This is a genomic window from Verrucomicrobiota bacterium, from assembly GCA_027622555.1.
Classification (GTDB): Bacteria; Verrucomicrobiota; Verrucomicrobiia; order Opitutales; family UBA2995; genus UBA2995.
In genome coordinates this window covers 1-90,974 of the sequence record JAQBYJ010000009.1, presented here as the reverse complement: position 1 = coordinate 90,974, position 90,974 = coordinate 1, and the positions used below count along the sequence as shown (strand labels likewise).

Genomic DNA, 90,974 nt, shown 5'->3' with positions numbered 1-90,974 from the left:
TTTCAAGCCTTAATACTGGTTTTCCAAAACTTTATCATGCGCATTTTACGGACAACCAGCGGCTTTTCGAACAGGGTCTAGCTAGCTTTCTTCACACGTTCTCTGGCATCTTCGCCTGTTATATAAGTCGAATCACCAGTGAGCATTGAAGTAGATTTAAATACAGGATCGCTTTTTTGGGCCCTCGGACCTGAACGAGTTTTAGGTTGGATCTCCAGGTGTTTATTTCGTGCTTCGCGGGCTTCCCGTTTCGCTTTTCGCTCCTGGACTTTTTTAATAAATTCGGGATCAAGTGCCATGGGTAAAAGTTGGGTCGTTAATACTTCGGAAGCAACTCCGATTATTTCCAATAATGAATTCGATTCGCTCCCTATTACTGAACCTCATATTGCAAAATTGAATCGTAATCATACAGAATGATTCGAGTCAAATTGGCAGCATAGAGTTCAGCTGACAAAGCGTGAGGAAAGAAATTTTTATTTACCGGAATAATATCACGTGCGTGCTGACTTAAGAATTTTGAAATAGCAGAAGCGCAATACATCGGCGCAGTCTCCGTTTTGTAAGGGGCATGCCTTTCTCCAAGTTTCGGCCTAAGAAGATTAATTAAACGTTCTGATTCTGACGGGTTTAAATCGAATTCAAATATTTCAACCTTGGCAGTGGGAAGATACTGCCTGAAATCGAGGTAGGCTGGAATGGTCGGAATCGGATCAATCACCAAGTCGTCACTTCGCTTTGCAACAACCGGATATTCAGGCTTACCATAACCGCCAGCCGGGTCCCAGAATACGGTGCCATGTTCGGGAGAATGGATTCTTAAAATCGTGTGAGCACACATGCGTTTGTCATACATGACGAAGACATACATTTTGACAGTCTCTGGGTCCTCCAACGAAGCCATCGGAATCGGTTTGCCCTGCCAATGCGCAGGCAAATTCGGCACCGGTCTATGCATGCAACCAGAAAAAATAAATAGAGTTCCAGTAAGGATAATCGCAGAAGTAAACTTTCGCATAGCCATTTAAACTCTAGGGATTTCCACTCGAATGATCACGCCATAACCACCGAAGAGAATGTGGAAGATAGGGTCCAAATTCGAAGGCATTATGTGAGCCCGTTCCCCAGACCGCTTTTACGTCATAACCTTTAAACTCAAGGGATGAGACCATTTGTTGATTAGCCAAAAACCAGTTACCGTATTGGTTGTTTAAATCATTGGATCCATCCTGAATGAATACACGGATGGGTTTTGCCGGCGTTGATCGAATCATTGAAGGATACTGATGCCCACCAAGGATATTTACGAAAGTTCCGTTTCCACTGAGCACTTTACTAAAATAGTCAGGCCGCAACCAGGCAGCAGTAAAAGCGCAAATAGCGCCTGAACTGGTCCCACAAATTGCTCGATACTTTGGATCATTGGTAAGCTTATAATTTCTGGCTACTTCTGGAATGATTTCTTCAATAAGAAACTCTGAATACCGGTCAGTAATCGCATCATATTCGCGACTTCGATTGGAACGATCATAAATTGGCGTTCCGTCCTCGTCTGTGCCTTTGGAACCGGGATCAATAAGCAGCGCAATCGTCACAGGCATATCGCCCTTATGAATTAAATTATCAAAAACGACAGGTACCCGAAACCAGTTGTTTGGGTCCTGATATTTTTTACCATCTTGAAAAACCATAAGCGCAGCGGGGACAGAGGCGTCGTATTGAGCTGGAACATAAACAAAGTATTCACGTTTTGTTCCTGGGAATACCAAGCTATTTTCGAATACGTACTTAATAACCTTTCCTTGAGGAACGCCTTCCTGCTTTTTCGAATCTGGACCGAGAAGATCGTCCGGGTTTGGTGCTGCTTGCAACGCGACCAAAGACAAAAGAAAAAAGGCGAATATGGACGGATTATTGGGGTAATTCATGGTTAACAAAAACCAAAGCTGTAAGCTTTTCAAAAAACTGCAAGAGGAAGCTTAGCCCATTCGACAGACAAAGTAAGTCTCAGGAGAATTGGAGTTATTTCTCTTCATTCTTTTCGGTTTTCTTCTTCAAAAATCCACCAAGCAAATCCCCTGCTGCTTTCTTAAGACCTTCAGAGGAGCTATCGTCACCAAGGTCGATCCCAAGTTCCTTGGAAGCTTCATCAAGCAGGCGTTTTTTACCCGCTGACTTCAGAGCGTTCTGAAGGAAATCCGCATCAACTTTAATCATGGGAGAATCGATCGGGCCTCGAATAGCAAGAGGCATATCCATTCCATTAAGGGAGACCTTGGAACCACTGATCATCAAAAAAACATCTTTAAAGGAGGCACGTGCAATCAAATCTGAATTAATCGCATTCAGATCTCCGTTTATCTTTAGATCAATCAGTCCTCCCTCAAGCAGGGGTTTACCATCAACCTGAATCGATTCAGCAAGACTGCTGGTAGAAATCCCTTTGTATTCGAAATTCAAAACATTTTCGTTTTTTCCAGCTGCGAGCCCTAACGCAAGATCCGCCTTAAGAATACCGTCCTTCGAGTGAAAGGAAATCGATGGACTATTCCCGACCAGGTGAGGATGCGTTGAAAGATTGCTCGCTTCGAAATCGATCAATGTGTTGGGCAGATAACTTGTTTCTACACCGAGAGCTTCCAGTTTTTTAAGTAACAATAATGGACTATCTTGGGTAAGCATTGTGGCCTTCACATTAGCATGCCCCATGGAGCGAATTCGGCTTGATAATTCATCATCCCATTGTTTGGGAGTTTGAAGAATCTCAGGTTTTTTTATTGAAGAAACTCCCTCCATCCAGCGCTTTAACTGGGATAAGCGTTCCTTCCAGACTTCTGCATTTTCAAGCACACTATCAAGGTCTTTGAAATCTGGCATTTCCAGATCCGGCAATTTCGTCGGTTTAGATCGAGGCCCCACCCATTTGCCAGCACTCTGACGAGCTAATCCTGAACTGGCAGAATCGACGACAAGTTTATCAATGGAAAATCGTTTTCGAAGAATATCGACCGTGCTGATATCTGCCACAATTCGTTGAGAACGCATAATATCCGTCGCCAAGTTGTTTGGATCGGCGAAAGCGACATTCACAAATTCCAAACGGCCTTCATTCAGGTCCAGGTGCGCTTCTTCCAAATCTACTGTAGCACCATTGACCGCTGCAAGACCGTCGCGCGCCATTTGAGCTATCATTGCATCCGAGAAAAAACGCGATAGCACAACCAAAACCACTACCATCAATACAACCAAAATAACGCCGGGGATTCTCACTGGATTTCCGATACGACGAGAGAGCAGTTCCTCATAACCTTTGCCACTTTTCTTCCCAACAAAACCCATTCAAACCCTTTGACCCATGCATTTTTAGTCCGGGTTGATCCTCCAGTTTTCGTTTGGCGATCAGACATTTTATGCCTGTAGCTCTTCAAGCCTTTAGAGCATACATAGCCAAAACCAAGCCCTACAATAAGAGCGATCAATTGACCGCCGACCACAGCATAGTAATCGAGCCCAAAGTATGCGGTGACTGGACCATTATGCAGTGCTTGGAACAATCCTTGAGTAGGCCCTTCCAGAAGAATTCGCCCGATAGAAAAAGCAAAGGGTAAAGCAAGAAGATAGATCAATTTACTGATTAAACCTATCACTCCTGCCAAAAAAAGATTCGCATTCAAAATCAACAAAAGAAAGGCCCAAAAAAGCATCAATCCAGGAGCGTGATCAAACCCAGGGATGAAGCCAATAAAGGCACCGAGCAGCGTTGCCGCATACAATTGAAATGGAGTCGTGTTTCCACGAATGAGTTTACCTATTTTGCGAGTGAAGACCATGGTTATAAATCGTTAACTAACAGACAGAATAAAGCCAGCTTTGTTCAACATAAGTACCCTGCATTCACAAAATATCCTGTCCGAAGAAAAATCATCCCCAACAAGAAGATTACCCGGAGCAAAGCTTGCGGGACCTATCCAAGTAAAGTGCCCAAATTAATAACATGGAACATTGACCAATACGCTTGAAAGAGTGGTTTGTTCTCTGCTGTTATCGCTGCATGCTCCGAAACGTATCTTCTTTAACTCTCATTCTTGGGGCAATGCCTTCTGAGATTCGTGTCATTAAGGAACGATTAACCAATAAGTCTGACGGCAATCTTGAATGCTTTCCTTACACAAAAGGGAAAATCGGAAAACAAAAAGTAGTGGTCGGTGTAACCGGCGTAGGAGTCACTAACGGCGCGATGGTTGCGGCCTTGTTTATTCATCACTTTAAACCGAATGAGCTTATAGTTTCGGGGACAGGTTCTCGTTTCAACCCACGCATTCGGACCGGAGATACCGTTATTTCCAATAAAACGATTCACCATGCAGCAGGCACCCTAACTGCTAAAGGGATGATCTATCGAAAAGTGCGCGGGCCCCTTCCCGACCAAATGACTCATTGGGCTTACCCACCAGATCCGAACCTGTTCAAATTAGCCAAGCGTGCTATAAAATCCTACGAACCGGAATCAGTGACCGTTGATAAGGAGACCTATTCACCTAAAGTCTTAACCGGAGTCGTCTCAGCAAGCGACCTGTTTGGCGTATCTCAGGCCAAAATTAATGATATGAAAAAGAAGCTCGATCCTGATATCATGGAGATGGAGAGCGCAGCCATTGCTCAGGTTTGTCATCAATTGGGAACTCCGCATATCGTATTTCGTGCAGGGAGTAATCGCACTCAAGTAAACCCTGGCAATGCTTACCGTAAGGTTGGTCAAACAGCTGCATCAGCCGCAGCGCGCTGGACTATTCATTTTGTCAGGTATCTTGGAGAATTGCGGGCAAGTTCATGAAACTATTTTCTCGTGGTGACTGGGAAGGCTTCTTTGCCGCTTTTATAAATAATCTGGTACAACTTCTCATACTTGCACCCTTGTGTATCCTGGTATTGGGATTCTCACCGAAATTGGTATTCGGGACTATTCTTCCGGGTGTCGCCATTTCCTTTCTGGTAGGAAATTTATTTTACGCGTGGCAGGCCATGAAGTTGGCCGAAAAAGAAGGCCGGGATGATGTATGCGCTCTACCGTACGGTATAAGCACACCTGGATTGTTTGCTCATATTTTTTTAGTGATGCTTCCGGCGAAACTGCTTGCTGAATCTCAAGGATTGCCCAATCCGGAACGTATTGCCTGGCAAGCAGGTCTGGTGGCAACTTTAGCCGGCGGCTTCATCGAATTTTCGATGTCCTTTTTTGCTGCTAAAATTCGGAGTATAACACCTCGAGCAGCCATGCTTTCAACGCTTGCCGGAGTGGGTCTGGGTTTCTTAGGTCTCGGATTTTTGTTTCAATCCTTTGCATCCCCTATTGTGGGCATGGTTACTCTTGCGCTTGTTTTCCTGGCCTATTTCGGAAAGGTCCAGTTTGTGGGAAAGCTTCCTGCAACCCTGATAGTACTACTTATTGGAACGAGCCTTTGCTGGATCATTGGTCTAGCCCCCGTGGGCAGCTCCGAAGTTTCACCTTGGGCAGCAGTGGGGATTCACCTTCCCAAGATAGTTGTTTTCGATTTGATTCCTGCTCTTTCAGCCGGGCATATTTTACCTTACCTATCGGTTATCATTCCGATCAGTTTCCTTGGGGTTCTTGCCTCCCTTCAAAATATCGAATCAGCTGCGGCAGCCGGAGACGATTATCCTGTAAGACCGAGTTTAATAGCCAATGGAATAGGAACGATGGCGGCCGCCCTTTGTGGATCTCCCTTCCCCACTTCTATCTATATTGGTCACCCTGCTTGGAAGGCACTCGGCTCAAGAGCCGGATACTCGGTTCTCAACGGTGTATTTATAACCCTGGTTTGTTTAACAGGCACCATGTCGGTTTTAACGTGGGCAATTCCCGCCGAAGCCGGATTGGCGATCATTTTATGGATCGGTATTATTATAACCAGTCAGGCCTTTGAAGTTACTGAACGGAAACATATGGTTGCTGTCGTAGTTGGGATTCTCCCTGGAATGGCTGCATGGACCATGCTGGTGATTAAAACCTCAATGAACGCGGTAAGCAGAACCCTTGAAAAAGGCCCGGCATTGACAGAAGCGACCTTACAACATGCTCATATTTCAGGAGCGTTCATTGGAGGTGGTTTCGCACTTGAGCAAGGTTTTCTTTACTCGGCCATGATTTGGTCAGCCATCGTTGTTTACATCGTCGATCGCCGCTGGCGCGTGGCCGCTGGATGGAGTCTGGCTGGAGGTATTCTTTCCATTATGGGACTTATGCACTCCTTTAAATTAACTGGATCCGATTCCATCATCGATCTTCCAGTGCTGAGTATTTTTTCCGAAAATGAATTGGATATTGCCTCACTTTTTCCTGCCTGGGAATTTGCAGTCGGCTATTTACTGGTTGGTACCCTTTTATACATTACACCCTGGATAAGTAAGCCGGGCACGCTAACAGGAGAATCATAAATCAACGACTAAAATTGATCAGCAAACAGAAAGTATATGAGCGACACTGAATCGGCGGAAAACCCAGTAACCCAAAACCTCATCTATGGGCTAAATGATAAACTTTCTCCACCCAAAGCAACACTGGCAGCATTACAACAGGTATTGGCAATGTTTGTCGGAACCATAACTCCGCCGACCATCGTTGCGAATGTGCTAGATCTTCCGTTCGACCAAAAAGCGTATTTAATTAGCATGTCACTTCTTTGCAGTGGCCTCGGAACCCTGGTGCAAGTGGCTGCTTGGGGACGAGTTGGTTCAGGGCTTCTTTCAATGACCGGCACAAGCTTTGCGTTTATCACACCACTCATACTGGCGGGTCAGGCTGGAGGACTTCCACTTATGTTTGGCATGAGCTTATTATTGGCTCCCGTAGAGGCAATTCTGGCACCTTTTTTGCCGAAGCTACAAAAAGTGTTCACGCCCTTGGTCGCTGGCATCGTGGTGTTACTTATAGGACTTTTGCTAATCCCTACCACCTTGGGAGGCATGGGGCCACCAGCCAATGAATCCCTACATCCAATTACAAATCTTGCCATTGCAGGATGCGTTTTGGTGATCGTTCTACTTCTGAGTTCACTCCACATACCTTGGGCGAGAATGTCAGCAGCTCTCTTGGCATTATTGGCCGGTTATTTATTTTGCATGAAAATGGGGATTGTAAACATCCCGGAAACAACGGGAGGCTGGATCGCAATTCCCCATCCTTTTAAATACGGCCTGGCATTCGATTGGGCATTTGTCCTGCCATTTGGGTTTATTTACTTAGTAACTGCTATTGAAAGCATTGGCGACTTTACCGCCTGTTCTGAGTTGTCAGGTGAACCTACGAGCGGTCCCGTTTACTGGAAACGTATTCGAGGCGGTGTGTTCGCCGATGGCCTCAACAGTATGGTCGCAGCGGTCCTCAACTCCTTCCCAAACACAACATTCTCACAAAACAATGGAGTCATTCAACTTACCGGAATCGCTGCTCGACAAGTCGGATATTACGCAGCGGGAGTCTTGATATTTTTCGGCTTGGTTCCAGGTATAGGTAAATGGTTAGCAAGCATCCCTCCACCTGTAATGAGCGGACTTACCATTTTGCTTTTTGGGCTTATTGCAACGGCGGGTATTCGTATCATCATGAGAACAAATCTTGACCATAGAAGCCTTCTTATATTGGCAGTTTCGCTGGGTGTTGGGATAGGAATAGGCTTTGATCCAGAAATCATGAACCCCTTACCAGATGCGATTGAGAATGTATTTAGTTCGGGAATTACAAGCGGCGGCTTGACCGCACTGGTTCTGAATATCTTTCTACCAAAGAAAAAGAAGTGCTAAGGGATATGAATCTAGAAATATTAAACCATTCCGATCAAAGATCCTTCGCCCAAATTCTAGGCGAAATATTTGAACATTCACCCTGGATTCCACGAGAGACCTGGGAGAAAAGACCGTTTCACACTATTGAGAACTTGCATCACGATTTGAGGGAAACATTGGAAGCTGCCGATGAGGGGCAAAAACTAGAACTTATTCGAGCTCACCCGGATTTGGCAGGGAAACTAGCCATTTCGGGAGAATTAACCGATTTTTCAACGGCCGAACAACAATCAGCAAAGCTCAACAAGTTGACAGCAGAACAGTTTGAAACCATCTCCAAGCTCAACCAAGCTTACAAAAATAAATTCAAGTTCCCGTTTATCATCTGCGTAAAAGACCACACTCAATCCAGCATTTTCAAACATTTTGAAGAGCGAGTTAACAACGACGCTGAAACGGAACTCAATGCTGCTCTCAAACAAATATCGCGTATTGCCTGGCACCGTTTAAATGACCTGTTAACCTAAAAACAATTTCTTTCCACAATGAGCGCAAAACTGAGTACCCACGTATTAAATACCAAAGATGGAATCCCTGCTTCCGGAGTCAAAATTGAACTCTTCCATGTCACTAGTGAAGGCGAGCAATTGATAATATCAACAACGACTAATTCGGATGGAAGAACTGATCATCCACTTCTAACTGGAGACCAATTCAAAACAGGAGACTACAAACTCGTCTTTCACATAGGTGAGTATTTCCACGAGCATGCAGAAGATGCTCCATTCTTAAGCGAGGTGCCCGTTCAATTTCGCATCAATGATCCAAACGGATCTTACCATGTGCCGCTTTTAGCTTCACCATGGAGCTACAGCGTGTATCGCGGAAGTTGAAGATGAGTGTCTACGACACAGTCATTGTAGGCGGATGCCTTGTAACTCCAGAAGGGGAATCTTACCAAGACCTAGGCATATCGGATGGAAAAATAGCTGCCATAGAGCCCAATCTCGCGGGCCAGGGGAAAGAAGAACGCGCTATTGAAGGCGCCGTCGTAATTCCCGGAATTATTGATAGTCATGTTCACATAAACGAGCCTGGTCATACGAACTGGGAGGGTTTTGAAACCGGTTCGCGCGCAGCCATAGCGGGAGGAATCACCTGCATATTTGATATGCCGCTGAACTCGATTCCCACTACGATAAACGTTGAAGCCTTTGAGCTTAAGAAGAACCGAGCAGAAGCAAAATGCATGACCGACTTTGCTTTTTGGGGTGGGCTCGTTCCAGGGAATCTCGAGGACCTTGAATCGCTATACCTTGCCGGTGTTATTGGGTTTAAAGCCTTCATGTCCAATAGCGGATTGGATGAGTTCCCTAATGTCGACGAATCAGTCCTGAGAAAAGGAATGAAGGCTATTAGTAAACTTCCAGGCATGCGCTTGGCATTGCATGCTGAGGATAACGAATTGACTGAAGAGCTTTCAAAACGAGCCATCCTCTCAGGACAAACTTCGGTTCAAGATTTTCTCGACTCGAGACCGATCGAGGCTGAATTGATAGCTATTCGATCCGCAATCAACCTGGCCGGGGAAACCGGTTGCCCCATCCACATCGTCCACGTGAGTTGCCCAGAGGGCATCGATCTCATAACGGCTGCGAAACAAGCAGGCATTGATGTCACAGTTGAAACCTGCCCACATTACCTTTATTTCACGAACGACATACTCGGAGACGCAGGATCGGTGGCCAAATGCGCCCCACCCTTGCGGGCAGCGGGAACGGTAATAGCTCTTCGGGAAAAACTTCGTACCCGAGAAATAGATACCATCGGATCGGACCATTCACCTTGTTTGGAAAGCATGAAATCAGGAAACAACTTTTTTCAAACATGGGGCGGAATTTCCGGTCTGCAACATTCAGGACCGATAATCTATAGCTTGTTAAGAGAAACCTTAGAGATGGAACTCTGCGATATTACAAAACTCATGAGCCAAACCCCGGCTCAACGTTTTGGGCTAAAACACAAAGGAGCGATTGCATTGGGTATGGATGCAGATCTTTGCATCGGAAAATTCGACAATACTCAGCCCATAGCGAAGGAGGACCTTCTTTATAGAAATCCTCATTCGCCCTACGTGGGATTCACACCTAACTTTAATGTGCAATCAACAATAGTAAGAGGATGCGCGGTCTATAAAAACAAGGAATTTCAAGGAGAAATCCATGGAAAATTTATAAGACCCGCTTACTAACATCTCATCCCAGCGCTTCAAGTTAAGATCACATTGGAGTCATTCTGTAGTGAATGTAGTTTTCAATTTATTCTAATAAAATTATCGCCTTGAAACCCTAGAAGCTAAAACACAGCCTTTGCGGTTTTACCAAACTTATCCATAGCATGATTATTAAACCCAAAGTTCGCGGTTTCATTTGCATTACGGCCCATCCAGAAGGTTGCGCTGCCCACGTTCAGGAGCAAATCGACTACGTTAAGAATCAAGGAACCATTGAGGATGGACCCAAAAAAGTATTGGTGATTGGATCTTCCACCGGATACGGCTTATCTGCCCGAATTGCTGCAGCATTTGGAAGTAATGCTTCCACCGTCGGAGTATTTTATGAAAGGCCATCGATGAATGGCCGAACAGCTTCCGCAGGTTGGTACAACTCCGTGGCCTTTGAAAAAAAGGCAAAAGATGCAGGCCTTTATGCCAAAAGCGTTAACGGAGACGCTTTTTCCGATACGATAAAAGAAGAAGTAATAACCATTCTGAAAGAGGAAGTTGGTAAGGTCGATTTGGTGGTATACAGCTTGGCTTCTCCGCGGAGAGAGCATCCGAAAACGGGCACCATCCATAAATCAACGCTAAAACCTGTAGGTGAAACTTTCGTAGGTCCTACGTTGGATACCGACAAGGGAGTCATCAAGGATGTAGAGTTGGAACCAGCGACAGACGAAGAAATTTCTGATACGGTAGCCGTCATGGGAGGCGAAGATTGGGAAACGTGGATCAATGCCCTCAATGATGCCGATCTTTTAGAGGATGGCTGTCAGACGGTTGCATTCTCCTATATTGGCCCAACCATTACCTGGCCCATTTACTGGAATGGAACCATGGGAAAAGCGAAAACAGACGTTGATGAAACGGCGAAGCGCCTGGATGCACTTTTAAAAATCAAACGAGGATCTGCGTTTGTAAGCGTCAACAAAGCTGTTGTGACGCAGGCCAGCTCGGCCATACCCGTTGTTCCTCTTTACATTTCCATCCTGTTCAAAGTGATGAAAGAAAAGGGACTCCACGAGGGATGCATTGAACAACTTTACCGCTTATACGCTTCTCAAATGTATCAGGGCAATTTCCTCGACCTAGACGAAGCAGGTCGGGTTCGGATTGATGACTGGGAAATGAAACCAGAAATCCAGGAAGCAGTCGCCGAATTGTGGGAAACAGCCTCAAACGAAAATTTCAAAGACATATCCGACTACGAAGGCTATAGAAGCGATTTCTTAAAGCTCTTTGGTTTTGGCCTTGAAGGAGTTGACTACGAGGCAGATACCGAGCCTGAGCTCAATTTTGAAAGCTAATCAGCCTTTATAACCAGAGGTCGTCTATTAATTAAACGACCGACCGCAACCACACGTTGTCTTGGCGTTTGGGTTTTTGATTTCGAAACCCTTTCCTTGCAACCCATCATCGAAGTCTACAACCGAACCTTCGAGATAGGCCAAACTCGTCGCGTCCATTAGAAAGCAAACTCCCAGGCTTTCCAGCTCCTGATCACCCTCTTTGGCTGAATCGAAACTCATACCATATTCGAGCCCAGAGCATCCACCCGCTTCAACAAATATTCGGAGACGCTTTGTCTCATCAGCTGTCTCCTTCTGGAGGCTTTCAATTTTTTTAGCAGCAGACTCAGTTAGTGAAATCATAGGTTTCAAAAAGAATCAGACTCTGTTTAATGTCAACTCCATCTAACTCTTCGGAAGCTTACAGCATAATTCATGCTAGTTTTACAATTGGACGCTTGATAGTTGAGAATTAATTTCATGTAGTCATTCATCGTGGCACATCCAAATCAAATTTTTGACCAACTAAATGTAGACCTTATCCGGAAAATCGCAGAAGGCGGAATGGGCACCGTCTATGAAGGTCGGCAAAACGGAGCGGGCGGTTTTGAGAAATCGGTCGCCGTTAAGTTAATCCGTGAGGAGTACTCAGAAGTCCAAGACTTTAGAAGCAACTTTTTTGGTGAAGCGCAGTTGGTAGCAGACTTGATTCATACCAATATCGTACAAACCTACCATCTTGGTGAATTCAATGGTCAGTATTTTATTACCATGGAACTGGTCAAAGGGATTAATCTTAGTGAATTTATTAGCATACATCGTAAGTTGAGAAAAAAGATTCCGGTTGAAATCGCAGTATTTATAGCAAGTCGCATCTGCCGTGGTCTCTCCTACGCGCATAGAAAACGCGATAAACGCGGCCGTCATCTGAATATCGTCCACCGCGACGTAAACCCGAGGAATGTAATGCTGGCATGCGAAGGTGATGTTAAGGTCACCGACTTTGGCATAGCCAAGGCCCGAAACCTAATGTACAATCAGGAAGGTCGGGTAATTGCAGGTCGCTACGAGTACATTTCTCCAGAACAAGCTCGAAAAGAAGTAACAGACAGCCGAGCAGATCTTTTCTCAATCGGTGTCGTGTTGTCAGAAATGCTAGATGGTTTTAATCGATTCCTTGGCATCGATGATGACACTTCGATACGCAATATTCTAGAACTGGAAGTCCCAGACTACTCAGCCAGCTTACCAGATGTAGATGATAGACTAAATAACCTGCTTCAAAAACTCTTGGCAAGAGATCGGGAAGACAGATACCAAGAAGCGGCAGATGCATTAACCGATCTTGAATACTACATGTACGGCGATGGTTATGGGCCAACCAACGAGAAACTTTCATCCTACCTCGGACAATTATTCAATGAAGCAGGTCTTTTTGAGGATGATCCAAGTTTAAAGTTTTTCTTCTCACCGATGGAGGGAGATTAGGAAATGCCCTCGCAAGGTTTACATCAGTATCAGAAACAGATTCAGAGTCTCATCCTTGCTCCGCAACTGAGGCAATCTCTGAAAATACTCCAAGCGCCTACCATGGAGCTGCGCAACGAAATCCTGGGTGAACTTCAAAGCAACCCAGCATTGGAAGAATTACCAATGGACGGAGATAGTCTTGAATCATCCCTGGAAATTGGTGCCGAGGACAATACACCGGACCAAAAGGACGAAATGGATTTCGACAAAGACTTCGATTTACTGAGCAAAATGGACGAAGCCTCGCGCGATTACTATGCTCAAGAATACGCAATGAGTTCCTATTCGTCAGACGACGCCGAAAGACGCCAGCACTTTTTCGACAGTCTCGCAAGTTCAACAAGTTTACAGGAACACTTAATTCATCAAGCTGACCTTTCAAATCTAGACGAGGATCAACATAAAGCCATTAACTACTTGATTGGCAGCTTGGATGACAGAGGGTACCTAACTTCAAAATTACCCGACTTAGCTTTATTGGCCCAATTGCCCCTTAGAGTAATTCAAGAAGCACATACTTTGCTTAAAACATTAGATCCGGCAGGCATTGGCGCTGTCGATTTACAGGATTGCCTGCTCATCCAAATAAAAATTAACGGCCGGGCCAAATCCTTAGCGGGGAAAATGCTGAAAGATCAGTTTCACCTCCTGCTTCGCCGACGAATTCCAGAAATCGCCAAGCGAGTTAACAAGGATATTGAAGATGTACAAGAAGCACTCGAAGAGATATCCAATCTCGATCCTTCGCCCGGAAGAAAGTACGGGGAAGACACAAATCAAGTAATTACGCCGGACGTTGTAATCGAAAAAGATGCCGGAAAATGGAAAATCCATTTGAACAATGAATACATTCCTCGTTTGCGCATTAGCAACGTATACAAGGAAATCATTGCCCGCGGAAAACTAACCAAGGAAGAGAAGGAGTATATTCAGGAAAAAATGCGAGCGGGAAAGTTCCTCATAAGCTCGATTGAACAACGACAACAAACCATCGAAAAGATAACTCGCTCCATACTGGATTTCCAACTCGATTTTTTCGAAGAAGGATTAGTGAAACTTCGACCTCTAACTATGACACAGGTGGCAGATGCGGTTGGCGTCCATGAAACAACCGTTAGTCGAGCCATTTCCGGGAAATACATTAAAACGCCTCACGGAATTTTCCCTCTCAAATATTTCTTTACGCCCGGTTATGATTCAGCCGGTGGCGAAGCGTTGTCGAATACAACTATCAAAGATATGATTGCCCATATTATCGAAAACGAGGATCCCGGAAAGCCTTTGAGTGATCAGGTTGTCGTAAATCTATTGGCTGAGAAAAATATCACAATAGCGAGACGAACCGTAGCTAAGTATCGTGAAGAACTCGGAATTTTACCGACTAACCTGCGCAGGCGCTACCATTAAGATCAACGAATAAGCACCTGCAGTTGTTCTTGAACGGACATAACCACCTGAGGAGTAATATCGAAGGAAGGAACCTCAAACTCTCTTTTGCTTTTCACATGAATGTAAGTCGTAAGAACTGACGATGACTTGGGAGGCAGCCTTCTCAAAATGCGTTTTCGTTCGAGCATCAGGGATACAATTTGTTTCAACGTATCTGCCTCCTCACTCTCCAAAGCATCCTCAATTTCGAAAAGACTAAAGAATAACTCCTCCAATGTCCGCTGCTGATTAAGGTTCTCTTCTCGCTTATCAGGGCTAGATTCGAATACTCGCGTCCACCGACCAAGAATAAGCACATCTGCATCCATGCTTTCGATATCATCCGCGCCCAAATCCGCACGAACCAGCGCACCTTCTTTGTTCCTGATTAAATAACAATTGACCTCCTCGCCATCCTGAAAGGGATTGCCAGAAAAAGTAGATTCTTTACCAAAGGGTTTAATTTCCCATTCCATATTTATGTATCTCCGTTGTGGAACCTGAATTGAAAAACAGATTGTTCCCCTTTCATCAAGAAAAGGGTGAAGAAAGTTTAGTTAAAAATGGCCGATTAATTGTCATCGGGGATGTCCACGGCTGTATTCGAGAGCTGGAAAAGCTGATAAATGTCTTAAAACTGGAAACAAATGACAGGGTTATTTTTCTCGGCGACCTTATAAACAGAGGTCCTGACTCCAAATCTGTGCTTAAACTCGCCAGATCTATAAAGGGTTACTCCATTCTAGGAAATCATGAATACCGACTTTTAAAATTTTTCCATACCCTTGATTCACTCGAACTAAAACCTTACGAGATTTCTACTTTAAAATCGATTGATGCAGAGGATTGGAATTACCTCAAATCTATGGTCTTGTGGCTCGAACAACCTTTAGAAGGTAGAGTCTTTGTACATGGTGGATTTTTACCAGGAATAGCATGGCATACCCAACCGGCAAAGGTGGTAACTCAAATTCAAATGATAGACAAAATGGGGATTCCAAGGAAACGGGATGAAACTAAAGGCCGTAAATTTTGGGCAACCCTATGGGATCAGGAACCCTTTGTTGTTTATGGACATACGCCTAGGAGGAAAGTCCATAGGAGAAAAAATTCTCTAGGTATTGATACGGGTTGCGTTTGGGGTGGGCACCTAACTGCGCTCATTCTTCCAGAAAATGAAATCGTTCAAATCAAAGCCCAAAAAAACTACATTAAATAAAATGAACCGCGGGCGGTATTCGAGTTGTTATTCATCTTTGAAGGTCTATCTCTTTACGAATGAATCAACAAACCGAAGCCATAATTCCACACCTGGGATTGTTGGTACTCGATGTTCAGGCTAGCTTTTTGAAAGTAATACCTGATGCAGAATCTTTCAAAAAACGCATCCAATTTTGCGTAGAAACAGCCAGACTATTTGGAATTCCCACCCTCTTCACCGAACAAAGACCCGACAAGCTAGGCCATAGCCTGGATAATGTGAGAGACTTGAACCCCAAGGCGCGCTGTACGGCAAAAACCAGATTTTCAGCATTTTCAGAGAGCGCTTTCTCACAATGGCAGCAGGAAGAAGAGATTCAACATATCCTGGTTGTCGGCCTTGAGACTCCGATCTGTGTCTACCAAAGCGTTCTAGAGGCTATTAACCAAGAAATTGATGTCACCGTATTGAGTGACGCGGTTTGTTGCAGGCGCCGTGAAGATGGTGAAGTAGCCATCACCGCAATGCGACTACATGGAGCACACGTACTGCCAAGTGAGACAATATTTTACAGCATACTCTCAGATTCAAATCATCCGAGTTTCAAAGAATTCACTCAATTGGTAAAAAAATACTCGGATAAATAACGTTAAGCTATTTGCTATTCTGTAGTGTCAAAATAACTCACATGAGTGCGGCGAAAACATCATCTGACAGTTCACCAGAAAGTACCGGTTACGAGCTGAAATATCTTCTAGAGCTCGACGACGAGTTTCTAGAAAGGCTAGACCCGCGCAAACTTGCCTCAACACCTCCCGTCGAACTGGCTCACTTCATTGATCGCTTGGACAATGAACAACGACGTGTGGTTCTGCGCTTAGTATCAGATGAAGTAGCTACCGAGATACTTTCCGAAATGGACGTCGAAGCGAGTGCCGCGGTGCTGGATGCCATGCAGGAACTTCGGGCAATCAAACTCCTCGAAGATCTTGATCCCGATGACGCCACAGACGTTTTTAATAAACTTGAAGACGAAAAGCGTGAAAATCTTTTGAGCAAGATGGAGCCTGAATCGGCTCAGGAGATCAAAGACCTCTTGGAATACGATCCCGATTCAGTTGGAGGAATAATGACTCCTGATGTTTGCAGTATTAGAAACAACTGCAAAGTGGATGAAGCGATTCAAGCCATTCGTGATCAAGCCGCTGGTATGGAAACCATTTATTACATCTACGTAGTCAATACCGACGATGAACTCGTGGGGGTTGTATCCATGCGCGATCTTTTAGTAGCGACACCAGATTCGTCTATCACGTCCCTGATGAAAAGTAATTTGCTTGGACTGCTAACGACGGACCTAGACAAAGAGCAAGCCGCTCACATAATGGCCGAATACAATCTCATCGCCCTTCCTGTTGTTGACGAAAAAAACAGACTCGTCGGCATCGTCACTCACGATGATGTGATCGACATTATCCAGGCTGAAGCGACCGAAGATATCCAAAAACTGGTAGGTGCAGGAGCCGATGAATCCATTCACGACAGCGTGGGTTACAGCTTGAAAAAACGACACGTTTGGTTGCAGGTTAATTTGTTCACCATCGCTCTTGCCTCGTGTGTCGTTGCATTTTTCGAAGAGCAAATCTCCAGTCTAACATTTCTGGCTGTATTTATGCCTATCATAGCAGCGACCGGTGGAAACACAGGAGCTCAAACCCTGGCTGTGGTTATCCGAAGCCTAGCCCTTGAGGACATCCACGAATCTGACAAAATAAAGCTATATCTAAAAGAACTTTTTAAAGGTATCCTAAATGGGATTGGCGTCGGCCTGATCGGGGCTACATTGGCATTCGTTTGGAAGCAAGACATTAAAACTTCATTGGTAGTATTCATTTCAATGATTCTCACCATGGGGATCTCAGGATTCAGTGGTGCATTCATACCACTTGCTTTAAAAAAGCTCAATCTTGATCCCGCCCAAAGTTCCTCCATTTTCCTAACAACAATAACCGATTTCACCGGGTTTTTTATTTTCTTAAGCCTCGGATCCTGGTTACTACTTTAACCTACTATGAATCTAGATTCCATTAACACAATTCAAGAAATGAAGACCATGGACCATTCCAAAGGAGAGGAAGTCCAGGGCGTTTACATTCTCAAAAAAAAGGCCAGTAAAAAAGCCAAAAACGACTCGACTTATTTAAGTTTAGAATACGGAGACAGAACGGGAAACTTCCATTGTTTTTGCTTTGGAGATAACCCGATTTATTCGCGTATTGATTCTATCGATGAAGGTTCACCGGTATTTGCGAGTTTAACCACAGGAGTCTACCAGGGACGTTTTTCCCCAAGACTGACAGAAACACGTTTGCTCACCGAAGAAGAATTAGCGACCCCGGAACTGTCTGCTCGGCTGGTTGAAACTTGCCTGGAAAACCCGGAAGATCTATGGACAGATTTTCAAGGGTTTGTAGAGGAAATCCCCCATGAAGGATTGAAAGCAACTGTTCGTCTTGCCATTGGAGAAATTGAAGCAGGCTTTCGCTCCTCCCCTGCCGCCGTCTCTATGCATCATGCTTATAGACATGGACTCCTTGAACACACCGTCCATATGGCACGCGCATGTAAAGCGCTTCTTCAATTTTATACGGAAGTCGATCCCAGTTTGGCGATGGCGGGCTTACTTCTGCACGACATTGGAAAGGTGATCGAATACGAAGGCGAACTGAGCGTCAGTAAAAGCAAAACAGGCATATTGCAGGGACACGTGGTACTGGGTTATCGTATGGCCAGGAAGGCGGGAATGATTGCCAAACTTGAGCCAGAACTTTTGGAACGATTGGAACATATTATTCTTTCCCACCAGGGTGAACTTGAATGGGGAGCGGCTGCAATGGCTGCAACCCCCGAGGCGGTTTTTGTTTCAATGATTGATAATCTCGATGCCCGCATGGGGATGGTTCAGTATGCATTGCGAAATAGAAATGAGGACAAACCATTCAGCGATTACCTGCCCGGACTAAAAGCTCCGCTTTTGACCCAACCGCTTCCAAGCATCGAGTTGAGTGCTGAAGATTTCCAGGACTCATTAGGACTTTAAAAAAATCCCTCAATCAATTGATAGCAGGTCCTAAAACCCTGAAACGTATAAAACAAGTTGTATCTTTTGGGACCTTTATTTTCAATTCAGAAACGGTTTCAATTACCCGGATACCATTGAGCAAATCAAATATCGGTGTCCAATTCGCGGGCGACAACCCATCGCTAAATTCGGCACTTACTGTTAGGTCACTAGCATTTGGGTTTTTGGGGAATTTATAAACTACGAATTCGCCCATAAAAGAATCCTCACTTTCTATGGAGGGAATCTGTTGTGTCGTTGATTTCTCAGGATCGCTTCCAATTGAGTATTCAAACAGATTGTTAAAACCATCGATATCAGGATCAGACAGGGGATCTGCCATCTGCCCAAAAGGATCTTCGAATTCTTGTTCTTTCCACATCTCAATTCCACTTGCCATTACGGAGATGGATGCAAGGTCACTAACCTTGGTTTCACCATCTTTACCAACGACCACTTGATAAAGCCCAGCATCTAAAGAGGTCACTGAGGAAACATCATAACTTGCATCAGTTGTCCCGAGGATATCCTGTCCATTTTTCTGCCACTGATAAGTTACCCCGGTAGTATTTTCAACTGAAACGCTTAAGCTCAGTGCTGATCCCCATTGAAGGGAGACGCTGTTTGGATGATCAGTAATAGTAGGACCTTTTTCCAAAATATAAATGGTAAGAGCTAGTAAGGTTGAGTCGCCGGTAAGGTTGTCTTCTTCATAGGCGAAGATATCCATATTGTAGACACCAGCTCTGCTCGGTATTCCCTCAACCGTTCCGACTCCAAATTCCTTAACATTGGGACTCAGGCTCAAACCAGGTGGAGCGGCGGCTCCTAACTTGTATGAGCCAACCACATATGAAGATGAAGCAAAGCTGATTCGAAACGGTTCACCCAACGTGCCGTGAGTATTGTCAAATCCCGGGAGGAGTTGTACCGAGGCAGTCGCCCCAGTTACACTGTTTACACTACCAACAACGACTCCGGCTCCCGTTATCCATTTAAATAGATGAACCAGATTGGGCCCTAAACCAAACTGGCGTTCGACAATTGTATTAATGATTGGGGTACGCTGAAGAATTACGCAAAGCATCAAAGCTGGCATGCGAAATCTTCCAGATAATCCGTCAAAAAAACGCTTTAATACACGATCCATCAGTTAACTCCAAAAAGGCGATAATCCAGCAATGAACTGGATTCAAAAACTGACGGAAAGCTAGGGCTTCGACTTACAGACCAAAAGTAGATGGATAGATTTTATAAGTTTTTAACCGCACCTAAGAATTGGAATTTGCGCCCTGCCGAATAAGCCAAATCAAAAGGATGGCGATTGCTCCCAATATAAATGTTCCCAGGTTAAGACCAATTCCATTCAGGAAAACAAGGCCTAGTCCACCAGCAAACAAAACATACCAAGTCATAGGAATTAGAGTTTTACGAATTACACTACCCTCCTTGCCCAATAAACCCACGGTGGCAGATGCAGCTACCACATTGTGCACACAGATCATATTTCCGGCCGCTCCTCCAACTGCCTGCAAAGATACAACAATACTTTCTGTGGCTCCAATATTTTGAGCCATTTCAAATTGAAACAGCGAAAACATCATATTACTGATCGTGTTACTTCCGGCTATAAAAGCACCCAAAGCACCAATCGTTGGAGCTATTAAGGGCCACAAATTTCCAACTAGGGCTGATACCCCTTCAGCAAGGACTTGGGGCATTTGTTCGAGCGAACCCGATTGCGAATTCAAAAACACTTGAACCATTGGCACTGCGAAAATAAGAGCGGAGGCAGCTCCAAGCAGGGTATGGAATGATTCTTTCCAAGATTCACAAATTTTTGGAGCTTTCATTCTAAATATTCCGTAGGACAAAACCACAGTTATTATAAACAGGAAACCGGGCAGGTAGAGAGGCTGAGTTTTCGTAGTAATATCAGTGCCGAAAATATTCGCCCATTGAAATGTTACTGCCGATGAAGTGACCCAGGATTTTATGAGGGGAACAGTTCGCGTAAGGACCAAGAGAACAGCAACAATGAGGTATGGAGACCAAGCTTTAAGAAAGTGTCCACGCGAAACATTCGAACCCGAATCATGGGCATCGACATGAAATTCACCTTTCCACTCATCTTCCCATTCTTCTTCTGCTGGGAAATTCCAAACTCGTTTTGGCTGTAAAAAGCCAGCCTTGGTCGCACTCACAACAATGACCAATCCGACTAATGAACCAAGTAACGAAGGAAACTCTGGACCTAGAAAACGTCCCAACAGCATGTATGGAATCGTAAAGGCCAAGCCTGAGAAAATAGCAAACTTCCAGATTTCCAATCCTTCACGAAAAGACTTATTTTTCCCAAAGAAATAGGTCATTATGGCAACCAGAACTAAGGGAATAAACGTTCCTATAATTCCATGAAAGAGAGAGACGGTTGCACCGATATCGTGAAGAAAAGCATCGTGGCTTATACCTAGCTTATTTAAAAGCTCCAACACCTGAGGTTGATCGGAAAGACCTGTGTTTACCCCAACAAGGATAGGTGTTCCAACAGCTCCGAATGAAACCGGCGTACTTTGAATAATCAACGCCATAACAACCGCGGCCATCGCAGGGAATCCAATGGCCACCAATAATGGTGCCGCGATTGCTGCTGGTGTCCCGAATCCAGCTGCACCTTCAATAAACGATCCAAACAGCCAGGCTATGATAATCACCTGAATCCGTCGATCGGGAGAAATATCCACAAAACCCTGCCGAATGGCATGAATGTCGCCGGAAGCTTTCAGAGTATTCAGAAGCAAGATGGCACCGAAAACTATAAACAATAAATTCAAGGCCGTTACTACTCCATGAATCGATGCAGCACCTATTTGCAAAATCGGTGTTTTCCATACCAATAGCGCGATTACAGCGGTAAATAGATAGGCTACCGGCATCGCTTTCTTTGCAGGCCACCTCAAAACGACCAGAAAAACGAAAACGACAAGAATCGGAGTAAGTGCGAGAAGAGACAATAGTGATAGAGGTAATTCAGACATGGAGATATGGAATGGAGTTGATTAGAGGCTAGATGTAATTCCAAATCTACAAATTTGTGAAGAATCAAATGAAGGCCTCTTAAAATGAGCTCGATGAATCACAACACCCTATTAGGGAATCAGCCATCTATAGTTACCAAAGGCACAGCCGACCCCGGAATCAGCGTCAAATAAGAAAATAAACGCTCCCGGTTTGGATCCACCCGGGAGCGTTTGACCTTAAGCTTAAGGCGTCTACCCTAAGAATTATAAAAAAGAGCAAAGTCCAAAACGTCAGGGTAAGACATAAGTGGCACCACTGGAATGAAGATCTTTTCTAAGCTTTCATTCTATGTCAAAAACTGTTTATCAAAGATCATTATTTTAAAGCCCTCGGGACAACAAGGTAGATTTGGTGACAATGGGGGAATGACCAGAGATCGGGATACATTCCAATGACCAGATTTAGGTCTGAATTCATGAATTTTAACAGGAATAAGGACTGGTTCACCGTTTTGATAAAAGTTTGTAAGACAGGAGAATTTGGTGGCATAACTCGAAAATTTTCTTTTTATTTCAATCATAGCCCTAAGATCTGCCGTATTTTTTTAGTATCCTGAAGTTGCTTTCAAATGAACCTTTCTCTTTATCCTTTATTTCTTCGTCTATGTACAGCCCTACTTACAACCGTAACAATAGGATTTGCTGCAGCGACAGATGATTACCCTGAGTGGCTTGCAAAGATACCAGGTCAACCAATTGGTGAAGATCCTGACAATGATGGTGTTCCATCATTTTTGGAATATGCTCTTGGCGCTGAGCCTGAAGCGGCAGTAGATCCATTTGAAACAGGTTCGTCTCCCATATTTCGTCGGGAGGACCAATCAACCATGGTATTATTACCATTTCCGGGAAAACGAGATTTAATCTACATTCTGGAAGGCAAGGCCAATCTAAAGGACGAAGAATGGACCCCCATGGCAACAAAGCTTGGTAACGCACCCTGGAAGGCAGTTGCCGAAGGTTTCCAAATTGAAGAAACAGCTGACGAAGTTACCCTTTCGTTTGAAGAATGGCCAAACACTACCTTTCTACGCTTGAGGGCAGAAACAGGGGATCCGACTTTGCAACGCAAAGCACTCGCAGCTCGATTCCTAAAACAAGCGACATTTGGTCCTTCCATGGCAGACATTGAAGCTCTCGCCGAAGCTGATCTGGATTTCAATTCCTGGATTGATGATCAGCAAGCGATGGAGGCTAGTTCGCATTTGGCTCATTATTATTCTTTCGGGCTTTCAAATCCAATCGACCCAAGAGATATCAGAAGTGAGTACGTAGGCGGTCCGGCAACTCTAAAGATCACGACATGGTGGGATATTGCTCTCCTTAATCCTGATCAATTAAGACAACGAATGGCGTGGGCACTCTCACAAATATTTGTTTTAGGGGAATCAGGCAGCTTAGCTAACCAATACCCAATTCAGTGGGTCAATTGGTACGACATCCTAGTCAGAAACTCGTTTGGAAATTTCCGAGACCTGCTTCAGGAAGTAACGCTTTCCCCCAAGATGGGAGATTACCTGACCTACGTTAATAACAGAAAAGCTTCCGGGCAGCAATTGCCGGATGAAAACTACGCCCGTGAAGTAATGCAACTTTTCACAATCGGCCTGTGGTTACTTAATAATGACGGTACCTTAAAGCTGGATGATCTAGGCGAGCCTATTCCTACTTATGATAACGATGACATTACAGAAATGGCAAAAGTTTTCACTGGTTTGATCCGGCAGGTTAATAAACCCGATTTATATTGGAGTCCCAACCGGGTGGATCCAATGCGTGAGAACAATTTCCAACATGATAAAACAGTCAAAGTAATGTTCGATGGGTCTATCATCCCAGCGGGTGGGAATACGATTGAAGATATCTCCATGGCGCTCGACGTATTGTTTAATCATTCCAACACACCACCCTTTATTTCAATCCGGCTAATCCAACGTTTTGTGTGCTCCAATCCAAGCCCGGAGTTTGTGGAAAGAATCTCGAATGTGTTTATTGATAATGGAGAAGGCGTCCGCGGAGACTTGGGTGCAGTAATCAAGGCAATCCTGCTCGATCCTGAAGCCAGAGACGCAGGATACATGATCGAGGAGGGACGAGGAAAACTGCGCGAACCCCTACTCAAGTTTACTCAACTTTGCCGGGCATTTGATCTTCAACACAACGCAACAAACGCTCACTTCTGGATACAGCCTTTTGACGACGACTTTGGAATGCACCCATACAAATACCCTTCAGTTTTCAATTTCTATTTACCCGATTATGTTCCAAGTGGAGAAATCCAAGACTCAAATCTCGTAGCTCCGGAATTCCAAATTCTCGATGATTCGACAGGTCTTAAAACGTTTCGAGTTTTTGAATTGTTAATTGAAACAGGCCTCGTAGGAGGAGTCGCAGGTGGAGTAAACCCTCGGCCAACTCTCAATTACATGAGACCAGGCGAACCTGAAACGGTTGAATTACAACTGGCAAAACAATTGAATGCAGACGCTCTGATTGATCGCTTAGACCTCCTACTCACCCACCAAACATTGGGAGAAACGTCCAAGGCGATCATCGTTGAAGCGGTGGAGGCGATTCCAGAGAACTATGCCCTGGCAAGACTTCAAAGAGCTATCCTAATGGTCAGCATCAGCCCTGAATTTGCGATTTTAGAATAAGGATTTTATTATGAAGAACGAAAGACTACTTTCCAGAAGACGTTTTCTCGGTGAAGCGAGTTGTGCTGCCGTGGGTTCTACCGCATTATACTCAAGCCTGCTAAACCTAAGAATGACTAGCACGGCTGCAGCAGCTAATCTTAACCCCGATGATGATTACAAAGCTTTGGTATGTTTATTTCTGGCAGGTGGAAATGATTCTTACAATATGCTAGTCCCTAACAACGCTTCGGCCTACGCAGAGTATAAGAATACGAGAGATAATATCGCTCTGGAAAAAACAGACCTGCTGCCCATTACTTCGAACGGAAAAGGACAACCTTACTCAGAGTTCGGAATTCATCCAGGAATGAAAGAATTCCAGGAACTGTATAACATGAATGATTTAGCATTTGTTGCAAATGTGGGAACCCTGGTCCATCCAACCACAAAATCAGATTACAACAATAAAAGATCTCTTCCTAGCGGTCTGTTTTCTCACTCTGACCAACAAGTTCATTGGCAAACATCTGTTCCACAAGTCAAAGGATCTTCACCAGGTGGCTGGGGAGGTCGCACCGCGGATTTATTGATGGCTATGAATGAGGATTCACAGGTCTCAATGAACATATCTTTAAGCGGGGTTAACATTTTCCAGGTTGGCAACGAAGCATTTGCTTATATCAGCGGATTGGAGGGAGGGACCGATATGGTGGGGTATACTGACCCCTTTCAAAAAGCAGCAATTGACGGTCTTCTTGAAGAACATTATAAAAATCTATTTACCAGGACATTCGCTAAGAACACCCGCAGGTTTATCGATTCATCGATCGCATTTAATGCGGCAATTGAACCAATTGACATTTTTACTCCTGTCCCGCCTACACAATTGGCACAGAGGTTTAAAATGGTAGCACGGACCATTGCGGCGCGTAAAACGTTGAATATGAAGCGACAAACATTCTTTATTCGAGCAGGTGGATGGGATCACCACAGCGAAGTAAACAATGCTCAAGGCCTAATGCTACCTGAAATCAGTCAAGCCGTAAAATACTTCAAAGATGCTCTTCAAGAAATCGGCATGACTGACAATGTGGTAACTTTTACTGCTTCTGATTTTGGTAGAACCCTCACATCAAACGGGGTTGGTTCCGATCATGCCTGGGGAGGAAATCACATCGTTATGGGCGGACCCGTCAACGGTGGTGAAATTTATGGGACATACCCTTCTCTGGTTCTTGGCAGTAGCCAAGAAGTTGGTAGAGGACGATTAATACCAACCACGTCGGTTGACGCGTATAGCTCTGAAATAGCAAGATGGTTTGGAGTATCTTCTTCCGAAATGGATACGGTTTTTCCAAATATCAGGAACTTTTACGACCCTATGATTACTCCCTATCCTCTAGGATTTCTAAGTTAGTTCATTTAAGTTTTCAATAACTGATACTCGGAAGCCACAGTACTAACTGGGGAAAGATCATTAACAAGATCAGCCCGAGAAGTTGGAGGACAATAAAGGGAATTACACCTCGGTAGATGTCGCCGATTGAAATCTCTTTGGGAGCTACGCCCTTAACATAGAAAAGAGCGAACCCAACGGGTGGCGTTAAAAATGACGTCTGCAATGTCACTGCGAACAGAATACAAAACCATACCAAAGAAGGCCGGGAAGATGGATCCATTCCGGCATTAGCCAACCAAGGAAAATCCATTTGGGAAATTACCAAACCTACAATCGGAAGAACAATCAGGGTTATCTCAATCCACTCCAAAAAGAATCCTAACAAAAATACGATGAATAAGATAACCGCTATTTTGGTATAGACTCCTGCATCCCAATTTAGGACCAGTTCCGTGATTAATTCATCACCACCAAGAAGACGTAGCACCAAAGAAAAACAAGTAGCTCCTATAAAAATCGCAAATAGAAACCCCATCGTATGCAAGGTTCCTTCAAGGGACTCGCGAATCACCTTCATACTCAACCGTTTATTACTTGCAGCTAGAATCATGGCACCTGCAGCACCCAAACCACTTGCTTCCGTAGGGGTTGCAATCCCATAGAAAATCGACCCTAAAACCAAAAGAATAAGGGCTAATGTTGGGAGTATCGCAGAGGCAAGAGCTCCAACACCTCCTTTGGTTTCTTCACCTTTTTCAAGTTTAACTGCAGGTGCAAATTCTGGCTTAAATAGCGCGTATCCCACAATAAATAGAGCATAAAGCCCGGCCAGGATGACTCCTGGAATTATTGCCCCAAGAAACAAGTCTCCAGCTGAAAGCTGCAGGCGGTCAGCCATGATGATTAGCATAATACTTGGCGGAATCAAAATCCCCAAAGTACCTGCACTGCACACTGTCCCAACTGCCAACGATTTATTATACTTGGCGTTCATCATTACAGGCAAAGACACCATTCCAAGAAGAACTACACTGGCACCGATTATCCCGGTAGATGCAGCCAACAGAACCCCGATCAAGGTAACGCTCAAGGCCAATCCCCCGGGGAATCGTCGCGTTATAAGCCCCAGTGAGTGCATCAACTTTTCAGCCAGTCCGGATTTATCAAGGAAGTTTCCCATCAGGATAAACATCGGCAGTGCAACCAATACCCAGTTTCCCATGAGGCCAAAGATTCTGTTCACCACCAAAGAAAAAACCTGGAAGTCTAGTCCTGAAAATGAGCCAAACAGCGAATCTAAGGTAATTGCAACAACAGTAGTTATTACCGACGATCCTCCTAAAGAGAATCCTACCGGAACTCCCAGAAGAAGGAACGCAATAAAACTAAAGGTTAAAACTAGAAGTAGTACACTTTCAATCGCCATGGATAAGAGAGGTTTCTTCAAGTAACTCTGGCTTTGACCAAATCAAGATTCCTCGAAGAACAGCGGTTACAATTAGTAGAATACTAGAAATAGGAATAAACGCCTTCACCAACCAACGAAAAGGTAAGCCACCCGGATCAGCACTACCTTCCATTATCTTGAACGATTCAAAAGCAAAATCCCATCCGTAAAAAAGAGTGACGATGTAAAGAGGAGTTAAAGCTATAAGAATCCAAATGGATTCCAAAACCTGTTTCGTGAGAACTGAAAATTTCCGGTGAAACAAGTCAACTCGTACATGACCATTCCCGGTCATCGTGTAAGACATCGCAATCAAAGATGATATACCATACAGATACCATTGAAGCTCTTCCATCCAAGTGATTGAGCTACTAAAGAAGTTTAAACACACCTGAACAATGATCGATACCAGGAGCACCAAAAGTATCCATGCACATGCCTTTCCGAACTTCTGAAGGATCAATTCAAATTTTTCAGCCAATCGCATAAAGATTCCTCGTCACGAACGACGTTTATTTTACGTAGGCTCGATCACCCCAAACTTTATAGTCGGCGCGGAACTGCTGTAAATCATCCCAGACTTTGTTGAAAAACGGATCTGCTGCAGATTTCTCTTCAACCACTTCGAGCCATGTAGTACGAAATGCTTCAATCATTTCAGGTGGCCAAGTTACTTGCTCAACACCGCGTTCAGTATTTCTCTTCATAGCCGGGCCTTGACTCCCCTCGCCTGCCGCGATCCCCCGAACAATATTCGCTTGGCAAGCATTTTCAATGATTGCTTGCTGGTGCTGAGGAAGTGAATTCCACACATCCTTATTTATAAGCAGTTCGAAGGTGGTTGTTTGCTGATGCCAGCCGGGGAAATAATTATATTTGGCAACCTTATAAAATCCAAGTTGTTCGTCGATGTTGGGCAAAGCAAATTCCGTAGCATCAATAACCCCTTTTTCCAATGCGGGATATATTTCCCCTGGAGGGAGCAAACGAACAGCCACACCCAACTTTTTCATGACCTCACCTCCCAAACCAAAGAAGCGCATCTTTAATCCTTGAAGATCGTCCAAACTATTTATCTCTTTTGCAAACCACCCACTTGTCTCAGGTGGAATCATCCCGCAAATCAGCACCTTAACATTGAAATTGTATGTGTCATACATTTCTTGGTACAATTTCATTCCATTACCGTGATAGAACCAGGCTTGATATTCACTCGCATTTGGTCCGAAAGGAATTGAACAAAACAAAGGAGACGCCGGAATCTTTCCCATCCAGAATCCAGAAGCACTATAACCCATGTCCACCTTACCAGAAGAAACAGCATCTAACACTTCAAGAGCCCCTACTAGTTTATCAGGATCGTATACCTTGATATTCAAATTTCCAGCTGTCATCTGACTAATACTGTCAGCCAACCAAATCACTTGTTCTCCAACAATAGGAGAGGCCGTATTATGAAGTGATACCAGACGCAAGTTTCGCTTCTTTGTATTTGTGGTTTCGTCGCCGCCAGAAGAAGACTTCTTCTGTGAACAGCCATGAATCAATAACGCCAGCGGGATAACAAATAGAGGTATATATTTCATAGATCAGAAATTGAAGAGAAGGTGGAATAGAAAAATTTCTCTGGCAAGACGTAACTGGTCTGATGACTTCTCAATAAGTACCCAAACAATGACTGACAGCTAACTCCAAGTCAGGAAAATTGAAATTGAAATCCGACTCATTCAAACGATTGGGTGCAATATTTTGACTCGCGAGAAGTGCATCGTCGGCCATTCGACCCAAAGCAATCTTAAGAACCCACGATGGTGTTCGTATCAGTGTTGGACGACGAAGAGCTGAACCAAGCACATCAGTAAATTTTTTATTCGTGGAAGCAATTGGAGCGACTGCGTTATAGATTCCTTCAATTCTTGGATCTTTTGCAGCTAAATTGTAAATCCGTATCAAGTCTTCCATAGCGATCCAGCTCCAAAATTGTTTTCCAGTTCCAACTGGGCCTCCAAGTCCAAAATTGAAAATGGGTAAAAGTTTCTCAAGCGCTCCGCCTTTTTCACTCAATACAATACCGGTTCTCAAAACGACCCGACGTATAGCGGTACCCATGAGTGGAGCCGAGGCATCTTCCCATTCAGAGCATATTCCAGCCAATATTCCTGATCCTTTAGCAGAGTCCTCTGTCATCACCTCAGAACTCGAAGGATAATATCCAGCACCCGATGCGGTGATAAAAACCTTGGGGGCGTTTTTTTGTTTTAAGATAAAATCAACAAGGAATTTGGTACTATTTACACGGCTATCTTTGAGCTTTTTGATCCGCTTCTTTGTCCATCTCTTTTTTGACACATTTTCCCCTGCAAGATGTATCCAACAATCTACATCTGAAAGTGACTTTGCATCGATAAATTGCTTGCCTGGATCCCAACGAACTCCTGGCACTCCATACACTTTACTCTTCCCGCTCCGACTCAAGATAACGACTTCATGTCCCTGAGCTTTTAAAAAAACCGCGAGCTCGGAGCCAATTAAGCCGTTGCCGCCGGTAATAGCGACTTTTGAAACCGGAAACGATTTAAGCTGCATCCAATCCTTTAAATCGTTTTGCGTAATCGCGTGTCGATAAGTGAACAACTTGTTCAATTGTTTCAGAACTTTGGGATAAACAAATCTTCGCCCGATAAGCCCGAAAGGTAGTTCGAGCTGAATGGTGTCTTTGAGGTTTGTTCGATGTGGATCCAGAGATCTAAACGAATGAGTGTGTTTCCAGTATTTAAATGGACCTTTGACTTGAACGTCTACAAATTGGCGATTCTTTTGATAATCCTGGTGCTTAGCTTTCCAGAGCGTTTTGAAAGGCCCGAGGTTCATCTTGATAGTTATACTATCGTCATTCTGGATGCTTCCTTTGCTTGATACGACTCGCACCGATTCCCAAGGAGGGATCAACCTTTGAAGTGCACCCAATCGCTCATGATACGCGAATACGTCTGCGGCCGGCGCGGAAATGTTGGATTCGTAGGAGTATAGATGACTAGCCATCGAAAAAATTATTATTTAGCGTATATCTCTTTCAAAACGAGGAAGAAACTCCAATGCGTGTAAACATTCGGGGATAAAAAAATAATCTGTCCGCCTGTTAATTTGCGACTTCTAACCGTGCCTTTTCACCTAACGGCGTAGATATGTAGCGCTCGCCTGCACTGCACGCGACTGTCACAATATTTTTTCCAGCCATCTCGGGGCGTTTAGCAACTTCCATAGCCGCCCAAGTATTTGCCCCGGTAGAAATACCAACAAATAATCCTTCTTGAAGAGAGAGTTGCCTGGCTGTTTCAAATGCGTCTTCATTGGAGACCTGAACTACATCATCGATTATCGCAGTGTTGCAATTAATTGGGATAAATCCCGCCCCGATTCCCTGGATTTTGTGAGGCCCAGGTTGACCGCCGGAAATGACTGGAGAACCGCTTGGTTCAACTGCCACTACGAATAAATCCTTTCGACCTTTTATCACCTCAGAAACCCCGCTAATGGTTCCTCCTGTACCCACTCCAGCGACAAAGACATCAATCTTTCCTTCCAGGGCGTTCCAAATTTCCTCGGCAGTAGTCTGTCTGTGAATTTCGGGATTGGCCGGATTTTCAAATTGTTGAGGCATCCACGCTAAATCCCGGTTTTCCTCAACAAGCTCCTTGGCGCGCGCAATCGCTCCTCCCATTCCTTTTGGGCCGGGTGTAAGCACCAGTTCAGCGCCGAGCATTCTTAGAAGCACTCGACGCTCCATGGACATAGTCTCTGGCATAGTAAGAATAAGCCGGTAACCTTTGGCCGCAGCAACAAACGCTAAAGCAATACCCGTGTTGCCTGATGTCGGTTCGATAATAACGGAATTCTTCTTCAATTCGCCAGAAGCTTCACCTGCTTTGATCATCGCATTGCCGATCCTGTCTTTCACACTAGAAAGAGGATTAAAAAACTCGCACTTTAAAAAAATGTTCGCGGGTAAATCTGCAGTAATCCGATTCAGTTTAATGAGCGGGGTATTACCAATGGATTGGGTGATGTCGTTTGCGAAATGAGTCATGGTCAATTTTACCTATCGATGTGAATGGGGTACGTGGAGAAGCTTGAACTTATGAACTAGATACAATCTCCAATTAGTGAAAGAGGAAAAACAGGTTTGATTGAAAACCTGAGGTGAATTCAAACCTAGCGCTTACGTTTTGGTCCGAAACTTCGAATCGGCGTATTACGAGTAACTTGCTTGTTTCTCAACCGGTAAACGATTCGTGCTTTATCGATATCGTAAGGACTCATCTCCATTTTTACCATATCACCCGTGGTGATTTTGATGAAGTTCTTTCTGAGCTTTCCGGAAATGTGCGCTAACACCTGGTGCCCATTTTGAAGTTCTACGCGAAACATCGTACCTGGTAATACCGCCGATATTTTGCCTTCTACTTCAATTACATTTTCAGCTGCCATAAATTTCCATGTGTTTGTCAGTATTTTTGAGCTTGTATAATAAGCCAAAAAAGAAGGTGTAGAAAGCTTCATAGCTTACTTCGAGTCAAGGATTAAGAATCAGCATTTCACCGTGGAATCCCAGCAAATCTCCAAGATTCATTGTCCTTTTGATAAGGTCTTTCCATCCCAACTTAAAAAGGATGATAAATTTTTCATGCAGCTCGCTTACAATGCAGCGATAGATGCCTACAAAGCGAATGAAGTTCCAGTGGGCGCCATCATTACCCACCAAGGAGAAATCGTTGCCTCCTCCCACAATCAAGTAGAACTCACAGGCGATCCTACTGCCCACGCAGAAATCCTCGCAATCACTCAGGCCACCCAGAAACTCAAAGACTGGCGTTTAAACGAATGCACCTTGTTCGTTACAAAAGAACCATGCCCCATGTGTTCAGGTGCCTTGATTATGGCGAGATTGGGGCGAATTGTATTCGCTGCGTCAGATCCCAAAATGGGTTTTTTGGGCGGAGCACTGGACATCACAAAAGTTCAATCGCTGAATCACCAAGTGAATGTTTCGTCTGGGGTTCTGGAATATGAATGCAAGGCTCTTTTAACCCAATTTTTTGAAGAAAAACGAAAGTAATAAATCGTAAGGAGTTGACGCCTGAACGCTATTTCTAAAGAAAATATCATTCGCAAAGTCCTTTCCGTTGAATATTTCTAATCTAATCAACAATAATCAAATAAAACATAAATATCATGGCATTCGAACTTCCCAGCCTTGGATATGCATACGATGCATTGGAGCCCCATATAGATGCTCGCACTATGGAAATCCACCACTCGAAACATCATCAGGCGTACATCACGAACGCTAATGGTGTCCTAAACAACAATCCTGACCTTGCCGCCAAATCAGTTGAAGAACTGATTTCCGATCTTGATTCAATACCCGAGGCAGCTCGCACAGCTCTTCGGAACAACGCCGGTGGTCACAGTAATCACTCATTTTTTTGGAAAATCATTGCACCTGGAGGAAGTGACTCTCCCATTGGTGGCTTAGCTGCAGCGATTGATTCAGAATTAGGCGGCCTTGATTCGCTCAAAGAGGCATTCGGCAAAGCGGGAGCAACCCGTTTTGGAAGCGGTTGGGCATGGTTGAGCGTCAAGAATGGCAAACTTGTTGTTCATTCTACTGCCAATCAGGACTCGCCATTAATGGAAGGCGGAGCTCCTATAATTGGCTTGGACGTTTGGGAGCATGCTTACTATCTCAACTACCAGAACCGTCGTCCCGATTACATTGCCGCATTTTGGAACGTCGTAAATTGGTCTCAAGCCGAGGAAAACTTCGCCGCAGCTACGGCCTAAGAAATCTCAATTCTTTCGATACTTTCAAGGCCACCCGTCCCAGGGTGGCCTTTTTTGTAAACAGGTCGTAAAATAAATAAAAAGACTTAAGGTGAACTCGATTGCCCCGCATACTTCTCGCAATGTCTCATTATAAATTCGAGCAATCCGAACACACATTTCCTATCAACTGACTCCCAAATAATACATCCTATATCCAAAGTGTATTATAACTCTAAAATACCGGTCGGGACCTTACCTGGCCGGTGTTTTTTTATCTCAAGTAAACTGCATCCGCTTGAGAAACATTTCCAAATTGCCTGCTACTGATAGGGCTCTCTTGAAGGGTCACGGAATCGATAATCATGAGTTGCTTTGAGGCACCGACTCTCCGTGTAAATACAATATGGCGTCCGTCGTTTAACCAAATCGGTTCGATGGAATCACGAGCACCTCGCGTCAGGATTGAGCTTTTGTTCAACTTAAAGTCCCACAAAACGATTTGAAACCCTTCCCCAAAAACGGCCGTGAATACTATTTTGTTTGAATCAACCGGATTCCAATCCGGCTCAGCACAATAGTTACTAATCTGAGTGGCAATTCGGTTCATTTTTCCGCCTTGAGTCGAAATGGTGTACAATTGAGGTTTCCCAGCCGTGTCGGAAGTAAATACAAGCTCCGAACCATCAGCTTTCCAGGAAGGCGATGCCTCCAGACTGTTATTACGGGTCAAACGCTTTGCACTACCTCCTGCCGAATTTGAGATAAATAATTCCGAATTTCCAGTAGCAGAAAGAACCATAGCGACAGCCGAACCGTTGGGACTGAAACGAGCTCCAGAGTTCGTTCCTTTGTAGGAAGCAAATTGAGAACGACGAGATGTGTTAGGATCGATTACAAAAATATCAGGAAACCCTGATCCGAAATATCCCGTGTAGATAATCTTCGAACCATCGGGAGCCCACCGCGGATTTACCGACTGAGATTTGTCTGCCGTGTGGTAACGAATCTCATCGAAGAAGAGGTCTGAGGTGTAGACTTCCTGAAAGTTTCCACCCCTCTCACCAATAAACGCCAGTCTTGAAGCAAAGAAACCTTCTTCTCCTGAAGTGAGGCGGACCGCTCTGTCCGCGGCACGGAATAAACTATTTCGAACTGAGTTTCCATTTTCAACAAAGCGTTTCAATTCACGCGCTGGTCGACCTGATAAAATAGCACATTCAACGGCGTTGTCAGATTTACGTGTAAACTGAAAGTGGAATTCAGATTGATTGGCAGCAACCACTTTATAGGCTCCATGGGCACCGAACGCCCTTCCCAGCAATGAATTATCAGATGTATCCGCACTCTCGATTGAAACACGAAATATCCGGGAATCGGTCTGGGTTGTTACAATAATATCCTCATTTTGGGCAAACGAGAAACCGGAGGAAATATAGAGAAGAGTGAAAAAAAATAATGTCGGAAATCGCATAATGGAATTAATCAGAAAAGCATGGCCTGCAAAAGTTCATCTTATTTTCTCGTCTAATAAACGAATACCAATTCACTATCGACAACTAAAATATTTGGGGAATTTTTAAGTCCTCAGAAAAAACGGAAAAATTCCTATGTCATCTGATAATTCGCTTCTAAAAGCGCTTTCTACTATTAAGTATCCTGGCTTCAGCCGGGACATTGTTTCCTTTGGTTTGGTGCGTGCAGCCACACTCAATGAAGGTAATGCAAGCATTCAACTTGCTATAACTACCTCGGATCCACGGATACCCGTAGATCTTAAAAAGGAGGTTGAAACCGTCCTTGGAAATTTGGAGGAGGTCACGAACGTCGAGGTGGAAATCGCTGTCAGCAAACCGAAGTCTACACCTCCATCACAAGCAGGCGGTGGAGATAATCAACAAAAGCCCTCCCTAATAAGTGGTGTTAAAAAAATCATTGCCGTAGCTAGCGGAAAAGGAGGTGTTGGAAAGTCCACTTTTTCAGTCAATCTCGCCTGTGCTTTCGATCATGTTTTAAACGAAGCACTTGGTTCCAGCGCCGTTGGAATTATGGATTGCGATGTGTACGGGCCAAGCATACCTCTCATGATGGGAGTGAGAGGCCGACCTTCCATTGTTGGGGAATCTTTGGTTCCCGTAGAAAATCTAGGAATAAAAACCATGTCGATGGGGTTATTGGTAGATAGCAATACACCTGTGATATGGCGTGGACCGATGGTGAACAAAACCATTCAGCAATTTGCCCAAAACGTGAACTGGGGGAACCTGGACGTATTGGTTGTCGATCTCCCACCTGGAACAGGTGATGCACAACTTTCACTGGCCCAAAATATTCCCTTAAATGGGGCGGTCATTGTCACAACCCCCCAAGAGGCGGCGGTTTCTGTCACCACAAGAGGTGCTAGAATGTTTGATAAAGTGAATATACCAATTTTGGGTGTTGCCGAAAACATGAGCTATTACCTCAACCCGGCCAGTGGAGAGAAGGAATATATTTTCGGCACCGGCGGCGGAGAAAAAGCGGCGGCTGAACTCAATACAGAGCTTCTCGGAAAAATCCCATTAGATCCGGCAATCCGGACAGGCGGAGACATGGGAATACCCATTGTCAAGAGTGCGCCAAATTCAGAAACGGCGCAGGCATTCTATCGGATTGCGGAGAAAATACTGGAAAAGTTGAGTTAAATTGTCTGGGTTCCCGACAACCCCGTAATGGAAACCCCTAAATTTCACTACCAACCTATTTATTTTTTTGATTTTTGCTTTGAAATCTCCATATGTGGATAGATACCAATTTTTCTGCTACCCCTATATGACTAGTGAAAGTCAAAATGACCCGATGCAAAATTCAACGATCATAGCCCGTTCCAGCCTCTATCAAGAATTTCTGGCTGAACGTGAGGAGATCCTGAAACACAAATGGCTTGAATCCGAGAAAGCCGGTTTCGATGTAGGTTTTGAACGTGCGCTCCTGGATTGGATCCGAAAACACCGCGACAAGTGGCGAGCTAGTCGAAAAGATTGATTTTTTTAAAAAAAAGGCGCTCCCGTTGAAGGAGCGCCTTTCCCTTATTCAAATTGAAAAATTATTTCTTTTCCTTGTGAACGGTGTGACGTTTCAAATTAGGATTATACTTCTTTTTCTCAACCCGTTCGGTTTGCAGCTTCTTATTGCGCGTAGTCATGTAGCGCGAAGGCGGTTTACCTTCGGCTTTTGCTTCAGTGCATTCAAGGATTACGATATCTCTAGGCATAATAAATTGTTCGGGTTAAGAATTAAGCGCAGCACAAAGAAGGAAAAACTCGGCGATATCAATTAAAATCCTCCGGAGATTCCTTTTTCAATCAATGGCAACATAACTCCGTTTCTAAAAAGAGTCACCTGACCCGAACTTGACGATATCACTATCGATACACATTGAGTTGCCAAAGAAATCGCAAAAGCCGCGGCATGCCTAGATCCTAGCCCAGACGGAAGCTTATGTTCATAATTGGGAACGTGAATGAGGGAACCCGCGGAAAGAATAACTCCGTCACCTTTTATAATAAATGCACCGTCAATACTCGAAAACTCTTTAACGGTTTCATCCATGAAAGGATTCAGGATATTCCGATCCTCAGGTTTATATCCGAAGAATGGATTTAATACGAGAGGCTTGGTAAACGATTCCACTTTTTCCGAATCTCCTATGACAAAAAGAGCGCCGATATTTTTTCCTTCTCGGCCTTCAACAGTTAATTCTGTGGCTATCGCAATTACCCTTTCAATCACCTCGGGCTTCACACTTCCAGGAAGAATGTTCCCTTTATTAGACAAAATGGATTGGAACTCCTGCTGCACATTGATGATGACAACACTGTCAAACTGGTTGCTGTCAGCAATCCCTCCCACACAACATATTTTATCGGTGAATTTAAATAATCCTCGACCTAATCCAATTAAAGCAGCGCTGCGAAGTTGGGAAAACCGTTTACTTGAGAATGCCTGAATATGAAGGGTCGGCCTACCTTGGGCCAACACCGGCGCATCTAACAGTTTGGAAGAAATAAGTACGGTAGGGGTGTCACCAAAATCGGGAATCTCCTCAACTCCACCTATCATAGTGTCGGAAAAAAACAAAATAGTGGAGGCTCCTGTCCCTTTGGCTAGACGAGCGGCGTGTCGAAACAGCAACTTGTTAAGCTTTGTCTGCCTCGAACTTTGTTGGGATTGCACTCCGGAAAATCCAGCGAGCAGCAACTCCTTAAAGGTCTCATGGTCTGGAGCAGAAATCAATTTTTCTACGAAAGCGTCATCTCGAAAAGCGCGCGCAATGGAGGATAGAACCTGCAAATAACTGCGTTCTTTTTCGCTAGCCAGTAATATGAAAACCAACTGCACTTTTTCCTTCCCTGAATACCCATCATAATCGACACCATTCCTGGAACGACCCACAGCAAAAACAAACCGAGACCTCATATTAACGCGAATGTGAGGCAGTATAACTCCCCGACCCAAGTAGGTGGTCATCGCATTCTCACGATTTAGGAGTTCCTTCAATAAGCTTCGTTTACTCAGTTTGGATTTTTTCTCACAGATGACATCAAGAAGCTCGGCCAAAACACTTTTTAGGTCCTGGCCTTTCAGATCCAGGATCCGATCTTCTGAAATATAACGCTCAAGCTTCATAATGGTATTTTCGAAGCTCCCTATAAATAGGAGACTAAATCAATTTACTTCTCCCACTCAAGAGCACCTTTTTTCATTTCGTAAAAAAGGCCCACAATGAGCACCACAAGGAAAAACAAGACGGGAAGTAAAATAGGGATACTATTGTGAATGAAGTCACGATAAACAACCGCCCATGGAATGAGAAAAACTATTTCAATATCAAATAGTATGAAGAGCATTGCCGTGACATAAAATTTAACGGAGAACCGAGTATGCGCCAAACCTTCCGAAGGCACTCCGCATTCATAAGGAGTACCCTTGAGCGCAGACTTTTGCCGAATTCTTTGCCCAAACAAATGACTTGCAGCGATTACAGAAACGGCAATTACAAGTGCAAGTGTTGCCTGGATTAATATGGGGAGAAAGGATTCAAGCGACATGGCTTACAGTTTCAAGATGGGATGCTGGCTGTTTTCAAGCTGTTTTTGTTGAAGGATGAGAATTTAGCAAAAACTATGCTTATTCACCTAAAACAACAATTCTTCTGGGATCCTGACTGGCTGATCCAACCCCAAGTTGTTCAGCATAAACAAGCATGGGTATGTCTTTCGAAAGAAGAGGAAATCCGTAACGTTCACGCCAAGAGTTCATCTTTGAAACCATGTAAGCGTCTATAGAAACCGGGTCGGCACTCATAACTAAAATTTTTTCCGAAACAGTATACAAGCTGTTGAATTGAGGACCGCCAATAAACTGATACTTTTCAAGGCTCACAATGTTCATACCCCACGTTTCCAAAAATTCAGGAATCGCTGCCATTTCGGCAATGGCTACAGGAGCGTTGGAAGGAGAATGAAAAAACCGAAGCGTATTGGTTGCGTTCCAAAGGGTTGCATTTACCAAAGCTCCATTCAGCTCGAGCACTTCATGATCGCTAACGGCTGGAAGGTTGATCCAAAAGTCGACCTCTTCGATCAATGGAGCTGGTAAAAAACTTTTTCTATCCTCAGGTAATTTGGATTCTGCATCAGGATCATCCTCAACAAGTCCCTGCACCATTGGAGTAATCCCAGGTAAGTAATACTCCCGAGGAGGCACAGGGCTGTCGTAGTACCAAAGTTCGTCGAAAAGGCCCCCTGAATTAATGATTTTTACCTCATGACCATAAAACGTAACACCTCTCTCACTTAAAGGAGGTAAAAATCCACAGGCCCGAAGCCACTCTTTATTATAATCTATAATAAAAATATCCCTTGGTGAATAACCACGGTCAACCAGAGATCCAATTACAGCACGGACAAGATCCTTGGAGGTAGCAAGTCCTGGCCCAGATGCTGTATATACCTTTAAGCCAACCTTATTTTTTTCGCCAGGCTCTATCGATCCGCCAGAATTTTTCTCCCATTCAAGGAAAAGAGCGTCTACTGCCTCTTTGTAAGTCCTTAGTTCAAAATTCTTAAGCGAATACTCCCAGATGGGATCTAGCTGAGCGGACAATGGATTTACAAAGAATCCAAAAACCAAACAGACGAATACCAATCGTTCTTTATGGGTCTTGACACTAAAGAATCTGCTCAAGACATTTAAAAAGTGGGTCGTCAACTTCATGTGTTTATAGTCTGTATGCGAGGAGCGCTTTTGATAGGATGTCTAATTCTTGTGGGTTGTTCCTCAACTGAAGAAAGGTTTGCTGAAAAAATTGAGCAAGCAAACGTTAATTTGGAAAAAGGAGAAGTCCAAAGAGCCATCCAGATTCTGGAAGATCTCAAAGAGGATTTCCCAAATGAACCATTGCTACTTGAGAATTTGGCATTCGCCTTCATTCAAACGGAGGATTACTTTACGGGTGCTTTTTACTTCAATGACCTGGCCAAAAAATTTCCGGAGAAAAAGGATTATTTTTTGTATTCAGCTCAAGCGTGGGTAAAAGCAGGCGATTTGGAATCGGCTATCAAAAACTACGAAGCATACCTTTTGGATAATAAAAGTGACTGGAATACATGGCAGCAAATTGGTGATCGTTATCTAGACACAAATCAAACATCCAAGGCAATACATGCCTACTCGAACAGTAGCCAAATACGATTCAATCCTAAGCTGGAATTAAAAGCCGCTTTGCTCGCAAACGAAACCGGGAACTTAAGGCAAGCTGAAGCCGGGTTTGAAAGACTTTTGGTAGTGGAGGATACGACAGTCGCTCAGCAAGCTCATGTTGGTCTAATTCAGATAAAACATAAAAGAAGGCAGTGGGATGAAATGGCAAAGTTGATGTCAGCAGTAGAAAAAGACTTTCCTCAAGCTATCAACTCCCCCGAGCTGGATAACGTAAAAGCCGATTACGAAGAGATTAAGAAGGCTAAACAAAAGGAAGAAGATGCTATCAAGAAACAAGAGGAGGAGAGGCAACGGCTCATTGAGCAGCAGCGTCAACGCGCCGAAGCATTGGCTGCAGCCAGGCTAGCAGCGTTAAAACCGGCAGTCGAAAAAAAAGATAACAATGAAAGAGCTCCGAGTCAGCTGGCAATGACGGAGGAAGAAAAACAAGAGACGACCACAGGTACCTCACAACCTCCCCCTGAAAGAAGGAACAACCAGTCTCCATTTGATACCGCCCTATCTTCAGCCAGACAAATCGCGCCAACAAATTCTGAAACCGCGATTGCAAAATATTGGGACGCAATTAATTTGGGCGACGAAAGCGGAGTCGCATTTCACGAGCTGGCTCGTGTCTATTATAGTAGGGGCCAATTTACAGAAGCGGAAATGACTTCTCTGGAAGCCTTACGCCGTGGTACCAAAAACAATCAATATTTAATGACCTACCTAACCGTCATACGGAAAACCAAAGCCAAGCCGGATGTAGTGGAGGAGATCCGTAAATACCGACAACTCTACCCTAAAAATAGCGACCTGATTTTAATGCTGGCTCGAATTTACGCCGAACCTGGCGGAGATGCCAATGCAGCGAGAGGACTTTACGACCTCTTTTTTGAAACTGCCCCTAACCATCCCGAGATCGACCGAGCTCGCTACGAAGTTCGCGGAATTTAGTTCAACCGAAACGTTCAGCTAAAGCATTCTGGTTTATGCCAATAATCTCCCGATCATGTATTGAGGATATTCGCCATAAAGTAAATATTTACGATTTGGTGTCTCCCGTGGTAGGCCTCAAAAGAGTGGGTGCTAATTATCGCGGATTGAGCCCTTTCAATAATGAGAAGACCCCATCCTTTTATATTCTACCTGATAAAAACATCTTTAAAGATTTTTCAAGTGGTGAAGCCGGGGATATTTATAAGTTCATTCAACTAACCGAAAGGTTAAATTTCCAAGAGGCAGTGGAGGCCATTGCTGCTAGATTCAACATTACGGTCGAGTATGAAAAAGGCCAAGCACCTGTAGGTCTCAAACCTTCCTTAAGGAAGGAAATTCTTGATATTCACGACTTCGCTACCGAGTACTTTCATTCAAACTTTTTCGCAGATTCCGAACCGGGAGATTTCATCCGTGAATATTGGCTAAGTAATAGAAAATTTTCTCTCGAAATAGCCAAAGAACATAAGATCGGCCTATCCCTGCCGAACGACCAAAAGTTCTTCCACCAATTAAAAGATAAGGGATTCACCCACGAAGCATTGGAAAAATGCGGACTTTTCTTTCCATCCAGAAACCCAGAATCGGAACAAGCTCTTTATCCGCGTTTTAGAGGAAGGTTAATGATTCCAATAAGGGAACACGCAAATAAGAGAGTAATTGCATTTACAGCAAGGCAACTCGAGATCACGCCTCAAGACGACAGATCAAGAGAGGCCAAATATGTAAATTCTCCGGAAACTCCTCTCTTCAATAAAAGCAACGTTCTATTTGGTTTGGATAAAGCCAAAACCGAAGTTTCTGAAGACTTGCCCTTTGTTTTGGTCGAAGGTCAATTAGACGCGATTCGCTGCTGGAGCATAGGCCTCCCCGCAATTTCACCCCAGGGTACTTCAATAACGGAGGGCCAGCTTTTGTTGCTAAAGCGATTTAGTGAACGAGTCATATGCTTACTGGATGGAGATCAAGCCGGTCGGAAGGCTGCGATTCGCGTTTTACCGATGGCTTGGAAAGCTGGCTTGGACATTCAGTTTTATTCACTTCCCGAAGGCGCAGATCCAGATGATATAATTACCCAAAAAGGGATTTCCTTTAAAAATGAAATCCTAAAGGAAGCCACTGGTGCACTCCCATTTGCTATTCATGCCTTACTTCCGGAACCACACTCTGCAGAGCCACGAGAAAAGAATCGAACCGCAAATGCCATTTTTGAATTGTTGACCCATTTAGACTCTGAATTGTTGAGAATGGAATACCTCGGAGAGCTGACTAGATTACTTGGAATAAGAGAAGATATACTCTCCACCGATTTCAAAAGTTACCAGACTACAAAAGCGAGACGAACATACATCTCTGAAAACGCTGAAGAGCCCAAAAAATCTGGGAATTTCTTTGAACCAAAGTCGAAGTTGACAAACGCAGAAGAAGACCTAATTTTGGCTCTTTTTGAATTTCCAGACCTTGGCAAGCACCTCTTTCAAGTTGTTGATAATGAATGGATTGATGATTCCCAAGCCAGTGGCCGCATCCTCAACAGGATCTTGGCAGAAGCTGAGCATGGGACTTGGCAAGGCATCAGTCAAATGGAAGAAATTGTAGAAACTGAGGAGGAGAGGAACTATTATTACGATCTACGCTCAAAAGAAATCCAGGCTGATAACTTGGTAAGAGGAGCAGAGGAATCTGTCGTCAAATTATTTAAACGCTTTATACACAAACAATTAAACACAATCGACAGCGAACTTACAAAATCCGCATCACTTCCTTTTGAGGAACAGCTAAAACTTCAAAAAGAACGTATTAAGCTCAATCGCTCCTTATCCACCACACCAGCTTTAAAATTACCATCCGACTTTTAAACTAATCAACATGCCTGCCAAAACGACAAAGAAGATCGCCAAAAAAGTGGCCAAAAGCACACCGGTAAAAAAAACCGCTCCTAAAAACGTGGCCAAAAAACCGAAGACAGCAGCGAAAGCTCCTACTAAAAAAGCGGTCAAAGAACCGAAAGTAGATAAAGCTTCAGCAAAAAAGAAGACCGCCAAGGAACCAAAAGTTGCAAAGGCTACAGTTAAAAAAGTGGAGCCTAATAAGACTGAGGCTAAAAAAATCAAGGCACCTAAGGCTTCAGAAATAAAGAAGGCTCCCAAAGAGCCAAAGACTGAAAAAGTGCCTCCGGTGAAAAGGGGGCGAAAAAAGAAAGCCTCAGACGAAGGTAGTGATGATAATGAAGCTACAAAGGCAATCGTGGAAAAAGTTGTAAAGGCAGTCGCCTCCATGAAGGAAGATAAATCCGATACCTCCAGCAACTTAGACGCAGATATCAATGAAAAGATTCGCCTTCTGATCCGTCAGTCCAAAGAACAAGGTTACCTTACGTTCGCAAACATCAACGAGGCTTTGCCTGAAACAATTGATAGCCCGGATGAGATCGAAAATGTAATTTCAATTTTGGAAAACCTCGAGATCGACATTATCGATTCAGAAGAAGTTGAAAGTTACAAACAAAGAGCCGAAGAAAACGAGGAAGAAGAGGTAAAAGCATCTCAGTACGATATTCTGGACGATCCTGTTCGGATGTACCTGAAGCAAATGGGTCAGGTTCCTTTACTGACTCGTGAACAAGAAGTCGAGATCTCCAAACGGATTGAACGCGCCGAATTAAAAGCACAAGGCATCCTATTTTCAGTAGGGATGACAAGTGAGTTTCATATCACCCTGGCCCATAAACTCATCAACAGAGAAGAGCGTTTTGATCGGGTAGTCCTGGATAAGAAAGTCGATAGCCGAGAGAACTATTTTAAGATGCTACCGAAGCTCCTTGAAACCGTTGAGGACCTCGAAGCACGAACGCTGAAGGCTTGGACTGAAACCCTAGCAGCAACTGATCCTGCGGCGGTTAAACGCGCACATAATCGCTTTAAAAAATACGAAGGGCAACTCTCCTCAAATTTTAAAAAATTCTGTTTCAAGTTAAAAGTATTCGAAGAATTCCTAAATAATCTTGGTCCACTGATCAAGCGGATCGATGAAATTGAATCAGAACTCAATTTGGATGAACGTTCGAAGACTAAAAAAATAGCAACACCTTTGAAAAATGCCATGCTCGAAGAGCTTAGTATTTTCCGAACCGACAATCGAATAGACGCTTACGAATTGGTAGGCTTAGTTAGAGATGTTCGAATTGCTATGCGACTAGGGCACCGAGCAAAGACTGAAATGGTCGAAGCCAATCTACGTCTTGTAATTTCCATTGCGAAAAAATACACGAACCGTGGACTCTCTTTCCTTGATTTGATTCAAGAAGGCAACATGGGCTTAATGAAGGCGGTAGAAAAGTTTGAATACCGTCGTGGCTATAAGTTCTCCACTTACGCAACTTGGTGGATCCGGCAAGCCATCACTCGCTCAATCGCCGATCAAGCAAGGACCATTCGGATACCTGTCCACATGATCGAAACCTTAAATAAGGTGATGCAGGTTCAGAAACAGTTGTATCAAGAACTTGGACATGAACCAACCGCTGAGGAAGTCGCAGATGAAATGCAGCTACCAGTCGAACGCGTTCAATCCATCATGAAGATGGCTCAGCAACCAATTAGTTTGCAGAGTCCGGTTGGTGATAGTGACGATACCAACTTTGGTGATTTCATTGAGGATAAAGGGGCAGAAAATCCTTACGACATGACGGCTTACAGTTTACTCAGAGAGAAGATTGTCGACGTGCTCGATAGCCTAACGGAACGTGAACGCCGGGTATTGTCTCTTCGATTTGGGCTAGTGGACGGGTATAGCAGAACTTTGGAGGAAGTTGGACGACAGTTTAATGTAACACGTGAACGTATTCGTCAAATCGAAGCGAAAGCTCTAAGAAAAATGCGTCACCCAACCCGGATTCGTCAGCTGTATGGTTTCTTTGATGGTGATCATGTTGAATCTAACCTCGGAATCGCAAAAAACGAAAACCAGGTAGGCTAGCCGGTGAAATCAAGATGGCGACTTTGTGCTTTCGCCTGGCTAATAGGAGTGTTGCTTATTAGTTGTGAGACCACCAAAACTAATCGCCATCACGATACGCCACAAATACAGCCCTCCCCATTTCTAAAGGTTGGTTCGATAACCCAGATTGATAAAGGGTCCGGAACAGTGATTGTCCGCCTTGATAAAAACAGGAAGGAGCTAAGAACGGAACTTTATGTCCGAAATACCCAATTGAAGATCACCGCTCTATTAAAACCGTCAGGATTGAAAACCGGCCTCAGCGTGGGAATGGTTGTACTCAGGGGAGATCCAAAACTTGGAGAAGAAGTATATGAGAGAAATTTACCCAGTAAAGAGATTGAAAAATATTGAATTAAACTTCTAAAATTAAATCCCACATCATTTAAAAGTCTTTCAAGCTCTTTTCTTGCACAATCCCTAGCCATACCGCATTAATCACATTTATACATTAAATATTATGACATTACCCATCCCATCACTTGGTTTTTTACAGTCCCTCGGTGCACCAGAAATCTTCATTATAGTTTTTCTGGTATTACTTCTTTTCGGAGCGAAAAAGCTCCCAGAACTAGCCCGGGGAATGGGAAAGGCCATGAAGGAATTTAAAAAGGCCACCAAAGATGTAGAAGAAGATCTAAGGACTGCTATGGACGAAGAACCGGAACCAGCTCCCCGACCCAAAGTCGCCAAAACTGCGGAAACCGAACCTACATCCGCTGAGTCGGAGAAATAAAGGTCGCTTACCTTTCTATACTCCCACTATCTATCCCAATTTCATCATCTAACCTGAACTATTCACCTTCTTTATGCTAGGACGTTTTTTTGGATTTCTTTCCAATGATATTGGAATCGACCTTGGCACTGCCAACACTCTTGTGTTTGCTAAAGATAAGGGTATCGTTCTGCGAGAGCCAAGCGTAGTTGCGATTCATACTGGAACCAGAAAGGTTCATGCTGTCGGACTAGAGGCGAAAAAGATGTTGGGTCGAACACCAGGCAACATCACTGCTTTGCGCCCCATGCGTGACGGGGTTATCGCAGACTTCGAAATTACCGAGGCCATGTTGCGCTATTTCATAAAGAAAGTGCATAGTAACATGAGTATTATACCTCCTAGGGTTGTGGTGGCGGTACCTTCAGGAATTACCGAAGTCGAAAGGCGCGCTGTTCGAGAATCGGCTATTCATGCCGGCGCTCGTGATGTGTTACTTTTAGAAGAACCCATGGCCGCAGCCATAGGAGTCGGATTACCTATCGATGAGCCTGCGGCAAATATGATTGTGGATATCGGAGGTGGAACCACGGAAGTGGCTATTATTTCCTTAGCTGGAATCGTTTACTCGAAAAGCATTCGAGTAGGTGGAGACGAGTTGGACCAAGCTATCATCAATTATATGAAGCGTGCTTACAACCTGCTTATTGGTGAGCGCACGGCTGAAGAGATTAAATTAAAAGTAGGTTCAGCTGCACCGTTGGAAGAAGAACTTTCACTAGAAGTAAAGGGTCGCGATTCTGTAGCTGGACTTCCAAAAACTTTACACATCAGCTCACAAGAAATTCGCGAAGCATTAACCGATACAGTTAATGCAATCGTTGATCTTGTAAGGAACGCATTGGAGCGTTGTCCTCCTGAACTTTCAGCTGATTTGGTGGATCGCGGTTTTGTTTTAGCCGGCGGCGGTGCTCTATTGAAAAACCTTGATCACTTATTAAGCGATGCAACCGGACTGCCTGTAATTATTGCCGATGATCCTTTAAGTGCCGTTGCATACGGAACAGGTGCTGTTTTGGAAGACCTCGCATCTTTATTGGGCGAAGTTTCCAGCCCTCGTTGATAGCTCTAACACATTAGCCGTTTCGTCCATTGCCCAAGGAGCGTAACCCAAAGTTCAAACCGCTCATTTTATTGGGTCTGGTCTTGCTCTTTTGGACTATAACACCGCCCTTCCTTAAGACCTTTACGGAAACATTTTTATACGAATTCCAGGCACCCGCATGGATTGGAGGATCCTTCGTAAGAAACGGTCAAAAGTTTTGGACGGGCAAGATGGAGTCGAAGAAAGAGCTTATTGAAGAAGGCAGGGATCTGGCTCGATTAAACGCGACACTACAGTACCAGATTCAAGCGATGAATTCGCTAAATGCCCAGATTGATCGATTTGAGGATTTGTTCAACCTCCCTTCCCTACCAAGTTATCAAGCGGAAGTTGCTAGAATCGCCCGCAGAGACACAAATGGATGGTGGCAGGAAATAACCATAGTGAAGGGGAAAAATTTCGAAATTCCAAAAGGCGCACCGGTGGTATTTTCTGGTGGAGTGGTAGGAAAGGTCCGGGAGGTAAATCTCACCACTACCATTATCGACCTCATTACATCGCCAAGCATTCGATTGGCGGCTGTATTTGAGGGTGACAAGCGACCTGTTCTTTACCAAGGAAAGATCTCGGGACCTTTTACAGGTCCCAAAGGATCGGTGCAGAATGTCCCAACTGATATTCAGATTAACAGAGACTATCCAAGGAGGCTTGTTACTTCAGGACTAGGCGGTGTTTTCCCCGCAGGATTAACCATTGGTTGGGTTCAAAAGCTCGATGCATCGAGTGATGGATTGTTCCAAAGCGGAGAAGTCATTCTCTCAAAAGATCTGAATGAATTAAGAGAAGTAGCAATATTAAGAAAACTAAAAAGCGATGGATAAACGGCCAGATTTATACCAGTGGCTAATTCTCTTCCTAGTACAAGCTATTGGGCTAATTTTGCTTAGCCAGTTGAACCATTCTTTAGCTACCGTTTCTTTATTTATTTTCATAAACGGACTGTTCATCGCTTTCCCCGCACTTTTCCTTCCGTTGGGCCAGGGAATCGGACTGGTTACGCTATTTTCACTTTTTTACGATTCAGGTGAATCTTGGAACATTGGCACAAGTCTGATCCCCAACCTATTAATCTTTATTTTAGTTTACTACCTGCGAAGCCGCATAGGTCACAAACGGAAAAGTGTAATTAAACCCGTCACATTACTCATTAACCTCGGCCTATTCCTGTATTACACCATTTTAGCCTCCCTGCGTTATGATCTCACATCTCAATTCATATTCTTGAACCTGGTGCACCTTGTAGTGTCTCAATTGGTGTTACTGATAGTGGCAGGGTGGTTGATATCCTATCACAATTATGTCTTGTTGATGTTCAACATCGACTCGAGGGCCAACTACGGAACTGAAAAATGAACATAGTAGAGATATTTCGTAATTATAATATCAGACTGCGCGTACTCGCATTTTCACTCATTTTAGTCCTGGCATTACTATTTAGCGGATTGGCCTATCGCCAGGTCTTTATGGCTTCCGAATACTCAGAAAAAGGTGAGCGACAAACCTTGAGGCGTATCATCATTCCCGGTCCACGTGGTAATATTTATGACCGTGATGGGCGACTCCTGGTAGGCAATAGAGCCAGATATTCCGCAGTGGTCTTTCTCAATCAATTAAGACCTGAGTTTCGAGAGGAGTTCAGTATGTTGAAACAACACTATGAATCTCAGCCGAAAGAACAGGTACCTGGTAGAGGAGATATCCAAATCGAAGCACGAAGAAATGTTGTTCGTCGGTACATTAATGAAGTCGGAAAAGCTATTGGACGGAACCTTGAGATTAATTCGCGCGACATTGAGCGTCATTTTGGCCAACAACTATTGTTACCCTTTCCTCTTATTACCGATATGGAGCCAGAAGAATACGCGCTCCTTCTGGAACAGATTCCGGTCCATTCAGCCATCCAAATTTATACATCCAATGCCCGTTACTATCCCTATGGAAGTCTAGCTGCTCATACCATTGGTTACGTAGGAAACACCGAGGAAATGAATACAGAAAATTTGCCGGGGGATGATCTCATGACTTTTCAGGCAAGAGGCTACGAAGGCAAAACGGGAATTGAAAAGGAGTTTAATACAAAATTACAGGGTGAAAGTGGTTTGGAGATCTGGGTGGTCGATCCATCTGGTTTCCAATTCCAACCTAAAGTTCAAAAATCTCCCGTTCAGGGAAATGATCTTACATTAACTCTTGATTCAGAATTGCAGGACATTGCTGAAATGGGATTGGGAGATCAAAAAGGCGCTGTCGTTGCGCTCGACGCAAAAAGAGGAGACCTCCTCGTTATGGCTAGTAAACCGGATTTTGATCTAAACAACCTTAGCCCATTTATTTCAAACGTTGTTGCCAATGATATAAACGAGCGAGGGGCGTGGCTAAATCGTCCCTTGCAAGGAGTGTATGCTCCAGGATCCACGTTTAAAATAGTAACAGCCATGGCAGGGCTTCGGGCAGGTATTTTAGACGATACTTCGCAAACATTTTGCGGCGGAAGTTTCAATATTGGACGAACTAAACTACGGTGCCATAATCTATTCGGCCATGGTGACGTTGACCTGCATGAAGCCATCCGAATGAGCTGCAATGTGTTTTTCTATCAATTCAGCCAGGAAATCGGAGTCGATTTAATTAGCAATGAGGCGAAACGATTTCACCTTGATGAACCTACAGGGATTGAATTGCCTTATGAAACTAACAATATGTTGGTTCCAACCAAAGCATGGAAGGAAAAGAATATAGGCGAACCATGGTATCCGGGAAACACGGCTCACCTATCGATCGGTCAAGGCTATTTGGGTGTTACTCCCTTGCAAATGGCATGTTTCACGGCCGCCTTCGCACGTAAAGAAACCCAATTTACACCCACCATCCTATTCGATCCATATCGGCAAACAATACCAAGCCAAAGAGACATGGGTCTGCTCGAAACGGATTACCAAAAAGTCCTCGATGGAATGGAGTCAGTCGCAATTGATGGAACAGCGAAATTGATTCATGTAGCCGGAGTACGAATCGCTGCAAAAACTGGAACCGCTCAAGTCCAGACTCCTGAGGGGATGACCCAACTGGCTTGGGCAATCTGTTTTGCTCCCATTGAGGATCCGGAAATTGCGATAGCTGTTTTAGTTGAAGGCGGGCGAGGAGACTCCTTAGGCGGAGGATCAACATCTGTCCCCATCGCACAACCCATACTCCAACGGTTTTTTGAAAAGATGGGACATCTAGCCGCCCGCTAATTTAAAGGGACTTTATTAATTTCTTTGCGCGTCGCAGCTCGAGCGACACGGTTGGCCACGATTCCACCGAACCGAATCGAATCAGCAATAGTTGGTTCATGCTAAGTTCAACGGATTCATTCGAAACGTTTTTAGACAATTTTCTTCTAAAACGATCTAGAAGCTGTCCCGCCAAAACTCGTTCCTTGAGCTGATTAATCCTTTTTCTCTTTCTGGTGCCAAAAAATTTAAAATAGGCGCGAGCACGCATACGCGATAACAAAACACGAACTACGAGGTAGCCACCAAAAAAGGCTGCGAAAGCTATTCCAAACAAAGTTAACCGCTCCTTATTAAACGGGTCGGAGATCAACGCTTTGAATTCCTCAATAGACGAAATCACGCTTCCTTTAACCGCATCCACAAGCTCCATGAAGGAACTGGAAACCCCATCAACGATTGCCACTTGATCCAAGTTATCGAAATTTATAACACGACGATACCACAAAATTTTCAAACTATCGAAGTAGGCAGTTACACTGGAATCCACAAAAGAACTCGCATTCCCGGTTGCCTCATCGAGACCCAGAACGGCCAAATTCCCTCCTGGAGTTGGATCCACGCGCACCCAGAATTTTTCCCCATCGAATACTTCAACCCAAGCATGAGCGTCGGCGTTCTTGACCATAAAGTAATCCTCAAATCCATTCCAGCTTCCTCCATGGAATCCGGTAACCACACGGGCCGGAATACCTGCAGCTCGGCACAGTAAAACAAGCGCAGCGGAAAAATATTCACAATGCCCTCCATCCTCTTCCTGTATCCAGCGAACCACCGGATCGCTATCGCCGCTATGCTTTGATAAAGATGTTGAGTAATTGTGTCCGAGACCGAGCCACTGGCTTGCTGCATAAGCAAACTGAACCGGATCTCTGTCGGACACCTTCCTCATTATCATTTGAGCCGTTTCAATCAAAAATAATTTGTCAGAATCGTTAACAGGAACTGACAAAGTTGTCCTCGGATATTCTGTCGGTTCAAAAGCTTCCGGGTTATCTAATAACCTTTTTGTTATGGGAGTTCGTGATGAAGGTGCAAAATTATCAGGAATCTTATCACCGAAGGACATACCGGTGACTTGATAAAACTGAACCGAGGGACTAACTTCTTCAGTGTTTAGCGTATGATGATACGGATTAAAAAAGAATGATTCTTGCTTCTGAAAAAGCATTTCATGGTAAACACCCGTGGTTGGCAAAAAACGGCTTACCCCGCCTTCCAAATAAAATGTCCACCGGTCATCTCCAAGCTCAGGAAAATTTTGTCGAATAAAATTTGGACGGTAACCAAACCTATTGGTTTCCCTTTGTTGCTCTCTCCGGGACATGGCATCTTCAGATACGCTGAAATGACCGTCTTCGTAAGAATCCAAAACAAGCATACGCCAATAAGGAGCTGACGGGAAATTAGCCACATCCGGAATATCGATCCGCATGGCAATAGAGTTGTCATCCTTAATTTCAGTAACTTCTCCGAATTTCACATTTTCACTGAAACCACTGTAAGAGGTGGCGGACTTAAATTGCAAAAAAGGGATTATTTTCCCAAGATGAAATCGCGGAAATGAAACGAAAATAACGACCGTGAAACAAATGAGAATTCCAAAAAGAAATAGTCCAAAACCAAGGTGTCGAAGGTCAAATTTTCTCCAAACAGTGTAAACAAACCGAATCCAACTAAAACCAATAAACGTCTCAGCGTTGGCCTCCATCTCCATACCATTTTCACGCAAATTGATCACGAATAACAAAGCCATCGCACAGCACGAAAACAAAATTATGTGCACTCCAAATGAGAGGGACATGGATAAGACACCACAGATCACTATCACAAACATGCATAGGAGAATGAGCTGCATATCTTCCCGTTTCTTCCGATAGGAAAGACTCCGAAAAAGAATTAATAAGACATTCAAATTGATAAGCGCAGCGACAAATTCTGATCGAAGAAAATCGATCACCAAAAATCCAACCAACAACACATTGCTTAGCTTCCAAAACCATGGGGGAATTTTTCCCGGTAGTCGCGGGAAAAGAAAAACAGCGCCGCATAATAGCAGTGAAAACCCAGGCACAATATTCGAAGCGTTTTCCAAAGAGAGAACAGAACTCAGCGATAACAAGGCCAGGAAATTACCCAAAAACCACGCAATCGCAGAAACGTCGCTTCTATTAAGCCTGTCCTGCCTTTTGTAAGCCAACCAATGCATGCACACCTCCTGGAAATACGGGTTCAAACGAAATGACATTTTTCCTATGTACTCCAACATCCACCGAATATTCGGTAGCTTGTACAACGGACAAATCATTAAGAAATTCTTCAAGATCAGCAGCACTACGGATATTCAATGACTTTCTGCCATTGATGATGGTTGAGCTTAACTGATTCTGGATAAAAAGATCTTCAGCCAGTGAGGCGGCAAATCGACAAAGATGGTTAAGGTTTTTTTCCTCCTTCCAGGCAGTGTGAGAAGTATCAACACATACAATGAACCCTGGCTGGCTATCTTCGGCCATTTCTTTGACCATCAACTTTTGTCTCCGAGCTGTGGCCTTCCAGTTTATGTGCTTTTGAGGATCACCAATTTGATAGTCCCGTATTCCAATTATATCTTCACCCACACCTTTACGTTTTAAAGTGCTTCCCTGGAAATGAATTTTTGTGCCTCCGATTTGGTTAAAAGAATAATCGATCCGTTCTGGCCAAACATGGAAGCTCACTTCTCTGTTTGCGGGCATGAATTTGGACAAAAAACCAAAAGGAAATTGAGAACCAATACTGGTGATAGATAGTGTTTCCAATCCGCGTTTGTTAGGCAAAAAAGACCACTCTAAAGATACGGTTCTTTCAGGGTTTAGTCTTCTCGCCAGTGGTAACCGACCTTTTATTCCATTCATTTCGGCAATCAGGTCGAACCAGATTGAGTAGGTCGTGAGAAATCGTTTTGAATTGGACGCCTCAAGCCTTACGAATGCCTTTCGATTCACCCGGTAAGGAAATTGAGCAATCAATCGCCAACTAAGTCTCGCGAAATTCAATGAGGACAGAACACCACTCAACACCAGACTGGCTAGCAGAAATGAAACGGTGATGAATAAAATGTTACTCGAAGTATTGTAGGCCGCCACACCAATAGCCAAGCTCACAAAGATAAGAACATAGCCAGAGATAGTTGGTATGGTTTTGTGCCCTTTTGGTGGAACAATTAGACGATAAATCTTTAATAAAAAAGATTTACTCCTAGGCCGTTTACTCTCGTTCCCGGCTGAGCCCAAAGTCCTGGGATCTGCCTGTGATTGGATCATATCGGCTGGGTTACGGCATCACAAATACTGCGTAATAAGGAAGTAACTACACGTCGTTCTTCAAGAGGATCAGAGGTACTCCTTTTTAGCGCCAACCGATGAACAAACACCGGAATAACCATGGAGAAGACATCCTCAGGAATAACAAAATCACGGCCATAATACAACGCCCGCGCCTGAGAGGCAGCCTTGAGAGCTATAGCTCCCCGGGGGCTGATACCATGCCGGAACTCGGTGTCTGTTCTCGTAGCTTCTACGATCTTTACCAAATAGTGGAGCACAGTATCTTCAACAAAAACTTCCCTGACATGAGCCTGACAGGCATTTACATCCTCTGGAGACAGAACCGGTTTGATGTCCAGATTGTCATAGTTATTGTCCTTTGCCGAAAGGATCTCCAACTCACTTTCAAAGTCCGGATATCCCATGTGGAGACGCATAAAAAACCGGTCCATCTGAGAATCGGGCAACGGGAAAGTGCCTTCGTAATCTACAGGATTTTGAGTGGCGATTACCATGAACGGACTACCCACATCGTAGGTTTCTCCATCGACCGAGAGTTTACCTCTATCCATCACCTCCAAAAGACTCGATTGAGTTTTTGGGGTGGTCCGATTAATTTCGTCAGCCAGCACAATATTTGAAAAGATGGGTCCCTTTTTAAAAATGAAGCCACGCGTTTGATCATCGAAAACACTTACACCCGTTACATCGCTTGGTAACAAATCACTGGTAAATTGGATTCTTGAAAAATCGCAATCCAAGGATTTGGCCAGTGAGTAGGCCAAGGTGGTTTTACCGACACCAGGTAGATCTTCAATGAGTAGATGCCCTCCACAAAGGAAACAAATTACCGCGTTTTCAACAACGTCTTCCTTCCCCTTTATAACCTGATTAATATTATTCTTTAGATCAGCAGATAGTTTTTGCACTTCGCGAGCTGACAATTTGAGAGAAGAAGAAGACATAGATAGGTGATTTCGAAATATTAACAGTAATACAGGTTTTTTTCATGAAAGTAAAATATCCCAAACTTACATTAAATTTGGCGTTCAAAAGCCTGTTCTAAAGGGAATTTCGGTTGAGAATTGGCTTTAACAGATTTTTCATAGGACAACATTCGCGATCCTTAGGTAATTCTCCAACCAGGTTCAACGCAAAGCCGGGATTCGTCTAAAACCGTTCCAGCCGAATCCAGAAATGCAGCAAAAGCAATCATACCTGCATTATCACCTGTTTGATTTGGTTTAGCTACCAGTAGAGGAACTCCTTCTTCATCCGCCAACCCGGAGAAAGATTGGCGAAGTGCCTGATTATTTGCTACACCACCTGACAAGCCAAGGCTCTTAAATCGCCCCCATTTCAACACCGAGCCTGTCTTTTTAGTTAAGGCGTCAACCACTGCTTGTTGGTAACTCGCACACAGGCCAGGAAGATGTTTCGCAAGTTCTGCATCTGACAGTTTTTCAAGCCGGTAACGAAGACTTGTTTTCAAGCCGGAAAAACTGAATTTAACCTCCGACGAATGAACCATGCCGCGAGGAAAATCGAATTGATTCGGTCGACCACCCATGGCCGCCTTTTCTATCAGCGGACCGCCCGGGTATGGCATGCCTAAAAGTTTGGCTCCTTTGTCAAGTGCTTCTCCTGCTGCGTCGTCAATAGTTTCTCCCAGCACAACTACCTCCATATCTGAATTGATCTCAAACAATACCGTATTTCCTCCCGAAACGATCAGGCCCAGATGAGGTAGCAAATCCTGATAGGCGGTGTGAAAATTCCGGGGATCATCATTGTGAAGCGAAATAAAAGGAGAAAAAACATGTCCGCGCAAATGGTTAACTCCGACAATAGGGATATCCAGCGCAAGCGCCAAGCTTCGACCTAACGCAAGCCCAAGGGCAAGGCAACTGGCAAGGCCAGGTCCAGTCGTGACCGCAATTTTTGAAAGCTCATTTATATCAACTTTAGTTTTAAGCTTATCCAGAAGCGGAACAAATGCTTCCAGGTGTTCACGACTTGCAAGATCAGGTACAATTCCACCGTACTCTTGGTGTGTCTGAATCTGCGAGTAGACCAGATCTACCAAAAGTCCTCGGTCCGGATGAAATACCGCCAGGGCCGATTCGTCACAGGAACTTTCAATCCCCAATATCATACCGGAACCATTGCTTCGTTGGTCGTTCAATCAACGAAAAACGATAACCTGTTTCTTTTTCCGCGAAATTAATTGTGTCTATGGAAACGATTCTCTTAATTCCCAACCTTTCCCCCAAAGCTCATATGTTCGATAACCTGACCGATAGAATTGGAAAAACCATCCGCAATTTACGCGGCGTTGGAAAACTAAGCGAAGAAAACATGGCGGAAGCCCTTAAGGAGGTTCGTACGGCCCTTCTGTCTGCCGATGTTCATTTTAAAGTAGCCAGGCAATTTGTGGATCAGGTCCAGGAGGCTTGTATTGGCCAGGACGTGCTTTCTTCGGTTACTCCAGGACAGCAGGTAGTTAAAATCATCAATGATGAACTGACGAAGCTGCTCGGGGAAGGCACTGCAGAATTGTCGGAGAACCGCCCGCTAAAGATCATGATGATAGGTCTCCATGGCGCTGGAAAGACAACTTCGACCGCAAAATTGGCCCGTCATCTTAAAAAACAGGGCCTTAAACCCCTGGTGGTTGGTTGCGATGTGTACCGTCCAGCCGCAATCGATCAGCTGGAGACTCTGGCAAAACAGGAAGAACTACTTTTCTTTTCCGATCGAAGCACAAAAGATGTCCCTTTTATTGGTAAACGCGCCCTGCGTTATGCCCAGGATGAGGACGCCAATGTATTACTTTTTGATACTGCCGGACGTTTGCAAATCGATACCGATCTGGTAGGAGAACTAAAAAAACTCCGGGACACCATCAAGCCAGACGAAATCATTCTGGTCGCTGATTCCGCCCTGGGTCAGGAGGCGGTCAACGTAGCCAGCCATTTTAACGATGAGGTTGGCCTCACTGGGATAATCCTTACCAAGCTCGACGGCGATGCCCGAGGCGGTGCCGCCCTTTCCATGAAGTCCATCACCCAGGTCCCTATAAAATTTGCAGGGACGGGCGAGAAAATGGACGACTTTGAGGTCTTCCACCCTGATCGGATGGCTGGGCGAATTTTAGGGATGGGCGACGTCGTTACCCTGGTTGAGCAGGCCCAAGAAAAAATCGACCAGGACGAAGCCGAGCGAATGGCGGAGAAAATGAAGAGTGCGGATTTCGATCTGAACGACTTTCTCTCCCAAATGCGCCAGGTAAAGAAACTGGGTTCATTGGATAAAATCATGGGCATGATGCCGGGTTTGAACGGCATACAAGTAGGTGACAAAGAAACCAAGCAAATGGGACAGACAGAAGCCATTATTCTTTCAATGACCCTAAAGGAACGGAGTCGCCCCGGGCTAATTAACGGAAGCCGTCGGGTTCGTATAGCCAATGGTTCAGGCACTCGGGTTGCCGATGTAAACCAACTTTTAAAACAATTTACCCAGATGAAAAAAATGATGAAAATGATGCGCGGCGGCAAAATGAAACGCATGCAAAAGATGATGGGTAAAAAAGGTGGCGGCATGGGAGGATTCCCCGGTGGTCTTCCCGGTGGTTTTTAATCAATTCACGACATTGGAAAATTTAACTACCTGCCATGATCCTCATCCTCCTCGATATTGACGGCACTCTGGTGGATTCACTCCACCTGGAGAACAAATACTTTCCTCAAGCTGTTTGCGAAAGCCTGGGTTTACCCCAAATAAAAACAAATTGGGATGCGTATTCCAACCCGACGGACAGTGGCATTATTCGAGAAGTCATGAGGGAAGAACTCGGACAACTCTGCCACCCTGACGATATCGAGCGCTGCAGAACTCGATTCATTGAACTCTTCAGCACCCATCTGGACGAGGATCCGGCCGCAGTTCCGCCAATTGCTGGGGCACACAAGTTCATTGAATACCTGGAAGACAGCGACCATTACATGTTTGCCGTAGCGACCGCCAGTTGGCGTTTTACATCTGAATTGAAGTTAACCGCAGCAGGTTTTGATTTCGATAATTGGATCCTGTATTCGTGTTGCGATTACGAATACAAAAAAGAGGCCACGAAAGCCGCTCATAGGGAGGCCAGACAAAAGCACGGTTCAGATTTCGATTCAGTCGTGTATATCGGTGACTCAAGGTCCGATATGCGCTTTGCCAACGAACTGGGTTACGAATTTTTAGGTCGGGGGGACCAATATACCCAGGCCAATATTTGGGGTGTTGAAGGCATTCGAGATTTTAAAGACCTTCGTTTGGTTGAAGGTAAAATTCGCCGTTCTGTCCGAGCAGGCTAAGCAAAAGCTGTCAGATATTCCCCAGATAGCACAAAACTGAAACATTGTTTAACATCTGTCTTGCACTGGGGAATCCTTTCTGGAACAAAACTTATTTTACTCGTCCATCCATCCAATCCGCCGCCATTAATGTCCCTTAAAGACGAGACCCTGGACTTCAATAATAAAACTAACGACCAGATTCAGCAACTGCTGAAAAATTACAATCTGGCACTGACACCGGACGAAGCTCTGAAAATTCAGAACGAAATCCTGGAGCGTCCCCCTACCCTGGCGGAATGCGTGCTATGGTCGATTCAAGGATCTGAGCATTGCTCTTACAAAAGCAGCCGTGTCCACCTTGGAGCATTTGTTACGAATGGTCCAAACGTGATTCTGGGACCCAAAGAAGACGCTGGGATTGTCGGTGTAGCTACTGACAATGCTGGCAAACGATACGGAATTGCGCTTTCTCACGAGTCTCACAATCACCCAAGCCAGATCGTGCCCTACGAAGGTGCGGCGACCGGCGTGGGCGGAAATGTAAGGGATGTCTGCTGTATGGGAGCCAAAGTTATTGCGATCGGTGATGGCCTGAGATTCGGAGATATCAAACAACCCAAGTCCAAGTGGATTCATGAAGGGGTCGTCGCCGGAATCGCCGGTTACGGAAATCCGCTCGGCGTTCCGAATGTTTGCGGAGATCTTTATTACCACCCCGGCTACAATGAGAATTGTTTGGTCACGGTGCTAACACTGGGAGCCATATGCGAGGAGGACATTATTCACTCCTACGCCCCCGCAAATGCTGAGGGGCACGACTTGATTTTAATCGGTAAACCAACTGATAACAGTGGCTTTGGTGGAGCTTCCTTTGCTTCTTTAGAATTGGAAGAAGAGGAAAAAGAGAAAAACAAGGGAGCCGTTCAAGACCCAAATGCATTTCTTGAACGACACATTTTAAAGTCGACCTACGAGTTGTGCAAAATTCTCAAAGAGAAAAATCTTATCGATAAAGTTGGTTTCAAAGACCTTGGAGCAGGCGGGATTGCTTGCGCTAGTGTGGAAATTGCAGACGCAGCCGGCTATGGCGCAGATGTATTTCTTGATGATGTCCACCTCGGTATGGAAAATCTGGCCCCGGCTGTTATCCTCTGCTCGGAAACCCAGGAAAGATTCATGTGGGCATCCCCACCAGAAGTTACTCAGCTCATTCTGGATCACTACAATAAAACCTTTGATTTCCCAAATATCTCAAAGGGCGCTGCGGCATGTGTAGTCGGAAAAATCAGAGGTGATGGCCAATTTAAAGTGACTTATAAAGGTAAAATCTTAGTCGACGCAAAAGCGAAAGAAGTTACCGAAGGTCTCGTTTATAATCGCCCCTACAAATATCAAAAACCCGAACTTTCAGAGCCAAATCTAAGCGAACCGGAGGATCTTTCTCAGCTGTTGCTAGACCTCCTGGCCCATGAGAACATTGCATCACGAGCCCCAGTTTTCGAAACTTACGACAAGCAGGTTCAAGGCAATACGGTCATCGAAGCAGGGAAAGCCGATGCAGGAGTGATTAAACCATTTCAAGGCGATGAATATCCGGAAGAGATTCGCAACATCGGAATAGCAGTTACCATGGATCAAAATCCACGTTATGGGTTGATTGATGCGCGCCAGGGAGCTATCAATGCGGTCGTGGAAGCTTTTCGAAATATCGCAGCAGTTGGTGGCTCACCGCAAGCTGTCACTGATTGCCTATGTTTCGGTAATCCGGAGAAGGAGAGTCAAATGGGAATTTTTGTAGCAAGTATCCACGGTGTGGCAGACGCCTGTAAAGCAATCCACTTGAAAGAACATCCCGGATTCCCCGTTCCGATCGTAGCCGGAAATGTTTCTCTTTATAACGAATCTCGAACTGGAAGTATTCCAGCAAGTCCAATGATAGGCTGCGTGGGGAAACTGCCGGACGTTTCGAAAGCTGTTTCTTTATCTTTCAAGCACGAAGATTCAGCCATAATAATGATAGGTGCTCGAAAGAATGAGCTTGGCGGATCGGTATATTACGACCTCAATGGCGAGCTCGGAGCAAACGTGCCCTGCCCCGACCTGGAAGAAGTTCAAGCTCAGCTGTACGCCGTGATCGACTTGATTGATTCAAGCCTGATTGAAGCATCGCATGATATCTCGGACGGAGGTCTGGCAGTAGCTTTGGCAGAAATGAGCTTCGAAAACAAAATCGGGTTTAAAGTTGAAATCGATTCCGAGCTATCCGATTTGCAAAGCCTTTTCTCAGAAACAGGGGGATTCATTCTTGAAATAACCCCTGACAATTTTGCTGCAGTTACAACGCTTTTGAGCGAAAGAAATCTTTATTACGAACACATAGGAACTACTTCCACGAACAAACGTATCAACCTAAACAACACCATAGACCTCGATCTCTCCCAGGCAAAGGAGCGCTGGGAAAACGGGTTACGTGAAAAATTATTATGAGCAAAATTGATTATAAATCTGCCGGGGTCGATATTGACGCTGGAAACGAAGCGGTAATGCGCATCAAGGATCACGTTAAAAGCACATTTTCTCCGCATGTGCTTACCGGACTTGGGAGCTTCGGCTCGATGTTCGATCTCACTGAACTCATCAAGGGTTACGAAAAACCGGTGCTCATCCAAAGTATCGATGGAGTTGGCACCAAAGTTTCTGTGGGGAAAATGGCCGGTAAGTTTTACGGTCTTGGAATCGATGTAGTCAGCGCAACGAGCAACGACATTATTGTTCACGGAGCCACCCCCCTTACCTTCCTCGATTACGTAGCAAATCAAAAACTCGTTCCAGAAATCGTTGAAGAGATTGTTCGCGGAATGACAGATACCTGCAGAGAGAACGGAATTTCATTAGTTGGCGGAGAGACGGCTGAAATGCCAAGCACTTACAACCTCCATGAACATGATATCGTAGGTTGTGTTACCGGTCTCGTTGAAAAGGATAAACTTATCAACGGGTCAACCATCGAAGCTGGCGATTGTATCATCGGTCTCGCCTCATCGGGCCTGCAAACCAATGGCTACTCACTCGCACGTAAAGTTTTCTTTGATATTGGTGGATACACAACCGAAAGCAATATTCCTGAATTGGGAACATCAGTGGGCAATGCTCTGTTAGTTCCACACGTAAATTACAAGAATCCGGTTTTTGCTTTACTTGAATCCGAAGTTGTCGTTCACGGTATGGCTCACCTTACAGGCGGTGGTTTTATTGAAAACGTGCCTCGAGTTCTCCCGGTAAACTGTCGTGCAGAAATCGATATCAAGTCTTGGCCAAGTTTGCCAGTCTTTGATGTTATACAAAATATCGGCAGGGTTGATACTCACGAAATGTTCCGAACCTTCAATATGGGTATCGGCTATGTAATCATTGTGCGCCAGGATTCCAAGAAAGCTGCTTTGGAAATCCTAAAAAAATTCAAGAATATTCCTTCATACGAAATCGGAAAAATTATTGAAGGACCTTGCGACGTACATCTTCACAAATGATTAGAGTCGCCATTATTCAGTTTCCCGGAAGCAATTGCGAAACGGAATCCATCGCCGCTATTCGCCGTGCTGGAATGGAACCGGTAGAGTTTTTATGGAACCAGTCCTACGAATTACTCGAAGCGTTTGATGGATACGTAATCGTAGGAGGATTTTCTTATGAAGATCGATCCAGAGCCGGTGTAATTGCTTCACTCGATCCCGTAATGAAAATAATCCGGCAACAATCCGAGACAGGAAAACCTGTGTTAGGAATTTGCAACGGTGCTCAAATCCTGGTCGAGACCGGACTGGTACCGGGATTAAGAGACTACCGCGTAGGAATGGCTCTTGCCCCAAATCGTCGGGAAAAAGACGGGCATATTCTGGGCACAGGATTCTATAATGTGTTTGCTCATTTGAGAATGAATGGTGCTTCCAATAAAACAGCCTTCACACGTCACCTCGAAGAAGGCAGCACGATTCATATTCCTTTGGCACACGCAGAAGGTCGATTTGTTATCCCCGACGAATTACTTTCCGAAATGATCGCATCAGGACAGACGCCGTTTCAATACAGCGATGCGGAAGGAGAAATTTCCGAGGGGTTTCCAATTAATCCCAATGGATCGGTCCATAACCTTGCGGCAGTTACCAATCCTGCCGGAAATGTAATGGCCATCATGCCTCATCCGGAGAGAGTTCCAGCCGGCGATCCAATCTTTACTTCAATGCGTGAATACATTGAAGAGAAACAAGTAAAAGAATCGAAGTCCTGTGCATTTAATCCTCCAAAAGCGACGGTCGGCAAATACAAGGCCAAGCTTAACGGATTTGAAATCCCAATTAATCTGCTTATAACAGACAATACTGCCCACACGGTTCAAAAAGCGCTGGAGGTTGCAGGAATAAAAGCCAACATAACGCGCAAGACTCACTGGGAAGTTGACCTTGGCGATGCCAATGGAACGGTAAAGGAAGACATCATCCAAACAGGGGAACTGTTCAACTCGAACAAAGAATATATAACCGAAATCCCCACGGACGATTCTAAAATCAGAATCCTTGTTCACGACAAAGATGACTTTGTTGGAAAACAAAAACTCGATACTTTAAAAGATCGATTTCACATTTCAGGAATCAAAGAAATCAAACGCTCTACCCTTTGGGAAATTGAACTCGCAGACCCTGAAGACCAAGAAACACTAAACCAAATTTTTAACACTCACATACTCTGGAATCCTTTTTTCCAAGACGCTGTATATTATTCTTAATAGACCATGGACCGACGAGAAATAATCCGATCTCAAATAAATAACTGTGTAGTAAAAACTAACCTGCCTGGCCAAAAGATTCAGGGCAAGGTTCGGGACGTGTATCCCATGGAGGACTCGATTGCATTCGTTTGCACCGACCGATTGAGCGCTTTTGATCGTGTGCTGGCGGCCATTCCGTTCAAAGGCCAAGTTCTGAATTTAACAAGCAAATGGTGGTTTGAAAAAACCAAACACATCATTCCGAATCACTTACTGGACACTCCGGATCCAGCCGTGACGATTGGCAAAAAGTGCGAAGTTTTTATGGTAGAATTTGTGGTGCGAGGTTACATGACCGGATCCACGAGCACATCGCTTTTGACCCATTACAACAATGGCAGTCGAAACTATTGCGGCAACGAATTGCCTGAAGGGTTGATTAAAAGCCAAAAACTTTCGAAAAACATTCTGACACCCACTACCAAATCCGAACACGACGAACCAGTGAGTCTTGATCAAATACTTGAGATGGGGCTCATGAATAAAGAGGACCTGGATATCTGTTCTAAAGCAGCACTTGAGCTTTTCGCATACGGTCAGGAGGTAGCTAAAGAACATGGACTCATTCTGGTAGATACAAAATATGAATTTGGAAAAGACAAGGACGGGGTCATTCGTCTGATTGACGAAATCCATACACCTGATTCCAGTCGTTACTGGCTGGCTAGTTCATACGAGGAACGTTTTGCAAACGGAGAAAATCCTGAAAATATTGATAAAGAATTTATTCGTCTTTGGTTTCGGGATCACTGCGATCCTTACAAAGATGAGATCCTTCCCAAGGCTCCGGATGACCTGATTGTCGAATTAGCAAGTCGCTACATGCAGCTTTTCGAGATGATCACCGGAGAAACGTTTCCCATCGGCGATCTGAATACTCCTGCATCCGAAAGAATAGAAAAAAACTTAAAGGCTTACCTTTAAGAATGAGTGACTCGATTAAACACGAATGTGGCATTGCCCTGGTGAGGCTCAAAAAACCACTATCGTATTACCAAATAAAATATGATTCGGCCCTTTGGGGTTTTAATCAATTATTTCTCCTAATGGAGAAACAACATAACCGAGGTCAAGATGGCTCGGGAGTGGGTGCTCTAAAACTGGACGTGGAAGTCGGGAAGCCTTATATGTTTCGGAAACGAAGCGCAGAAGCTAACTCGATGAGTCGCATTTTCAGCAGCCTCTTGGACGACTATAATTCCAAGGTCGATGAGGGTACGATTCATCCTGAGTTTGCAACAACCGTGAAAGATCATTTTGATTTTGGTGCTGAAATATTTTTAGGCCATCTGAGGTACGGCACATCCGGCGGTTATTCAGAAGCAAGTTGCCATCCATATTTCCGAAGAAACAACTGGCCAACCCGCAATTTAATGGTCGCTGGAAATTTCAATATGACCAACACAGACGAGTTGAACAGACGTCTTATTGATCGTGGACAACACCCGGTATTCGATACGGATACCCAGACCATTTTAGAAGAAATCGGTTATCACCTGGATGAGGAGCATCGCCGTCTTTACCACGAGAATCGCGACGTAAAAGATCTATCCGGTATGGACAATGCAAAAGCAATTTCTGAAAAACTCGATGTGGGTGAAATTCTTAAGGAATCCAGTAAAGGATGGGACGGCGGATACTCGATAGCAGGGATGATAGGAAACGGTGACTGTTTTGCGACTCGTGATCCATGGGGAATAAGGCCCTTCCACTTTTTCGAAGATGATGAGGTGGTTGCAATTGCTTCAGAACGAGCGCCGCTGATGACTGTTTTCTCGAAAGAGGTTGAAGAGATTCAGGAAATCAATCCGGGCGAAGCTATCATTATTAAGAAAAATGGAACGCTAATTAGAAAGCAAATCCGTGACCAACAAGAACGGGTATCTTGCAGCTTCGAGCGAATCTATTTTTCCCGTGGAAACGACCACGATATATATCTGGAAAGAAAAGCCTTGGGCAAAGCCCTGGTCGGCTCAGTCTTAAAAACCATAAACAATGACCTTGAAAATTCGGTATTCAGTTTCATTCCCAATACCGCTGAAGTCGCTTATTATGGCCTCATGGACGGTTTGCGTGAAGAACGAAGAAAAGCGGTAAAGGAAGAAATACTGGCACAAGCGGAAACCGGAAAGTTAGACTCGGATTTCCTGGATCGTGTCATCATGAGTAATTGGCCTCGATCTGAGAAAGTCGCACTGAAGGACATCAAGCTTCGAACCTTCATAAGTCAGGAAAAAACTCGAACCAACCTTGCTTCTCATGTTTACGATATCTCTTACGGTAGTGTTTCCCAAACAGATAATCTAATCTGCCTGGATGATTCGATTGTTCGCGGCACAACGCTTAAACAATCCATCATTAAGATCCTGGCGCGCTTGAAACCAAAGCAAATTATAATTGTATCAACCGCCCCACAGATTCGTTACCCGGATTGTTATGGCATCGATATGTCCCAACTCCACAAGTTCATTGCGTTCGAAGCTGCCATTGAGCTGTTGAAAGACCAGGGACGGGAGCAATTGATTCGCGATGTATACCTTGAATGCGTTGAACAGGCAAAACAACCGATCGACCTAATGGGCAATAAGGTCAAACGGATCTACGATAGTTTCACGCCGGAAGAGATCTCGGTTAAGATTAGTCAGAAAGTTAGACCGGAACTGGATTATTGGAATGGCAAGTTAACGATTATTTTTCAAAATATCCACAACCTGCATGAATCTTTACCCCACCATAAAGGCGATTGGTATTTCACTGGCAATTACCCTACGCCGGGAGGCTTCCGTGCCTTGAACACAGCGTTCATCAATTACTACGAAGAGCGTGAAGAGAGAAGCTATTAAAAACCCGCATGGATAATCAGAACTTCACTATTTTGCTCGTTGGTTCCGGTGCACGAGAGCACGCGATGGCTAAATCTATAAGCAAATCCAAGAGACCCTTCAAATTGATAGTCTTTGGTTCTAGTATGAATCCCGGAATTGCAGCTCTTGCCGATACCTATATTTCGGGAAATATAAATGACCCCGAAGCCGTAGCCGATTACGCAAAATCGAACCATGCCAACCTGGCGGTGGTCGGCCCGGAAGCTCCGCTTGAAGCGGGGGTGGCTGACAAACTTTGGAGCCTGGGAATTCCGGTTGTCGGACCCAAGATGCAATTGGCCATGCTAGAAACGAGCAAACAGTTTACCAGAAATCTGATGGCAGATTATGACGTGCCTGGTTGCCCAAAGTTTAAGTATTTCTCGGACCTGGATGGAGCTGGGGACTTCCTCGGAACTCTCATGGACAACTACGTTGTCAAAGCCGATGGGTTGATGGGCGGTAAGGGCGTAAAGGTAGCTGGTGATCATCTCCATTCTCATAATGAAGCACTTGAATACTGCCAGGAACTTTGCGATGCCGGATCCACCTACGTCATAGAAGAAAAGTGCATCGGAGAAGAATTCTCTCTTTTCAGTTTTTGCGACGGTACGACCTTGAAGCATATGCCGCCCATTCAAGACCATAAGCGCGCATATGTGGATGACAAAGGCCCAAACACAGGCGGCATGGGAAGCTATAGTGACGCGAATCACCGTTTACCATTTATCACTCAAACAGACATTGAAGAAGCGCAGGAAATAAACAGGCTGGTGGTAGAAGCACTAAGGAAAAAAACGGGAGAAGGATACAAAGGAATTTTGTACGGGGGTTACATGGCCACGGCAAAAGGAGTTAAAGTTATAGAATTTAACGCCCGCTTTGGAGATCCCGAGGTCATGAACTTACTTACACTTCTGGACACAGATATTATCGATATCTTTGAAGCCATTTGTAGTGAAACCCTGGACCAACTTGATGTTTCATTTAAGAAGCTTGCCAGTGTGTGCAAGTATGTTGTCCCAACAGGCTATCCGGATAATCCGGAAAAGGGATTTGAGGTTGATCTTAGTCAGTTCGAAAAACCGCACCAACTATTCCTTGGGGCTGTAGATCAAAAAGAAAACAAGCTTGTAGCAACAGGTTCGCGAACAGCTGCGGTGGTTGGTGTAGCCCCCACCATTGAAGAAGCCGAACAAGAAGCTGAAAGATTAGTGAATCAAATCAAAGGCGATCTGTTCCATCGACCAGACATAGGTACAATCGAGTTAATTGAAAAACGAGTAACGCACATGAAAGCGTTACGTGGTTAAATGAGTCAGGCACCGGTAAGAGTTGCCGTATTGGGATCAACACGGGGTTCGTCTCTACAGCCCGTTATTGAGGCCATCGAAGCAGGTGAACTGAATGCCACCATTGTCAGTGTTATCAGTAATCGAAAAAAGTCCGGCATTCTTGAACGCGCCCGAACACACTACCTCAAGGACTATTTTATTTCTGCTAAGGATAAGGAGAGAGAAGAGTTCGATAGAGAGGTATCAAAGGTTTTAATAGAAGAGAAAGCGGACCTGATTCTGTGCATCGGTTACATGCGGTTTTTATCAAAAGAGTTCGTCAACAAATGGCACGGTAAAGTAACCAATGTACACCCTTCCCTACTTCCTAAACATCCTGGATTAATGGATCTGGAGGTACATCAGGCCGTGTTGGATGCGGGCGATACCGAAACGGGCTGCACCGTCCACCTCATCGATGAAGGCATAGATTCCGGGCCCATTTTAATACAATTGAAAGTAGCAGTCGCCAAGGAAGACACCGCTGAATCATTGAAGGCCAAAGTTCAACCCATGGAAGGCAGAGCATTCGTTCAGCTAATTAAACAATGGCCGATGAAAGCTATTCCCCAGGATCGCTTCACTTCATAGGGTTTCTCCAGTAACGAGGGTCAATTTTAAGAACAATCCTGTTGCATCTGGTTATCCCTCAAGAATGATTTCTCTTCATGTCTTTTGAGATCCGAAAAGCCACAGAAAACGATACAGGTGCCATCCTTGGTTTAATTAAGGGAATCGCAGAGTATGAAAAGCTAACTCATGAAGTAACAGCAACTGAGGAGCTGATTCGAAAAAACATGTTCGGCGAAAAGCCATACGCCTATTGCTACCTGGCTTATTCGGATGAACAGCTAGCAGGCTACGCACTTTACTTTTTCAATTTTTCAACATTTCTGGCGAAACCAGGAATCCACCTCGAGGACCTCTTTGTACATCCAGAATTTCGAGGTAAAGGAATTGGTAAAGCATTGCTTCTTACCTTGGCAAAGGAAGCCAACGAAAAAGACTGCGGCCGCATGGAATGGTTGGCACTCGACTGGAATACACCCGCCCACGATTTTTACTTTTCACTAGGAGCGGAAATGTTGCCTGAATGGGAACTCTTTCGTGCTACTGGAGATGCCCTTAAGAATCTTGGGAACGCATGAGTAAATTTTGTGTAGCGCTCATCTTTGGTGGACCTTCCGCTGAGCGAGGTATTTCGCTGAATTCTGCGAGATCAGTTATAGATCATCTGGATGACTTCAACATCATTCCTATCTATTATAATTTACGAAAAGAGGCATTTCTGATTGATCGAAATCAGCTCTATTCAAACACGCCTTCCGACTTTGATTTCAAAATAGATTCTTTAGGCAAAGCGCTAAACGATGCAGAACTGGTCGAGCTGCTAAAATCGGCCTCAATCACCTTTCCAGTAATTCACGGAGCATTTGGTGAAGGGGGAGAACTGGGAAAATTTCTAGAAGAAAATCAAATCCCATTTATTGGAAGTTCTAGCCGAGCGTCTGCGGTAGCGTTTGATAAGTTTGATGCTGGATGGCAATTGGAACGTAAGGGGTTCTACTCCGTACCAAGCATGTTACTGGATGATTTAGAGGAAGAAGAATGCCTGGGTCGCATTGAGTCGTTTTTCAAAAACAATGGATTAAGTCGCGGGGTTTTAAAACCTGCATGTTCGGGATCAAGCATTGGAGTGACCGAAGTTCGAAATCCGGAAGCTTGCTTGAATGCATTTCGGTCAATGCATGCGGATAAGATAGACACGCGTTTTGTTTTAGAACCTTTCGTTTCCGGAAAAGAATTTACGGTCATTGTCGTACAGAATTTAAAAGGGGAACCCGTTGCACTCCTACCCACAGAAATTGAAATCACCGATTCATCCCAATCACTTTTTGATTATCGATTAAAATACCTCCCAACCCGACAGGTGGCCTACCACATGCCGCCGAGGTTTCCCGACGAATCCATAACGGACATTCAGAAACAAGCTGAATCAATATTCACAGCATTGGATTTAAAAGATGTGGTGCGAATGGATGGATGGCTGCTTGATGATGGAAGCATCTGGTATTCCGACATCAACCTGGCGAGCGGATTGGAGCAAAACAGTTTCTTTTTTCTACAAGCAGCTTACCTGGGTTGGACTCATTCAGAGATCCTTCATTTCATTGTGCATGGTGCTTGTGCACGAAGAGGACTTCCCTGTCCGCCTCCACCGGAAGAGGATACTTTTGCCGACAAAGAACCGATTCGTATTCTATTCGGAGGTGATAGCTCTGAAAGGCAAGTGTCGCTAATGAGTGGCACCAATGTTTGGTTGAAACTGCGAAAATCCGATCGCTTCTCTCCGGTGCCTTACTTGCTCGATAGTGATGGATTCATATGGAAACTCCCTTATGCAGCCACCTTGCGACATACGGTTGAAGAAGTTGGGGCAGCTTGCCACCAGATCCTAGAAGAAAAGGAACGCCTGGATATGTATCGCACGGACATCGAAAGTCGTTTGACTGTGGATTCAGATTTTGAACTTCAGCCACTGATCATGCCCAACTGCATGACTCTGGAAGATTTCATCCAGGATAATACAACCGTCTTCTTGGCGATCCATGGCGGCATAGGCGAAAATGGAGAACTTCAATCCACCTTAAGCAAGTCAGGCGTTCCATTTACCGGATCCTTATCAGCTTCAGCGAAACTGTGTATGGATAAATACGAAACCGGAAAAGCCCTGAAAAGCTACGGAAAACACGGAATATTTATCGCGGCCAAGAAGAAGCTCGATACCAAAATTCTTCAGCAACTTTCATCGGATAAACTAAAGTTCCTGTGGGAAAGCCTGACGAAAGAACTCAAAACACCTACCTTGATAGTTAAGCCACTATCCGATGGTTGCTCATCTGGAATCGTTCGACTCGCCAATGAGAACGACCTTCAACTTTATCTCAATTTGTTGAAAAGTGGTAGACCTCGAATAATTCCAGGTGAATTGAGTTTTGTTAAATCCCTCGTTGAGCTACCTCAAAGTCCGCCTGCATTTTTGCTTTTTGAAAGTTTCATCAACAGCGACAAACCCGTCATCAAAGGAAACGAACTCAATTGGGAGAAAAACTCTGGTTGGGTTGAGGTGACTGTGGGAGTTATCGGTCGACGAGGTGAAATGCGGGCACTCAAACCAAGCATCACAGTGGCCAGCGGAGAGATTCTGTCATTAGAAGAAAAATTCCAAGGTGGAACCGGTGTAAATATTACGCCGCCACCTTCTCCATGGGTATCACAGGAAGCATGGCAAAAGGCTCAAAACAAAATTGAATTCGTGGTTGAGAAACTCGGAATCAATGGATTTGCGCGGATAGATGCATTTCTGCAAATCGATTCAGGGGATATTCTCGTGATTGAGGCGAATTCCATTCCAGGCTTAACTCCGTCCACAGTGATTTTTCATCAAGCCCTTGCTGAAGATCCTCCTCTTTCCCCAACCGCGTTTCTCGAAACAATTTTAGATAATCGAAACACTTTTTAGATTAAGCTTTAAAAAGGTGATTTCTCTAAGGTTGAGATTTACAAGAGAGCCCACAATCATAGAATTTTCATTTCCTAGTACGGGAGGATTAATCCAAACGTCAGTAAAGTCACTTCAATCCATGCAAATAATCTCATGAAAAAATTATTAGGAATCATAGCAGTTTTAGTCATCATAGTAGGTATTGGCATGTTTGTATTGGCTAAGTCAGCAGGGAAAATAATTCAGACAGCAGTAGTCAGATTGGGACCTGAAATAGCCCAAGTGGACATTGAACTGAAAAAAGTTAATATTTCTTTCCTTTCAGGAGCAGGTGGTTTGGAAGGTCTTAAAATCCACAATCCAGAAGGCTTTAGCGGAGAACACGCATTTTATGCGGAACACCTGGCGCTGGATCTCAAGCCGATGTCGGTTTTGAGTGATAAGATTGTCATAGAGGAGATCCTCATTATCGGACCTGATATCCAATTTGAACAAAAACTTGGATCGAGCAATTTAAAGCAAATCCTGGATAATGTTCAGGCGTTTGCCGGATCCCCAGAAGAAGCAGAGGAGGAAGCTTCAGGAGGTAAGAAACTGGAAATCAAACGATTTATTCTTAAGGATGCCAAAGTAGGTGTCGGCTTGGGTACCAAACCCATCAGCATAACTATTCCAACCATTGAAATTAACGGTCTGGGAGAAGGTGAAGAAGGAATCACTGGTGCTGAGGTGATAAGCGTTTTATTGACTGAGGTAACTTCTCAGGTCATCGCAGCCATTGCAAAGAATCCAGACGTCATTCTGAAAGGTGGAGGCGATCTCCTTAAAAATGTTGGAGAATCAGGAGGCAATGCGCTCGAAAAACTGGGCGGTCTGTTCGGTGGTTCGAAAGATAAAAAAGAGGATAAGTAACGAAAATTACCTACTCACGATTTATTGAAGAGCTCGAAAAACTCAGTTCTTTTTGGAAGCAACAGTCGCATTCAGGTGAAACAGAAAAATATTAAAGTTTTCCTGAATCTGACTAACCGCATTTGATACCGTTCCAAAATCACCGGGCGCTGCTGGATTGGCCAGAAATTCTATTTCAGCAGACTGATTACTTATTTGCACACCTCCGAATATTTTCGTGGACGATTTCAAGGTGTGAGCCGCACGCTGCAGCAAGGGAAGATCTTCATTTTTGAAGGAGCTGAGGATGGTATCAACCAGCTCTTGTCCTTCTCGTTTTAAATCTCCTACAAGTTCTTCAACGATTTCCATTTCACCGACACAGACTTCTTCAAGAAACTGTTCAAATTCGGCGAGACTTATTATTTCAGAGGCGTTTATTGTGATCATAGATTCTCTTTCAAAAATGATTGTTTGAGTTGAGATAAATACTTAAAAACCACAGTCCTAGCATACCGACAAGCCGTTCAACGCCCACAAAAACTTTATTTACTAATGATTAACAGGGCCGAAAATTCGTAGATGAAAACAATTCCCCCATCCGCAAGTATTAATAGTAAATTTTAACGTTCTCATCCATCAGGAAATACCAAGACTGGTACTCGCGTTAGATTGAGCGTTTTATTAGATGGAATCCAAGCAAGCTGACATTCAATTATTCCTATCCAATCGATTGGAAAACCTTGCCGATGCACTAATCCGTCAGCTTGCAAGTTCCAATCGATCACTATTAGCAACGGATACGATTCTGGTTCAAAGCCGAGGGATGGCCCGATGGCTGAATCTTCGGATAGCTGATCGAACAGGAATTCAGATGAATATCCAGTACCTGTATCCAAGAGCTCTCATCGATCAATTATTAGAAGCAGTTGTCAAAAACAGTGATTCCGATTCATTGGCTTCATTTTCATCGAATGCGTTATTTTGGCGAATCTACCAACAGCTACCTAATTGGGCGGACAAAAAGGAAGCCTATGTTTTAAGGCGTTATTTGGAGTCAGAATCTCAATCCACCAGATATCTCAGACGTTATCAATTGGCTGTAAAAATCGCTCAACTCATGGACCAGCTTCAGACCTTTAGGCCAGAGCTGCTTTCGAGTTGGAGCGAGGAAAGGACAGCTACAGACTGGAAGTCGATAGTTTGGCAATCGTTACTACTCAAAAGACCCAAGGAGGCATTTCCGGAAATACTCGCTGCATTTAATAAAATAGTGCCGTCCTTGAATGCCCCACCCAATAATTGGCCTGATAGATTGTTTATATTTGGAATATCCTCTCTTCCACCCGTCTACGTAGAAATCTTGAGGAAAGCATCTACCTGGATGCCGGTTTCATTGTTTCTCACCCAACCTTCGCCACTCTACTGGGGTGACCAGGCTACGCGAAAGAGACAACTGAAAGCGGAAGAAGATGACTTTTTAAATAAAGGCCATGGCCTCATCGGAAACCTGGGGAAACAAGGTCAGGATTTCCTGAATACGCTTATCGATGCAGATGTGTTCGCAACGGATGAGTCAGAATATTTCTCAATTCCCGAATCCACAAACCTGCTTGGAGCATTACAAAAAGACCTTTATGAACTAAACGCTCCACCGAATTCAAAGCTCCAGATCAAAAGCGTGGCCGGAATACAAGTCCACGTTTGCCATACGTCGCGCAGGGAAATTGAAGTTCTTAAGGACGAACTTCATCGTTGTTTCGAATCTGATCCAAACCTGACGCCAGATCAGGTTATTATCATGGCTCCCAACATAGAAGAGTACTCTTCGGCTATTAGAAGTGTATTTGGTGGCTCCGACAAGGGTTCAGGCTTTTTGCCCTTTTCGATCGCGGACAATACTACGCGTTCTTCAAGTCCTGTCGCACATGCATTACTCGAACTTCTTGATCTCCTCCAGAGTAGGTTTACCGCAAACGAAGTTTTAAATTTCTGGAGCATTCCTGTCATCGCAAATCGATTTCATTTAAAACAATCGGACTGGGAAAGCATAAGAACCTGGATTGAAATGACAGCCATTCGATGGGGAATCAATTCAAACCATAGAAAGCAGACTACAGGCTCTACATTTGAAGAATATTCGTGGGAGCAAGGCATAGAACGTTTGGTAGCAGGATATTGCATCCACCCGACGGAGACATCTATTTGGGATGATAAAAATCCTTTTTCTGACCTGGAAGGAAATGCAACCACTTTGCTGAACCAGGTATTGGACGCTTGGTCATTTTTAGAGCAATACCAGGAAGTTGCATCCAGTATTTTAAAAACATCAGAGTGGCTGGAAAAACTACGAGAGATCGTCGATTACTTATTCTCCGACCAGGAAAGCTACCTGGACGATGCACAAGGGATATTGGCTTTAATCGAGGAACTCAAAAAAGAATCCAACAACGTAAAGTCGGATGAACCGATGACGATGAAGGTAATAAGCCAGATACTCGAGGCGAGGCTGACACAGGACTATCAAGCCGGGAGCTTTTTCAGTGGCACTATTACCTTCTGCTCATTGAAACCCATGCGAAACATCCCAGCCCAATTCATCGGGTTAATTGGAATGAACGAAAGTGCATTCCCCAGGAGAGATATACGTTCCGAATTCACACAGTTTCCCGATGGGAAGCGAACAGGAGATCGGTCGATCCGTGAGGATGATCGCTATTTATTCCTCGAATCCATTTTGGGAGCCAGGCGGCATCTTTATATATCCTATACAGGGATAGAAAGTCAGACGCTAAAAGTGCAACCTTCATCCATCGTGGTAGAAGAACTTCTTGATACCCTGGATGACTACTACCAGTTTCCAAACGAAACAAGCGCTCGAAGCACACTCTTAATACACGAGCCCCTCCAAGGATTTAGCCCATATTATTTCGACAAGGATCAACCCATCAGTTTTTCGAATGAAAATCTGAAAGCAGCTCGTTCGCTTATTGAATCCTCAGGCAATATTTCACCTCAATTCATGAGTCCAATTGAGGTGGCCCTGGAAATACCTGATGAAGTACTCCTGAGTACTTTTCAAAGATTTTTCGCAAATCCCTCAAGGTTTTGGCTGAACCAAAGTCTTGAGCTGAACTTCCCATATCAAGATCGGGTCCTCGAAGATTCCGAACCTATTGAAACCAATGGATTGCTCGAATATAAAAAAGGAAGTCTCCTGATTCAGCATCCAGAAATACTGTCCGGTCAAAATGGGTACTTATTGAATGATCTGTTACCTATAGGAGCCTTACAACAAGGCGCACTCGAAAAAGTCCAACCTGAAGTGGAGAAATTGCTCAGCATTCTCGGACATAATCCGATAGAGAGTCTACCTTCATCCGTTGTAGAGTTGGAATTTGAAGGACATCGGTTACAGGGAAGTATCGATGCTGTCACCGAAGAGCATCACCAAAGAATAAGATTTGGAAAAATACGAGGCATCGATCTGATTGCGACATGGATTGAACACTTGTGCCTCTGCGCACAAAGTTCAAACAACGGGTTCAAGACGTACCTGATCGGAAAAGAAGAACACATAATTTTTGACTACGCACACGATTCAAAAAAACACCTTGAAGAATTATTTTCGCTGTTTATCCAGGGTCATAAATCTGCTCTTCCATTATTTTGCGAAACGACCCACCTGTTTGCCAAAGAGACTCTTTGCCCTAATTCTCGGATAAAACAAACACCGTTAGAAATAGCCAAAAAAGAATTTACCAAAAACCCGGATGGGCAATTCGGACCACCAGGAGAAGCTTTTAATGAATTCATCGCATTATGTTTTCCGGAGTCGGATGCAGCTCTGTCAAAATCATTTGAAGAGACCGCATTAATTTTGTTTAGGCCTTTGTATGGTCATTTGCAGAAAGGCAGTTTGTGAGTACCAGCGAATTCCAGATATCAACAACTCCCATAGTGCAAGGAGTCACTTTTCTCGAGGCAAGCGCAGGAACCGGAAAAACATATACGATCTCCAAAATAGTGGTCCGTTTGATCGCCGAACAGAATGTCCCGATCTCAAGCATCCTGGTAATGACGTTTACGGAAGCGGCAACCAAAGAGTTGAATGCAAGAATCAGGACAGCCCTACAGGAAACACTTCAAGGAATGTCGCTGTCGAATCCATCGGACGAATTGGCCATTCAGTACAAAACGGCAAAGCCACAGGCAGCAAATCGTTTGCGGGCAGCGTTAGCGACTTTCGATGAGGCAGCCATTTTCACTATTCACGGATTTTGCAACCGTGTCCTCAAAGAATTTGCTTTTGAAAGCAATCGGCTCTTCGAACCCACTTTAATTAAAGAACAACGTCCGCTCTGGCTCGAAGCTATCCGGGACTTCTGGCGAGCCCATCACTATCAAGGCGAACATTTCATTACCTCTATTTTAAGTTTTCGCGGACATTCACCAGAAGCGCTGCTGGATAGATTTTTAAAAATCATTCGATATCCAATCATCGAGATTCTACCTGCCGTTTCTGAAGATCTTTATTCGGAATCAATTTCCGAAACGAAGAATGCATGGAAGAAGCTTCACGAATGCCTTTTGAACGAAAAGAAAGAGATTTTCAATTTTTTGGAGAACGAATCTCTCTTCAAAAAACCGCTGAGAGACTTACTACCAAACATTCGAAACATCCTGGCAGGAGAATTCCCGGAAAAGCCTTCCTATAATTTTCTTTCGATTCTTGGTAATCTTGTGCCTGACAATCTCCAGAATCAATTTATTAAAAAGTTTGAGGATACTCCCATTCCAACAACGTTTTTTGGTCATGTAAGCCAATGGCAGAAAGCATTGGAGCACTTTCTTCATCAACATACGTTTTATTGTTTTGGAAAAGTGAAGGAAGCGCTGCACAAAAAAAAGCAGCTTGATAACCTACTAACATTCGACGACCTACTTCCCTCAATATTAGAAACCTTGGAATCTGCATCTGGGCCACGGTTACAGGAGAAAATACAGCTAACTTACAAAGCGATCTTGGTGGATGAATTCCAGGACACTGACTCCCAGCAAACTGAATTATTTAGAAGACTCTTTATCACACCGGATCACTATCTCTTCTTCATTGGAGATCCCAAACAAGCTATCTATAAATTCCGTGGCGCTGATATATTCAGTTACTTGAAGGCGCGTGATTTGGCAAAACGGAGGCATACCTTATCGACCAATTGGCGTTCCTCAGCATTATTGGTAGATGCCGTAAATAGTTTGTTCACACTGAACACGGCTCCTTTCCTTTTCGAAGAAATACCATTCCTGCCTTCAACCTCCGCATTGGGAAATACCAATTTCACATTTGAAGGAAACAGGTTGAAAAAGCCACTAAGCCTGTGCTTTCAAAGTTCTACAAATGAAAAACCCATTGGAAGCACAGAAGCACGTGAGAAAATTCGAACGGCACTGACGCTCGAAATTATTAGTCTGTTAAAGGGTGATTACAAACTTGATGGAAAAGCTGTAAAACCATCGGACATCGCCATCCTCACAAGATCAAACAAAGAAGCACAAATGGTTCGTGAGAATTTGGCGGAGTATAGCCTACCCTCTGTGCTCTATTCGGACGAAACCGTCTTTGAAACACTCGAAGTTAAACAATTGCTTAGCTTATTAAATATCCTCCTTGAACCCAATCGATTGGATTGGTTAAGAGGGTTTTATGCGTCGGAATGGTTTTCATGGACAGCTGAAATAATTCACTCCCTCAATGATTCCTCTCACGGCTGGAGTGAAATTCAGGAAAAAATGCAAAGTCTCCATGAGCAATGGCTTACCGAGGGAATTTCCTGTTGTTTGGACGAGTGGATTCGCTGGAGTGGAATTAAACAGAAGCTGTTGGCAAAAGCAGGTGGAGAAAGAAGCGCTACAAACATTTTGCATTTGGTCGAGCTGCTCAGTCAGGCAGAAACCGAACTTAAGCTTACTCCACTGGCGCTCATTCAATGGCTAAACCATTCAATCGAAAAACCCGATCGTGAACGGGACGATTTCATAACTCGACTCGAAAGCGATGATCTAGCCATCCAGATTGTCACAATCCACAAAAGCAAGGGCCTTCAATACCCGATCGTATTCGTCCCGTTTGCCTGGGGATCAATGACCAGTCGATCCACCGATGACCGGATCTATCACAGAACTGACGTCGATAATCAATTGGTTTATGACAATCGCACCAATCCCGATGAAGAAGCCGACCAACAGTTTTATAAAGAAAGCTTATCGGATGCTTTACGGCTGCTCTATGTTGCTCTCACCCGAGCACAGCATTCCTGCTATTTATTCTGGGGTGACTACAAAGACCAGGAGCATTCTTCCATAGGCCGCCTGTTTGGTATGTCAAAATTTTCTTCACAAAGCTTCATCCGCTCAACACAAGAAGTGATGGAAGCATTGAAAACTGCCGACCTAAAGGGTGTCCGATTTTTAGATACCATTTCAATGAGTGAAAGAGTCGAAAGTTGTTATAATCGATTTCATGGATTTGGTGAGTTGGCGAGCCGCTCCATCAGTCGAATTCCAGAACGTGGATTCTACATTTCCAGTTTTTCTTCTCTGGCATCAGGGTTCAAGGAAGCCTACGAAGAAATGGTGGTTGAGGACGAGGATACTGCGATTCAGCACCTTGAAACAGAAATTGAAAAAACGATATTTTCACTACCCAAAGGAACTGCCACAGGAAATCTGATACATGATGTTCTGGAAAATACAGACTTCAGTAATTCAATGTCCCTGAAGGACATTGTGGAAAGTATGGTGAAACAATCTGTATTAGATAACCACTGGATTCCAACACTCCAAAATCACTTAATACAACTCCTGAAATGCCCGTTATCCACTGATCAATCACTCACCCTCAATCAATTGAAGCCAGGTAGTTGTTTAAAGGAAGCAGAATTTCATTTTCCCACCCGCAATACCTCAACAAGAGCATTGCTTAAGGTTTTTAAAGAAATTGCAACTGAGCATTTTGAATCTGAATTGCCCAATCTTGAAAACTGGAAAGAACAGCGATTGAACGGATATTTGCGTGGGTTTATCGATCTGACCTTCGAGTGGAAAGGTCGCATTTACCTGTTGGATTGGAAATCTAATTGGCTTGGAAATAACATAGAGGATTACGGGAAGGATTCCATAAGCCAAGCCATGTCCCACCATGCCTATTTTCTACAATACTACCTCTACACCCTGGCCACAGTAAGATACCTGAAATTTAGAGATAAGCACTTTGACTATGAAACGCAATTCGGCGGGATCTACTACTTGTTTATCCGCGGTGTTCATAAAGATCACCCAGGAAGTGGTGTTTACTTTGATCGTCCGCCTTTTGAGGCGATTCAAAAGATGGATAAAATATTTCGATAATCCAAAACAATGTCCACAATTGATAACATTCCCCAACTCAATACGCTCGATCGTGCGTTGGGTCATTTGATAGACCGAAAATCTGAGTCAAATGACAGCAACCTGGGAATCGTTGCTGCATTGGTTAGTTATGCTCTTCGCCAAGGTCATGTTTGCCAGGATCTAAATGAGCTAAAAAATGGCGATTTTTCTGAATACTTCGATCCGGAGTTCCTCGAAGCCCCAATAACACATTTAGAAACAAAGGACCTCGTAGGATCGGAAACGGAATCATCCCAGCCACTTATTTTAACCAGTAAAGGTAAGCTGTACTTACACCGATATTGGCACTACGAACAATATTTACTTACTATCTTAGAGGAACGATTCAGAAGCCCGCTAAGTCCAATCAAGCAAAAAGAATTTGCGAATTTCCTAGATTCAAATGCATCTCTTGGGGCGGACCAAAAAGCAGCGATCACACTGGCAATTCAATCCCAACTCACTCTAATATCTGGCGGTCCCGGAACAGGCAAAACAACCACTGTGCTTTATATCCTGGCTTTTTTAATGGCACAGGAACGCGTTACACCTTTAAGGATCGGCCTCGCAGCGCCCACCGGGAAAGCGGCTCAAAGAATCCAGAATTCGCTAGAGTCCGGTATTCAAAACCTCTATCTCTCTTCAGAAGAAAAAGCAAAGATCCCTACTGAAGCCTCAACACTTCATCGACTACTTGGATATCAAAAAAACAGCACGGAATTTAAACACAATAGAAAGACTCCCCTCCCCTTTGATGTTGTAATTGTAGATGAAGCATCGATGTTGGATTTGCTGATGTTTTCAAAGCTCCTGGAAGCGCTTAAGCCTACTTCCAAGCTTATCCTACTTGGCGACCGTCATCAGTTAGCCAGTGTTGAAGCGGGATCTATTTTTGGAGATTTGATTCAGGCAAGCGTCAGCAACAAAGCTTTGGCCTTGAGAGTCATTGAGCTCAACCAGAATTTTCGGTTTGGAAACGACAGTCCGTTATTCCTGGCATGCGAGGCTATTAAAGAAGGAAATTCTGCAGAAACCTTGTCGATTGTGGAACCAGGCAACAACGAACTTCGACTATTGCCTTTGCCAGCTCCTCAAAAGCTATCCCAGGCATTGGAGTCCTCGGTAACGTCTCATTTCATTAATGTATCAATGGCGGAGTCACCGGAGGAAGCCCTCAAGCTTGTAGAACATCAAACGATTCTGACACCCATCCGAAATGGAAGCTTCGGCGTGGAAAGACTAAATATGGCCATAGAATCACTTATTCGCTCCAAATTTAAAATACCACCACACACTACATACTTCTCAGGACAACCCATCCTCATTACAGAAAATAGTTATTCTCAACGACTGTTTAACGGTGATCTCGGCATACTCTTCGCATCTCCCGATCGACCGGATGACTTATTCGCTTATTTCAAAGACAGTAAGGAAGAGGAACTAAAACGGTTCCCGATATCAGTACTTCCAAATTTCGAACTAGCCTACGCATTAACGGTTCATAAGTCGCAGGGATCTGAATACATTAAAGTAACCTTTATTATTCCTCCAGGAAAATCTCCGCTACTTACTCGAGAACTAATTTACACCGCCATTTCTCGAAGTCGTGAATCCGTAGAAATCTGGGGGAGCAAAGAAGACTTATCACTTGCGATTGAAAGCCAAACCATAAGAACATCCGGAATCCTTGACGCGATGTCTGGTTAGAAAATTGAACTCAATCCTGGATTTTTGCTTGAGCTAAAACTGCCTTAAAGGATGGATGATTTTTTAGTTTCTTTAGAGCCTTTTGTGTAAGCGCTTTTCCGGGTTCCATTCGATGCCAAGTCGACGCACCCGAGGGATGAGGCAAAGGTATCATATCGAACGACACACCCCACCTCTTTATCCTGAATGTTTCGCCGATTGCATCGGTAAGTTTTCCAAAAGATACAAATTGTTGAATAGCCAGCTTACCAACGGGAATCACTAATTCCGGTTTCAATAGTTGCAGCTCATCCTTCAACCAGCCAGCGCAGTTTTCTATTTCTTCTGGATCGGGAACACGATCACCCCCTTTGGGATTTTTTCCAGGATAACAGCGACACACCGCCGCCATATAGACCCATTCACGAAATGCTGGTTCCTCAATACCAACTCCTTCTTTAAACCACCGAAATAAAGTTTTGCCTGCAGTCCATCCAAACGGACGCTGCAATACAGGCTCTTTCACTCCAGGTGCCTGCCCCACCAGTATCACCTTACTCAAAGCTGCCTCTCCAACCACTACTGGTTTATGCATCTTGGGACAGCGGTGACAGGCTTTTAATTTGAGCAGGTGTTTATCGAGATTTTTTTGATTCATAGGTGTTTGTGAAAGGAATGCTGCTCATCATACACTAACCCTGCAAAACCAAATTAAATATCATGTCATACGAAGTAACTAATTTTGAAACAGATGTAATCGCACGCAGCCACAGGGAACCGGTTGTAGTAGACTTTTGGGCACCTTGGTGTGGACCTTGTCGCATGCTTGGACCCGTTATTGAAAAACTGGCCTCTGAGGCAGAAGGCAAATGGTCGCTAGTCAAAGTCAACACCGATGAGAATCAGGACATTGCAGCACGATACCAGATTCGCGGAATCCCAAACCTGAAGCTTTTTGTAAACGGTGAACCCGTTAGCGAACAAGTGGGAGCTCTACCAGAGCCAATACTAAAAGAATGGATTGAAAACCAGCTCGCAGCCAGTACCTAGAAAGCTCTTAAATTATCGTAATAGTTAAATCGAGAAAGCCGTCAGCATTTAACGCTGGGGCTTTTTTCTCAAAATATCCAAGGCTGTTTAATGACTAAGCTTGGAACCTTTAGCTTGGCCGATAGCTGAGAGCAGGTCTCCGAACCAAGCTTGCTCGGTATCGAATGGTTTTCCTCCTTTTATTCTTTCGAACTCGATGGCACGAAGGATGTTTCCTTGATCTTCGTCGTGACCAATGACTCCTCCTTCACGACGCATCGCGCAATCGACTGCGAGGTCGGTACAGGATTTTATTAAACGAAGATCTTCTGCATTGGCAGGAGCAGCACGGCTATAGTACCCGCTCTTTTGAACGAGGACTTTTTCAGCATTTAGTTTGGCGGCAAATTGCTTTGCAAACCATTGACCGGGATTTACGGCATCGAGTTTCGCATGACCAAAGGCATCTCTGGGCACTTCCTGACCGCTCGCTTCCATTTCTGCAATGATGGAATCAACACCTGCGCCTTCGCTGATAAAGATATTAACGTTGTCGATTTCATCCATGATAGCGCGCAGGCGTTTTGCCTCGGCGTCGATATCGAGGCTCATTTCAGGAACAAACACTGCATGTACGTCCTTTCGTGCTTTCGATAATCCGATGTCCGGAACAAAATCCATTTGATCCAGCCCCTTGCGATACTCAACAGCGGTTGCTGCCGTTAACCAGCCACAGTGGCGGCCCATAACTTCGTGGATAATGAGCATGCGTGGATTTGCATTATGTTCAGCAACCACGTTGTCAAAAAATCGCGCGCCATGCTCAGCAGCTGTCCAGGCACCTAAACTTTGCCTTATAGGAATTACATCGTTATCAATAGTTTTAGGTAGACCCACGACGGTGAGGTCATAGTTGTTTTTCGCCAGGAAAGCAGCTAAATCAGCTGCCGTGGTGTTTGTGTCGTCACCTCCAATAGTGTGTAAAACATCAACCCCATCCTTTTCCAAACGTTCAGCGGCAACTTCCAATGGGTTTTGACCTTCTTTAATAAGTCCACGTTTAATACAATCTTCGACATTGGTTAACTTGACACGGCTATTCCCAATGGGGCTTCCACCATGCCGATGAAGAATTCCAGCCTGTTCGCGCATCGAATAGGTCACTGAAAAACTATCACCCAGGAGCAGGCCCTTATAACCACTTCGATAACAAATGATTTCAACATCAGGTGCCAATTCTGTGTAACGTTCAATCAATCCACCAACGGCAGAAGATAAGCAGGGAGCGAGTCCGCCTGCAGTGAGTAGTGCAACTTTTTTAACAGCCATAATTATTGAGAATTAAACAGTTTGCTCAGAGCCTAAAAAGCATTTCCTGAAGCCAATATTAAAAATGGAAACAAAATGATCAGCTGGATTTTCGTCCATCTGTCTCCCCATAAATGCCAAAGTAGGATTACTCGATCGGAATACGTATTGTAAAGGTGGTACCTTTACCCGTTTCCGACGCGTAAGTCAGACGTCCATTGTGTGCTTCAACCACAGATTTTGCGATGGCAGCTCCGAGTCCAGAACCCTCCTTACCACCTGGAGGAGCAGCAAATGGTTCGAATAAATATTCTCTGATATCTTCAGGAATTCCACGACCATTATCGGCAACAGAAAGCGACAGTTCTCCATCTTTTGCGCGCGCCAGAACACGTATACGACCGTTGGATTTCGTGTCTACCGATTCAATGGCATTTTCAACAAGATTCTTGAGCACCCGAATCATTTTTTCCTGATCCAAATTGGCCGAAAGATCGTTATCAATAAATTCAATCGGGCAGGTAGAGGTTTTAAGAATATGCTCATGCTTCGTTTGAAATTTCGCGAACATGTCTTTCATGGAAACTGTAATTTTCTTAAGGCTTTTATAACCTTCCGAAAAGGCAGTGATATCTTCAGCCAACGCCATCACGTAATTGGTCTGATCCTTAATAAGGTCACATTGCTCCTGTGTTTTCTTATCATCGTGCTCCTGACCAATCATGTAGGTGGCGAGGGAAATGATGGAAAAGGGATTTCTCAAATCATGGACAATAGACCGAACCATTTGCCCCACAGCCTGAAGCTTTTCTTTTTGAATCCGTTCCTGCAGATAATGATCCGTAGTTGTCTTGAGGTGCGTGGTAACATTATTCAAAACTTCCAAAAGGAATGGTGAACTTTTCTTTAGAAAATCCAAAAGGAGCGCCCCCGGCACTTCACCCACACGAACGTCATTTCGCGCCTTAGCTCTGAGCTTCCGACTTTCTCCGGTAAGGATACCTAGCTCACCAAAAAAAGAACCTGCTTCCGCAGAACTTACGGGACTGTATTTTCCGGTGTTGGTTTTCTTAAGAAAATCAACATCTCCTTCAAGCAAGAGGTAGAGCAGGTTTGAAATGCTGTCTTCTTCAAATATTACAGTTCCGGCCTTATAGACTTGGATTTTTGAAGAAGCGACGATCTGCTCAGCTTCTGTTTTAGGAAATTTGGTTACGAATGGGTGTTTACGAATCTCCATGCGGTATATTTGATACGCTAACTAGTTAAATGGGATGAACATAAGCCGAAAACAGAATGTCTGGCTGGGGGAATACTAATTAGGACATTGTTATAAATTCCGAGACATTTCTTTAATTTTGATTATTTTATTTTATTAAAATTCAATGAATCGTAACTGGGACAGCCACATCCATCTATTTCCGGAGGAAATGCAAAAGTCGCCCGCGATTTGGGCTGACTCATCGAATGAACCCATTTGGAAGGCCTGTGTTGCGCCATCTGATCGGCCTTCGATCCAAGGATGGGCAACAGAAGAACAACTTCTAAATTCAATGGATATGGCAGAAATTGAAACCGTCGTCCTCCTAGGCTGGTATTGGGAAAATCATCAAACATGCCAGATGCACAATCGTTTTTACGCTAAGCTGATTAAGAAATATCCCAATAGGTTAAAAGCGTTCGTAACGGTCCAACCGCAGAACTCAGATGCAGCGATTGAGGAAATTAGTTGGGCAATTGATACAGGCTTTCTCGGCCTCGGTGAAATCCACCCGCAAGCTCAAGGGTTCTCTTTAAGAGACGACTGTTGGCAGAAAATCCTCAATTTCATAAAAGATAAATCATTTCCGATTAACCTCCACGTGACCGAACCCGACTCGAAACCGCATCCGGGAAAAATAGATACACCTCTAGAAGACTATGTCCAAATGGCTACCAGCTGGCCTGACCAAGTGGTTATTCTTGCTCACCTGGGTGGCCGAATTCCTTTGAAGCAAAAGGAGATCGGATCGGTTAGCTCACTTAAAAACATTTACTACGACACTGCAGCTACACCGCTTCTATATAAGCCTGAACTTTTAAAAGAGATAGCTGAGGAAGTCGGAATAGCACAAATCCTCTTCGGATCAGACTATCCCCTTAGAGTTTTCCCAAGAGAGCAAAAGATTCCGGAATTCTCGAAAAGCGTGCAATTCATCAGAGACTCTGGATTGACAGAAAAGGATTTGGAACGCGTGCTTTCATCAAATGCAAAACGACTTTTCTCAGTCCGAAAGTGAGGATTCTCTAAAGATTGCTGCCGACAGATCTATTATCGCTTTGTTTCCAACTATCCGAAAAGCTCACGAAGCCGGGTTGGCAGTATTGGCAGCAGGAAGCGCTTATTGGGTGTATCCCTACGCAGGTCAATTTGCACTAGTGGTCGCCGAGAAGGAAGCTCGAAGACTCTCCTACGAGGTACGTATTTTTGGATTAAAGAATCGGTTTTGGCCAGCTGTCTCCCCTAGCCTGTCGGAAAAACAAATCAGCGTCATCCCTTCCTACCTTTTTTTAATGATGCTGGTGGTGGTATTCTTCTTCCAGGGATCTATAGCGAAGCTAGATGATCTGGGAATGAACAGCAGCTCCGGTTTCTGGGAAAACCGTGAATGGTGGAGAATTGTAACAGCCGTAACTCTACATGCGGACGTAGGTCACCTGATGGGCAACCTATTTGGAATGGGTTTGTTCGGTTACCTTACAGCCAGATATCTTGGCAATGGCTTGGGGTGGCTCAGCATACTGACAACCGCGGTTTCGGCTAATCTAACAAATAACATCCTGCACTTGGATTCTACATTCTATTCATTGGGAGCTTCAACCGCAGTGTTCGGTGCACTTGGCCTTGTCACGGGATTTCCAATAGGAAGCTTTTTTAGAACCGGAGAAAAAATTACAAAGCGTCAATGGATAATCCCTTTAGCAGGAGGCGTCATGTTATTGGCTTGGCTCGGAAGCGGAGACGCTCGAACAGACGTCGCCGCACATTTGTGGAGTTTTATATTCGGTCTTATGCTTGCCAGCGGAATCTCAAAACTCAATTGGCAAGCAGTCGTAACTAAAACGGGTCAACTTAATCTCTTAATCACTACTTGGATTATCATCATTGGATGCTGGATTTTTGCATTAACCGGCTAAGCCAAAATTGAATCGAGTTCATTTAAACTCGAAACGTGAAATCTTGGTTTCGGAAACCCTAACGGCAATGGATGCGCATTCTGCTTTACCCAGCAAAAATCCATTTTCGCGTTGAGGGCTCCCTGAAAATCCGAGGACACAGAGTCTCCAACCATCAAAGTATCTTCATTGGAATGACCCGCTTCCGCTAATGCTCGCTCAAACAACTTCGCTTTGGGTTTCATTGTTCCCGCTTCTTCGGATATCTGGAATGCCTTTATCACGGGTCGAATTCCCATAGAATCGACCCGAGGGTATTGCACTACAGTAAGACCATTCGTAATGAGCCCAACATCGAATCGTGAAGCGATGTTACGAAAACTATCCTCCGCATTTGGAAGCCACTGGGCAACCTGGCCGAGACAAAAAGCAAATAGAGCTCCTAGTTCATCAGCATTTCTAACAGGCAAGCCTACATGCTTCAAGGTACGACGGGCGCGCTCATAACTTACATGAGACGGTTTTAGTTTTCCGGACTCCACTTCGCGCCAAACGCCTTTGTTTATAAAGTGAAAGGTGCTGGTGTATACCTCCAAGGAAATCGCATCTTTGAAAAACGTTTCCCAACAGGTTTTCAGAGCATGCGTTTCAGAAGCTTTGAAATCCAAAAGCGTGTCATCCAAATCAAAAAGGATGAACTTATAGCGAGGACGGGGCATGTTTAAATTACCAAATAAGTGCGACCCGCCTTCAAGGTAAAAGGAGCCAATTCCTGCCAATCCATCATTTCAAATTAGAAGTATTTTACTCAGCATCCCTTAAATAAATCCAACCCTCCTATAAGCACTTGCTATTGATAAATTCTCCAGTTTTATTTTTGGGCTTTGTTTTCTTAGCAACACTCGTTCATGAATATTCACGAATACCAGGCAAAGGAGTTATTTGCCACTTATGGAGTACCCGTCTCACCAGGCGTGGCTGTCCAAACTGAAGACGCGTTTGACGATGCATTAAATCAGTTCCCTGAAGACGGCATGATAGTCGTCAAATCTCAAATCCATGCAGGGGGACGTGGTAAAGGAACTTTCACAGACGGATATCAAGGCGGAGTCAAGTTAACCCGTTCACGCGCTGAGGCCAAAGAAGTCGCCTCAAAAATGCTGGGCAACACCTTGGTCACTCACCAGACAGGGCCAGCTGGACGAAAAGTTCAGACCATATTTTTTACAGGCGCGGAGTCGATAGCCCATGAGTATTACCTGGCGATTTTAATGGATCGCGAAACCTCCAAACCAGTCATCATCGCTTCCACTGAAGGGGGTGTTGACATTGAAGAGGTCGCCGAAAACAGACCGGAGAAAATAACAAAGGTGTTTGTTGACCCAACACTGGGTATTCAGCCGTTCCAAATGCGCCAGGTTGCATTTGGCTTAGGATTTACCGGCCAAGCGTTCAAAGATATGGTCAAGACGCTGAACGGTCTCTACCAGTTTTTCTGGGAAAAGGATGCTTCCATGGTCGAAGTAAATCCACTCATTCTTACAGAGGAAGGTGGAGTCATAGCACTCGATGCGAAGGTAGGCTTTGATGACAATGCGCTTTTCCGTCATCCGGACATTGTGGCACTTCGCGATTTAAACGAAGAAGATGATAAAGAAATCGAAGCATCGAAATTTAGCCTCAGTTATATTGCTCTCGATGGAAATATTGCCTGCCTGGTTAATGGAGCCGGTTTAGCCATGGCTACCATGGATATCATCAAACACTTTGGAGGTGATCCGGCTAATTTCCTCGATGTGGGAGGAGGAGCTACCGCTGAGCAAGTAACAGCAGCGTTCAAGATCATTCTAAGCGATCCCAATGTAAAAGGAATTTTGGTCAATATTTTTGGAGGTATCATGAAGTGCGATATTATTGCACAGGGAATTATTGAAGCTGCCAAGAATGTGGATATCACTGTTCCTTTAGTAGTTCGCCTCGAAGGCACCAATGTTGAGCTAGGTAAAAAGCTGCTCGACGAAAGTGGCCTGGACCTTACAGCCGCAGACTCCCTCACTGATGCAGCGGAGAAAATCGTAAATTTAGTTAAGGAAGCCTAACTATGAGTGTTCTAGTCGACAAAAACACACGCCTTCTTATCCAAGGAATAACCGGAAAGTTCGGTGGTTTTCATGCCAAACTTTCTCTCGAATACGGAACCACAGTCGCCGCAGGTGTTACTCCTGGCAAAGGAGGTATGATCTGGGAAAATCAGGTACCGATATTTAACACGGTTAAAGAGGCGGTTGAAAATGAGGGCATCAATGCCACTGCGATTTTCGTGCCACCACCCTTTGCTGCAGATTCCATTCTTGAGGCGATTGATGCAGAGATTCCACTCATCGTCGCTATTACCGAAGGAGTTCCCGTCCGTGATATGGCCGAAGTAAAAGCTGCTCTTAAAAACAGCAATTGCCGCCTGATAGGTCCCAATTGCCCCGGCATCATTACCCCGGATCAGTGCCGTATTGGCATCATGCCAGGTTATATCCACAAACCCGGTCGAGTCGGAGTTATCTCACGCTCGGGAACATTGACCTATGAAGCCGTATGGCAACTCACCGTTCGTGGTCATGGTCAATCTACCTGCATCGGCATTGGGGGCGACCCAATCAACGGAACAAGTCACACCGACGCTTTGAAACTGTTCAATGACGACCCTGATACAGACGCGATCATCATGATTGGCGAGATCGGTGGATCGGCCGAAGAAGAAGCTGCCTCGTACATAAAAGAGCATGTTAAAAAACCGGTTGCCGCATTTATTGCGGGAACAACAGCTCCTCCCGGACGCCGCATGGGTCACGCGGGTGCTATAGTCTCAGGAAACAGTGGAAGCGCCGAAGGTAAAATCGCAGCCTTGAAAGCCGCAGGAATCGAAGTGGCTGAAACACCTTCAGAAATGGCGGACGCACTACTGCGTATTTACCATCCATAATCAGTGGTTCACATAAAACTTTTAACTAAAACGGCCGCTTGGAAGAGCGGTCGTTTTAGTTAAATAAGGGTTAGGTTTCGAGAATCTCAACCTCGTAACCGTCAGGATCCGTCAGGAAGGCCATCTTCTTACCTTCAGGAAAAATTTCCCTCCAGTTTTCCGGCCACACATCCTGACCTTTCTTTTCAAGTTCATCGCAAAAACTAATGATGTCATCCACGCCGATACAGGTATGCATCAAATCTTCAGGAACCTTCACCTCATAATCAGGCGAATAACATAATTCCAAAAAGTGCTCATTCCCTTCCAATTCAAGGAAAGCGAGCTGGTTGCCCGCAGGAGACTTGTCGGTACGCTTGGTGCAGACAAAGCCGAGGTTATCACAGTACCAGCTAATGGTCTTATCTAGATTGCTGACACGAATTCGGGTGTGAAGGAATTTAATCATAAGTTCTAAATGAGCAAAAACAGTAACCAGGCCAAGGGCAAACTCGTTGACCTTTAAATATCCACGCTCAAGGTACGGTTTATTTTATATCCATGAGAGACATAATGCAAAGAACAGCACTGCTTTTAGCAATGGCTGGCGTTTTTATGTGGCTCATCGGAGGAGCAAAAGTTGGGTTCTTTGTAACTAAAGAATATATTTCAGTTTTTGACCCGATTGCCGAAATAGAAGGCGGAGTATGGCATCCCAAGTTTTTACCCGGAATCGAGCCCTTACTGGTTGCCGGCGTTTTGGCTGGATCATTTTTCCTTGGTTCGTTTCTAATTTCAAAAATAGTTAACTCAAATCCATGACAATTACCATGAAGGTACTTTTTCTTTTTATATTAGTTACTCCAGGAATAGTTAGCTTATCCGCAGAAACCCTATCCTTTGATTTCGCCGATCCAAAGGGGGTCAACACGATCAACTTTAATATGGATGCTCCGCTCGAATCCATAAACGGCAACGGCAAGGGCGTGTCAGGCCGCGTGCAATTCGATCCACGCGCCCCCGGTAAAACAACTGGCACCATTGAGCTTGATACAAATTCGCTACACGTGGCAAACCCAACCATGAATGGCCACATGCTGGGAAATCAATGGATGGATGTAAAAAATCATCCAGACATCCAATTTAAAGTAGCGAGCCTACAAAATGTAGAAACAACAGGAAATATTACGTCTGCAGAAATTGTCGGTGAGCTTACAGTCAAAGGAGTCACCAGACAAATCACTGCCAATGCAACCCTGACCTATTTAAAAGGTAAATTGAAAGCACGCATGGGTCCCCGAGGCCCGGATGGGGATCTACTTGTTATTCGCACCAAGTTTTCAATTTTCCGCTCAGATTTTGGAATAGGCACAGAAGATATTACAGAGAAAGTCGCTGAAGAAATTGAAATATCACTTAGCCTCGCAGGTCAGTCGTTATATTGAGAATCGAACTAAATCATTTCAGAAAAAGGCTCAGTTCAACTGGGCCTTTTTTACGGTCAAAGAAAACAACTCTCCTACTCGCTCTTCAAAATGAGAAGTATTCGAATAAAGATTGCTGTTTATGAAATGAAAACGAAAGGAGTGAGACGACCTGGTCTAAAAAAGCCTAATATCGATACCAGGAAACACCATAGTCCCGATAAAACGGATTCCGACTAACGTGATTCATTCTAGAATTAATATTGGATACTTTTTTCCCGAGCTCCGTTCCCAGATTTGAATATAAGATCTCGAATTGAGATGGCGATGTTGCGGCTAATTTTTCCAACTCCCGATTATCAATTTCAGTTATCCAACAGTCTTCATTGGCATAAAGGGACGTAGATCGATGGCAAGATTCCAAGAAACTTGACTCGCCCAAAATAGAAGGACCGGAATAATAGCCGAGCAAACAATCTGTACCATCAGAACGTTTCGATTCCACAGCCAATCCTTTATAAAAGAAAATCAAGCTCGACCCACATTCGTCCTGCTTGAAAATATAATTTCCACCCAAGACAATTCGATCGGTTCCAGCATCTAATAGCGAATTCAATACGCTGACATTAATGCCTTTAAATACGGGCATCGTTCTGAAAACAGAAAGATGATTATCTTCGAGATTTTGAGAATCTCCTAGATCAACTTTTAAGGGTGATTTCGCCATCTAACTCCGGGATTGAACGGCCTTAACAACCGTTTATTAGGATGTGAGAGAAGATAATACTCTTCGGGTATTTAATCGAGAACAAGTTAATCAAAACCTGGCAATTTTGGAAAAAAAACGCCTTTATTAGAAAGCATTCTGATAATTATATTCTTATCCTAAAATCAGCTGGGGGATTCCCTTATCACGGTATAATTATTTAGAGCGTATAATGCGTATGGTTACAGGGATTGATAAATAAACTTGCCCTCG

At 44.3% G+C, this 90,974-nt stretch carries 79 protein-coding genes and 1 pseudogene; 49 read left to right on the top strand and 31 right to left on the bottom strand.

What is annotated here, in order from left to right:
- Positions 1 to 373: 373 nt before the first annotated feature.
- From O3C43_04400 to O3C43_04385, 4 genes are all read right to left on the bottom strand, one after another.
- A complete protein-coding gene (locus tag O3C43_04400) occupies positions 374 to 1,018 on the bottom strand; it encodes a hypothetical protein (GenBank protein MDA1065724.1) in 645 nt (214 codons plus the stop codon).
- Between the two features lie 13 nt (positions 1,019 to 1,031).
- Positions 1,032 to 1,928 carry an alpha/beta hydrolase-fold protein gene (locus O3C43_04395; GenBank protein ID MDA1065723.1) on the bottom strand — a complete coding sequence of 299 codons (897 nt, stop codon included), beginning with the start codon at positions 1,926 to 1,928 and terminating at the stop codon, positions 1,032 to 1,034.
- Positions 1,929 to 2,022: 94 nt separating this feature from the next.
- The gene (locus tag O3C43_04390; protein ID MDA1065722.1) at positions 2,023 to 3,270 is read right to left on the bottom strand and encodes a hypothetical protein; all 1,248 of its coding nucleotides are present in this window, start codon (positions 3,268 to 3,270) and stop codon (positions 2,023 to 2,025) included.
- Positions 3,267 to 3,830 (bottom strand): DUF2062 domain-containing protein, encoded by a 564-nt coding sequence (locus O3C43_04385; GenBank protein ID MDA1065721.1) that lies wholly within the window; start codon positions 3,828 to 3,830, stop codon positions 3,267 to 3,269. The genes O3C43_04390 and O3C43_04385 overlap by 4 nt, the downstream gene beginning before the upstream one ends.
- A gap of 221 nt (positions 3,831 to 4,051) precedes the next feature.
- Here O3C43_04385 and mtnN point away from each other — a divergent pair, with 221 nt between their 5' ends.
- From mtnN to O3C43_04350, 7 genes and pseudogenes are all read left to right on the top strand, one after another.
- Complete coding sequence (gene mtnN / locus O3C43_04380) at positions 4,052 to 4,834, top strand: 5'-methylthioadenosine/S-adenosylhomocysteine nucleosidase (GenBank protein ID MDA1065720.1); 783 nt, start codon at positions 4,052 to 4,054, stop codon at positions 4,832 to 4,834.
- Complete coding sequence (locus O3C43_04375) at positions 4,831 to 6,456, top strand: NCS2 family permease (GenBank protein ID MDA1065719.1); 1,626 nt, start codon at positions 4,831 to 4,833, stop codon at positions 6,454 to 6,456. The genes mtnN and O3C43_04375 overlap by 4 nt, the downstream gene beginning before the upstream one ends.
- A 36-nt stretch (positions 6,457 to 6,492) precedes the next feature.
- Positions 6,493 to 7,856 (top strand): annotated as a pseudogene (locus O3C43_04370) (uracil-xanthine permease family protein).
- The gene (uraD, locus tag O3C43_04365; GenBank protein MDA1065718.1) at positions 7,839 to 8,330 is read left to right on the top strand and encodes a 2-oxo-4-hydroxy-4-carboxy-5-ureidoimidazoline decarboxylase; all 492 of its coding nucleotides are present in this window, start codon (positions 7,839 to 7,841) and stop codon (positions 8,328 to 8,330) included. The pseudogene O3C43_04370 and the gene uraD overlap by 18 nt, the downstream one beginning before the upstream one ends.
- Before the next feature lie 18 nt (positions 8,331 to 8,348).
- Complete coding sequence (gene uraH / locus O3C43_04360; protein ID MDA1065717.1) at positions 8,349 to 8,696, top strand: hydroxyisourate hydrolase; 348 nt, start codon at positions 8,349 to 8,351, stop codon at positions 8,694 to 8,696.
- Positions 8,666 to 10,054, top strand: a complete 1,389-nt coding sequence (gene allB / locus O3C43_04355) for an allantoinase AllB (GenBank protein MDA1065716.1) — start codon at positions 8,666 to 8,668, stop codon at positions 10,052 to 10,054. The genes uraH and allB overlap by 31 nt, the downstream gene beginning before the upstream one ends.
- 146 nt (positions 10,055 to 10,200) lie before the next feature.
- Positions 10,201 to 11,388, top strand: coding sequence for a trans-2-enoyl-CoA reductase family protein (locus O3C43_04350; GenBank protein ID MDA1065715.1), 1,188 nt, complete (start codon positions 10,201 to 10,203; stop codon positions 11,386 to 11,388).
- Positions 11,389 to 11,415: 27 nt separating this feature from the next.
- Here O3C43_04350 and erpA read toward each other — a convergent pair whose 3' ends face one another.
- Entirely contained in the window at positions 11,416 to 11,733 is a 318-nt protein-coding gene (gene erpA, locus O3C43_04345; protein MDA1065714.1) for an iron-sulfur cluster insertion protein ErpA, read from the bottom strand.
- 132 nt (positions 11,734 to 11,865) lie between these two features.
- On the opposite strand from erpA, the gene O3C43_04340 reads away from it, so the two are divergent.
- Together O3C43_04340 and rpoN are read left to right on the top strand one after the other, a co-directional pair.
- Positions 11,866 to 12,858 carry a serine/threonine-protein kinase gene (locus O3C43_04340; GenBank protein MDA1065713.1) on the top strand — a complete coding sequence of 331 codons (993 nt, stop codon included), beginning with the start codon at positions 11,866 to 11,868 and terminating at the stop codon, positions 12,856 to 12,858.
- A 3-nt stretch (positions 12,859 to 12,861) separates the two neighbouring features.
- Positions 12,862 to 14,307 (top strand): RNA polymerase factor sigma-54, encoded by a 1,446-nt coding sequence (gene rpoN, locus O3C43_04335; GenBank protein MDA1065712.1) that lies wholly within the window; start codon positions 12,862 to 12,864, stop codon positions 14,305 to 14,307.
- A 2-nt stretch (positions 14,308 to 14,309) separates the two neighbouring features.
- Here rpoN and O3C43_04330 read toward each other — a convergent pair whose 3' ends face one another.
- On the bottom strand, positions 14,310 to 14,804 hold the full coding sequence (locus O3C43_04330; protein MDA1065711.1) for a hypothetical protein: 495 nt from the start codon (positions 14,802 to 14,804) through the stop codon (positions 14,310 to 14,312).
- A gap of 17 nt (positions 14,805 to 14,821) precedes the next feature.
- On the opposite strand from O3C43_04330, the gene O3C43_04325 reads away from it, so the two are divergent.
- The 4 genes from O3C43_04325 to O3C43_04310 are packed head-to-tail and all read left to right on the top strand — an operon-like array spanning position 14,822 to position 18,629.
- Positions 14,822 to 15,547 carry a metallophosphoesterase gene (locus O3C43_04325; GenBank protein MDA1065710.1) on the top strand — a complete coding sequence of 242 codons (726 nt, stop codon included), beginning with the start codon at positions 14,822 to 14,824 and terminating at the stop codon, positions 15,545 to 15,547.
- A gap of 59 nt (positions 15,548 to 15,606) precedes the next feature.
- The gene (locus O3C43_04320) at positions 15,607 to 16,176 is read left to right on the top strand and encodes an isochorismatase family protein (GenBank protein ID MDA1065709.1); all 570 of its coding nucleotides are present in this window, start codon (positions 15,607 to 15,609) and stop codon (positions 16,174 to 16,176) included.
- Between the two features lie 41 nt (positions 16,177 to 16,217).
- Complete coding sequence (gene mgtE, locus O3C43_04315; GenBank protein ID MDA1065708.1) at positions 16,218 to 17,594, top strand: magnesium transporter; 1,377 nt, start codon at positions 16,218 to 16,220, stop codon at positions 17,592 to 17,594.
- A gap of 6 nt (positions 17,595 to 17,600) precedes the next feature.
- Positions 17,601 to 18,629 (top strand): HD domain-containing protein, encoded by a 1,029-nt coding sequence (locus tag O3C43_04310; protein ID MDA1065707.1) that lies wholly within the window; start codon positions 17,601 to 17,603, stop codon positions 18,627 to 18,629.
- A gap of 13 nt (positions 18,630 to 18,642) precedes the next feature.
- Here the strand turns inward: O3C43_04310 and O3C43_04305 are convergent, their stop codons facing one another.
- Entirely contained in the window at positions 18,643 to 19,542 is a 900-nt protein-coding gene (locus O3C43_04305) for an immunoglobulin domain-containing protein (protein MDA1065706.1), read from the bottom strand.
- Between the two features lie 379 nt (positions 19,543 to 19,921).
- Positions 19,922 to 21,688, bottom strand: coding sequence for an L-lactate permease (locus O3C43_04300; GenBank protein ID MDA1065705.1), 1,767 nt, complete (start codon positions 21,686 to 21,688; stop codon positions 19,922 to 19,924).
- Positions 21,689 to 22,299: 611 nt separating this feature from the next.
- Between O3C43_04300 and O3C43_04295 the strand changes: the two genes are divergently transcribed.
- Complete coding sequence (locus tag O3C43_04295) at positions 22,300 to 24,387, top strand: DUF1800 family protein (GenBank protein MDA1065704.1); 2,088 nt, start codon at positions 22,300 to 22,302, stop codon at positions 24,385 to 24,387.
- 10 nt (positions 24,388 to 24,397) lie between these two features.
- Positions 24,398 to 25,786, top strand: coding sequence for a DUF1501 domain-containing protein (locus O3C43_04290; protein MDA1065703.1), 1,389 nt, complete (start codon positions 24,398 to 24,400; stop codon positions 25,784 to 25,786).
- 13 nt (positions 25,787 to 25,799) lie between these two features.
- Here the strand turns inward: O3C43_04290 and O3C43_04285 are convergent, their stop codons facing one another.
- The 6 genes from O3C43_04285 to infA form a co-directional block, all read right to left on the bottom strand.
- A complete protein-coding gene (locus O3C43_04285; GenBank protein ID MDA1065702.1) occupies positions 25,800 to 27,194 on the bottom strand; it encodes a TRAP transporter large permease subunit in 1,395 nt (464 codons plus the stop codon).
- Complete coding sequence (locus O3C43_04280) at positions 27,184 to 27,696, bottom strand: TRAP transporter small permease subunit (GenBank protein MDA1065701.1); 513 nt, start codon at positions 27,694 to 27,696, stop codon at positions 27,184 to 27,186. The genes O3C43_04285 and O3C43_04280 overlap by 11 nt, the downstream gene beginning before the upstream one ends.
- Before the next feature lie 31 nt (positions 27,697 to 27,727).
- Positions 27,728 to 28,801 (bottom strand): TRAP transporter substrate-binding protein, encoded by a 1,074-nt coding sequence (locus O3C43_04275; GenBank protein MDA1065700.1) that lies wholly within the window; start codon positions 28,799 to 28,801, stop codon positions 27,728 to 27,730.
- A gap of 70 nt (positions 28,802 to 28,871) precedes the next feature.
- Entirely contained in the window at positions 28,872 to 30,257 is a 1,386-nt protein-coding gene (locus O3C43_04270; GenBank protein ID MDA1065699.1) for a TIGR01777 family oxidoreductase, read from the bottom strand.
- A 97-nt stretch (positions 30,258 to 30,354) separates the two neighbouring features.
- Complete coding sequence (cysK, locus tag O3C43_04265; GenBank protein ID MDA1065698.1) at positions 30,355 to 31,302, bottom strand: cysteine synthase A; 948 nt, start codon at positions 31,300 to 31,302, stop codon at positions 30,355 to 30,357.
- A gap of 125 nt (positions 31,303 to 31,427) precedes the next feature.
- Complete coding sequence (gene infA / locus O3C43_04260) at positions 31,428 to 31,703, bottom strand: translation initiation factor IF-1 (protein ID MDA1065697.1); 276 nt, start codon at positions 31,701 to 31,703, stop codon at positions 31,428 to 31,430.
- A 112-nt stretch (positions 31,704 to 31,815) separates the two neighbouring features.
- Here infA and tadA point away from each other — a divergent pair, with 112 nt between their 5' ends.
- A complete protein-coding gene (gene tadA / locus O3C43_04255; GenBank protein MDA1065696.1) occupies positions 31,816 to 32,331 on the top strand; it encodes a tRNA adenosine(34) deaminase TadA in 516 nt (171 codons plus the stop codon).
- A 116-nt stretch (positions 32,332 to 32,447) separates the two neighbouring features.
- Positions 32,448 to 33,059 carry a superoxide dismutase [Mn] gene (locus O3C43_04250; GenBank protein ID MDA1065695.1) on the top strand — a complete coding sequence of 204 codons (612 nt, stop codon included), beginning with the start codon at positions 32,448 to 32,450 and terminating at the stop codon, positions 33,057 to 33,059.
- Positions 33,060 to 33,312: 253 nt separating this feature from the next.
- Here the strand turns inward: O3C43_04250 and O3C43_04245 are convergent, their stop codons facing one another.
- Positions 33,313 to 34,512, bottom strand: coding sequence for a biopolymer transporter Tol (locus O3C43_04245; protein ID MDA1065694.1), 1,200 nt, complete (start codon positions 34,510 to 34,512; stop codon positions 33,313 to 33,315).
- 136 nt (positions 34,513 to 34,648) lie between these two features.
- Here O3C43_04245 and O3C43_04240 point away from each other — a divergent pair, with 136 nt between their 5' ends.
- Positions 34,649 to 35,722 (top strand): Mrp/NBP35 family ATP-binding protein, encoded by a 1,074-nt coding sequence (locus O3C43_04240; protein ID MDA1065693.1) that lies wholly within the window; start codon positions 34,649 to 34,651, stop codon positions 35,720 to 35,722.
- A 127-nt stretch (positions 35,723 to 35,849) separates the two neighbouring features.
- On the top strand, positions 35,850 to 36,062 hold the full coding sequence (locus O3C43_04235) for a DUF4032 domain-containing protein (protein ID MDA1065692.1): 213 nt from the start codon (positions 35,850 to 35,852) through the stop codon (positions 36,060 to 36,062).
- A 61-nt stretch (positions 36,063 to 36,123) separates the two neighbouring features.
- Here the strand turns inward: O3C43_04235 and rpmG are convergent, their stop codons facing one another.
- From rpmG to O3C43_04215, 4 genes are all read right to left on the bottom strand, one after another.
- Positions 36,124 to 36,291 carry a 50S ribosomal protein L33 gene (rpmG, locus tag O3C43_04230; protein MDA1065691.1) on the bottom strand — a complete coding sequence of 56 codons (168 nt, stop codon included), beginning with the start codon at positions 36,289 to 36,291 and terminating at the stop codon, positions 36,124 to 36,126.
- A 62-nt stretch (positions 36,292 to 36,353) separates the two neighbouring features.
- Entirely contained in the window at positions 36,354 to 37,706 is a 1,353-nt protein-coding gene (locus O3C43_04225; protein MDA1065690.1) for a PTS sugar transporter subunit IIA, read from the bottom strand.
- Positions 37,707 to 37,750: 44 nt separating this feature from the next.
- Complete coding sequence (locus O3C43_04220; GenBank protein ID MDA1065689.1) at positions 37,751 to 38,128, bottom strand: NADH-quinone oxidoreductase subunit A; 378 nt, start codon at positions 38,126 to 38,128, stop codon at positions 37,751 to 37,753.
- Between the two features lie 79 nt (positions 38,129 to 38,207).
- Positions 38,208 to 39,296 carry a DUF362 domain-containing protein gene (locus tag O3C43_04215; protein MDA1065688.1) on the bottom strand — a complete coding sequence of 363 codons (1,089 nt, stop codon included), beginning with the start codon at positions 39,294 to 39,296 and terminating at the stop codon, positions 38,208 to 38,210.
- Between the two features lie 51 nt (positions 39,297 to 39,347).
- On the opposite strand from O3C43_04215, the gene O3C43_04210 reads away from it, so the two are divergent.
- Both O3C43_04210 and dnaG read left to right on the top strand, forming a co-directional pair.
- On the top strand, positions 39,348 to 40,739 hold the full coding sequence (locus O3C43_04210) for a hypothetical protein (protein MDA1065687.1): 1,392 nt from the start codon (positions 39,348 to 39,350) through the stop codon (positions 40,737 to 40,739).
- A 35-nt stretch (positions 40,740 to 40,774) separates the two neighbouring features.
- Positions 40,775 to 42,640: a DNA primase gene (gene dnaG / locus O3C43_04205; GenBank protein ID MDA1065686.1), complete on the top strand. Its 1,866-nt coding sequence runs from the start codon at positions 40,775 to 40,777 to the stop codon at positions 42,638 to 42,640.
- Here the strand turns inward: dnaG and O3C43_04200 are convergent.
- Positions 42,623 to 43,060 carry a hypothetical protein gene (locus O3C43_04200; protein MDA1065685.1) on the bottom strand — a complete coding sequence of 146 codons (438 nt, stop codon included), beginning with the start codon at positions 43,058 to 43,060 and terminating at the stop codon, positions 42,623 to 42,625. The two genes, dnaG and O3C43_04200, sit on opposite strands and share 18 nt — an antisense overlap.
- Between O3C43_04200 and rpoD the strand changes: the two genes are divergently transcribed.
- The 6 genes from rpoD to mrdA all read left to right on the top strand — a co-directional run bounded on the left by rpoD (position 43,059) and on the right by mrdA (position 49,896).
- Positions 43,059 to 44,759, top strand: coding sequence for an RNA polymerase sigma factor RpoD (gene rpoD / locus O3C43_04195; protein MDA1065684.1), 1,701 nt, complete (start codon positions 43,059 to 43,061; stop codon positions 44,757 to 44,759). The genes O3C43_04200 and rpoD overlap by 2 nt on opposite strands.
- Positions 44,760 to 45,240: 481 nt before the next feature.
- Entirely contained in the window at positions 45,241 to 45,516 is a 276-nt protein-coding gene (locus tag O3C43_04190) for a twin-arginine translocase TatA/TatE family subunit (GenBank protein ID MDA1065683.1), read from the top strand.
- A gap of 73 nt (positions 45,517 to 45,589) precedes the next feature.
- Positions 45,590 to 46,618 carry a rod shape-determining protein gene (locus O3C43_04185; GenBank protein MDA1065682.1) on the top strand — a complete coding sequence of 343 codons (1,029 nt, stop codon included), beginning with the start codon at positions 45,590 to 45,592 and terminating at the stop codon, positions 46,616 to 46,618.
- A 29-nt stretch (positions 46,619 to 46,647) separates the two neighbouring features.
- A complete protein-coding gene (locus O3C43_04180; GenBank protein ID MDA1065681.1) occupies positions 46,648 to 47,481 on the top strand; it encodes a rod shape-determining protein MreC in 834 nt (277 codons plus the stop codon).
- Positions 47,482 to 47,551: 70 nt separating this feature from the next.
- Positions 47,552 to 48,013, top strand: a complete 462-nt coding sequence (locus tag O3C43_04175; protein MDA1065680.1) for a hypothetical protein — start codon at positions 47,552 to 47,554, stop codon at positions 48,011 to 48,013.
- Complete coding sequence (mrdA, locus tag O3C43_04170) at positions 48,010 to 49,896, top strand: penicillin-binding protein 2 (GenBank protein ID MDA1065679.1); 1,887 nt, start codon at positions 48,010 to 48,012, stop codon at positions 49,894 to 49,896. The genes O3C43_04175 and mrdA overlap by 4 nt, the downstream gene beginning before the upstream one ends.
- Before the next feature lies 1 nt (position 49,897).
- Here the strand turns inward: mrdA and O3C43_04165 are convergent, their stop codons facing one another.
- The 4 genes from O3C43_04165 to tsaD form a co-directional block, all read right to left on the bottom strand.
- Positions 49,898 to 52,183, bottom strand: coding sequence for a DUF3488 and transglutaminase-like domain-containing protein (locus tag O3C43_04165; protein ID MDA1065678.1), 2,286 nt, complete (start codon positions 52,181 to 52,183; stop codon positions 49,898 to 49,900).
- Positions 52,107 to 53,081: a DUF58 domain-containing protein gene (locus O3C43_04160; protein ID MDA1065677.1), complete on the bottom strand. Its 975-nt coding sequence runs from the start codon at positions 53,079 to 53,081 to the stop codon at positions 52,107 to 52,109. The genes O3C43_04165 and O3C43_04160 overlap by 77 nt, the downstream gene beginning before the upstream one ends.
- Positions 53,082 to 53,236: 155 nt before the next feature.
- Entirely contained in the window at positions 53,237 to 54,208 is a 972-nt protein-coding gene (locus tag O3C43_04155) for a MoxR family ATPase (GenBank protein ID MDA1065676.1), read from the bottom strand.
- A gap of 161 nt (positions 54,209 to 54,369) precedes the next feature.
- Complete coding sequence (tsaD, locus tag O3C43_04150; protein ID MDA1065675.1) at positions 54,370 to 55,428, bottom strand: tRNA (adenosine(37)-N6)-threonylcarbamoyltransferase complex transferase subunit TsaD; 1,059 nt, start codon at positions 55,426 to 55,428, stop codon at positions 54,370 to 54,372.
- A gap of 95 nt (positions 55,429 to 55,523) precedes the next feature.
- Here tsaD and ffh point away from each other — a divergent pair, with 95 nt between their 5' ends.
- From ffh to O3C43_04090, 12 genes are all read left to right on the top strand, one after another.
- Complete coding sequence (ffh, locus tag O3C43_04145; protein MDA1065674.1) at positions 55,524 to 56,885, top strand: signal recognition particle protein; 1,362 nt, start codon at positions 55,524 to 55,526, stop codon at positions 56,883 to 56,885.
- Positions 56,886 to 56,920: 35 nt separating this feature from the next.
- Positions 56,921 to 57,607, top strand: a complete 687-nt coding sequence (locus tag O3C43_04140) for an HAD hydrolase-like protein (GenBank protein ID MDA1065673.1) — start codon at positions 56,921 to 56,923, stop codon at positions 57,605 to 57,607.
- A gap of 129 nt (positions 57,608 to 57,736) precedes the next feature.
- On the top strand, positions 57,737 to 60,076 hold the full coding sequence (gene purL / locus O3C43_04135; GenBank protein ID MDA1065672.1) for a phosphoribosylformylglycinamidine synthase subunit PurL: 2,340 nt from the start codon (positions 57,737 to 57,739) through the stop codon (positions 60,074 to 60,076).
- Positions 60,073 to 61,119: a phosphoribosylformylglycinamidine cyclo-ligase gene (purM, locus tag O3C43_04130; protein ID MDA1065671.1), complete on the top strand. Its 1,047-nt coding sequence runs from the start codon at positions 60,073 to 60,075 to the stop codon at positions 61,117 to 61,119. The genes purL and purM overlap by 4 nt, the downstream gene beginning before the upstream one ends.
- Positions 61,116 to 62,372, top strand: coding sequence for a phosphoribosylformylglycinamidine synthase I (gene purQ / locus O3C43_04125; GenBank protein MDA1065670.1), 1,257 nt, complete (start codon positions 61,116 to 61,118; stop codon positions 62,370 to 62,372). The genes purM and purQ overlap by 4 nt, the downstream gene beginning before the upstream one ends.
- 6 nt (positions 62,373 to 62,378) lie before the next feature.
- Complete coding sequence (locus O3C43_04120) at positions 62,379 to 63,338, top strand: phosphoribosylaminoimidazolesuccinocarboxamide synthase (GenBank protein ID MDA1065669.1); 960 nt, start codon at positions 62,379 to 62,381, stop codon at positions 63,336 to 63,338.
- Positions 63,339 to 63,340: 2 nt separating this feature from the next.
- A complete protein-coding gene (locus tag O3C43_04115; protein MDA1065668.1) occupies positions 63,341 to 65,257 on the top strand; it encodes a class II glutamine amidotransferase in 1,917 nt (638 codons plus the stop codon).
- Positions 65,258 to 65,265: 8 nt separating this feature from the next.
- The gene (gene purD / locus O3C43_04110; protein ID MDA1065667.1) at positions 65,266 to 66,591 is read left to right on the top strand and encodes a phosphoribosylamine--glycine ligase; all 1,326 of its coding nucleotides are present in this window, start codon (positions 65,266 to 65,268) and stop codon (positions 66,589 to 66,591) included.
- Positions 66,592 to 67,203, top strand: a complete 612-nt coding sequence (purN, locus tag O3C43_04105) for a phosphoribosylglycinamide formyltransferase (protein MDA1065666.1) — start codon at positions 66,592 to 66,594, stop codon at positions 67,201 to 67,203.
- A gap of 77 nt (positions 67,204 to 67,280) precedes the next feature.
- Positions 67,281 to 67,760, top strand: a complete 480-nt coding sequence (locus O3C43_04100) for a GNAT family N-acetyltransferase (protein MDA1065665.1) — start codon at positions 67,281 to 67,283, stop codon at positions 67,758 to 67,760.
- On the top strand, positions 67,757 to 70,135 hold the full coding sequence (locus O3C43_04095) for a hypothetical protein (protein MDA1065664.1): 2,379 nt from the start codon (positions 67,757 to 67,759) through the stop codon (positions 70,133 to 70,135). Before O3C43_04100 ends, O3C43_04095 begins: the two co-directional genes overlap by 4 nt.
- A 135-nt stretch (positions 70,136 to 70,270) precedes the next feature.
- Positions 70,271 to 71,029, top strand: a complete 759-nt coding sequence (locus tag O3C43_04090; protein ID MDA1065663.1) for a hypothetical protein — start codon at positions 70,271 to 70,273, stop codon at positions 71,027 to 71,029.
- A 42-nt stretch (positions 71,030 to 71,071) separates the two neighbouring features.
- Here the strand turns inward: O3C43_04090 and O3C43_04085 are convergent, their stop codons facing one another.
- Positions 71,072 to 71,458, bottom strand: a complete 387-nt coding sequence (locus O3C43_04085; protein MDA1065662.1) for an Hpt domain-containing protein — start codon at positions 71,456 to 71,458, stop codon at positions 71,072 to 71,074.
- Between the two features lie 238 nt (positions 71,459 to 71,696).
- On the opposite strand from O3C43_04085, the gene recC reads away from it, so the two are divergent.
- The 3 genes from recC to recD are packed head-to-tail and all read left to right on the top strand — an operon-like array spanning position 71,697 to position 80,143.
- Positions 71,697 to 74,933: an exodeoxyribonuclease V subunit gamma gene (gene recC, locus O3C43_04080; GenBank protein ID MDA1065661.1), complete on the top strand. Its 3,237-nt coding sequence runs from the start codon at positions 71,697 to 71,699 to the stop codon at positions 74,931 to 74,933.
- Positions 74,930 to 78,415: an exodeoxyribonuclease V subunit beta gene (gene recB / locus O3C43_04075; protein MDA1065660.1), complete on the top strand. Its 3,486-nt coding sequence runs from the start codon at positions 74,930 to 74,932 to the stop codon at positions 78,413 to 78,415. The genes recC and recB overlap by 4 nt, the downstream gene beginning before the upstream one ends.
- A 9-nt stretch (positions 78,416 to 78,424) precedes the next feature.
- A complete protein-coding gene (recD, locus tag O3C43_04070) occupies positions 78,425 to 80,143 on the top strand; it encodes an exodeoxyribonuclease V subunit alpha (GenBank protein ID MDA1065659.1) in 1,719 nt (572 codons plus the stop codon).
- A gap of 10 nt (positions 80,144 to 80,153) precedes the next feature.
- On the opposite strand, the gene O3C43_04065 is transcribed toward recD, so the two are convergent.
- Complete coding sequence (locus O3C43_04065) at positions 80,154 to 80,780, bottom strand: uracil-DNA glycosylase family protein (protein MDA1065658.1); 627 nt, start codon at positions 80,778 to 80,780, stop codon at positions 80,154 to 80,156.
- 62 nt (positions 80,781 to 80,842) lie between these two features.
- Between O3C43_04065 and trxA the strand changes: the two genes are divergently transcribed.
- Entirely contained in the window at positions 80,843 to 81,172 is a 330-nt protein-coding gene (trxA, locus tag O3C43_04060; protein MDA1065657.1) for a thioredoxin, read from the top strand.
- 87 nt (positions 81,173 to 81,259) lie between these two features.
- On the opposite strand, the gene O3C43_04055 is transcribed toward trxA, so the two are convergent.
- Positions 81,260 to 82,480 carry a pyrophosphate--fructose-6-phosphate 1-phosphotransferase gene (locus O3C43_04055; protein ID MDA1065656.1) on the bottom strand — a complete coding sequence of 407 codons (1,221 nt, stop codon included), beginning with the start codon at positions 82,478 to 82,480 and terminating at the stop codon, positions 81,260 to 81,262.
- Between the two features lie 127 nt (positions 82,481 to 82,607).
- Complete coding sequence (locus O3C43_04050) at positions 82,608 to 83,699, bottom strand: ATP-binding protein (GenBank protein MDA1065655.1); 1,092 nt, start codon at positions 83,697 to 83,699, stop codon at positions 82,608 to 82,610.
- 145 nt (positions 83,700 to 83,844) lie between these two features.
- On the opposite strand from O3C43_04050, the gene O3C43_04045 reads away from it, so the two are divergent.
- Entirely contained in the window at positions 83,845 to 84,738 is an 894-nt protein-coding gene (locus tag O3C43_04045) for an amidohydrolase family protein (GenBank protein MDA1065654.1), read from the top strand.
- Positions 84,707 to 85,636 carry a rhomboid family intramembrane serine protease gene (locus tag O3C43_04040; protein MDA1065653.1) on the top strand — a complete coding sequence of 310 codons (930 nt, stop codon included), beginning with the start codon at positions 84,707 to 84,709 and terminating at the stop codon, positions 85,634 to 85,636. Before O3C43_04045 ends, O3C43_04040 begins: the two co-directional genes overlap by 32 nt.
- On the opposite strand, the gene O3C43_04035 is transcribed toward O3C43_04040, so the two are convergent.
- Complete coding sequence (locus tag O3C43_04035) at positions 85,633 to 86,334, bottom strand: YjjG family noncanonical pyrimidine nucleotidase (protein MDA1065652.1); 702 nt, start codon at positions 86,332 to 86,334, stop codon at positions 85,633 to 85,635. The two genes, O3C43_04040 and O3C43_04035, sit on opposite strands and share 4 nt — an antisense overlap.
- Positions 86,335 to 86,523: 189 nt before the next feature.
- Here O3C43_04035 and sucC point away from each other — a divergent pair, with 189 nt between their 5' ends.
- Together sucC and sucD are read left to right on the top strand one after the other, a co-directional pair.
- The gene (sucC, locus tag O3C43_04030; GenBank protein MDA1065651.1) at positions 86,524 to 87,714 is read left to right on the top strand and encodes an ADP-forming succinate--CoA ligase subunit beta; all 1,191 of its coding nucleotides are present in this window, start codon (positions 86,524 to 86,526) and stop codon (positions 87,712 to 87,714) included.
- A 2-nt stretch (positions 87,715 to 87,716) separates the two neighbouring features.
- Complete coding sequence (gene sucD / locus O3C43_04025; protein ID MDA1065650.1) at positions 87,717 to 88,592, top strand: succinate--CoA ligase subunit alpha; 876 nt, start codon at positions 87,717 to 87,719, stop codon at positions 88,590 to 88,592.
- Positions 88,593 to 88,662: 70 nt separating this feature from the next.
- Here sucD and O3C43_04020 read toward each other — a convergent pair whose 3' ends face one another.
- Complete coding sequence (locus tag O3C43_04020) at positions 88,663 to 89,040, bottom strand: VOC family protein (GenBank protein ID MDA1065649.1); 378 nt, start codon at positions 89,038 to 89,040, stop codon at positions 88,663 to 88,665.
- A 92-nt stretch (positions 89,041 to 89,132) separates the two neighbouring features.
- On the opposite strand from O3C43_04020, the gene O3C43_04015 reads away from it, so the two are divergent.
- Entirely contained in the window at positions 89,133 to 89,393 is a 261-nt protein-coding gene (locus O3C43_04015) for a hypothetical protein (GenBank protein MDA1065648.1), read from the top strand.
- A gap of 8 nt (positions 89,394 to 89,401) precedes the next feature.
- Positions 89,402 to 90,016 carry a YceI family protein gene (locus tag O3C43_04010; GenBank protein ID MDA1065647.1) on the top strand — a complete coding sequence of 205 codons (615 nt, stop codon included), beginning with the start codon at positions 89,402 to 89,404 and terminating at the stop codon, positions 90,014 to 90,016.
- A gap of 166 nt (positions 90,017 to 90,182) precedes the next feature.
- Here the strand turns inward: O3C43_04010 and O3C43_04005 are convergent, their stop codons facing one another.
- The gene (locus O3C43_04005) at positions 90,183 to 90,644 is read right to left on the bottom strand and encodes a cyclic nucleotide-binding domain-containing protein (protein MDA1065646.1); all 462 of its coding nucleotides are present in this window, start codon (positions 90,642 to 90,644) and stop codon (positions 90,183 to 90,185) included.
- Positions 90,645 to 90,974 lie beyond the last annotated feature (330 nt).

Excerpts from the sequence above, each read along its gene's own strand:
- O3C43_04400 (MDA1065724.1), bottom strand. The coding sequence starts at position 1,018 with ATGCGAAAGTTTACTTCTGCGATTATCCTTACTGGAACTCTATTTATT.
- O3C43_04395 (MDA1065723.1), bottom strand. The coding sequence starts at position 1,928 with ATGAATTACCCCAATAATCCGTCCATATTCGCCTTTTTTCTTTTGTCT.
- O3C43_04385 (MDA1065721.1), bottom strand. The coding sequence starts at position 3,830 with ATGGTCTTCACTCGCAAAATAGGTAAACTCATTCGTGGAAACACGACT.
- mtnN (MDA1065720.1), top strand. The coding sequence starts at position 4,052 with ATGCTCCGAAACGTATCTTCTTTAACTCTCATTCTTGGGGCAATGCCT.
- O3C43_04375 (MDA1065719.1), top strand. The coding sequence starts at position 4,831 with ATGAAACTATTTTCTCGTGGTGACTGGGAAGGCTTCTTTGCCGCTTTT.
- uraH (MDA1065717.1), top strand. The coding sequence starts at position 8,349 with ATGAGCGCAAAACTGAGTACCCACGTATTAAATACCAAAGATGGAATC.
- allB (MDA1065716.1), top strand. The coding sequence starts at position 8,666 with ATGGAGCTACAGCGTGTATCGCGGAAGTTGAAGATGAGTGTCTACGAC.
- O3C43_04350 (MDA1065715.1), top strand. The coding sequence starts at position 10,201 with ATGATTATTAAACCCAAAGTTCGCGGTTTCATTTGCATTACGGCCCAT.
- erpA (MDA1065714.1), bottom strand. The coding sequence starts at position 11,733 with ATGATTTCACTAACTGAGTCTGCTGCTAAAAAAATTGAAAGCCTCCAG.
- rpoN (MDA1065712.1), top strand. The coding sequence starts at position 12,862 with ATGCCCTCGCAAGGTTTACATCAGTATCAGAAACAGATTCAGAGTCTC.
- O3C43_04330 (MDA1065711.1), bottom strand. The coding sequence starts at position 14,804 with ATGGAATGGGAAATTAAACCCTTTGGTAAAGAATCTACTTTTTCTGGC.
- O3C43_04320 (MDA1065709.1), top strand. The coding sequence starts at position 15,607 with ATGAATCAACAAACCGAAGCCATAATTCCACACCTGGGATTGTTGGTA.
- mgtE (MDA1065708.1), top strand. The coding sequence starts at position 16,218 with ATGAGTGCGGCGAAAACATCATCTGACAGTTCACCAGAAAGTACCGGT.
- O3C43_04310 (MDA1065707.1), top strand. The coding sequence starts at position 17,601 with ATGAATCTAGATTCCATTAACACAATTCAAGAAATGAAGACCATGGAC.
- O3C43_04300 (MDA1065705.1), bottom strand. The coding sequence starts at position 21,688 with ATGTCTGAATTACCTCTATCACTATTGTCTCTTCTCGCACTTACTCCG.
- O3C43_04295 (MDA1065704.1), top strand. The coding sequence starts at position 22,300 with ATGAACCTTTCTCTTTATCCTTTATTTCTTCGTCTATGTACAGCCCTA.
- O3C43_04290 (MDA1065703.1), top strand. The coding sequence starts at position 24,398 with ATGAAGAACGAAAGACTACTTTCCAGAAGACGTTTTCTCGGTGAAGCG.
- O3C43_04285 (MDA1065702.1), bottom strand. The coding sequence starts at position 27,194 with ATGGCGATTGAAAGTGTACTACTTCTAGTTTTAACCTTTAGTTTTATT.
- O3C43_04275 (MDA1065700.1), bottom strand. The coding sequence starts at position 28,801 with ATGAAATATATACCTCTATTTGTTATCCCGCTGGCGTTATTGATTCAT.
- O3C43_04270 (MDA1065699.1), bottom strand. The coding sequence starts at position 30,257 with ATGGCTAGTCATCTATACTCCTACGAATCCAACATTTCCGCGCCGGCC.
- cysK (MDA1065698.1), bottom strand. The coding sequence starts at position 31,302 with ATGACTCATTTCGCAAACGACATCACCCAATCCATTGGTAATACCCCG.
- infA (MDA1065697.1), bottom strand. The coding sequence starts at position 31,703 with ATGGCAGCTGAAAATGTAATTGAAGTAGAAGGCAAAATATCGGCGGTA.
- O3C43_04250 (MDA1065695.1), top strand. The coding sequence starts at position 32,448 with ATGGCATTCGAACTTCCCAGCCTTGGATATGCATACGATGCATTGGAG.
- O3C43_04245 (MDA1065694.1), bottom strand. The coding sequence starts at position 34,512 with ATGCGATTTCCGACATTATTTTTTTTCACTCTTCTCTATATTTCCTCC.
- O3C43_04240 (MDA1065693.1), top strand. The coding sequence starts at position 34,649 with ATGTCATCTGATAATTCGCTTCTAAAAGCGCTTTCTACTATTAAGTAT.
- O3C43_04235 (MDA1065692.1), top strand. The coding sequence starts at position 35,850 with ATGACTAGTGAAAGTCAAAATGACCCGATGCAAAATTCAACGATCATA.
- rpmG (MDA1065691.1), bottom strand. The coding sequence starts at position 36,291 with ATGCCTAGAGATATCGTAATCCTTGAATGCACTGAAGCAAAAGCCGAA.
- O3C43_04225 (MDA1065690.1), bottom strand. The coding sequence starts at position 37,706 with ATGAAGCTTGAGCGTTATATTTCAGAAGATCGGATCCTGGATCTGAAA.
- O3C43_04220 (MDA1065689.1), bottom strand. The coding sequence starts at position 38,128 with ATGTCGCTTGAATCCTTTCTCCCCATATTAATCCAGGCAACACTTGCA.
- O3C43_04215 (MDA1065688.1), bottom strand. The coding sequence starts at position 39,296 with ATGAAGTTGACGACCCACTTTTTAAATGTCTTGAGCAGATTCTTTAGT.
- dnaG (MDA1065686.1), top strand. The coding sequence starts at position 40,775 with ATGCCAATAATCTCCCGATCATGTATTGAGGATATTCGCCATAAAGTA.
- rpoD (MDA1065684.1), top strand. The coding sequence starts at position 43,059 with ATGAAGGAAGATAAATCCGATACCTCCAGCAACTTAGACGCAGATATC.
- O3C43_04200 (MDA1065685.1), bottom strand. The coding sequence starts at position 43,060 with ATGGAGGCGACTGCCTTTACAACTTTTTCCACGATTGCCTTTGTAGCT.
- O3C43_04190 (MDA1065683.1), top strand. The coding sequence starts at position 45,241 with ATGACATTACCCATCCCATCACTTGGTTTTTTACAGTCCCTCGGTGCA.
- O3C43_04185 (MDA1065682.1), top strand. The coding sequence starts at position 45,590 with ATGCTAGGACGTTTTTTTGGATTTCTTTCCAATGATATTGGAATCGAC.
- mrdA (MDA1065679.1), top strand. The coding sequence starts at position 48,010 with ATGAACATAGTAGAGATATTTCGTAATTATAATATCAGACTGCGCGTA.
- O3C43_04165 (MDA1065678.1), bottom strand. The coding sequence starts at position 52,183 with ATGTCATTTCGTTTGAACCCGTATTTCCAGGAGGTGTGCATGCATTGG.
- O3C43_04155 (MDA1065676.1), bottom strand. The coding sequence starts at position 54,208 with ATGTCTTCTTCTTCTCTCAAATTGTCAGCTCGCGAAGTGCAAAAACTA.
- ffh (MDA1065674.1), top strand. The coding sequence starts at position 55,524 with ATGTTCGATAACCTGACCGATAGAATTGGAAAAACCATCCGCAATTTA.
- O3C43_04140 (MDA1065673.1), top strand. The coding sequence starts at position 56,921 with ATGATCCTCATCCTCCTCGATATTGACGGCACTCTGGTGGATTCACTC.
- purL (MDA1065672.1), top strand. The coding sequence starts at position 57,737 with ATGTCCCTTAAAGACGAGACCCTGGACTTCAATAATAAAACTAACGAC.
- purM (MDA1065671.1), top strand. The coding sequence starts at position 60,073 with ATGAGCAAAATTGATTATAAATCTGCCGGGGTCGATATTGACGCTGGA.
- purQ (MDA1065670.1), top strand. The coding sequence starts at position 61,116 with ATGATTAGAGTCGCCATTATTCAGTTTCCCGGAAGCAATTGCGAAACG.
- O3C43_04120 (MDA1065669.1), top strand. The coding sequence starts at position 62,379 with ATGGACCGACGAGAAATAATCCGATCTCAAATAAATAACTGTGTAGTA.
- O3C43_04115 (MDA1065668.1), top strand. The coding sequence starts at position 63,341 with ATGAGTGACTCGATTAAACACGAATGTGGCATTGCCCTGGTGAGGCTC.
- purD (MDA1065667.1), top strand. The coding sequence starts at position 65,266 with ATGGATAATCAGAACTTCACTATTTTGCTCGTTGGTTCCGGTGCACGA.
- purN (MDA1065666.1), top strand. The coding sequence starts at position 66,592 with ATGAGTCAGGCACCGGTAAGAGTTGCCGTATTGGGATCAACACGGGGT.
- O3C43_04100 (MDA1065665.1), top strand. The coding sequence starts at position 67,281 with ATGTCTTTTGAGATCCGAAAAGCCACAGAAAACGATACAGGTGCCATC.
- O3C43_04095 (MDA1065664.1), top strand. The coding sequence starts at position 67,757 with ATGAGTAAATTTTGTGTAGCGCTCATCTTTGGTGGACCTTCCGCTGAG.
- O3C43_04090 (MDA1065663.1), top strand. The coding sequence starts at position 70,271 with ATGAAAAAATTATTAGGAATCATAGCAGTTTTAGTCATCATAGTAGGT.
- O3C43_04085 (MDA1065662.1), bottom strand. The coding sequence starts at position 71,458 with ATGATCACAATAAACGCCTCTGAAATAATAAGTCTCGCCGAATTTGAA.
- recC (MDA1065661.1), top strand. The coding sequence starts at position 71,697 with ATGGAATCCAAGCAAGCTGACATTCAATTATTCCTATCCAATCGATTG.
- recD (MDA1065659.1), top strand. The coding sequence starts at position 78,425 with ATGTCCACAATTGATAACATTCCCCAACTCAATACGCTCGATCGTGCG.
- O3C43_04065 (MDA1065658.1), bottom strand. The coding sequence starts at position 80,780 with ATGAATCAAAAAAATCTCGATAAACACCTGCTCAAATTAAAAGCCTGT.
- trxA (MDA1065657.1), top strand. The coding sequence starts at position 80,843 with ATGTCATACGAAGTAACTAATTTTGAAACAGATGTAATCGCACGCAGC.
- O3C43_04055 (MDA1065656.1), bottom strand. The coding sequence starts at position 82,480 with ATGGCTGTTAAAAAAGTTGCACTACTCACTGCAGGCGGACTCGCTCCC.
- O3C43_04050 (MDA1065655.1), bottom strand. The coding sequence starts at position 83,699 with ATGGAGATTCGTAAACACCCATTCGTAACCAAATTTCCTAAAACAGAA.
- O3C43_04045 (MDA1065654.1), top strand. The coding sequence starts at position 83,845 with ATGAATCGTAACTGGGACAGCCACATCCATCTATTTCCGGAGGAAATG.
- O3C43_04040 (MDA1065653.1), top strand. The coding sequence starts at position 84,707 with ATGCAAAACGACTTTTCTCAGTCCGAAAGTGAGGATTCTCTAAAGATT.
- O3C43_04035 (MDA1065652.1), bottom strand. The coding sequence starts at position 86,334 with ATGCCCCGTCCTCGCTATAAGTTCATCCTTTTTGATTTGGATGACACG.
- sucC (MDA1065651.1), top strand. The coding sequence starts at position 86,524 with ATGAATATTCACGAATACCAGGCAAAGGAGTTATTTGCCACTTATGGA.
- sucD (MDA1065650.1), top strand. The coding sequence starts at position 87,717 with ATGAGTGTTCTAGTCGACAAAAACACACGCCTTCTTATCCAAGGAATA.
- O3C43_04020 (MDA1065649.1), bottom strand. The coding sequence starts at position 89,040 with ATGATTAAATTCCTTCACACCCGAATTCGTGTCAGCAATCTAGATAAG.
- O3C43_04015 (MDA1065648.1), top strand. The coding sequence starts at position 89,133 with ATGAGAGACATAATGCAAAGAACAGCACTGCTTTTAGCAATGGCTGGC.
- O3C43_04010 (MDA1065647.1), top strand. The coding sequence starts at position 89,402 with ATGAAGGTACTTTTTCTTTTTATATTAGTTACTCCAGGAATAGTTAGC.
- O3C43_04005 (MDA1065646.1), bottom strand. The coding sequence starts at position 90,644 with ATGCCCGTATTTAAAGGCATTAATGTCAGCGTATTGAATTCGCTATTA.